Here is a 111836-nt window from a genome sequence, read left to right as displayed (position 1 = left end):
ACACAGACCTTGCAGGTAACCTGGGTACAGGTGATGTACTTGATGGTACCGACGGTTTTGTTGTAGACACTGTTGCACCAACGCTTGCGATTACAGCGGATGACCTTGCACTTGCAGCAGGTGAAACAGCGAACATCAGCTTCACGTTCAGTGAGGCGGTGACTGGTTTTGATGCAAATGACATCACTCTTATTGGCGGTACGTTGAGTGCATTGGTTACAACTGACAACATCACGTGGACAGCAGTGTTCACACCAGATGGTACAGGTACAGCACCAAGCATTAGTGTGGCTAATGGTACTTATACAGATATTGCTGGTAACTTGGGTACAGGCGATGTACTCGATGGTACAGACGGCTTTATCGTTGATATTATTGCGCCAGTAGTTGGCTTCACAAATGTAACTACTAATGATGATACGCCACCATTGACTGGTACGATTGATGATCCTACTGCGACTGTTGTAGTGACTGTTGATGGCTTGAACTATAATGCTACCAACAACGGTGACGGTACTTGGACGCTTGCGGACAATACACTTCCTTCATTAATCGATGGTCCACATACTGTAAGTGTAACTGCAACAGATCCTGCGGGTAATGTATCGATTCCTGCAACTGGTACGGTAACGATTAGTTCGTCTAGTATCATTGCCTTTGATAACACTGATACAGCAGTACTTGCACCTCAACCATTGCTTGTACAAGATGATGCAGCTCTAGGTAGCAAAACATACTTAGCTCTTGTGTCACTTGCTGGACTTGATTTGCAACTTGGTTCTGAAGCGATTGGCTTTACAGTTGGTGCAGGTGATGAAGGTAACGCAACCTTTACGTACAGTGCTTTAATTGGCGTAGATGCATTATCTGATTATTCTCTAGTCCTTCAGAAATTTGATACAACAACGGGGCAATGGACTTCTGTCTATGGTGGTGGCCAAGCAGACATTCTCGATCTTACTTTATTAGGTACAACTCCTAGTGTAGTGATTGATGGTTTAGAAGAAGGTCAATACCGTGCATTCATGACTTATAACGGTCTTCTAGGTATTGGTTTACTTGGTACCTTAACTGGCACAATAGATGTTTATGACACAACGCAAGTAGGTGGATACTACACTGAAGTTGCTGATGGTAACGTCATCACAGAAGTGAATGGTTCAGGTGAAGTAGACATCGTGACTCCAACAACAGTTGTGAGTGCAGTTAACGGTCAACCTGTTGTAGCAGATGGTACGATCATTAATGGTGCTTATGGTACCTTGGAGATAAATCTTGATGGTTCATACATTTATACTCCTACAGCAAGTGCAGCTGGTGTAGGTCAAACAGATGTGTTTGTCTATACATTAACCGATCCTGGAACTGGGGATACTGCTCAAGCAAATCTCAATATTCAATTGAGCTCTGTGAAAGCAGCAGACAACCTAGTAGTGGCTGAAATTAATCCAGAATCGTTGCTTGTTGCAGATGACGTAGCTCTTGGTAGTGCAAGTTACTTAGCAGCAGTTTCTCTCGCTGGTTTGAACTTACAATTATTAGGTGATGCAACCATTGCATTTAATGTGGATGCAGACCGAGAAGGTACAGCTACATTTACCTTCAGTGGACTACTCACTGCGAATGTATTAAGTGACTACTCACTAGTTGTTCAAAAATACGATGCAACTACTGGACAATGGGTATCTATTGGTGGAACTAACCCAGAAGCTTCGCTCATTGATCTATCTCTGATTGGTGGTGTAGCAACTGCTGTAGTAGATGGTTTGGAACCAGGTCAATACCGTGCATTTATCGGTTATGACGGGTTGTTAGGTGTAGGTCTAGGCGGAACATTAACTGGTACGATGGATGTCTATAATCCATACATCGTGGCTGGTTACTCTGTCGAGCCAATTTCTGGCAACGTTATTAAAGATGTTGGTATCAACGGTGCAGTTGATGCTGCAACCCATGACGCTATTATCTCAACAGTTAATGGAAATGCAGTAAGTGCAACTGGTACAACTACGATTGCAGGTACTTACGGTACCTTGGTAATTGATCAAAATGGTAACTACACTTACACACCAAATGCGAATGGACTAAATCTCGGACAAGTTGATGAGTTTACTTATACGTTACTCGATCCAGTTACGGGCAATAGTTCTCAAGCGACTCTATATGTTCACTTGGATAGTGATAGTGTGGATATGACTTGGAACCCTAATGATTCATCTCAACCTGCTGTTATCACAAGCCCAGTTCCTGTTGATGCAATGGATAACGTTGCTTCAGCAACGATTGACATGGTGTATCCAGTAACCACTGAGGTACTTGATAATGCGATCAGCTATAACTGGTTACTCGGTGTAGGTGGAATTGTTATCGGTTCTAAAGAAGGTACAGCGACATTTACAGTTGATCCAGGTAACCTCACTGATGCGATTATTGCAGTGAACTTCGGTTCGGTTGCTACGGTTGTCGATGGTTTACATGTGGTATTAACCCGAGTAAATCCAGACGGCTCTCGTACAGTAGTTGCTGATAGTTCTGATACTGGCGTGATTGATTTGTTAGGTATCTTTGGTTCTGAAGTTCAATTCAAGATTGATAACTTAAGTGCTGGTACTTATGAATTGTTCATGGAAAGTAACACTCTTCTAACAGCTCTAGGTAATGTTACTGCGGATATCACCCTAAATCATGGTGATATTACTCAGCCTCCTGTACTAGTTGTTGATCCTGTGATTGGTAATGTACTCGCTGATGATAACTCTGCTGTTTATGGTACAAACTATGTACCAGACTATATTACGACAACTTCAGTAGTAACTACGGTTACAGCGGAAAATGGTAATACAGAGGCTGTTGTAGTAGGTACTCCAACAACGATCATAGGTGCATATGGTAGTTTGATTATTAATTCAGACGGTACTTATAGCTACCAAGCAACTGCAAATATGGCGAATGTAGGTAAAGTTGATAGCTTCACTTACACAGTGACAGATCCTGTAACTGGTAGAACTGATACAGCGACATTACATGTTCAAGTTGGTTCACCAGATGTTGATGTAACTTGGAACACAGCAGATCCTTCGGCAGATGCTACACTTCCAACACCATCTGTAACAGCTGATACAGATGATGCAACAATCAGTATGACACCAGTTATTGATGCGGCAGTAGATGTATCGAGTGGCAACCTCCAGTTTACTCAAACTGGTACAGTTTTAGGAGTACCTATCTATAGTAATACAGGTACAGTCACTTCTAGCCAATTTACAGTCGCTAACGGTACTTCTGATGATGTTTCAATACAAATTAACTATACGGGGACATTGAGTTTATCCGCTGTAACTACAATTAGTTATGTAATTCAACAAAATGTTGGTGGTACATGGGTTAATACAGCGTATACGGGTTCTACAACACTACTTGCTTCAGCGGCGGGTGTGGGTATTCCAGCGATTAGTGCGGATATCCCTTATTTAACCGCTGGTACATATCAAGTCGTATTTAATATAAGTGCTCTAGTATCAGTTGGGCAGGTAACACTAGATACTGTTGTAACAACTCAGACTACACATCTGGATCAATACACACCAGATGGTCAAACAGACTGGATTACTGGAAACGTACTTACTAATGATGTCGTAGAAGGTACTCAGCTCTATGTAATGAACTCGACAACTGGCACTTATGAGCTAGCTGCAGGTCAAGGAGTCAATACAGGTGAAGGTACGTTGTATCTATACAATGATGGCTCGTACTATTACAAACCATTAGATACTGCTGCAAATGCGACAGTTGATGTGATTGATTACAAGTTAGTTTCAGTGATCGATGGTAGTGAATATACCTCTACATTGACGATTAACTTGAGCCAAGAGTTGAATAGTATTGTGATTAGTACTGCGGCAAATGATACATTTACGCTTGGGAATGGCTCGGATACCTTAATTTACAACGTATTAACTACTGCTACTAATGCAACAGGTGGTAATACAACAACTGGTAATGTAGATGTATGGACCGACTTCCATGTAGGTAATACGGCAACTGATACTCAAGCTGACAAGATTGATATTAGTAACTTATTACTTGGTAACCCAAACAGTTTAACTATTGGGCAATATGTATCGGTAAGCTACGATCCTGCGACTCAAAACGCTACGATTAGCGTTGATCGCGATGGTTTAGGCCTTACTTATTCAAATACTCAATTGTTGACGATTCATCTAGACGAATCTCGAACTTCATTGACCCTCAATGATCTTCTCAACAATGGTCAAATTATCTATTAATAGATAATTAACCAAATAAAAAAAGAGCCTTCGGGTTCTTTTTTTATGTCTAAACAATACGTTAACTTAGCTTTTTACATGTTCATGCTATGATGGATTGAAAACTTTATAGAACAACAAACAACAGATAGGAACTGATTTCGAGTGACAGCATTTTTAAACTTCCAAAGACAACTGAACCTTTGGTTAGAACATATCGCTCCCCATGTTTCAGATCTTCAAAAGAAGACGATTTTATTTATATCATTTGGGCCTAAAGACCAAAGATGTAATGTCTGGCATAGTGAAAAAACAAGCTTTTCACAAGCAAAAATACAATTATTAGCCTTCATTAATGACCAGTTTGCACATGAGTCACTTGTTGATTATATAAAAATTGATGTTGCATATAATTTAACGAAACAAGCTTGGAAAGTAGTAGAGCAGCAAGTCCATCATCAATTTCACAACAACCACTACCGTAAAGGTATTGGGTTTGATGAACACTGTTCAGTAGCTTTTCTTGAGCAAGAGATTTATGGAAAAGCAATTATTCGAGGCTTGAGCTATGACAAACCCAACTTTTTTGATGAAACAAATCTGAATTATGCAATTAAGCAAAAATATAACGCGACTAAACCACAGATTAAACTACAAGAACTACAAGACATTTGGACTTTTGATACCTATGCAGCATTTTATGAAAATGGGCAATTCATTAATTTAGCGAGCGGTTATGATGCGAATGGTATTAGGGCGATTTCGAGCAATAAGAAACAGCATTTTCAGTCGTTAATTGAAAAAAATTCGGCATTTTTGCATGATCAAATTCAAGAAAATGGCAAATTTATCTATGGCTATTTTTCTGCCTATGATCGAGATATTCGTAACTACAATACGGTACGCCACTGTACCTCGGTGTATGCGTTGCTGGAAACATTTGAAGTGCAGAGCAAGCCAGAATATTGGCCCAAGATACATGCTGCTATCCAATATGCACTGACCAACTTCTATAAAGAAAAAGACTCAGAAACTGCTTTTATGATTGATGGTAAAGAAGGGGAGTTTGAAATCAAATTAGGTGCCAATGCGGCTGCTATTTTAATGTTAACTAAATATCAAGAAATTACTCAAAAAATTAATTATCAAAAATATGCAAAGAAACTTGCAAATGGTATTTTAAAATTAATAGATTCAAATGGCTCAACAACTCACGTATTAAATTATCCAGATTATGATTTAAAAGAAAAATTCAGAATTATTTATTATGATGGTGAAGCTGCTTTAGCTTTATTAAGATTATATCAAATCAACCAAGATTCTAGATTATTAGAAACTGTTAAATTAATGTTTGAATGTTTTATTGAAAAGAGATATGAAAAATACCATGATCATTGGTTAAGTTACTGTACAAATGAACTCACTAAAATATGCCCCGAAGATAAATATTTTATTTTTGGTTTAAATAATTATTTAAAACATTTTATTTTTATTCGCAATCGAAAAACGACTTATGCGACTTTACTAGAAATGTTAATGGCTGCTTATAAAATGGTGAACCGTTTAAAAGAGCAGGGGCACACAGCACTTTTCGAGCAAGCTTATATGCCTGAGCTTCAAAAATTAATTGAGTTTAGAGCTGATTTTCAAACGACAGGCTTTTTTTATCCGGAAATGGCGATGTATATGGCTCGGCCAGATAAAATTTTACATGCGTTTTATATTCGTCATGATCGTTTTCGAGTACGGATTGATGACCAAGAGCATAACTTATCAGGTTATATCGCTTACGTAAAAGATTACAAAGGTGATGAGCCATGAAATATCAGCCTGTTGAAATCAAGTTATTAGCACATATCGATACGACAAGTTTCGATGAAGCTTTATGGCAATTCGAATTTGACGATGATATTTCAACACTACTGCTAATTGACTACGCATTAGAGCAATTTCAGCAAAAAAGTGTACAAGCTCAAGATGACTATGTTGTCCCTGAACATCTATCTGAGCAATTAGGTCAGCAAAATCTAGGCTTAAAACCCTCAGAAAGTTATACATTTACCGAGTTATTGCAGTTCTTAATTTTTACTCAAGCAGCAGATGTAAAAGATGCTTTAAGTAATATGCTCTGCGGTATAAATGAGCAAGTATCTTTAATTTTCTCTAAAAGAGCCGCTACCTATAACTTAACCCTAAAAAATGCAGGTACCCAAAATCAGTTAAAGAATTTGTTTTTATTGATCAGAAAAATTTATAGCTATCCCAATGATATAAAAGAACTATTCTTTATAAAAGAGCTGAATTTTCAAGGAAAGTCTTATCTCCCTCAGACACCATTAATGGGACGGAATGTAGTAGAGGTCTTATATCTTACAAACTCATTTAGAAAAATTTATCTGACGTTCTTTGAAGAAAACCAAACGATTGGTTTCTTTTCATTTTTAGATGATATTCATCGTGCTGAGCACTTGATTCCTTACTATCATTGTTTTCAAGCACAGAAGGTACAACCTAAAGTTTGCTCAGCCCCAAGTGGCATTATTAACATTCTAGGCGATACCTACTTTGGGGAAATCTACACTGAAAAGCGCAGGTCAAAGGGTCAAAAAGATGCTATACAACAATATGGATATGACTATTCTTTTAAAAAAATAAAAGCTTTTTTAGGTGATCATGACTTAAATATTGCTAACTTTGAAGCGGTGTTTTCTTTAGAAAACCAATCTCCTTTAGGTCATAAAAAGCCATTTATTCTTAAAGCTGATGCTGAACAAACATTAGCAGCATTCAAAAATATTCACGTTAATCATGTGGTGTTGGCAAATAACCATCTAAAAGACTATGGGGATCGTGGGCTGACCTATACATTACAACAGTTGAATCAGGCTAACATTTCTTATATCGGGGCAGGTGTAAACCAAAAAGATGCTCATAACTACTTTGAACTCTCTTTTGAAAATAAGCGTTATGCTATTTTTAACGGATACTGGCACAGAGATACTGCCTATCTCGATTATGATTTTTATGCTTTAGGTTATAAGAGTGGGGTTGCGTGTTTAAATGGTGTTTTGCTTGAACAAATAGGTCGCTATAGGCTGACTCATCCTGAACATAAAATTATTGTTATTTGCCATTGGGGTGTCGACTTTAAGCCAATTACAAAAGAACAGAGTAAGCTTGCTACCATTCTAACTCAAGCTGGCGCTGACTTGATCATTGGTCATGGTGCTCATACTATTCAACCTGTCCAGATCATTAACCAAAAGCCAGTCGTGTTTGGTATTGGCAATGCTGTGTTTAATAGCAATGGCGAATATGACAAACACAATGCCTTACCTTATGGTTGTATAGCAAGGTTAGATTTGTCAAAAGACTTACTTCGTCTTTATCCAATTTACACCAATAATTTGAAAACATTTTGGCAGCCATATCCAGTCAATGCTGAAGATTTCTTAAAAGCTAGTACTTACATGGCATCTTCACTGACCCCTGAAAATTACATCGCTACCCAAGATAACTTAGGGCCATATATTGAATTTAAATTTTAGGGATATTGTTTGTATGTCGATAAAATAGTTTGAAGTTGTACTGGCGTAAATCCTAAATTTCTTAAGCCACCACTGCCTAATTTACATTCGGCGCTTGCCATGATGTTTGTTGGAGTACGTTTTGTAGCTTTTGGTGCACAAACATGTTTTAGTCCAAACACATGTCCCATTTCATGTACGCTACCAGCCTGAATATTATAATTGAGGCGGTTCCAGTCTAATAAAATAAAGGGTTTGCCATTATTACGAAAAGCTCTACTTGTTACATCTTCAAATTTCCATTTCGTTGAGTAGGCATCATAAATAAAAACAATCACTTCTTTACTTGCAGTTCGTTTCGGAAAACACGTATTTACACTGGCAGGAATGGTTTCAATCGTAATTGGGGAGGGCTGATTAATCTGTTGTTTTAAATCACAATGTAATTTTGAAAACTCTTCATAAGGAATATAACGATGTAATTTAAATTTAAAAATTTTATTATTTTTATCATCTACATAGTATTTATTTAATATTTTAATTTCCTTACGCATCTGTTGATAATTATCAAACTTTGTAGCTTCTGGAGAGTTGGTTGTAAAAACAAAAGTGACTGGAATAATAGGACGGCCATCTGTAGAGACTTTAGGTGTTTCTCCTAAAGGAAGAGGAGGGCGTGTAGTACAAGAAACGCATAGTAAAGTGCCAGTAATCACCAGTAATGTTTTTTTCATGCAGATTTCCCTCAAGCCCACCTTGGATTGCATTTAGTTTTGTTCAAAAAATTTTTATATGATATGAATGATGTCAATTTTTATGGAGTCCATTTTGACAACTCAGTATGAACTACATCGGCAAATTTTAGAAGTCATTGCTTTGATTCCTTACGGAAAAGTTGCAACCTATGGACAAGTGGCTCGTATGGCAGGATTACCAAAACATGCAAGATTAGTCGGCTATGTTTTGAAACATCTTGAAGCTGATCATCAAGTTCCCTTGGTATCGTGTGATTAATTCTCAAGGCAAAATTAGCCTAAGTAAATTTAATGAAAAAGGTGAAAATATTCAGCAATTAAAATTGGAAGCTGAAGGTGTCTATTTGTTAAATGGTAAAGTTGACTTAAAGCAGTTTGCTTGGCAGCCTTAATATTTATGTTAGAGAGTAAATACACATGCAAAAGAATAATAAATGGTGTAGTGGAGCAGTATTACTTTTAAGTTTGATGGCACAGGTGAGTTATGCTGAAAAGGATATTTCAACTCAACCTTTTGCAAATATAAAGGCTTCTCAGCAAGACATAGATTTGATATGCAAGCAACTGAGACAGAAATGCAGTGGTGAAGCTATCCTGTGGAAGGGAAAAAATACGCAAGATTCGATTTATTACCTAATAGATGAAAGTCCACAAATTGTTCAGGTTAAGAAGCAAAATAATCAATATAAAGTAGTTGATCAATGGGACTTTAAAGATTATCAACATAATAATAAAGAGCCTCACACCGATGATTTGGCACCAGATGGATTACAAATCTTTCCAGCTTTATATCCATTAAATAAAAATGAGTTTGCAATCGCAGTAGTTAATAGATGGTTTACGGGTTACTCAGGAGGAGGGCGTTTTGAAGAAAATGCTGACTTCATTAAGCTCAAACCTCATGGGGAGTATCAAGTTGCACTAAAAGATATTGCTTTTTCTTCACGAGAAATGATTCGAGCATGTTTTTCAGAACAAGATTATAAAAAATCGCCCCATTGTCATGATGAGGCATGGATGATACTAAACATTCAATTTAAAGATGTGGGACAACCATATTATTTATGGCAATTAAATTATAAAAATTATTCTTGGGAAGCTTTCAAAAGTAAAAAAACAATAACGGTTGAGCAATCGCGTGAAGAGGTTATGCCTTTTAAGAAATAGAAGCCTATCTTGCTCACTTTAGCCAAACAGGCGTCTCACTTTAGCGAACAATTAACACAGGAATATGGCTTTCCCCTAAAACTTTTTGTGCAACACTTCCCAACACGAGTTTTCGGACTCCCGTGCGGCCATGAGAACCCATGACAATCAGATCTGTATTTAAGTCTTGAGCAGCTTGAATGATTTCCTCATGTACAACAAAGCCTTCCAACAGTTTGGTTTCAACAGTAATGCCTTCATTGGCAAATTCTTGTTTTGCTTTTTCTAAAATGTCGAGCAAATAAGTTCTTGTACGTTCAATCAACTCATTAGTTTGGCCAGTTTTTACGTAGACATCAGCAATAAATGGATCAAGTGCCATCACTTGTACAACTGTAATTTTGCTATTTAATGCTTTTCCCAGCTTAATGGCCTCTTTCATGGCAACCATAGAAGTTTCAGAACCGTCAATTGGTACCAAAATATGTTGATATAACATGAGTATTTTCCTTATTGTAATGATGCTTATTTATTAATACTTTATACCTATTTTTTGACGATTTAAATTCAAGCACGTAATCATTTGTGATTTTATAACGACAAATTTTGTAGATAAATTTTTATAAATTGCGCAAATTTTCTATATGTGTAGATAAAGCAGCAATATCGTCAGTTTGAAGATATTCACGTATTTTCAAAATTTGCTTCTCATCTAAATCATAAAGTTTTAAAGCAAGTAGTTTGTCGATTTGTTCTTGAGGAAAGCGATATTTAATAATTTTCGCAGGCACTCCACCTACAATTGCATAAGGAGGAACATCTTTAGTTACCACGGCTCCAGTGGCGACCACTGCACCTTCACCTAGTTTGATACCTTGCATAATCATGGCACGGCTACCAATCCAGCAGCCATCAGCAATAATAGTATCGCCAGCCGCCAAAAAACTACGAGTATCAAAAGGGAAAGTTGAAATCCAGTTAGGTCTATGAAGCTGATTACCACCCATCATGATTACACACTCAGCGCCAAAACAAACAAAATTGCCAATATAAAGTTGGTCAATCGGTTTTTCTGGGGTTGAAGCTTTGTCATGTAAATAACGTACTACACAACGTTCAAAGCCTTGATCCCAATAAGCTGAATAATAAGAATAATGACCGCTGATATGGATGTTCGGATTTTTAACAGTTTTGGAAATAAACTCAAATTCACACCAATGACGAACAGGGGAGCCAATTAACTTTTCAGCCATAAGGGAAATATAAAAAAGGGAATACACCATTATACCGAATTGCGATTCAAGCTGAACCAATAATCTCAGCTCAGCCAATGAATAGAATACTAAAGTACGTGCTAATTTGAATTAATTACTATGAGGAATACGTGCAATAACTTTAATTTCAAAATCAAAACCTGCTAACCAAGTTACCCCCACAGCGGTCCAATTAGGATAAGGCTTTTGTGTAAAGATTTGATTTTTAACTTTCATAATGCTTTCAAACTGCCGTTCTGGATCAGTATGAAAGGTGGTGACATCAATAATATCATCGAAAGTACAACCTGCTGCTTTCAGTGTATCTGCTAAGTTCTTAAAAGCTTGGATTACCTGTTTTTCAAAATCAGGTACAGGTGAGCCATCTTCAAGGCTACCAACCTGACCTGAAACAAAGAGTAAATCTTTCGATTGAATTGCGGCTGAATAACCATGTTGTTCATATAATGCATGGCGGTCTTTAGGAAATATTGCAGTTCTCATCAGGTTTGTTCTCCTTCAGTATTTAAATACCAATCAGTAAATGTCGCTCAGGTTTCACATACGCCTCGTATGTAAAATAATTGACATACGAGGCGTATGTCAATTAAAATTTTTTGTGATGATTAGCTGGTGAAATACATGTCTGTTCGTGAACAAAAGATGGCGGAAACCCGCAAGAAACTGATTGAAGTAGCACGTCGTGCATTTGCTGAATATGGCTATGCAGATACTTCAATGGATAAACTCACGGCAGAAGCAGGGTTGACCCGTGGGGCGCTATACCATCATTTTGGCGATAAGCGTGGTTTATTTGCTGCAGTGGTCGATCAAATTGATTCACAAATGGCAGAATATGCCCAGCAGCATCTAGAGCAGCCTGATGATCTTTGGGAAGGATTGCTACTTGAAGGGCAGGCCTATATTCAAAATGCTTTAAATCCTGAGTTTCAGCGTATTGTGTTACGTGACGGACCTGCCGTGCTAGGTGATCCAGCACATTGGCCAAGTCAAAACAGATGTCTGCAGTCTACCCGTGAGTGCGTTAAACAGCTATTAACAGCAAAACAAATTAAAACTGTAGATCCTGAAGCGGCAGCAGTGCTTTTAAATGGGGCTGCCATGAACGCTGCATTATGGGTGGCTTCTAGTGAATATCCTGAACAGGTACTTCCTGAAGCATTAAATGCTTTTAAAATCTTTGCATCAGGCTTTTTAAAATATGCATAGTGAATTTTTTTAATATTTGTCTGAAATATAAAAAACCCCTCAATTGAGGGGTTTTATAGTTTAAGTATATCTATTTATAAATTAAAGATATTCTACACTTACGATTTCATATTCCACTTCGCCTTGAGGAGTAACGATTTTTACTTCATCACCTTCACTCTTGCTCAAAAGGCCACGTGCGATTGGTGAGTTCACTGAGATTTTATTGATTTTAAAATCAGCTTCATCATCACCAACAATTTTATAAGTCTTACGTTCTTCAGTATCAAGGTTTTCAATCGTTACCGTAACACCGAATACAACACGACCGTTTTGTTCTAAGTCCTTAACATCGATGACTTGTGAAGCACCCAATTTTCCTTCGATATCTTGGATGCGTCCTTCACAGAAACCTTGCTGTTCACGAGCAGCATGGTATTCTGCATTTTCTTTTAAGTCCCCATGTTCACGTGCTTCAGCAATTGCTTGAGTAATACGTGGACGTTCAACAGATTTCAGATGTTGTAATTCTTTCTCTAAGGCGATTTTACCTTCAGGGGTCATTGGATAACGTTGCATTTCGGTCCCTCTTAAGTTAAGAAAACAAAGTAAAAAAAATAAAAAAATCCCGCCACCGATAAGGTGACGGGACTTATCGGTAAAAAAATTAACCTACAGTTAAATCTTGCAAGCGGTATACATCCATTGGCAATTTCACAGCAAAGGCTTGGCAAACAGCTTCTGCGCCATTGATGGTCGTTGTGTAATACACTTTGCCTTGTAGGGCAGCACGACGAATCATTGCAGAGTCATATTGAGCCTGTTTACCTTCAGTGGTATTGACAATAAGGTGTATTTCACCATTTTTCAAGCGGTCAACAATATGTGGACGACCTTCAGTAACTTTATTTACAGATTCGCATTCTAAACCTGCTTCTTTAAGCACTTGGTAAGTACCACCTGTTGCAACAAGCTTGAAGCCATATTCAACTAATTTCTTAGCGATATCAGCGATGTATTTCTTGTCAGATTCACGTACTGATAAGAAAGCATGTTTTACTTCGCCTTCAGTTGGTAAACCAGGTAAGCGTTCATTTGAGCCTAAAACAGCTTTATAGAATGCTTCACCAAATGTTTTACCTACGCCCATCACTTCACCTGTAGATTTCATCTCAGGTCCAAGCATAGGGTCTACGCCTTGGAATTTAGCGAATGGGAAAACGGCTTCCTTCACAGCAAAGTGAGTTGGAATGATTTCTTTAGTAAACCCTTGAGACTCAAGAGATTGCCCTGCCATACAACGCGCAGCAACTTTCGCTAAAGAATCACCAATACACTTCGATACGAATGGAACTGTACGTGAAGCACGTGGGTTAACTTCTAGAACGTAAATATCGTCACCTTTTACAGCGAACTGAACGTTCATCAAGCCAACAACGCCAAGTTCTTTTGCCATCGCAATCGTTTGACGACGCATTTCATCCTGAATTTCTTTAGATAAAGAATAAGGAGGAATCGAACATGCAGAGTCACCTGAGTGAATACCTGCTTGTTCAATATGCTGCATGATACCGCCGATCACAACGTCTTTACCGTCAGATACACAGTCAACATCAACTTCAGTTGCGTCATCTAGGAAACGGTCAAGAAGAACAGGGGCTTCATTAGATGCTTGAACTGCTTCACGAAGGTAACGTTTAAGTTCTTCTTCGTTATATACGATTTCCATTGCACGACCACCTAATACATAAGATGGGCGAACAACAAGCGGATAACCTACTTTTGCAGCTTCAGAGATACCTTCTTCAGCAGATTTTACAATGCTGTTGTTTGGTTGACGAAGCTGTAAACGTTGGATCATTTGTTGGAAACGTTCACGATCTTCAGCACGGTCAATCGCATCTGGTGATGTACCGATAATTGGAGTACCTGCTTCTTCTAAAGCACGTGCCAATTTAAGCGGAGTTTGACCGCCGTACTGTACGATTACGCCTTTAGGTTTCTCTGTACGTACGATTTCAAGTACATCTTCAAGTGTTACAGGTTCGAAGTATAGACGGTCAGATGTGTCATAGTCGGTAGAAACAGTTTCAGGGTTACAGTTCACCATGATTGTTTCGTAACCGTCTTCACGCATAGCTAATGCAGCGTGTACACAGCAGTAGTCAAATTCGATACCTTGACCAATACGGTTTGGACCACCACCAATGACCATGATCTTGTCACGGTTTGATGGATTTGCTTCACATTCTTCATCGTAAGTTGAATACATGTATGCAGTACCAGATTCAAACTCTGCTGCACATGTATCAACGCGTTTGTAAACTGGATAAACACCCAAGTTCCAACGTTGTTTACGGAATTGCTTTTGTGAAATGCCCATGAGGTGAGCAATACGAAGGTCAGATAAACCTTTACGCTTAAACGAACGGATGTTGTCAGCGTTTAAGTCACCAAAACCTAAAGTTTTCACTTGAGCTTCAGTTTTAATGATGTCTTGAATTTGGATAAGGAACCAGCGGTCAATCTTAGTCGCTTCAAAAACTTCATCTAAAGAGAAACCATGACGGAAAGCGTCCGCTACGTACCAGATACGCTCAGGACCCGGAACTTTAAGTTCTTTTAGAATAATTTCTTTTGCATTTGTTGCACCAGCTTCGATTTTTTCATCAAAACCGCTTACACCAACTTCAAGACCACGTAATGCTTTTTGTACAGATTCTTGGAAGTTACGGCCAATTGCCATCACTTCACCAACAGATTTCATCTGAGTGGTAAGAACTGGTTCAGCTTGTGGGAATTTCTCGAAGTTAAAACGAGGAATCTTCGTTACAACGTAGTCAATTGATGGTTCGAAGCTTGCAGGAGTTATGCCACCAGTGATGTCATTTTTCAATTCATCAAGGGTATAACCAACAGCAAGTTTTGCTGCGATTTTAGCAATCGGGAAACCTGTTGCTTTAGAAGCAAGCGCAGATGAACGAGATACACGTGGGTTCATCTCGATCACAACCATACGTCCGTCTTTCGGGTTAATACCGAACTGGACGTTAGAACCACCTGTTTCAACACCAATTTCACGAAGAACTGCAACTGAAGCATTACGCATCAATTGGTATTCTTTGTCAGTTAATGTTTGAGCTGGTGCTACAGTAATTGAGTCACCAGTGTGTACGCCCATTGGGTCGAAGTTTTCGATGGCACATACGATAATACAGTTGTCGTTTTTGTCACGAACAACTTCCATTTCGTATTCTTTCCAACCAATTAAAGATTCATCGATCAATAACTGGTGAGTAGGAGAGAGGTCAAAACCTCGTTCACAAATCTCAAGGAATTCTTCACGGTTATATGCAATACCGCCACCCGAACCACCCATTGTGAATGATGGACGGATAATTACTGGGAAACCAAAGCGTGACTGGATTTCTAAAGCTTCTTCCATTGTTTCAGCAATGGCAGCTTTTGGACATTCCAAGCCAATTTTACGCATAGCGATATCGAAGAGTTTACGATCTTCGGCTTTCTCAATTGCGTCTTTAGTTGCACCAATTAATTCAACATTATATTTCTCAAGAACGCCGTGCTCATCAAGTGCAAGAGCACAGTTCAACGCAGTTTGGCCACCCATAGTTGGCAATACTGCATCTGGGCGTTCTTTTTCAATAATCTGTGCAACTGTTTGCCAAGTAATTGGCTCAATATAAGTTGCATCAGCCATTGAAGGGTCTGTCATAATGGTTGCTGGGTTAGAGTTAACCAAAATAACACGGTAGCCTTCTTCACGAAGCGCTTTACACGCTTGAGCACCTGAGTAGTCAAACTCACATGCCTGACCAATCACAATCGGGCCAGCACCAATAATTAAGATGCTTTTAATATCCGTACGTTTAGGCATTATTCGCTCCTTAATTACTGTTTAGATGCTTCGATAAGTTCGATGAAATGATCGAACAATGGGGCACAATCATGTGGACCTGGGCTTGCTTCAGGGTGACCTTGGAAGCTGAAAGCTGGTTTGTCTGTACGGTGAATCCCTTGTAAGGTGCCATCGAACAATGATTTATGCGTTGCTTTTAAGTTAGCCGGTAAAGTTTCAGCATCTACAGCGAAACCATGGTTTTGTGAAGTAATCATCACTGTACCATCTTCAAGATTTTGTACAGGGTGGTTAGCACCGTGGTGACCATGATTCATTTTTACAGTTTTTGCACCAGAAGCGAGTGCCAAGATTTGGTGGCCTAAGCAAATACCAAATACAGGTAATGTTGTGGTTTCAACAATAGTTTTTACAGCTTCGATTGCATAATCACAAGCAGCTGGATCGCCAGGACCATTTGAAAGGAATACGCCATCCGGATTAAGTGCCAATACTTTTTCAGCCGGAGTTTCTGCGGGAACAACGGTTAATTTGCAACCGCGGTCTGCAAGCATACGCAAGATGTTGGTTTTGACACCGTAATCGTATGCAACTACATGATATTTTAATTCAGGTTGAGAGAAGCCTTGGCCTAGAGTCCATGAACCTTCAGACCATTCAAAACCAGTTGGATCGCAACATTCTTTTGCAAGGTCTAAACCGTTTAAGCCACCAAAAGCACGAGCTTTGGCTATAGCTTCTTCTTCAGTAATATTTTCGCCAGCAAGGATGCAACCATTTTGTGCACCTTTGTCACGCAAAATACGTGTTAATTTACGTGTATCAATATCCGCGATTGCAACAACATTGTGTTCTTGCAAATATTCACTCAATGACTGTTCAGCACGGAAGTTGCTGTGTAGTAGTGGAAGGTCACGAATAATTAAACCATTCGCCCATACTTTATGGATACGACCAGATTCAACGTCTTCCGCGTTGCAGCCAGTGTTTCCGATATGTGGGTAAGTTAATGTCACAATTTGTTGTGCATAACTTGGGTCAGTCAAAATTTCTTGATAGCCTGTCATGGCTGTGTTAAAAACGACTTCTCCAGTCGTACTTCCCGTTGCGCCGATTGACGTTCCTTTAAAGATCGTTCCATCTGCGAGGGCTAAAATGGCGGGGGTGCTCAAACCAAAGCTCCTGAATTTCGGCTGTAAAAAAGCGAGTAGACCCAAAAAAGATAGGCGATGTTGTGATAAAACATGCCCCTCCCTATCGGTCTGCTCGCTTGTAACTTAACAGCGCATTATACGCATGGAACCTTAAAAAGTCTATTTATTTTCTGCTAAAAAACATAATTCATTGCTTGATTTTTACAAAAAAATTATCCGCTCATCCGAATCAGTTACTTTTGATAAATTGTCTAACAATTTGCTGGCTGAATTTTTAGAACTGGATTTATTGTATTGCTAGTTAAAAAATAAACAATATGAGGAAATAGCATGAGTAATGATCAAGTTTCAAAAGATGTGAGCGAGAAAGCTCAAGCAGTTGTTGATTCAGTAAAAGCTGAGGTGAATGAAGTGAAAGAAACCGTAGCTGCTACTACAACTAAAGCGAAAAGAACAGTAACTGCTAAAACTGCGCAAGTAAAAGAAAGTGTTGCCGAGAAAACTGAGCAGATTAAAGAAGTTGCTACAGAAGCGAAAACTCAGGTGAAAGAAGCTATTACTGAAACTCAAGAGCAGGTCAAAGAAGTTTTAAGCGAAACTCAAGAAAAAATTGAAGCTGAAACTCATGAGTTAAATAAGAATATTCAAAATCAATTTGTTCAAATTAAACAAGATATTCTACAACGTCTTGATGTGATTAAAGCTCAGTTTAGCACCTCACAAGAAGGACTTGCTGAACTTAAAAATGCTTTGAAAGCAGAAATTAACGCACTTATCGAAGATTTGACTAAAGTCAGTAAAGAACTTAAAGGTGATATTAGCCAGATTTCTTTGAAGCACAAAGATTCTTTAAGTGAAAGTATTAAGCGTACTAAAAATAATGCAGTTGAAGCCTGGAATAAAGCACGAGATAACTAATGATCTTAGCTTTTAGCTAGCTATAAAAAAGCGAGAATTAATTTCTCGCTTTTTTACTTTTAAAACTGATGTAACCAGTCACGCTTATTATGGAAATCTGCACTTTTTCCACTATGCTGCATTGCATAGTACTGTATACCTTCTTTGGTTTTTAAAACTGCAGTTAAACCTAAATAAAGGTTTGCCCATTTCAAGCGATGCTGTTGCATAAATTGTCCCAAATCAAGACTAACATTTAAGCCATAATGAGTACGCTTGAGATGGTTCAGTTCGATATCGTAAGCAGCAAGGGGAGGCATACTTTCTGGATAGCGATATTCTTCAAACTGATAAGACTGCCATGCTTGAGAAGGGGAAAGGTTAATTTCCCGATAATAATCTTCATCATGCACGCCAACAAAAATTTCGAAACAAGTTTCTTCCCACAAAAAATCCTGACGAGGATGAGCCGTGACTTCTTGGGGCCAGACAATGAGTTGATTTGGATCACGAATCCAAAAACCGACATTTAAGGTGTGCGGTGCTTGCTGTTCAATTGCGCCAACAACAGAAACAGCATGAAAACGATCAAAAGCTGAAAGTTCGTAACTTGCCATAGTTTGTCAAATCAAATTAGTTTGCTAAATGAGCGTGGCGAACAAGATTAGACAAATGCTGGTTTTGCTTAGCTGCTTTTTTGTAAAGTAAAACAATTTTACCAATCTTTTGCACAGCTTCTGCGCCAGTCGCTTCTACAATTGCATCAATTACAGCAGTACGTGCTTCACGGTCTTCACCAGCAACTTTAACTTTGATAAGTTCGTGGTCGTTTAAAGCACGAAGAGTTTCTTCGATAACAGCATCTGTTAAGCCTTGTCCACCAATCATGACAACCGGATTAAGCACATGACCAATTTGACGTAAACGTTTACGTTCATGGATAGATAAAGCGGCCATTAAAAATACCTGATTTTAAAAACGACTTAGTATAGCAAAAAACTTAAATTCAGATGTACGAAAAACTGTATAAATAATCGATCAACATTATTGGAAAAAAACTGTAAAACTTGGTGAGATTACGCTACATCCGTACTGTAATGAGAGTAATTTTCACGTACAATGAACGATCAGAAGTTTTTTTGATATTTAGTGAGTTATGGCAACACGCATTACAAACCAGAAATTGTCGAAAAGTAGTCGTGCGTGGATGAGGGAACATCTAGACGATCCTTTTGTAAAAAAAGCACAAAAGGAAGGGTATCGTGCGCGAGCAGCATATAAACTTCTTGAAATCCAAGAAAAATATAAGTTGATCAAGCCAGGCATGACGGTAGTCGATTTGGGTGCAGCTCCTGGTAGCTGGTCTCAAATTGCTGGAAAACTTGTGGGTAGCAAAGGTTTAGTGATTGCTTCCGATATTTTGCCCATGGATGCTTTGCCTGATGTCACTTTCTTACAAGGCGACTTTAGAGAAGAAGCTGTATTTGAAAAATTGTTAAATATTTTAAATGGGCGACAAGTAGACATTGTAATTTCTGATATGGCCCCCAATACATCAGGTAATAGGGCTGTTGATCAACCTAGACAGATTTACTTATGTGAACTGGCTTTAGATTTTGCTCAAAAGGTTCTTGGTCCTAATGGACAGTTTGTGGTTAAAGTGTTCCAAGGCGCAGGATTCGATGAGTTTCGTAAACAAGTGGTTGATAGTTTTGATGTGTTAAAGACAGCAAAACCAGCAGCTTCTCGGGCGCGCTCTAAAGAAGTTTTTTTGGTTGGACAAGGGCGTAAGAAAGCATTGCAATAAAGTTTACTTGCCAAGCTCCTAAAAATTGTGCATTTTGTACTTTTAGGTTATCCGCAAGCAATACAGTTGCTGTTTTTATGACGATCAGCCAAGATTGGGCATGATCAAATTAGATCGATATGGGAATAAAGCTTTGAGCGATTACTTCAAGAATGCCGTATTGTGGCTAATAATACTTGGTGTTCTGATTTTAATTTTCAGTAATATCAGTGACCGCAATAAGCCTACTGCGATGAAATACTCAGATTTCGTTGCAGCGGTGAATGCTGGCCAAATTAAGCAAGTCACAATTGACGGTTTAAATATTAATGGTGAAAAAACTAACGGATCACAGTTTGAAACTGTTCGTCCGCAAGTTGAAGACACTGAGCTTATGCCGAGCTTAAATAAGCAAAATGTTGTTGTAGAGGGAACGGCTCCTCAACGTCAAGGCATTTTGATGCAACTTCTCATTGCTAGTTTCCCTGTACTGTTAATCATTCTGTTATTCATGTTCTTTATGCGTAACATGGGTGGTGGTGCAGGCGGAAAAAATGGACCGATGAGTTTTGGTAAGTCGAAAGCAAAAATGCTTTCTGAAGACCAAATCAAAGTTAATTTTTCTGACGTTGCCGGCTGTGATGAAGCAAAACAAGAAGTTGTTGAAATTGTAGATTTCTTAAAAGACCCTGCAAAATTCAAACGTTTGGGCGCTACCATTCCTCGTGGCGTACTTATGGTTGGTCCTCCGGGTACTGGTAAAACGTTATTAGCCAAAGCAATTGCTGGTGAAGCTAAAGTTCCTTTCTTCAGCATTTCAGGTTCTGACTTTGTCGAAATGTTCGTGGGTGTGGGTGCGTCCCGTGTCCGTGATATGTTCGAGCAAGCGAAGCGTCATGCGCCTTGTATTATCTTTATTGACGAGATTGATGCAGTAGGTCGTCACCGTGGTTCAGGTACAGGTGGTGGTCATGATGAACGTGAACAAACCTTGAACCAAATGCTTGTAGAAATGGATGGTTTTGAAGGTAACGAAGGTGTAATCGTAATTGCTGCGACTAACCGTGTTGATGTCTTGGATAAAGCATTATTACGTCCAGGTCGTTTTGACCGTCAAGTAATGGTAGGTTTGCCTGACATTCGTGGTCGTGAGCAGATTCTGAATGTACATTTGAAAAAATTACCTTCAGTTACGGGTGTGGATGTTAAAGTTCTATCTCGTGGTACTCCAGGTTTCTCTGGTGCACAGTTGGCAAACCTTGTTAACGAAGCTGCATTATTTGCTGCACGCCGTAATAAGAACACTGTTGACATGCATGACTTTGAAGATGCAAAAGACAAAATCTACATGGGACCAGAGCGTAAATCGATGGTTTTACGTGAAGAAGAACGTCGTGCAACTGCTTATCATGAAGCTGGTCATGCGATTGTTGCCGAGATTTTACCGGGTACAGATCCTGTTCATAAAGTAACGATTATGCCGCGTGGTTGGGCTTTAGGTGTAACTTGGCAGTTACCTGAACAAGACCAAATTAGCCACTATAAAGACAAGATGCTAAACGAAATTGCAATTTTGTTTGGTGGTCGTATTGCTGAAGAAGTATTTATCCAACAGCAATCTACTGGTGCTTCAAATGACTTTGAGCGAGCTACTAAAATGGCGCGTGCAATGGTTACGAAGTACGGTATGTCTGACAAAATGGGTGTAATGGTTTACGAAGATGAAAACCAAAATGGTTTCTTTGGTAATGTGGGAAGCCGTACGATTTCTGAAGCAACTCAACAGTTAGTTGATGAAGAAGTACGTCGTATTCTTGATGAGCAATATAAAGTTGCACGTAATATCTTAGAAGGTAATAAAGATATTGCACATGCGATGGTAAAAGCTTTGATGGAATGGGAAACTATTGATCGTGATCAAATCCGTGACATTATGGAAGGCCGTGAGCCACAACCGCCTAAAGTATATGTTGCTGAAAATCCAGTGGCTGCATTTGAACCACCAAAAGATGGTCCATCTACACCGCCACCATTACCAGCAATGAACTAATTAGTGAATTAAAAAAGCCACAGTCATGTGGCTTTTTTTATGGGCTTGAGTTTGTTAAAAGCTAAAAACAAATCAACACCATATATAGATGATAATTGCTAAAATACAGCCTGATTTTAAACTGGAGCTTTTTATGCAACTAATGCCTTTGCCTCAACAAATTTTACAGTGTGGACAGCTTCAGTTAGATCTATCACAGCCTCACGTTATGGGCATATTAAATGTCACACCAGATTCTTTTAGTGATGGTGGAAAACATAATCAAGTAGATCAAGCGATTGTTCATGCACTAGCCATGATAGAGCAAGGTGCCACCATTATTGATATTGGTGGGGAGTCTACCCGTCCAGGGGCATCTGAAGTGAGCATAGAAGAAGAAATACGAAGAGTTGTGCCCGTAGTTGAAGCTTTAGCTAAACATAATATTGTTCTATCAATTGATACAAGTCAGCCTGATGTTATTCGTGCAGCGAAAGAAGCTGGAGCACATATTTGGAATGATGTACGTGCGCTGACTCGTCCCAATGCTTTAAAAACGGCAGCAGATCTAGATATACCTGTAGTGATCATGCATATGCGTGGTGAGCCGACTACAATGAATCAGTTAGACCAATATACGGACGTAACCTTAGATGTTATAGCGGAGCTCCAGCAGCGCGTGAATGAGGCTTTAAATGCGGGCGTGAAAAAAAATAATATTATTATTGATCCTGGGTTTGGTTTTGCAAAAAATGCGCAGCAAAATTTAAGACTACTCAAAGAATTTTGGAAGCTTGGTGAAATGGGTTATCCGATTTTATCTGGCCTTTCTCGTAAACGTTTTATTGGTGAAGCATTAAAGGGTGCAACTGCAGATCAGCGTGCGGTAGGAAGCGTTACGGGGCATTTGCTTAGTATTCAGCAAGGAGCATCCATTGTTAGAGCGCATGATGTCAAAGCAATGACTGATGCAATTCTAGTTTGGAAGGCGATGATACAAGCCTAGTAAAGTAGGCTCTATAAAATCAGATAGTAACTCATTAATTTAATGAGCTAGATGATTGAGTCAGGGAAAAATATCGTTATTCTTTTGAAAATATGTTATAAGCGGCAAGTTTTTGCTGTTGTGTAAACTTTTGTATGTTCGAAGACTTACTTCTCCCGATGTTTGATGATGAATATTATCCAGATATTTTGGTCGCTGAACTCAAGCAGCTCATTGAACAATTTGCTAAAAAAGTTCAGAAGCCTGCCTTAGCTGAGCAGGATATCTATCGATATGCTCATCAGACTGTGATTGAAATTAATGAAATGAAACCTCAGTTCGAAGATCTAGATTCTTCGTTAGATGATAGTGCTGCTGACTATATTGCTGAAGCAATGATGATGGTAGCACAGGAAGCTGGATATTTAGATCTAGAAATGGAAGAGCTGGTGATGAATCGAGAGTGGTGATTACTCTCGATTTTCAATATCTTCAAATACATCTAACAAGTGGCAAGATGCCTTTAAATGTATTTCGTCTATTTCTTTAACTTTTAAAACTAAAACACCATTCTCTTGATAATCTGCGTCCGCTAACAAACTGACCCAATAAGTTTCTCGTTTTTGTTCCAGCGTTTTAAATTTATCTATTATCTGTTCGGGTGCTTTAACTAAATAATCATCTTTAGTAATAGAGCAACGTGAAAAATACCAATGGTTGTCTTTGAAAGAAAGGGTACCAGAGAAAAGATCTGTGGCGTAAACCTTTGTTATAAAAAGGGTAGTGTAAACGAGTAATAATATTCTTATCATAAAATTCATTTTGTTTAGGCATAAAAAAACCAGCATACGCTGGATTCTTTGTAGCACCAAATTCAATATTTGAAAATGGTGCCCGGGGCCGGACTCGAACCGGCACGCTTTGTGGGCGGGGGATTTTAAATCCCCTGTGTCTACCTATTTCACCACCCGGGCATGTGCGCAATAATAGAGGACAAGTGCGCGATTGGCAAGAGAAAATCAGAGAGTTTGCTTTATTTTCAATCAGTTCTTGTTGGTATTTATATAAATTAACCAATTTGTGTCATGATTTGTTCATTAAACTGAGATCAGTTGTTCATCTTATCTACCTAAATTTAAGACACTCATTGCTTAAAACTTAGGTAATTTTATGTCAGAAAAAATTTCACGCCGAGAATTAATTCAAAAAAGTCTGTTCGGTTTTGGGGCGCTATCTTTGCCTGTAGCTTTTACGGGGTGTAATGATGGTTCCGATGAGGAGGGTTCAGAAACACAAGCAGATTTTTTACATGGAGTTGCGAGCGGCGACCCATTGCAAGATAGAGTAATTTTATGGACACGATTAACACCATTAGTCCTTAATGCGCGTCTTAGAGTTACTTGGGAAATTGCTACCGATGATCAGTTTAAGCAGAATTTAAAGACTGGTACGGTTGAAACGACTAAGACTGACGATTTTACCGTGAAGGTGGATGCAACAGGTCTACAAGCGGGTACGACTTATTTTTATCGATTTCGATTTGGTAGCAAAGTCTCGCCAGTAGGGCAAACAAAAACATTACCTGTAACTACCAATAAGGTCAGCTTCGCAGTATGTTCTTGCTCTAACTATCCTGCGGGTTATTTTTACGTTTATCGTGAAATGGCAAAACAGAATGTGGATGTAGTCATTCATTTGGGCGATTATATTTATGAATATGGGGCTGATGGCTATGCGACAGAAGATGCCGCAAAGCTGGGCCGTACTTTACCGTCCGATAATAATAAAGAAATTATTAAATTAGATGATTATCGCAAACGTTATGCGCTCTATCGTCAGGATAAGGACTTGCAGGCGGTTCATCAGCGTCATCCTTTTATTGTAATTTGGGATGATCATGAGTTAGCGAATGATACTTGGCGCGAAGGTGCAGAGAATCATCAAAGTAATGAAGGTCCTTTCTTGGAGCGTAGATTAGCTGCTCTACAGGCTTATTTTGAATGGATGCCAATTCGCCCTGTTTCTAACACAGATCATCTAAATATTTATCGTCAGTTTGACTTTGGTTCGTTGGTTCAATTAACCATGTTAGATACACGTATTATTGCGCGAGATAAACAGCTCGAATATAAAGATTACATTACATCTTCAGGTTTAGATGCTCAAAAGTTTCAGGCTGATTTAACAGATCCAAAGCGTACTTTAATGGGGTATACGCAAAGGGATTGGCTGGTCGATAAATTAAAGCAATCTACAGCAACATGGAATGTGATTGGTCAGCAAGTCTTAATGAGTAAAATGTGGATTCCAGCTGAGTTATTGGCATCGCTGGGGCAAATTACTTCAGGCGGAACTTCACCTGATACTTTAGCTAAAATGACTGCTCAGATTACAGAGTTAGTCACATTAAAATTACGATTAGAGCAAGGTGATCCAACTTTAACCGTTCAAGAAAAAGCGCGAGTCACAACATTAGTTCCATATAACCTTGATGCTTGGGATGGTTATTATGCTGAGCGAGAGTTTGTGTATGATAAATTGGCAGAGTTTAATAAGAAAATTATTGTTTTGGCGGGGGATACTCATAATGCGTGGACATCTTACTTATATAGCCAAAAGGGAGAATATATCGGTGTTGAACTGGCGACAAGTTCGGTTTCTTCACCAGGTCTTGAAAAATATTTAAGTATTCCGCTAGCTCAGTTGCAGCAATTTGAATTTGCCTTTACGACGCTTATCGATGAATTGGCATATTGTAATTTAAATCAGCGGGGTTATTTGATGGTTACACTAGATGATAAGCAGGTGCTGTCGGATTGGATTTTTGTAGATTCAATTAAAAATGCAGAATATAAAGTAGATTCTAGTAGAAGCTATCAATTGGCGTTGGATGCGAATTTAACACCTGAAAAAGATAAGCAAAAAACTGCTTAAATATATGGGGCGAGAAAGGGATGCTAATAAGTATCCTTTTTTTAGACATAAAAAAACCAGCTTTCGCTGGATTCTTTATGACACCAATTTCTATACTAGAAAATGGTGCCCGGGGCCGGACTCGAACCGGCACGCTTTGTGGGCGGGGGATTTTAAATCCCCTGTGTCTACCTATTTCACCACCCGGGCTTTACCAAATTTGGAGGCGGAGGTCGGAATCGAACCGGCGTCCACGGAGTTGCAGTCCGCTGCATGACCACTCTGCCACCCCGCCTACATTTGGTGATGCACATATTAGCAACCTTTACAAAAAAAACAATACTGTTTTGAGATAAGATGAACATAAAAGCAACATCTAGAATAAATTTGTCCAAATAATCATGTATTATTGGCACATTAAATTCATGTCTACCTTGGAGATGTGCTGTGGCATTGGTTTTAGACGGTCGCGCATTAGCAAAGCAAATTGAAGAAAATTTGTCAGTACGTGTTGAAGCTTTAAAAGCTAAAACAGGTCGTACCCCAATTTTGGCGACTATTTTAGTTGGGGATGATGGTGCATCTGCAACTTATGTACGCATGAAAGGAAATGCTTGCCGTCGAGTAGGCATGGACTCTTTAAAAATTGAATTGCCACAAGAAACGACAACAGAACAATTATTAGCTGAAATTGAAAAACTTAATGCTAACCCAGATGTACACGGCATTCTTTTACAACATCCAGTTCCAGAGCAAATTGATGAGCGTGCATGTTTCGATGCAATCTCATTAGCTAAAGATGTTGATGGTGTAACTTGTCTTGGTTTTGGCCGTATGGCTATGGGTGAAGCTGCATATGGTTCAGCGACTCCTGCAGGCATCATGACCATTTTAAAAGAAAACAATATCGAAATTGCTGGTAAACATGCGGTTGTAGTCGGTCGTTCAGCAATTTTAGGTAAACCAATGGCAATGATGCTTTTGCAAGCGAATGCAACAGTAACGATTTGCCATTCACGCACACAAAACTTACCTGAGCTTGTGAAACAAGCCGATATTATTGTCGGTGCAGTTGGTAAAGCTGAACTTATCCAAAAAGATTGGATTAAACAAGGTGCAGTGGTTGTAGATGCTGGTTTCCATCCTCGTGATGGCGGTGGTGTAGGTGATATTCAACTACAAGGTATTGAAGAAATTGCTTCTGCTTACACACCAGTACCGGGTGGTGTTGGTCCAATGACTATTACAACTTTGATTCGTCAAACTGTAGAAGCTGCTGAAAAAGCTTTAGGTTAATTTAATTAACGCTAGGCTGTTATTTGATACGCGTAACCGTCATCCGCAATTGTTTGAGGCAGAAATACGTTAAAAATTTAATGTTTCTGCGATGCTTTCGATTCTAGAGAGTATCTGCCGAGTTTTGCGGATGACAATGGTTTTGCCTACTTTTCCCGAAAGAAAAGTAGGTCCAACCAAAGGTTATTCTAAAAATTCAAATCATAATGGAATGACTCTGTTATGCTTGTTATAAAAATGAATTAAAAGAAATCTGATGAGCTGCACTTTTCAACTGTCTAAAGCCCCTGAACATTTACTTCAAGCACTAAATGAAGTTATTCCTAATTGTGAGTTGATGGTACAACAATTACCAGAAACGCCTATTTCTTTATGGTTGATTCCACCAGTTTTTCCAACTGATCGCTTAGATGATGAAGTTATTCGCCGTATTTGGAATGACACGCCGTATTGGATTTTTTGTTGGGCATCTGGTTTAGCGATGGCACAGTGGTTACTTGCAGAGCCGCAACATGTTAAAGATAAAGTTGTTTTGGATTTTGGAGCTGGTTCAGGTGTTGTTGCAATCGCAGCTAAAATGGCTGGTGCTAAAAGAGTAATTTGTTGTGATATTGATCAAATTAGTCTTGCTGCCTGCCGTGAAAATGCTTTGTTGAATGATGTTGAGCTGGAATATCTGGACGATTTATATAAAGCTGAGCAAGTTGATGTTTTGCTAGCAGCTGATGTTTTATATGATCAATGTAACCGCTTTTTCTTAGATGAATTTTTAAAGTTTGCACCAGAAGTCTGGGTGGCTGATAGTCGTGTTAAAAACTTTAGTCATCCCAAATATCAAAAGATTGACGAAAGAAGTGCTTCTACATGGCCTGATCTGGATGAAGCTAAAGAGTTTAGAAATGTAAGTTTTTATAAGACGCTGTAAAAGAACAGCGTCTTTTTTTATTTTATGAACAAGTATAACGAACAACTTTTAGTGTGCTTGGACGTGCTTCAAGCGCTTGGCGAGTCGCATAGTCTTCACCATTATTTAAGCTAGGTGTATTTGATAAGCCAAAAGAAGCACGAGTTTCGCCGAGTTGAATTCCATAATGCTCATCTTTCGCTGGATTAGGAATTTCATTGATACTCAAAATTGATAATTTATAAACTTTCTGAGCACCTAGCACATTCTGACAAGCGCGTTGTAATTTACGTTCATCGAGTTGCTGGTTATTACGACCCGCTAAAGTGTAAGCTAAAGTCGCCGAAGTTTTTGTTTGGTTTTCAATCTGGTATCCAGTTGAACCATTATATTGTCGAGGGGGAGTCTGACAAGCAGTTAAAACAAACATACTACTTAATGCCAAGCATAAAATACTTCTATTCATCAGTATCGTCCTTATTTTCTTATAGCTAGTATCTCATAAAATACAAAGGTTGTTGGGGCTTAATCTCATGATTTGAGCTAACATCGGCGAACGATATTAGCCCTTATTAGTAAAGTATTAATGTTCTTTGATTTTTGAATGATGCTTGGTATCTTTCATAAAAATATAAATAATGAGAGAAATGAAGATCATAATACTTACATAAATAAAGTACCAAGATTCATGCCCAGCTTCTTTAAAACTTAAAGCAAAGAACTCTGCTGTTCCGCCAAATAATGTATTGGCAATCGCGTAAGGTAATGCAACACCTAAAGCGCGAATGTGTGCAGGGAAGAGCTCAGCTTTCACTACAGCATTAATTGAAGTATAACCAGTCACCATTACGAGACCCCCAAAACATAACCAGAAAGCTGTCCAGTAGTTATGTGTATTTGCGAGTGCATCAAATAAAACGTATGTGAATAAAACACCTGTTATTCCGAAGAAAATCATAAGGGGTTTTCGACCAATGCGATCCGATAAAGCACCCGCTACAGGCTGTAGACACATAAAAATAAATAGCGCTAAAGTTGTAATTTGAGTGGCTTCAGGTTTGGTGAATCCAGATGTGTTGACCAAATATTTTTGCAGATAAGTCGTGTAAGTATAAAAAGCTAAAGTCCCGCCAGCGGTTAAAAACAATACTGTGAACGCTTCTTTCGGATAATGTTTAAATAAAGCAAACATGCCTGATTTTGGCTGGTCTGTTTCTGCCTGAGCATTTTTAAAAGATTGAGTTTCTAATAGGCCACGTCGAATGCGGAAAACTACAATCGCGAGTAAAGCCCCGATAAAGAATGGGATACGCCATCCCCAATCATGTAGTTGTTCTTCGGTTAATACCATTTGTAATATTAATAGAACACATAGGGCTGTGAGCTGGCCAGCAATCAATGTTACATATTGGAAGCTAGAGAAAAAACCACGTCGATTTCTTTCAGCCATTTCACTTAAATAGGTAGCACTAGCACCATATTCACCGCCTACACTTAAGCCTTGAATTAAACGGGCGACAACTAAAAGAAGAGGGGCAAATACACCAATACTTTCATAACTTGGCGTCACGGCGATAAGAAGCGAACCTATACACATTAAAGTGACTGAAAGCGTAAGACCCGCCTTGCGTCCTTTACGGTCGGAATAGATTCCCATAATCCATGCACCGATCGGGCGCATTAAAAAGCCTACAGCAAAAATTGCGGCCGCTTGAAGGAGTTGAGCCGTCTGGCTACCTTTTGGGAAAAAAGCATGAGCAAAATAGAGCGTAAATGCGGCATATACATACCAGTCGTACCATTCGACAAGGTTACCGGCAGAACCGCCTAAAATTGATTTTAGACGAGTTTTTGTATCTAAATTAGAATGTGGAGTTGTTGCGGTAGAAGGTTGATCAACCATGAGTCGCTCCATGTTTCGCTTGGGTTGAATGCTAAAAAAGAGAAGATTTATTCCGTTTTTACATATTTTCTAGAGGAGTATTTCACTTTATTTTTTTATGTCTGTAAAACAATGTTTATTATTTAAGCAAAGGAATAAGTTGAATATTTATGTGATTTCAAATTAGCCGATCAGCTCACGTTTATAATATTGTTGGGATCTTTGGCATATTATTTTTTCCAAGTAGTAAAAATTGATAAAGAATGAGTAGAGTTTGGGCGAAGAAAACCTATACCCCTTAAAAATAATGATATATTCCAAAGAAAATTTTAAGTAAATATAGTTAGGCATGATGTCTTGGCATTGTGGACTAGATGTGTGTGAATAATGAAAGGGATATTCAGATGTCAAATTGCCCGAAAAAATATATTGTTGCTTTTGATCAGGGAACAACAAGCTCAAGAGCAATTGTTTTAGACCATGATGCTAATGTTGTCAGTATTGCTCAAAAAGAATTTACTCAGATTTATCCTCAGCCTGGCTGGGTCGAGCATGATCCTATGGAAATTTGGGCTACGCAAAGTGCTGTTTGGGTAGAAGCTTTAGCTCAAGCAGGCATTAAGAGTGAACAAGTTGCAGCAATTGGGATTACCAATCAGCGGGAAACCACAGTTGTTTGGGAAAAAAAAACGGGCAAGCCGATTTACAATGCGATTGTTTGGCAAAGTCGACAAACAACTGAGATATGCAATCAATTACACAAAGCAGGATGGCAAGAATACATAAGTAAAACAACGGGTTTAGTGATTGATCCGTATTTTTCGGCTACAAAAATTAAATGGATATTAGACCATGTTGAAGGAAGTCGTGAACGTGCTGAGCGAGGTGAATTATTGTTCGGTACGGTGGACACTTGGTTAATCTGGAAACTAACCAATGGCGCTGTTCATGTCACTGATTTTACCAATGCTTCAAGAACTATGCTTTTTGATATCGAAAAACTTGAATGGGATGAAAAACTTTTACAAGTTTTAGATATTCCTCGAGTAATGCTACCCGAAGTGCGTAGCTCATCTGAGGTTTATGGATATACACATACCATAAGTGGGCAAGAAGTTGGTATCCCCATTGCAGGAATCGCAGGTGATCAACAAGCCGCACTGTTTGGTCAAATGTGTGTTGAGTCTGGTCAGGCAAAAAATACCTACGGCACAGGCTGTTTTCTATTAATGAACACAGGTAAGAAGATTGTCCGGTCAGAACATGGATTACTAACTACTATTGCATGTGGTGCGAGTGGAGAGGTGAACTATGCCTTAGAGGGCGCCGTTTTTAATGGTGGTTCTTGCGTGCAGTGGTTACGCGATGAATTAAAAGTCATTAAGAATGCTAAAGACTCTGAGCTTTATGCAACACGTGTGAAAGACAGTAATGGTGTATATGTTGTACCTGCTTTTACAGGGTTAGGCGCACCATATTGGGACCCAACAGCGCGTGGAGCTATTTTTGGACTTACTCGTGGGGCTAGTATTGAACATATTATTCGTGCAACTTTAGAGTCTATTGCTTTTCAAACCCGAGATGTTTTAGATGCAATGCAGCAAGATGCAGAAGAAGAGCTCCGTACACTCCGTGTTGATGGGGGAGTAACGGAAAATAATTTCTTAATGCAATTTCAGGCTGATATTTTAGCGACACCAGTAGAACGTCCAATAATGAAAGAAACTACTGCTTTGGGTGCAGCTTTCCTTGCTGGGCTGGCGACGGGTTTCTGGCAAGATCTACATGAGTTAAGAAATAAATCTGCCATAGAAAAGGTATTTGAGCCAAAAATGTCTTCTGAGCAATCTGAGATGATGTATAAGGGTTGGCTCAAGGCAGTTAAACGTAGTCAAAGTTGGGCTGAGGATTAGTTCGTTCTTTAACTGGTTGGATTCACTAGTAGGGTAATCAATTAACGGTTAAACACTTAGTTATTTAAAATTGATTATTCTACTTTTTTGATTGTTGTTTCATCAATTTGATGTTTTAATTTTTATAAGATCAACAATAAAAAGAAAATGAGAAATGAAAATACAGCCTAATGATTATTCAAAAATATATGACATTGCCGTGATCGGTGGCGGTATTAATGGCGTCGGTATTGCTAATGATGCAGCAGGCCGTGGACTATCGGTATTTTTATGTGAAAAAGATGATTTAGCTAGTCACACTTCATCTGCTAGCAGCAAATTAATTCATGGTGGTCTGCGCTATTTAGAGCATAAAGAGTTTAGATTGGTTAGAGAAGCCTTAGCAGAGCGTGAAGTGTTGTTGGCTAAAGCTCCACATATTATTAAACCCATGCGCTTTATTATGCCTCATCGACCACATTTACGTCCTGCATGGTTAATTCGGGCGGGCTTGTTTTTTTATGATCATTTGGGAAAACGAGAAAAACTATTAGGATCAAATCTTATTTACTTCAAAGAAGATAGTCCTTTAAAACCAGCTATCACACGTGGCTTTGAATATTCTGACTGTACTGTAGATGATGCACGTCTTGTAGTGTTAAATGCATTACAGGCCAAAGAGAAAGGTGCCAAAGTCGTAACACGTACGCGTTGTATTAAGGCTTATAGGGAACAAGAGCTGTGGCATCTGGAGTTACAAAGCGGAGCAGAGTTTTATCAGGTACGTGCAAGAGCTTTGGTGAATGCAGCTGGTCCTTGGGTTGAAGAAATTATTAGTGAAAACCTAAATTTAGAATCGCCTTATCAAATCCGATTGATCCAAGGAAGTCATATTGTTGTGCCAAAACTATACGATTGTCATAAAGCCTTCATTATGCAAAACGAAGATCGACGTATCGTGTTTGCAATTCCGTATTTAGAAAAATATACACTGATTGGTACGACCGATCAGGAATATACAGGTGATCCACAAAAGGTAGAGATCACAGAGGTAGAAATTGATTACCTCTTAACAGTGACCAATTCACATTTTAAAAAGCAGTTAACTCGAGCTGATATTGTAAGCCAGTACTCGGGTGTACGTGCTTTATGTGATGATGAATCTGATAATCCTTCAGCGATTACACGTGACTATACCTTGGCATTACAGGCTGAACATAAAAAAGCACCTTTGTTATCTATATTTGGCGGCAAGATCACGACTTATCGGAAACTGGCAGAGGCTGCTTTAGAAGATCTATCCCCGTTTTTTAGTAATATGGCAGAGGAGTGGACTGCAGATGAGCCATTACCTGGCGCTGAAAACTGGACAACACTAGATGATTTAACGCGTCAGATTTATTCACGTGTAAGTGGAGTGTCTGAATCACTTGCTAACCGTTGGGCGCATGCATACGGCACAAGAGTCTGGAATATGCTCCAAGAGAGAAATGCAATAGAGCAATTAGGCCAGAATTTTGGACATGATTTATTTGAATGCGAAGTCAAATACTTATGTGAATATGAATGGGCAACTACTGCTGAGGATATATTGTGGCGTAGAACAAAACTAGGTCTGGCATTTGATGAAAAACAAATAAAAGTATTAGAAGTTTATTTATCTGAGCGTCGACAAAAAGATGATGCCGCATAATAAAAAAAGGTCGCATATAGCGACCTTTTTTATATATAGCAATTAGAAGCCAGTTTTTACAGCTTCAAGTAAAGCTGCTTGACGTTCTTTTAATGCTTTCGGTAAGCGATCACCGAGTTTATTAAATAAATCAGTGTGGCTTTCAATTTCAGTAATCCACTGATCTTTATCTTGAGCTGTGATTAGGTCAAATTCTTCTTTAGAGAATTCAGTACCTTCCCAGTTCAAGTCGTCATAAGTTGGAACAAGGCCAATTGGTGTTTCAACAGCGTTTGCACGACCTTCACAACGATCAATGATCCACTCAAGAACACGCATGTTTTGACCGAAACCAGGCCATACGAAGTTGCCTTCAGCATCACGACGGAACCAGTTTACATTGAAGATTTTTGGTAATTTATTACCAGCTGCTTCAGCTTTTGTGCTTACTTGTTGACCAAGGCTTAACCAGTGATCAAAGTAGTCAGCCATGTTATAGCCAGCAAATGGAAGCATCGCGAATGGGTCACGACGAACGATACCTTGTTGACCAACAGCAGCAGCAGTAGTTTCAGAACCCATAGTTGCCGCTTTATATACACCGTCAACCCAGTCGAAAGCTTCAGAAACTAAAGGAACTGTATCTGCACGGCGACCGCCAAAGATAAATGCAGAAATTGGAACACCTGCTGGATTTTCCCAGTCAGCATCGATAGAAGGGCATTGACCAGCTGCAACAGTGAAGCGAGCATTTGGATGGGCTGCTTTTTCACCATTTACGTGAGGTTGACCTTTCCAGTTAGTTAAGTTTGTTGGAACTTCTTTAGAAAGACCTTCCCACCATACTTGACCGTCTTCAGTTACTGCTACGTTTGTATAGATAACATCTTTATGAAGAGTTGCCATACAGTTCGGGTTAGTCTTGGTGTTTGTACCAGGAGCTACACCGAAGAAACCAGCTTCAGGGTTAATCGCATATAAACGACCATCTTCACCTGGTTTGATCCAAGCAATATCGTCACCTACAGTTTCGATTTTCCAACCTTCATAACCTGCTGGTGGAATTAACATTGCAAAGTTTGTTTTACCACATGCAGACGGGAATGCTGCAGCGATGTAGTGTTTTTCACCTTGAGGGTTAGTTACACCAAGAATAAGCATGTGTTCAGCTAACCAACCTTGTTCGCGTCCCATGACAGAAGCGATACGAAGAGCTAAACATTTTTTGCCAAGTAATGCGTTACCGCCGTAACCAGAACCGAAAGACCAGATTTCACGAGTTTCTGGGTAATGAACGATATATTTTTCAGGGTTACATGGCCAAGCAACGTCTTTTTGGCCTTCAGCAAGTGGAGCACCTACTGTATGTACACAAGGAACAAACTCGCCGTCTGTACCTAATACGTCATAAACTGCTTTACCCATACGTGCCATTTTACGCATGCTAACAGCAACGTAAGGAGAGTCAGTTAACTCAATGCCGATATGAGCAATATGGCTACCTAAAGGACCCATTGAGAAAGGAACAACGTACATGGTACGGCCTTCCATTGAGCCTTCAAATAAACCATTTAATTTTTCACGCATAACAGCTGGGTTTTCCCAGTTGTTTGTCGCACCAGCATCTTCTTTATTTTGAGAGCAGATGTAAGTACGGTCTTCAACACGTGCAACGTCAGATGGGTCAGAATTTGCAAGATAAGAACCAGGATGTTTTTCTTGGTTTAATTTCTGCATGGTGCCGTTAGCGATCATCAAGTCGATTAGACGTTGATACTCTTCTTCGCTTCCGTCACACCATTCGATTTTTGCTGGTTTGGTTAAGTTTGCAATTTCTTCAACCCATGCGATAAGCTTAGGATGACGAACGAATTCTGGTGCGTTCACTGTGGTCATGGTGAGGCCTATTCAAAATATGTACAACGTACAAGTCATTCATTGAGAGGTACAATGAAAGATCAAATAAAAAAGTGGCTGTATTAAAGCACAAAATCATAAAAAAAATAAGACTAAAGACTAAGAAATAGATATTTTACTTTTTTATATTTTTCTCATTTAAATCATTAACTTGTAGTTTTTTACAATATCTTATTCTCAATATTTTTATGTTGTATGTGTGTTATTTATATTATTTATTTCCTTAAAAATCAATATCTTGATTCTTATTTTTTTCTTGAGAATTATTATTGATTAAACAAATGATCTTCATTCAAAATTTACATAAAGAGACTTTTATTAGGCGTTTTTATATACAATATTCAGGACGAATCCCCTAAGATAATAAAAATGCGGACTTTAAAACCTCTCTCTATCATTTATAACCAAAAGTCGGGTTTTCATGCATCAAAACATGAAGATATGTATGAACAGTTAATGACTGTGTTCACCGAATTTGGTTTTGAAATACAAGTTTTTGAATTAGCGGAAGATGTTTCTTTTGATGATTTGATGAGTCAAGTGATACATCGGCATAGTCAAAATGCAAATTTAGGTGTTGTTGTTGCAGCGGGTGGGGATGGAACGTTAAATGCGGTAGCATCAAAACTTAGACATACTCATATTCCAATGGGAATATTACCTTTGGGAACTTTTAATTATGTCGCTAAAGTTTTAGATATTCCTTTGGATTTGTTAGAAGCTGCTGAAGTCATCGCTACAGGTACACCACGCTCTGTACATATTGCGACAATTAATGACCATGTTTATTTAAATAATGCAAGTTTAGGACTTTATCCATTATTTATAAAAAAACGTGAGCTTTATAATAAATACTTAGGACGTTTACCTTTGCATGCCTATACCTCAGCTCTGGATGTTTTATTAAGAGAAAATAAATCCATGAAACTTTCCGTCACAGTTGATGGCAAGAAATATCCATTCAAAACACCTCTAATTTTCTTTGGTAATAATCAGTTGCAGTTATGTGATATGAAATTAAGAATTGCCGAATGTGCAGCACAAGGTCGAGTCGCTGGAGTGGTCATTACGAAAAGTGATAGGCTTAGTTTATTAAACATGTTGTGGCAGTGGATTCAAGGCAAAGTAGAAGAGACACAAGATGTTTATAGTTTTTGTGCAGATCATGTGGTGGTAGATTGTGCAAAAAGATCAAAACTTACAGTAGCTTTAGATGGTGAAATATTAGAGATGAAAGCACCTTTAAATTTCTCTGTAGAAAAGAATGCTTTAAATATTATGGTGCCAAATGTTGTTACACCTGTCTGATCTGCATTTTGGAACAGAAGTTGAAGCATGTTTAGATGCAATCCGACTTTTTTGCACTCAACATAAACCTGAAGTTATTGTGGTGAGTGGTGATATTACTCAACGTGCCAGATATCAACAGTTTTATAAATGCCGTCAGTTTTTAGATAGCCTTAATATTCCTTATATTGTTGTGCCTGGTAATCACGATATTCCGTTGTACCATGTCTGGAACCGTTTTTTTTCACCATTTACTCGCTACCAATATTTTTTTGGCCAGCTTGAACCAACTTTAGAAACTGAACATTTTTATATTGTTGGGGTGAATAGTATTCGCCGTCGTTATCATACTCGTGGACATATTTCGATTGAGCAAATTCAAACTACATATGAGCGATTACAGCAAGGGCCACCGAATAAAATCAAATTAGTTGTTTTCCATCAACCTTTTTATACTCCACCTGATGATGAGCATGGTATTAAAGATTGTCCCGTATTAGGAAAAATAGCACTCGAAAAATGGAGTACAACAGGACTATTTGGAATGTTACATGGGCATTTACATAAAACTGCCGTATATGATTTAACGCAAATTTATCAGTTAAAAATAGATCATCCTATTTATGATATTCATGCAGGAACAGCAACTTCTAGCCGTTTACATTATCATGTTCCAAATAGTTTTAATGTCATTTCAAATGAAGGAAAAATTAATCATTATTGGTTTAATTACGATTTAAAGATTTTTCAATTAATTTAATTTATAAAAATTCTATAAGACATTTAACTTAAGAGTAGATTGATAAAATTTTATCCATTACAATGCCTAAGCTTTAAATTCTATATATGGGGAATAGGAAAACATTCTAAATGTTTTATCATTTTAAAAATAATATTAATGGGTACATAAAAAATTTTTAACTATATAAAAAGCCGCGATTTAAAGTAGCTACAATAAGGGTTTAGTGTTTTATGATAGTTAATAATATTTAATTAAAATGAGTATCTATTTATCTTAATATTTTAGAATAACTTAATAATATTTAAAATTTCATGGTGGAAAAATGGTACAAGTATCATTAATGGCAAATAATGCTTCAAAAAATAATACAGTTGATATTAATGTAGGCCAGACAAAAAATATTGTAGTAAATCCTAAAGAAGTCGCAAAAATCGATATAAATCCAGAAAAAATTTCTTCAATAACAAGAGAAGGAAACAGTGCAATTGTTCATCTAAAAGATGGAACTGAAATTGTTTTAGAAAACTATTTTATTAGTGAAAACCCGCAAATTCTTTTAAATGAAGGGCAGAGTTATTGGGCTGCTAATCTGGGAGAAGATGCTAGCGGACAGACCACTGTTAATTATTTAGAATTAAAAGATACGCCAAAGCTTATTGATAGTCCATCTTCTGTACCCCTCTGGTCGTGGGTAGTCAGCGCTTTAGCAGGAGCAGGAACAATTGCTTTATTGTCTCGGAACGATTCTAAAGATACGACGCCTCCTGAGCCAGGTACTTTGAATCTCAAAAATCTTTTGGATTCAGGGGCTTCTACAATCGACCAGATCACTCAAGATAAAAACTTCACTTTAAAGATTGAGGGACAGGAAAGTGGCAGCCGAGTAACATATTTGGTCTCTACCGATGAAGGAAAAACTTGGCAAGAGACAACGGTCGCTCAAAAAGATTTAACCGATGGTGTTTATCTCTACAAAGCTGTAGTAACGGACCGAGCGGAAAATACATCGGAAACTGCTATACAAAAAGTCGTTGTAGATACTACCGCACCACAAGTAGGTGAACTGACTTTATCTGATTTAAGTGATACAGGTGTTTCGGCAACTGATCAAATTACACAAGATAAAACTTTTAATTTAAAGATTAGTGGACAAGAAGTGAATAGCCAAATCACTTACTGGATATCGAAAGATGAAGGAAAGACATGGCAGGAAACGACAGTAAATCAAAAAGATTTGGCTAATGGTGTTTACCAATATAAAGCTATAATTACAGACGTTGCAGGCAATACATCAGAAACCGCTATACAAAAAGTCGTTGTAGATACTACCGCACCACAAGCAGGTGAACTGATTTTATCCGATTTGACTGATACAGGTGTTTCAGCAACCGATCAAATTACGCAAGATAAAGCTTTTGATTTAAAGATTAGCGGACAAGAAGTAAATAGCCAAATTACTTACTGGATATCGAAAGATGATGGAAAGAGTTGGCAGGAAACAACAATAGCTCAAAAAGATTTGGTCGATGGTGTTTATCAATATAAAGCTGTAGTAACCGACGTTGCAGGCAATACATCAGAAACCGCTATACAAAAAGTTGTTGTCGATACAACAGCACCACAAGCAGGTGAGCTAACTTTATCTGATTTAAGTGATACAGGTGTTTCGGCAACTGATCAAATTACACAAGATAAAACTTTTGATTTAAAGATTAGTGGACAAGAAGTCAATAGCCAAATCACTTACTGGATATCAAAAGATGAAGGAAAGACATGGCAGGAAACGACAGTAAATCAAAAAGATTTGGCTGATGGTGTTTACCAATATAAAGCTATAGTTACAGATATTGCAGGTAATACATCAGAAACCGCTATACAAAAAGTCGTTGTAGATACTACCGCACCACAAGCAGGTGAGCTAACTTTATCTGATTTGAGTGATACAGGTGTTTCAGCAACCGATCAAATTACGCAAGATAATAATTTTACTTTGAAGCTAGCTCAACCGATTGTAATTGGAGAACAAGCTGCTTTATTAGATCACTATGAAGTCTCTACCGATGAAGGAAAAACTTGGCAGGAGACAACAGCTGATCAAAAAAATTTAGCTGATGGAAGTTACCTCTATAAAGCTATAGTGACAGATCTTGCAGGCAACACATCAGAAACTGGTGTGGAAAAATTAATTATAGATAATTCTTTAAATATTGAATCAACTACAGTAACTGTAAAGCCGATTACTGAAGACAATACAATAAGCCTAGTTGAAAAAGATCAAGTTATTTCTATAAGACTGGAAGTAGATAATCTACCAACAGATTTAAATAGCTCACTGACATCAGTAAATACGACTTTAAACGATGTTGTTTATAACTTTCATTTTGATGAAGTTACCCAAGAGTGGGTTACTGAAATTCCAGCAGAGTTTTTGTGGTCAGAAGAATCGCAAACCAATATATCAATTGATATTAGTCTTACTGATCAAGCTGGCAATACAGCCATTATTAAACAGACCCAAAATTATAATGTAGATCATACTCCGAATTCGCCAACTCTAGATTCACTAACTTTCAATAATATAGATGGAGCTATCATTTCAGGTAGTGCATATAAAGGAAGTAAAGTTGATATATATAATAAAAATGGTGACTGGCTTGCAACTACAATAGCTAATGAGGAGGGTAAATTTACTTTACAAGACCTTTCTATTAGTACTAATCAAGAAATTTATGCGGTCGCTACTTATAATGGATACAGCAGTGAAAATTCGTCAATTAGCCTAGTTACTGAAGTTCCTGCTATTAGTATTACAAGAATTAGTCCAGAAGGTGTGATCACTGGTTATGCGACCGAAGGCAGTCATTTTATTGTAAAAGATCAGAATGGAAATATTCTACAAGAGTTTAACTCCATTGCATTTGAGAGTTCAGGTATTACGCCTTTTAGTGTAATGGCATTAGGTGAGGTCAGACCATTTACTTTGACCCTCAACCAACCTTTAGAAGAAGGTACTCAAATTATTATCTCTACAGATAAAGATAATATTTCAGGCCATCCACAATATATTACCGCAGACTATACTCCAGCAGTATTTTTAGAAACTCCACAATTTGATATTAGTGGTGAAACTTTATCAGTACATGTTAATGAGCCGAACAGCTTTATTCGTGCATTTTCTGGAGAGGGCAATTTAATTGCTACAGGTTTTACCGATGAACAAGGCTTTGCAAGTTTACAGGTATTCCAATTTTTAAAAGAAGGTGAGTCGGTTACCGTACAAGTAGTAGATAAAAATCAAAATACGAGTGAAGCCCTAATCGAAGTTCCAAACTTTGCTTATATTCCATATGTTGAACGTATTACACAAGAAGGCTTAATTTCTGGGTTTGCTGAAGATAATAGTACAGTAATCGTGCGTGATGCTGACGGTAATCAATTAGGAAAGGTTACATTAGGTGATGACAATAGTTGGAATGAATTTAGTCATTTTAGCTTGAGTGTAAACCGACCTTTAATTGATGGAGAGCAAATTTCCGTTCAAATTATTGATAATAAAGAGTTGATGAGTCCTGAGCAGAATATCATTGTAGATCTGACTCCTCCACCTGTTCCAACAGATTTAAATTTCAATGATGCTGGTGATTTAGTTTATGGCCATGCAGAACCTTTCTCTGAAATTTTAGTTAAAGATGGGCAAGGAAACATTCTTAATAAATGGTTCTGGAATAACTGGACTGATGAGAATGGAAGTTTTTCGATAGAACTAGGTATGTTTTTAACTAATGCTGAGGCGGTTTATGTCACGGCTACCGATGTGAATGGAAATGTAAGTTTAGCAGCGCAGATACAGGCGCCTAATTATGCTTTTGCCCCCCATGTAGATAGCTTTACTTCGGACGGAGTGATAAGTGGACAAGCTGAAAATAATAGTACTCTTATTGTTAAAGATGCCAAAGGTGAAGTCGTAGCTGAAATTAAAGTCGGTGAAGATAACGGTTGGAATGGACCAAGTTATTTTAAACTCCAGCTTGACCGCCCTCTTGTTGATGGTGAGCAGTTGTTCTTATCAATTAAGGATGCTCGTGGGCAAGTAAGCACCGATACTGTAATTACCGCTGATACGGTTGCTCCTACACCAGCCAGCAATTTAGTTTTCTCAGAAGATGGTTCATATCTTACAGGCGTAGCAGAACTGAATACTACGATTCAGGTTTTTGATCATAATGGTCAGCTCGTGAATATATGGGATAACACCATAAACTCGGATGGTACATTTACTATTTTCTTAGGTAGCAATAATTTACATGGAGAGGCATTCACGGTCACAGTTAAAGACCAAGCTGGAAATGTGAGTGAAGCTGTTTCAATAAATGCTCCACTTGATGATATTGCACCGGATCCAATTAAAAATATTTTACTTGATGCAAACGGTCAAAACTTTACAGCACAAGCAGAAGCAAATAGTCAGATTGAAGTTTTTGATTCATTAGGTAATCAGACGGGTTGGGGCTCTACAGATAGTGCTGGTAATGTCTCAGGCTTTTTCAATCAAATCTATTTACATGGTGAAGAGCTTACTTTTGTTGTCATAGATCGAGTTGGTAATCGCAGTGTCGAATTTAAGCAAAATGCTTTAATTGACACCATTGCACCAAATCCGATTGCAAATATCATCTTCAACGAAGATGGCCAAAGCTTTACAGCTCAGGCAGAAGCTGGAAGCTCTATTGAAATATTAGATCAGGCTGGAAATAAGATTACTACTAGTTATACCGATAGCTTAGGTAATGTATTTGGTTATTTCCCGCAAGTTTACTTACATGGTGAGGAACTTACTTTTGTTGTAGTTGACCGAGCGGGTAACCGTAGTGCAGAGGTCAAGCAGAGTGCTTTAACTGATGATATCGCACCAAATCCGATTGAAAATATTGTATTAGATATCAATGGACAGAGCTTTACAGCTCAGGCTGAAGCAAATAGTCAGATTGAAATTAAAAATACCAATGGTGACATTATTGGTTATGGATCAGCAGATAGCACAGGCAATATTTCTGGTTACTTGTATCAGGTCTATTTACATGGCGAAGAGCTTACTTTTGTTGTCGTTGACCGAGCGGGTAACCGTAGTACAGAAGTTAAGCAGAATGCTTTGATTGATGAGATTGCACCAAATCCGATTGAAAATATTGTACTCGACTCAAATGGTCAAAACTTTACGGCGCAAGCAGAAGCAAATACTCAAGTTGAAGTTAGAAATGCTGCAGGTGAGGTCATCGGTTCAGGTTATGTAGATGGTGCTGGTAATGTGTCAGGTTATTTATATCAAGTCTATTTACATGGAGAAGAACTCACTTTTGTTGTCGTTGACCGAGCGGGTAACCGTAGTGTAGAGATCAAGCAAAATGCTTTAACTGATGATATTGCACCAAATCCAATTGAAAATATTTTACTTGATGCGAACGGACAGAACTTTACAGCTCAGGCAGAAGCAAACACTCAAATTGAAGTCAAAAATGCTGCTAGTGAAGTCATAGGATCTGGTTCAACCGATAGCATGGGTAATGCTTCTGGTTACTTCTATCAGGTCTATTTACATGGAGAAGAACTCACTTTTGTTGTAATTGACAAAGCGGGGAACCGCAGTACAGACGTGAAGCAGAATGCCTTGATTGATGACATTGCTCCGAATGTGATTGAAAACATTATCTTTAATGAAAATGGTCAAAACTTTACAGCGCAAGCAGAAGCAAATAGCAAAGTTGAAGTTAAAAATGCTGTGGGTGAGCTTGTAGGTACTGGTTATGTAGATAGTGCTGGTAATGTCTCGGGTTACTTGAATCAAGTTTATTTAAAAGGTGAGGAACTCACTTTTGTTGTAATTGATCAAGCCGGTAATCGTAGCGTCGAAGTAAAACAAACAGCCTTTCTTGATAATACGGCACCAGAAAATGCGACTAATTTAGTATTTAGTGAAGATGGTTCATATCTAACTGGTATGGCAGAACCCAATGCTACGATTCAAATATTTGATCAGAATGGTCAATTGGTAAATCAGTGGAATAATAATGTTAATTGGGATGGAACATTTAACATCTCTTTATACAGTAACTACTTGCATGGCGAAGAGTTTAAGATAGTTGTAGTAGATCGGGCTGGTAATATGAGTGGTGGGGTTACTGTAAAAGCACCGCTTGATGATATTGCTCCCGCGGCTGCAAGTAATCTTACATTCAATGAAGATGGTTCGTCCCTTTCTGGTGTGGCTGAGCCAAATACCTTCATCCAGATATTTGATCAAAATGGTCAGCAGATGAATACGTGGGATTATAGTGTAAACGCTGATGGTACATTCACTATTTCTTTCGGTACTTACAATTTACATGGTGAAGAGTTCACAGTCACTGTTAAAGACCGAGCTGGAAATGTGAGTGAAGCTGTTTCAGTTAAGGCTCCATTTGATGATATTGCGCCAAATCCGATTAAAAATATTGTACTTGATACGAACGGTCAAAACTTTACAGCACAAGCGGAAGCAAATAGTCGGATAGAAATCACAAATGCTGCTGGTGAATCTATAGGATATGGTTATGCAGATAGCACTGGTAATGTGACAGGTTACTTCTATCAAGTGTATTTACAAGGAGAAGAATTAACGTTCGTTGTTATAGACCGAGTAGGTAACCGCAGTGTCGAACTTAAGTTAAATGCTTTGGTGGATACCATTACGCCAGATCCGATTGAAAACATCATCTTTGACGAAAATGGGCAAAATTTTACAGCACAAGCAGAAGCCAATAGTTTTATTGGTGTCAAAAATGCTGCGGGTGAGTTTGTCGGTTATGGTTATGCCGATAGCACTGGTAATGTGACAGGCTATTTCAATCAGGTTTATTTAAAAGGTGAGGAACTCACTTTTATCGTTATAGATAAAGCAGGTAATCAAAGTATTGAATTTAAGCAAAATGCTTTGATTGATGATATTGCACCAAATCCGATTGAAAACATTGTCTTAAATGAAAATGGTCAAAACTTCACAGCGCAAGCGGAAGCAGATAGTCGAATCGAAGTTAAAAATGCTGTTGGTGAGGTGGTAGGATCTGGTTCAACCGATAACATGGGTAATGTTTCTGGTTACTTCTATCAAGTGTATTTACATGGAGAGGAGCTTACTTTTGTTGTAGTTGATCGAGCTGGTAACCGCAGTACAGAGGTCAAACAGAATGCCTTAATTGATGATATCTCGCCAAATCCGATTGAAAATATTGTGCTCGACTCAAACGGTCAAAACTTTACTGCGCAAGCAGAAGTAAATACTCGGATTGAAGTCAAAAATGCTACGGGTGAGGTTGTAGGCTATGGTTATGTAGATAGTACTGGTAACGTGTCAGGTTATTTTAATCAAGTCTATTTACATGGAGAAGAGCTTATATTTGTTGTAATTGATCAAGCAAGTAACCGAAGTATTGAGGTTAAACATAATGCTTTAATTGATGATGTTGCACCATCAGCTGCTTCAAATATTACATTAACCTCTGACGGATTGCTTTTTGGTGAGGCTGAGCCAAATGCAACGATTGAAATTATTGATCAATATGGTGCAGTTATCACAACAACTGATGTTGGATATGGTGGGGTCTTTAATCAATGGATCAATTTGAGTCAATACCAGACACAAAATTTAAGTATCGTTGTCAAAGATAAAGCTGGTAACCGCAGTGAAGTTGTTCATGAAATAGTACCTTTATTTACCAACTCACCAATTGCTGCAACAGAGCTAAAATTGGATGTAAATGGCCATATTCTTACCGGTAAAGCTGCAGCAGGAATGACGATTGTTGTCACATCTACTGATGGTCAGATCATTAATGGAGAATGGAGCAGTATAGTTAATGAAAATGGTAGTTTTGCTATTAAGTTAAATAGCTATTATCTACATGGACAGACGTTACTAATTCGAGTTTATGACCAGAATACATATCAATACAGCCCAATCACTGAACTTATTGCGCCATTAGACAATATTGCTCCAGTGATTAATGAGGTAGCGATTAGTAACGACGGTCATGAGATAACTGGACATGCTGATTCAAAAGTAATTATTAAAGTAATAGATGCGGATGGAGATTTACGAGCAGAATTTCAAATGGAGGAAGCTGGATATTTCAATGTTGGTATGTATCCACCTGTATTACGTGGAGAGCAATTATTTATCACGGCAACGGATTTAGCTAAAAATATAAGTACGCCATTTAATTTTACTTTTACTGCAGATACTAATGCACCACCATCAGCAGATCATGTTGTTTTATCTGAAAATGGTTTCTTTATTGAGGGAACTGCTACACCAAATAGTGAGATGCATATTTTTGATGTGTATAGTAATTATATTGGCGGTGGTTCTGTAGATGAAACTGGATATTTTAATATCCAGTTATACTCACCTCAGGTGAATGGACAAACTTTACGTGTTGTTGTGGAACATAATGGGTATCAAAGCGCTTACACCGAAATTAAGGCACCCATAGACATCGTTGCGCCAAATGCAGCAACACAACTTGTATTGGAAGAAGGAAATATACTTTCTGGGGAGGCTGAAGCATATTCAACTGTTAATATTTTCGATGCTAATAATAATTTAGTTGGTCAGACTACTGTGGGAAGTAGTGGTACTTTCTGGGTGCAATTATGGTCACAATATTGGCATGGTGAAACATTGACAGTAAAAGTAGTTGATGCCAATCAAAATATAAGTGTGGGCTCAACGATTGTTGCTACGAATGATACAACAGTACCGAATGTAGCCACACAACTTGCCATAAATGGATTGGGAGAGCTCACGGGACATGCAGAAAGTAGAGCTATCCTTGAAGTTATATATCATTTTGCTGATCAAGAATCTTCTGTAACTTCTGTAATAAGTACGACGGTTATGGTTGATGGAACTTTCTCTGTTTATATGTATGAGAATGCAACATCATTTGATCTTACTGTTATTGATCGTGCTGGAAATCGTAGTGAAACTATCAATAAAGCAATTAGTGATTTAACTACAATCACTGTTGATCAGTTTAAAGGTGATTCTGCTGATAATACTTATATAGTTGATCATATAATTGATTTTATTCAAGAATATATTGTTGAGCCGTATGCAATATATAAAGACGTCTGGATTGATAATAGTTATACCCATGCAGAATGGGTCACTGAAGGTCATTACGAACAGATATGGTTTGTTGATGGTTATTATGATTCCCAATTGGTCACAAGTGGTTATTCAACTGTACAAAATGTTTATCAAAATCAGAATGGTATAACTTATATTGATAATGGCATGGCAGATAGCGATTATAGTCGATATGAACAACAATATTATGATTTTGCGAATGGACAATGGCAAGAAGGTTATGAATTGACCTATATACGTTCAGAAGAAGGCTGGGTTGATACTAGTCATTATGAAGACGTTTATGTTGATACAAGTCATTATGAAGATGTTTGGGTAGATACTAGCCACTATCAAGATGTTTTCGTAGAAAGCGGTTATTGGGAGAACCAACTTGTTGAATCAGGCTATCGAGATGTTGATTTTGGTGGACACGATAAAATAATTAGCTCTGTGAGTTATAGTCTGGTTGGATATTCTGATTGGTCGACAGGTCTAGAAAGTGGTCGTTATGTTGAAGACTTGGAGTTGGTTGGTTCTGCTCATCTAAATGCAACAGGCAATGCTTTAGATAATCTTTTAACAGGTAACTCTGGTAATAACGTTTTGAATGGGCGTGAAGGTAACGATACCTATATGACTAATGAAGGTACTGATTCCATACTGTTCCAATTGCTAAATAGCCAAGATGCGACTGGTGGGAATGGACATGATACGGTGTTAGATTTTACTTTAGGTGATGTAAGAACTGATACTCAAGCAGACAAAATCGATTTAAGTGAACTATTAATTGACTATTCTAAAGACGTGAGCACATTAGCGAAATTTATTACTGTAGAGCAAGATGCTGGAAACACGACTATTAGTCTTGACCGAGATGGTGAAGGTACAATGTTTAGTAGTGTTTCATTGATAACTTTAAATCAGGTAAATACAACATTAGATGAATTGTTAAATAACCAGCAACTCTTTGTTTAACATTAATATTTATCTTTATAAAAGAGGCTATGAAAATAGCCTCTTTTATTTTGTGCTTTAAATTTAATAAAAACTCTTCACAACTTGTTAAAAAATGACCAAAAAAGATAAGTTTTTTTTCATTTTCCCCTTGAAGCCTTTTTTTTCATCCCCACAAAAGTGACATCTAAATATTTTGTTATTGCTCTGGATTAAAGCAATAACGATTAATCAAAAAGACTTAGTCTGATGGAGTTAATTATGAGCAACATTCGTCCATTACATGATCGCGTTGTAATTCGTCGCGTAGAAGAAGAAACCAAAACTGCTGGTGGTATTTTGCTTCCAGGTTCTGCTGCTGAAAAACCATCTCAAGGTGAAGTAATTGCAGTAGGTAATGGTCAAATCACTGAGAATGGCGTACGTGCTTTGGATGTTAAAGTTGGTGACAAAGTATTGTTTGGTACTTATGCAGGTACAACAGTGAAAGTAAGTGGTGAAGAACTCTTAATCATGAAAGAGTCAGACATTTTAGCTGTGTTGGAAGGCTAATCAATCCATAACTCAATTCATTATCAGATTCAGTATTTAAAAAGATTCGGAGTTTAATATGTCAGCTAAAGATGTAAAATTTGGTGATTCAGCTCGCTCAAAAATGATTGCAGGCGTAAACGTACTTGCAGATGCGGTTAAAGTGACTTTAGGCCCTAAAGGTCGTAACGTAGTTATTGACCGTTCTTTCGGTGCTCCGCACATCACTAAAGACGGCGTAACTGTTGCTAAAGAAATTTCATTAAAAGACAAGTTTGAAAACATGGGTGCTCAACTTGTTCGTGAAGTTTCTAGCAAAACTAACGACATCGCTGGTGACGGTACGACAACTGCAACTGTACTTGCTCAAGCAATTTTAAATGAAGGGATCAAATCTGTAACTGCAGGTATGAACCCAATGGATTTAAAACGTGGTATTGATATCGCAGTAAAAACTGTAGTTGAAAATATCCGTTCAAATGCAAAACCTGCTGATGATTTTAAAGCGATTGAACAAGTTGGTTCTATCTCTGCTAACTCTGACACTACTGTTGGTAAACTTATCGCTCAAGCGATGGAAAAAGTAGGTAAAGAAGGGGTAATTACTGTAGAAGAAGGTTCTGGCTTCGAAGACGCTTTAGACGTTGTAGAAGGTATGCAGTTTGACCGCGGTTATATCTCTCCGTACTTCGCAAACAAGCAAGATACTTTAACTGCAGAACTTGAAAACCCATTCATCCTTCTTGTTGACAAGAAAATCAGCAACATCCGTGAATTGATTTCTGTTTTAGAAGCAGTTGCAAAAACTGGTAAACCACTTCTTATCATCGCTGAAGATGTTGAAGGTGAAGCGCTTGCTACACTTGTAGTAAACAACATGCGCGGTATTATCAAAGTATGTGCTGTTAAAGCTCCTGGTTTCGGTGACCGTCGTAAAGCAATGCTTCAAGATATCGCAATCTTGACTGGCGCAACTGTTATTTCTGAAGAAGTTGGTATGTCTTTAGAGCAAGCAACTCTTCAAGATTTAGGTACTGCGCACAAAATCACTGTTTCTAAAGAAAACACAGTTATCGTTGATGGTGCTGGTGATGCTGCTGGTATTGCTGAGCGTGTTCAACAAATCCGTGCTCAAATCGAAGAATCTACTTCAGAATATGACCGTGAAAAATTACAAGAACGCGTTGCTAAATTAGCAGGCGGTGTTGCTGTAATTAAAATCGGTGCAGCGACTGAAGTTGAAATGAAAGAGAAAAAAGACCGTGTAGACGACGCACTTCATGCAACTCGTGCAGCAGTTGAAGAAGGTGTTGTTGCTGGTGGTGGTGTTGCTCTAGTACGTGCGGTTAATGCATTAGATGGCTTAAAAGGCGCTAATGAAGATCAAACAGCAGGTATCAACATTTTACGCCGTGCGATCGAAGCTCCACTTCGTCAAATCGTTGCAAACGCTGGTGATGAGCCATCTGTAGTGATCAATGCAGTTAAAGGTGGTGAAGGTAATTTTGGTTACAACGCTGCAACTGGTGAATATGGCGATATGTTAGAAATGGGTATTCTTGACCCAGCTAAAGTAACTCGTTCTGCTCTTGAGCATGCAGCTTCTGTTGCTGGCTTAATGTTAACTACAGAATGTATGATTACTGACATTCCTGAAGATAAACCAGCTGTTCCAGATATGGGCGGTATGGGTGGTATGGGCGGCATGATGTAAACCGCTCAATTTTAAGTTAAGTGGTTGTAATATAGTGTTTAATTATTAATTTAAAGGATATTTACTCACAGTATTACTCACATTTAATTTAGCCATAAAGAAAAAGGTCGCTCATTGCGACCTTTTTCTTTAACTGATTTCATGCTCTCAGTTCCTGAATTTCATTTTCATCTGAACCTTGTCGAATGCAGCTAAGAACATAACTATTTAACCAAAAGTTTTTACGACCATCTTTAGTTGGGGGCTTAATTCTTCCGTCCTTAATTCGTTCGTAGATCTCTCTTTCTGTAAGGTTCATGCGAAGGGCAAACTCAGCAGTTGAAACCCTGCGTTCTGTATTGGTTAAATCAATTGCAACTCCCATTTACTTCTTTGCCTCCATACTTTGTGATTTAGGATTTGCCCACCAAAGAATAGGGCCATCTTCTGAATCAAACACTGCAATTAAAAAGAGTCCTTGTTGAGGTGGTTCGGGATTCCAGTTGGGCCAAACTACTGCATCTTCTGGAATATTCGGAATATCGTCGTAATCTAATAACTGAGTTTCAATTGAAACTCTAAGATTCACCTGAAGTTGTGCCCACTGTTCTCTTGTATAGGCTTCTGCTCCTTCTTCAATGGTGTCAAACAATTCAATATCTGGATGAAACCAATTGAAAAGGTTTTCAGGTGGTTCTATTGGCTGGATCTGATATTTAAAACCCGTCTCACTAGATCCATAAAATAGTTTCGCCTCATCAAAGTTTCTAGTAATCAAAGGGGCAGATCCTTTCTTGTAGCAATTCACAATTTCATCAAATTTAAAAACACGTTCAGCTGTCTTTAAATCAAAGCATTGATACATTGCTTGGCTAAACCAGCTTTCTACATAAAATAGTTTTTTAATATGATCCTTACGGGTGCCGTGCCATTTCTGGACTTTGATCACATCATCGAAAATTTCTAAGAAAAAGTTATTGCCTTCTTTTTCATGCATCTTTCTATAACGTTCAACAGCTCGCTCTGCTATCTCTTTTGAGGCTGCTGGGGTTTGTCTAAAAGGGCTGTAACCTTCAGGTCGCATTGCAACAGCCCACAATGTTGATTTACTCATTGTTGTGCTCCAAACAGTAGGTGACAGCTTGTTCTAAGGTTTCAAATTCTTTTTCAACATCATTGTCGAGAAACGCCGTCCACTCTTCATTGCCGAAACATTTAGAGATAAGAACCTTTCCTATCCAAACGTCATCACCATCAAATTCCACACCACCTTCAGCTTTAATCATTCACGCCACCATCTCTGCATATTCTTCTTTAGTCCACTCAACAAACTCTTTATAAAGCTGCTGAGCGGGTTTATTTAAACGGTTGTTGTAGTCTATTGTTATGCGGCGCCAAGCTACTGGTACGGCATAATGTTTCGTTAAAAGCATTGCTTGGTTTAACCCTTGCCGGACTATTACAAAGCCCAGCAAGTGCAAGTAGTTCGTAAAACCAAGTAAGTGCTTGTTATTCACTTTCTTGAACTGATCTTTCATCTTAGAAACCGTCTCCTAATAAATAATCAGGGTCAGATTCTTGAGGTGCTGTAGATATAGGATTCTCTAATTCAGAGCGGCGTTTTCTCACATACCCCATTAACTTCGGTTGAATCTGTGGATCTCGTGCAGCCACATCAATTTCCAAAGCATCTAAAGTTGTAAGGTCCGGTGCAGTTTGGATCTGAACCATTAGAGAAGGCGGTTCACTCTCTACAGGCTTTTCATCTGCAAGCTCAGTCAAACGCTTGTGAGTAGCTTTTAGCAAAGGATCCATTTGTTTATCAGACCAAGTGCGGGTGTATCGATAAACAGCGTTTACTTCTGCTGGTGTTTTTGACTCTTTTACACGCTGTAGAAGCGTCTCAAGTGTCTTTTTATATTCCGTATCTTCGGTTTCTTCTTTAACAACAGGTTCAGTTATTGGTGTTTTTTCTGAATTATTTGTTGTTGATGTTTTCACATTTGAAGATTCAACTACACTTTCGGTAATTGCTTCATCTTCATCAGTTGGCTTATTCAGAAGTTTCAGCATATCTTCATCAAACTCACCACCACTGACTTTGATAATCGCGCAGCAATGAGCAAATGCATTATCAAAACTTGAGTGAACTTGACCATGCTGGAGCATGCGCAATTGTCCTTTAGAACCATTCCACTTAAACTGCTGCACACCTAATTCAACAGTTGGGCTTGGATAAGAGCAAGTAGAACCTTTTTCTGGCGCTTCTTTTAATGGCTCTGGCACTTCAAACTCACCAATAAAAATAGTTCTTGGCTTAATTTGAAATTCAAATTTATCAAATACATCAAAACCAAAATCATAAGGGTTAAAAAGTTCCCAGCCATTACGCTCTGTATTATTTACTAAGAGTAATTCACCATTGGCCCAAGCAAGTTTTGCTTCGATTTTATTAAGTATTTTCATGCTGTCATCCCCGTTTTAGCCAATGTTTCAATGTCTTGTTTAACTGCCATTAGTTTTGCTGCTTCAATTTGTGTCAGAGCATCAATGCCAAAATGTTCACATACTGTTTTTACATCGAGGCCGCGTTCAGCAATAAAGGTTTGAAGCTCATCGCGTTGTTCTGCTGAAATCTCAACAAAGTTATTTGCCGCCTGTGTCTGGTTTTGGCTCAATTGATTTTCATGCTCACGAGCAGTTTGTTCATTTTTGCGAATGATGTTTAAGAGCTGATTTTTTGTTTCTTCAAACTTTTGTTGTTGAAGATCCATCAAGCTATTTAACTTGCGCTTTAAGCAGTAATTCTCTATGTTGATCCCAGCGCGCTGCATAAGATCTTCAATTTCTAAAAATTGATTACCGTCAATAGTTGCATCGGCAGATCCAGAAAGAAGCCACTCGCGTAGACAAACGCCAGTACCTTCATTAATCATCATCGGTTCAGTGAAAATATGAGTTCGGTCTTTAGTGGCATTTGCAAAATGATCAGCATTTAAGTCAAGCACCGTAGTGAACTCATATTCGATACCATCGCGTTGTTCAGACTTCATCCCAACCTTTTCAACCTTCTTTTTGCCGTTAGTTTCGGTTTGGATCGTATCCATCTTGCTGCGTAGAGTTACGATGATGTGAATACTTGAATGAAGAATCGCATCAATAAATTTGCGATGACGTGGGGTGACTTCGCTCCAAGCGGCCCAGCTATTACCTTTAAATTTTCCTTTGGTTAGGGTGTCTACAATTTCCAAACACCCACCAGTACCAGACCACTCATGAGTAATACTGTCCAAAATTAAAATATCAAAACCAGCTTGCTCAGCTGCTTTGATTGCAGCTGTAAATTTTTCTGGTGTATAAGGCGGTGTTAGGTTTGCAGCGTAGAAGTCATAACGATCTGCATAAAGCGATGCGCTACTGTCTTCTGTATCAACAACGGCAATTCGACCACCAATTCCAGCAGCAAGTTTTAGAGCACTTTCTGTTTTCCCTGAGCCAGTAGGACCGGATAACGCAAGTCTTAATTTAGCTTGCTTGCGTTCAGCTTTTTGGAAAAATACATTCATTTTTATTATCCTTATCTAGAGCCAGTGAAGCCGCGCGAACGCTTATAGTTTTTACGGTCAGGTGAAGGGATGTGTGAGCCGCCTAGATCTTTAGCTAGTTGCTTAGATCGCTGAAATCGGATTTCTTGGGTGAGTACTTCCCAAACGTTCGGATATTCCTTTTGGAACTTTGCTACATCTAAAGGCGTCTTTGCTCCTTTAATGATTTTGTAGAGCACAGTGCCATTAGCGTTTGACACAAATACTTGCCAACCAATGCGAACAGAGTAAATGCCTGTGTTGTCACGACCTAAATAGGACTTATAACCGTCAGGATGCTTTTTGAAGTTAGTCATGATTAAGCCTCCTTACATTCACATGTGCCAACAAAGGCATAGGTAAGTGGACTAGGTGCATTAGATGGTGAAACATCCTTAATATTTAAAGGAATAATTTCTTTTCGATATTTAACTAAAACAACATCACCTTCTCGGCATTCAACAACCCCTTCTCTTGAAGAGAAACGAGCAGACTTAGACGTTTGGGATACTTTGCAAAATGAAACTTCATCACCTGCTTTGATTTCTGAACGATCAACAGGAATCATCTTCTTGCAAGTAGGGCAGTTATAATTTTTCATTAGGCTGCCTCCAACCATTTATTACGGTCGATGTAGCCAACCAATAAAATATTTATATTTTTATGGTCATCGTGATTGGTGAAGTCATTCCAAGGCTTGCCTCGTAGATCCGTTACTGACTCTATAGCCAAGTTAGTAATTTCAGCTGCTGTAAAGTCAGATCCGGCTACACCGTAGCTATCAGGAACGCCTTCATAATCAAAAGTGACATTTAACTTAAAGCCGTCAATGCGTATTACGCCTTCGCCTGAATGTTCACCAGTTTTTTTAGCAGCTAAAAGTTCATATTCAGAAGCAACTACTTGTTTGCTTTCATAAGAATAATTAGAAGGAACGCTAGAATTAGCGCTTTTATATTCACAAGATCCAAGGGCTACAAGAACAGCAATTGCTGTAACGCCTGTTACCTTATGCTTGTGTGGAATTACTTTTGCATTCATAATGATCTCGCAGTTTGCAAAGCACATCAGATTTAGCGGTCGGTGTGCTTTTTTGTTGTCTACGAGATAAATATAGTTTTATCTATTATTGGTGTCAATAGGTATAACTATAAAATGATAGGTGTAAATTTCCAAATTGATAGGTAAATCTATAAATAAAAAGCCCACCATATAGGTGGGCAAATGTATAAAAATGTTTCTATAGGTGAATTTATTAACCAGCTCGCCAAAATTGACGGCCCATTACCTTAAAGTTTTTACCATTTTCTTCGGTTACTTTTCTGTCTCTAAACTTTTCGTTAAGGCTATGAAGGATAAGAGACCCATCAGCTTCTTTAAATATTTGCTTCAACATTCCTTCACCCGCGAAGTAAACAGCATATATTTCACCATCAATAACTTCTGTTTGAGAAATATCAATACCGACCAGATCTCCATCTTTGATGTAATCCATCATGCTATCGCCTTTAGCTTTGATGATTCGCATGCAATCTTCAGTGACACGTTTTTCTTTAAAAAATGAAGGTGGGAAAGGGATTGCTCCATTGATTGCATCAAAATGAAATTCAATAGATTCACCTGGTCCACATGAAAAATTAGCTTCCACTACGTCTATCCAAATGTAATTGTCTCTTCCTTTGTGAGCCACTGTAGGTTTTACAAAATCATCTTCAGAAAAACCATCTTCAGTTTTTCCAGTTGTTAGCCAATACGCATCTACACCTAAGTAGTTTGCAATCAGTGGAAGGAAAGCAGACTTCAAGCTCTTACCGCTTTCTAAGGCTTGATATGTGGGTTGTTTAATACCAACTGCTTCAGCTACTTCATACTGACTTTTACCAGCTTTAGTACGAGCTTCTTTGAGTCGAGTTGCCAAATCAGACATAACAAAAACCTTAATTTGTTTGGAATTGAATTTTATAGGCTCAACTATAAAACTTCAAAAAGGTATACCTATTGACATGTGATAGTTATAACTATAAATTAGCTATCAATATAGGAGCCTGATAGTTATGAAAAGCAAACTTATCGCACTCTACGAAAAACTTGTTGACCACTTGGGCGGGCAAACAAAAACAGCTTTAGTTCTTCTAGTCTCTCAGCCATCTGTAAATGCATGGGTAAAAGGTAAAAACCTAATGTCCCCAATCGTAGCTAAGCGTGCAGAACGGGTAACGAATGGAATTTTTAAAGCCGCAGAACTTTGTCCCTCTCTTAAAGAGTTCGATGAGTAACCTGTGAACTAATTCTCACTATTCGACATCTGTGCGTATACGTGAAATTTAAATAAGGATTCACATATGAGTGAAATTAATTTGAGCCAAGAGGCTAAAACAGCAATTTATAAGATGATTCATCAATCTCAGGGAATCACTCCTCAATCGATTGCGAATGTATTAGGAGACTCGTACAAGAGCGTTCTTAATTATGCAAATCCAAATATGGAAACTCACTATCCAAGTATAAAAAAGCTTGAAGCGATGATTCAGTTTACCCGTAACCCTGCATTAGTTAAGGCGTGGGCGCACATGCTTGGATTTGTATTAGTTCCAGCAAATCAAGCCGATGAAAAAGCACATGAAGTAAGCATTGTTGAAACGTTGCTGCATATAAACATAAACAATGGCCAAGCTAATCAGCAGGTCCATAAGGTTTTAGAGGATGGGGTAGTAACACCAGCGGAATTAGCAGATACCGAAGAAATCTTAGAAGAAATGGAAAACCATATTCGTCAACTTCGTGAAGCACTGAAATCAGAAGCCGCAACTTATATTTCAAAGGTAAAGAAAGAAAAAGCCTGATCTGGTCCATCAGGCTAGTCAATTCAATTACTTGCTAGAGGAATCGAATATGCAAACTAATCTATCAAATCAACAGCAAATAATCCAGAGCTGGTTTGAACCGGCTCTCCACACACTTAAAGCATTAATCAAAAAGTGTGAAGAGAACCTAGAGCGCATCAAAGCTGATACTAAAAATGCAGCTGTAAAGCGAGATGACTTTAAAGAAACTTTAGTCCGTCAACATCGTATTACGTACAACCATGCTGAGGAAATTATCAAAAGCCTTGGTCGTGCTGGGCGTATTCGCTACTTAGGTAGTACTTACATTCAGATAAAAGAAGGCGGTGAAGCATGAATACATTTGTTGATGCTGCTCGTTCTTTTAGAACTCAATTCGACTTAAATTTTTCTGAAAAAATCATCGTAGATTTCTTTGCAGGCGGTGGTGGTGCAAGCACTGGTTTAGAGATGGGGTTAAACAGGCCTGTTTATGTTGCTGTAAACCATAATCCAAAAGCAATTTCTATGCATGAGGCTAATCATCCCCATGCAAAGCATTATGTTCAAGATGTATTTGCAGTAGATCCGATTGATATTTGTGATGATCATCAAGTCGGTTGGTTTCATGCAAGCCCAGACTGCACACATCATTCGCAAGCTGCTGGCGGACAACCACGTAAAAAAGAAATACGTGACCTTTCTTGGGTAGTTCTTAAGTTTGCAGGCAAAGTTAAACCTGATGTGATTAGCTTAGAAAATGTTAAGCAGATCTTAGGATGGGGACCTTTAATTGCAAAACGAGATAAAGCAACAGGTAGAGTGATTACGCTCGATAAAATTGAAGTTAATGGCAAAAAGGTAAATCGAATTGCTGAACCAGGTGAACAAGTTCCTCGGCACAATCAATTCTTAGTACCGAACCCAAAAAAGAAAGGGAGAACTTGGAAACACTTTGTCCGTAGTCTTGAACAACTTGGTTATGAAGTTGAGTGGCAAAAAAATATTATTGCTGCTGACTTCGGAGCGCCAACAAAACGTGAGCGGTTATTTCTCGTTGCTCGCTGTGATGGGCAACCAATAGTATGGCCAGAAAAATACTTCTCAAAAAAACCTAAGGGCAATTTAAAAAAATGGCGCCCTACAGCTGAATGTGTTGATTTTTCAGATTTAGGAAATTCAATTTTTAATAGGCCGCAAGGTCCTCTAGCTGATGCAACTCTAAAACGCATAGCTAAGGGTATTCAAAAATATGTTATTGAAACTAAAGAGCCATTTTTTGTTAATTCTGCCACACCTTTTATTGGCCGTGATTTCCGCACAAGTTTTGGTCATGACATACGTGAACCATTAGCAACAACTACAGCAGGTTATGGCGGACATAGTTCTTTAATAAGTCCAATCCTTGTTCCGTTTATTACAGAGTTTGCTAACGCATCTCAACAGCGAAATTGGTCAATTGATGAGCCTCTATCAACCATATGTGCACAAGTGAAAGGTGGGCATCATGGATTAGTTACTGCCAAGTTGAGCAAAGATAACTATAAGGGCGCTCTTCGTGTAGCTGCATTTTTAATTAACTACTACGGCAATGGAGACGCAAGGAGTATCACTGAGCCAATGGATACGATCACTACTAAAGATCGTTTAGCCCTAGTTACTGTTTGGATCAAAGGTGAACCTTGGGCAATTGTTGATATCTGTATACGCATGCTTAAACCACGTGAACTTTTTAGAGCGCAGGGGTTTCCAGATTCATACGTAATTGAATACGGGAGCGATGGAAAGCCTCTATCTAAAAAAGATCAAGTCTTTATGGTTGGTAACTCCGTTTCTCCATATCCAATGGCTGCTATCGCCAGAGCAAATAATCCATTTATTACGCAACAAATTAAGGGGGCCGCATGAATTATTACCAACACCATATTGGTGACTTTAACAATGCGACTCGCCACCTCAGTTTAATTGAGCGTGCGATTTACCGCGACTTATTAGACATGTATTACGACACGGAAAAGGCGATTGATGCATCAAGCATTGATCGTCTAGCACGTCGTTTGCAATGTACTACCGAAGAGCAAAAAGAAGCTCTCAAATATGTACTTGATGAGTTTTTCATTCTTGAAGAAGGTGTTTATCGCAATAATCGTTGTGAACGAGAAATTGCTGAATACCACGGGAAAAAGAAACAAGCGAGTGAGGCTGGTAAAGCGTCTGCTGCAAAACGTGCAGCGAAAAAGAAAGGTTTGTCCAACAGTGGTTCATCAAAAGATGATCAATCGTCTAACGAAAATTCAACGGTCGTTGAAAATCCGTTAAACGAAGAACAAACGGGCGTGCAACCAACCAATAACCATAAACCATTAACCATTAACCAAGAACCAATTATTGATAGTAGTGGTAATACGCGTGGAGAAAATTCGCAATTAACTCCAATTCAATTTGCTCAGTATCAGATCGATGACCACAAGCGTTACTCAATGCGTGAATTCATTTCTGAATACAGCGAGTTTCAATACGATTTCATTTCACTTGCTCAACAAAGATTTGTTTCGGTACCTGAAATCGACTTGAGAACTATGATTCAAAACTTCGGTGACTGGTACTTTGCAAACGAATCAAGTTCGTTGAATACACCAAGCATCTGGTTGGTTAAGTGGTTCTCTTGGGTTCAAAACAACGAGAAACAAGTGGCTGCTAACCGCAAGAAACAAGAGCAAATCAATTCAGCTGGTCAAAAACCACAAGAGTCGGGTTACTTCGCCAATCTTTTTGAGGAACAAAGCGAATCTCAAATTGTGGATGTAACCCCGGCAAAAAAGTTTCCAATGATTGAGGAGGTAGGTCATGCATGAGATTACCTTGAACGAAGTGCGTCAATTAATCGCATCTCTTCGCACTGTTTACGCTGCTCAGTTTAATAAACAATTTCCAACAAGTGGAGAGAATGCAATACCGCTGTCAGTAGTTGAACAGATCGCACTTAAAACATTTGTGGGCGTTCAACAAAATCAATTTAACAACGCTCTTGCTCGTTTATTAACAGCAGGTGGACGTTTTATGCCGTCATTTGCAGAGTTTCGCACCTGGTGTATCGGTGAAAGTTGGATGTCTCCAGAGGAAGCTTGGTCACGTGCATGTAAGTTTACGACTGACCGAACTGTAGTTATTACCCAAATTACAAAGTATGCATTAGACGAAGTGATGTATTTGATTGAAGCCGGCCAAATGCGAGCAGCTCAAGATAATTTCTTCGGAACCTACAACGTGATGGTGGCTAAAGCGCAGTTAAAGGGCCGTCAGCAAGAGTTTTACACACCGCCGTTACAACTAGAGCATAAAGAACCTGAACACACTCCAGTAAGCAATGACGAAGCGCAAAAGCATCTCAAATCTTTAATGGAGCGGTTAAAGATTAATGGCCGTAAACCAGCGCCAGTTCAAAAACTTAAAGCTAAGGAAAAAGAGCCAGAATTTAATCAAGAGCTAGGTCCAGATCCTTTTGATAATCCACACGAATATGCAGAGATGTGCCGCCGTGAAGGGATGCCAATTCCTCGAAATATTCAGCAGTTAATCGATGGGGTGAATGTATGAATAAATTCGAGATTTTAGCGTGGGGGTTACTCATTTCATTTTTTACAGCAGCAATTTGCGGTGCGGTGGTTTTGTGGTGGTTGGCGAGAAAAGAGGGGGAGGAAGTAAATAATGGGTAAAGTTTTAATTGGGGTTGATACAGGAGTACATACAGGCTTCGCTGTAGCCTTAGATCAAGGTAATGGTGGAGTGCTTCAAGATGTAAGCTCGCTCACTATTACCCAAGCTATGAGCAAAGTTTTAGAACTTGTAAGCGACCACGGTAAAGAAAATCTCATGTTGTTTATTGAAGATGCGCGTTTGCGTACTTGGTTTGGTAATGCCGATGCACGACAAGCCCGTAGTGGTGCAGGTGTGCGTGAGGGGATTGGATCGGTAAAACGTGATGCTCAGATTTGGGAAGATTGGTGTAAAGAGCAGGGACTGAAATATCAGATGATTCATCCAGCTGCAAACAAAACCAAAACTGATGCGAAATATTTTTTAAAACTAACAGGGTGGACGAAACGCACAAATGAGCATGCACGTGATGCGGCAATGCTTGTATTTGGGCGATTTGCAAAGTTTTGAATAGAGGGAAGTTAAAAGATGAATGCAAAAGTAAATAACAAAGTAATGGACTGGTCTAAACGCTCCGCTCATCAATGGCTAGAACAATATGGACTATGGGTGAGATCTACAAGTTTTAAAGTTTCTGCGAATCCTTTGGCTTCCCTAATTGACCAAAATGACACAACTAGAGTTCGTTCGAGTAAGGTATCTTTGCCTTGTAATATAGAAGATCATGAAGCGGTAGAAGTAAGTAAACTCTTAGCAAAAATGCATTCAGATAATAGAGAGTTTCTACAAGAAAGAGCTTGGTTTTTAATACTTTATTATGAAAACGATTGGTCGTATCTAACCATTGCTAATGTGCACAGATGTAGTAAAGCTAAAGTACGGGCTGAAATAGATAAAGGCTTAGCATATTTAGATGGAAAAATAGAGGTGTTGCAATCTTGACAGTGCAGCACACTTGGTTTAGATTTGTGATATGGTGTGACGAAGTTATAGGTGTTGCACCAAAATGTCTTTTTAGCCCATTTGATAGATGGGCTTTATTATTTTATGTGTTATTAATATAAAAATAGTTAATTCCATCAGAGATTAAAAAATGGGTACTTATAAAATCTTATATGCCTCCCAAAATTATGCTTTTTTTGCAGCGGCAGATTCTTCACATGAGTTTATAATTATTGAAGCATTAGGTTCCGATTTTGATATCAATCATATTGTTACTTACGACGGCATCACAGTTTTTAATAAAACATTGGGTGAAGAAACTTATGCAATTGTTCAAACAGAAACCAATGAAAAAGGGGCAATTGCTTTCTTGAGGTCAATAAAATGAAAATTGAATTATTTTTAGCGGATTATATCGAAGATCAATACCAGTTTGAAAAATTACCTTATCATGGCTCTATACCTAATGAGTTTCAATCAAATGGTTTTACCTATACTCCTAATGAAATCAGATACCATGACACAAGATTTTTTCTCTATTGCAATCATGAGTTAAATGATTATGAGCGAAAGAAATTAGATTCAGATTGGCGAACTTACTGCCCTGAATAAAATCAAATTGCCGAGTGTTTTACGGCGCAAATGGCCCCGCTAAATATCGATTATTGGCGGGGGTTTTTCTTTAATTAATTTGATGATTTAGTTCTCGATAGTAAATAATTTACTATTGAGAATCAAATACTTATACTTTACACTGGTTAAAATTTATGCTTTACTAATTGAGTAATTTATTGAGAGGTGAAGTATATGTTGTTTAATGGTTCAGAAGAGCTTGTTGTGATTTCCAATGATGGTACTCGAAGCGCTTTGAAGTCTTGTAGAATTGATAATGAAGAAACAATCTTCACAAGTGACTCTACAGATGGCATAAGAATTGGAGATCGATTAATCAAGACTCTACAAAATGGTTCAAATCGAGAATATTTGGTTAAATCTGTTAAGGATGGTGTAAATATGTTTGGACATAGAGAGATTAGAGTTCAGCAGATTTAAAACCTACAGTATTAATAACCCTACCTTATGGTAGGGTTTTTCTTTTTGGAGTAAGTATGACTGAATTTCAAAAAATCACGTATGAGATTAGACAGCTTCAAGTAGATCTAAATCATTTGGGAAGCTGTACAACGAAAGGATTAAGTACAGAACAGATCGCTCACCTAGATGAGCGATTTTTTTTGGCCATAGCAAAGCAAAACAAATTAATTGCACGGCTCAACAATAAGCCTGAGGGCTTCTTATAAGCAGCTATAGGTATGGATGATAAAGATTATTTTTGGCTTACAAGAAAAAAAGAACCTAAAACCAAACCCAAATCCAGACCACTTCCTAAAGCTACCCAAAAGTACTTAGAGGCAGAAGAAGAATTTACACAGGCCTTGGACGTTCTGGAAATTAAATACGAAAAGAAATTCCAATTTAAATCTACAAAGCATTGGCGTTTTGATTTTCATTTAATTGAACATCGAATTTTAGTGGAAATTGCTGGCGGCCCTTGGTCGGGTGGACGTAAGGGTAAGCTTAAAAACAAAGCTTGGAGTCTTGATCGTTACGATGTGGCTGAAGAGATGGGATACACAGTAGTACGCATAGAGACGGCTTCAAGATGCCGCATTGATGAATCTGGACCTTTGCAGCTACGGACTGAATACGCTAGTCAGTGGCTAAAAAATTTAAAGAGGCAAATATTTAATGGATCAGATCAGACCATTTCCTCCAACTGATTTTATTGACCAAGCAGATGAAGAGGAAGCAATTCGTATAATACCTGCGCCCGATTTACAAAACTGGGTAGTTGCTAATTTTCTAACGCTTGGTGGACCTCTACACAATCCAGATCACGACCATATCGCTGAAATGCTTCATGACAATGAAGGGTTCTTGGCTTTTGCTTGGGCTTCTACTGCTTACACACGAGCTAAACGCATGGTGTTAGGCCAATGCGAAAAAGTTATGTTTCAACAAGGCGGCTGGAAGAAAGCCCGACAAGAGCAGCAAATGCGTGATTGGTTCGGTTTCGTTCCAATTTACCTAATCACAATCGATGCAAGCTTTTGTGAAAAGGCAAACGATAGCGAGTTCTGTGCTTTGCTTGAACATGAGCTTTATCACATCGGTGTAGAACGAGACTCGGACGGTGAGATTATTTACAGTGATCATACTGGCTTACCAAAGCACTATTTAGCTGGTCACGATGTGGAAGAGTTTATTGGTGTTGTTAAGCGCTGGGGCGCAAATGAAAACGTTAAGCGCCTAATTGAAGTCGCTAAAACCCCGCCGTTTGTTTCTGATTTAGATATATCAAAATGCTGTGGAAACTGCGTTATCACATGATGAGCCTTAAGGCTCTTTTTTTTGGCTATTTAGGTTGACGTAGGTTGACAGGATTGAGGATATGGCGGCTCTAAAAAAAGAGGTAAAACTCTTTATAGTTCGCTCACTTGCCGTATTTAATACACCCACAGAAACTGCTGAGCTCGTCAACCAAGAATACGGGATAAAAGTTACTAAACAGCAGTGTGAGAAATACGACCCGACCAAACGGGCAGGCGAGAACCTGAGCGAAGAATTAAGAAAAGATTTTGAAAAGACTCGCGAAATGTTTTTGGGTAAGCCTGAGGCAATCCCTATTGCAAATTTAGCGGTGCGTATGCAGCGCTATGAAAACCAGTATCAAAAACATAGTAGAAACCGTGTTGCTGCTATGAATATTCTCAAACAGGCAGCTCAGGATATTGGCGGGCAATTCACTAATAAAACAGAGCTAACCGGCGCTGGTGGTGGGCCACTTCAAAGCGAGCATGTCACACAAGTTGTTGCAACGCCTGAACAGATACGGCAGGTGTTAGATGAACTCAAAGGTAAATACTAAGCTGCTTGAAATGCAGCTGGAGCGTGAACTCTGTGAGAAAGAACATTTATTCTTTACACGGCGTTTTTTCTTACCTCGCATGGGCTTTAAGTTTTCGGTCAATTGGCATCATGAATATATTGCCGACAAGATTGACGAGGTAATAGCTGGCAAGGTTAAAAACCTAGTTATTAACGTTCCACCCGGAAGTGGTAAAACTGAATTACTCACAAACCTTATTGCCCGTGGTATAGCGCGTAATGCACGTTCGCGCTTTCTGTATTTGTCTTTCTCGCAGTCACTTGTAGAGGATGTATCAGCAACAGCAAGGAATATTGTTAAGTCGGAAGACTTTCAGAATTTATGGCCTGTAAAGATCTCTACCAGTACGGATGCTAAGTCTAGTTGGAAAACCACAGTCGATGGATATGACGCAGGTCATGTTTATTCTGCTTCGATGGGTGGGCAGGTCACAGGTCGCCGTGCTGGTACATTAGCGGATGAAGGCTTTACCGGTGCAATTATTCTCGATGACCCATTAAAGCCTGAGGATGCATTTAGCCAGACAGCAAGACGTAAAGCTAACCGTAAGATATTAAACACGGTCAACTCGCGTAAAGCTAAATCTGACACGCCAATTATTCTGATCATGCAGCGTTTGCACGTTGAGGATCCGACCAACTTTGTGATGACTGGTAATGTACCTGGTGAATGGGAACAGATCAGTATTCCTGCGCTTATTGATGATGAGTACATTAGTAAGTTGCCTGAAAAAATACAAAACAAAATTCCACATGATGTTGAGCGTGATGCGAAAGGCCGTCAAAGCTATTGGCCATTAAAAGAATCATTGCAATCGCTATTGCAACTCGAACAAGGCGGACAGGATAAAGACGGCGCAACAGTTTCCCGTTATACGTTTGCAAGCCAATATCAGCAGGCTCCTAAAAAGCTGGGGGGTGATCTGGTTAAGGCTGAATGGTTCCCACGTTATCTAGACTTACCAGTTCTTAAGTGGCGGGCTGTATGGGCCGATACTGCTCAGAAGGTCAAAAAGCATAATGACTTCTCGGTGTTCTTATGTGCTGGTCTTGGCTATGACAATAACCTTTACATCATTGATGTGAAGCGTGGGAAATGGGAAGCACCTGAGCTTTTGAAGGAGGCTAAAGCCTTTATCAATAAGCATAAGGATAGCAACACCAAGATCGGCAAGCTTCGTTATATGGCCGTAGAAGATAAAGCAAGTGGTACTGGATTAATTCAATCTATTTCTAGGGAAACTACATTACCTATTAGGGCAATTCAGCGGGATGAAGACAAGTTGTCACGGACAATGGACGTCATTCTTTATGTTGAAGATCAGCGCGTTTGGTTACCTGCAAACGCACCATGGCTTTTGAACTACATTGAAGAAATTGAAGGGCTCACGGCCGATTGGACACATGACCATGACGACCAATGGGACCCAACCATTGATGCAATTAACGATTCATTAGCAAGCAAGCCAACTGTATTTGATTAGAGGAAATTATGGCTGAAGATAAAAAGTCCGATGCAATTGGCGATGCAGGGGCGTATACAAACTTTGTCTCAAATATTGGTACCGAACGTGACAAGGCATCACACGGTTCTTTCGTTAAGAAAGTTATTCCTGATGAGCAATTAGAAGCGGTTTATCAACACTGGTTAGCTAAGCGTATTGTCAACCGCCCAGCAAGTGACATGCTTCGAGCTGGTTGGTTCTATGAAGGGATTCAGGATAGCGATTTATTGAAGCTTAAAGAGGCGTGTAAGGCTTTTAACCTAGATGGGGTGCTCTTATCTAGTTTGGTCCTTTCTCGCTTATATGGTGTTTGCTATGTGCTTCTAGGGACTGTAGACGGCGGCAACCTAGATCAACCGTTTGATTTAAACAAGTTAGGCGTTGGTCGTTTAGAGTTTTTCACTGTGCTTAAGAAAAAGTACATTGAAGCTGATACCAGTAAATACTTATCGCCTAAGGAGGCAGGTGGACTTTTAAAGCAGCCTGAATTTTATAAGTTAAAGCTGGACGGGAAATCAACTCAAAGGATCCACCATACCCGCTTATATAAGTTTGGCCATGCCGATGTAGTTAATGAAGAGCCGGTAAGTGTTTTGCAGGAAGTTTATGAAGATCTGCTTGATCATGCCGCTGTTAAGAAAGCCTCAGCAAGTCTTGTGCATGAATCAAAAATTGACGTGATTAGAACACCCGGTCTCGTGGATAAGATTAAAGCTGACATGCAAGCAGTTGCTGAACGTTTTCTTAGTGTCGGATTGCTTAAAGGTTTAAATGGCATGATCGTGCTTGATGCAGAAGAGGAATATGACTCTAAGTCATATAGCTTTGGCGGTTTGCCAGATCTTATGCGTGAATTCTCTATCCAAGCTGCTGGTGCTGCCGATATGCCATATACGATTTTATTCGGGCAATCACCTGCAGGCATGAACGCAACTGGCGAGCATGACACACGTAACTATTATGACAGTATCGCAACTAAGCAAACATGGTCCTTAAAGCCATTCATGATGAAGCTTTTAAGGGTAATTGTTCAAACTACATTTGGACGTCAGATTCCAAGTTTAGATGTTGTGTTTAACCCGTTATGGCAATTAGACGCTAAGGTGCGTTCTGAGGTTGAGAAAGCTAACGCCGAACGGGATGCTAAATATTTAGAGATGGGCATCATTACAGAGCCACAAATAGCACGGCAGCTACTCATTGATGGTGTTTATTCAGTGATTGATGAAGAACATATCAAAGAGCTTGAAATAATGGTGAAGCGAAATGACGACGATAATTCAGATCCTGAAACCACACCTCCAGCAGGCGAAGAAACGTAAAAAAGGTCGTAAAGCTTCCAAGCCTAGAGCCGTGCACGTAAATCGCCGTGTTGAGCTTTATTACACACGGCAATTATTAGCTATTTCAAAGTACTGTCAGGAACAAACTAAGGATTTAGTTATTCCTACAGTTGGCCAGAATATCGGTGATGCATGGTTCTCGGACATGATGATGGCCTTTAGGGAAAAGCTCACAAAGTATGTTGTTGAGATTTCTCGACCTTTGGCCACGAAAGTTGTGACTGACACCCAAAAGGAAGTAGACAAGCAAATTGCAGAGCACACCAAAACAATTATTGGCGTGGATCTAACGCCGTTCTATAGAGCTGCTGATATTCAGGACGAGGTAGATCTAAACATCACGGCAAATGTCAGTTTGATTAAGTCTATTCCTCAGCAATACGCCGATAAGCTTGAAGTATTAATTACCAACGCTTTGCAGACTGGCCAAACAAATGAAGAGTTGGCCAAAGCTATTAAGCAACTAGGGTTATCTACTGATTATCGAGCACGTCTTATTGCTAGTGATCAGATGGGCAAGATTAACGGCCAAATTAACCAAGCTAGACAGCTTTCAATGGGTGTTGAGACATACACATGGCAAACGGCTAAAGATGAGCGTGTAAGGCCAGACCACCAACATAAGCAGGGCAAGACATTCAGATGGGATTCACCGCCAGATGGAGGACATCCCGGTCAGCCTATTCGGTGTCGTTGCACGGCATTACCTAACTATGAGGATATTTTGATTGAATAGAATCGATTATTTTCTGTATATCTTCTACTCTTCTGTCATATCCTTCGTTAGCACTATGAATTTTACCTTTAATGGGGATTAGATGTTCTAAATACATTTCTAAATCTTTATGACTAACTGAAGTATCTTTATTGGTTAGTTGTTCAATTAATCGATTTACCACATCTTTTGGACTTTTCAATTCATTCAAAGGATTTTTAATGTATTCAGCAAAGCTATATTCACTACCTGGCATTTTGTCATTAATTGTTAAATTAAATATATTTGCAAATTGAGTAAAAGTTTCTTCTAATTTTTTATGCTTATGCTCAATTGAATATATTAATTCTTTGCATTCATAAACAATTGTTAATACGGATAATTTTAAATTAAAAGCTGTTAATCTCAGATCTTCTGCTTGTTGATCATTAGCAATTTGTATTTGTTCTCTTGCATATTTTATTTGTTCTCTTGCATATGCGGCAGCTTTAATTGCCAACGCTATAGCAAAAATACCCAATAGGGTTTGCAATTGACCTGAATTACAGCCTATCCAGTCCCATAAATTAATAAGAGGATTCATCTATATAACCTATTTTATTTTCTACTTAGTTTAATTCTTACTCTTTTAAAGAACCACCTAAACAGGTGGTTTTTATTTCGATAAAATTTATGAAGCATATTTACCGCTTCATGGATGATGACTTTACTTTTAGGATATTTTGATTGATTAAATAATAGACTTTGTTAAATTAAAATATTATTTCTAAAAGGAATTGTAATGTATACCGTTGATCAGTTATGTCAAATTGCTTCTTATGGTGGAGGATTAGAATTAAATGCTAAATCTTATACCCATGACCAATTATCAACTATAGCGAGTTATGCCTCAAACAAAGGTGCTCGAATCACAATAGATCTTATAGATAGAAAGTTCACAAGTGATCAACTATGTACCATAGCTTCCTTTGGAAAAGGCTGTGTAAGCTTTAAAAATTTATAAACAAACTGTCAAAAAATAAAACCCACCTTATGGTGGGTTTTTTATTGAGCGCAATTTATGAAAAACATTTACCGCTTCAAAGTAGGTGATTTTGCTCCAAGTGAATCCACACGTTCATTTACCCGAGAAGGATATCTGAAATGTATCAATGTTCGCTTAGCTAAAGCACCTCAGGTACGCCAGTACTATGCGTATGAGTTCCCATCATTAGAAGGTTACTCACCTGATCAAATCATTAATGTCTATACGCCAGCGGATGAGCTTTTTAAGCCCGAGACAATAAAAAGTTTTAACGGTGTAGACGTCACTGACTATCACCCACCTAAGAATGAAATTAATGCATCTAACTGGAAGGATTATCACATTGGCTATTGTGAGAACGTCCGACAGGAAGGCGATTATTTGGTGGGTGATTTGCTCATTAAAGACAAGGTCAGCATTGATCTAATTCAAAGTAATGAACGATTAGAAATGTCTCTTGGCTATGGAGCTTTATTTGTAGTTGAACAAGGTACGGCACCAGATGGAACGCCTTACCAAGCCAAATTTATCAATTTTAATGGCGACCACATGGCGCTAGTTAAATATGGCCGTTGCGGTGGTGATTGCCGCATCGGTGACCAAAAGCAAACTCCACCTAAGGGGAATAAAACAATGGAAGTAAGTGTAAACGGTATTCGTTTTGATATTGGCGATAACAAGCCCTTGGCGGATGCATTAAAGCAGCAACAAGAGCAGTTGGAAAACTTGAAGGCTGCAAAACTTAAAGTTGGTGATAAGCAATTTTCTATCGGTGATGAACTAAACGCCGTTCAAGCGGTCGTAGATCAATTGCATACCGATAAAACCACGCTTGAGCAGAAAGTCGGTGATCTGGAAAAGAACCAGATGACGCCTGAAAAACTTGAACAAGCTGCTACCGAACGTGCTGCTGTGATTGCCGATGCTAAAGCATTGGTGCCAACAGTTAAAACCGAAGGCTGCACTTGTGAGCAAATCAAGCGCGATGTAATTGCGGCTAAAGCGGGTGATGCATTGGTAACCGCCTTATTAGGTAGCGTATCGGTAGGCGATGCTAAGCCGGACCAGATCGATACAACTTTCCGCGCTTTGTCTGCTGTAAAAGGTACACACCCATCTAATCCTGTAGGTGATGCACTTCACCAGCAACAGCAAATTAATGCTGGTGATGGTAAGCCTGCAGGTGGTGGGGAAGAAAAGACCTACAGCAAAGAAAACGCATACAAAACAATCTAAGGGGATGTAAATCATGGTTAAGCAATACGATGCCGCACCAGGTATGAAATTTCACCTCATTGGCCCAGAGGATATTTTATCCCTTCCTGTAGGTGGTGCCAGCTTGGTGAATGATGGTGATGTGGTTGTACGAAGTACTGACGGAAAAACAGTTTCAGCGGTAACTGGTGCAACTAATACCAAGTTTGGAATTATCGTACGTCACGGCGTAGGTAAATCAGGTAAAACGGCAGATGGGAAAGAAGCCTATAAGGCTACTGATGTAGCACCGGTTATGACGATCGGCTCGATTTATGTGAAGGTCACTGCACCAGTTACAGACATCAACGCAAAGGTTTATGTCAAAACAGCTAACGGGACCACAGCAGCGCCGTTAGGTTCTTTATCCCCAACAGCAACAGATGGTACAGAGTTGCCAAACGCATCTTGGGAAACAATTTCAAATGAACAGGGCTTAGCAGCTGTTCGATTACGTGGGGCATAATAATTATGAGTAAATTGGCAGCAATGAAGCTACGTTTAACACCAGTAGCTCAAATGGTTCAAGCAAATATTGGTGATGCATTTAACCTTGATGCTTTAGCCCAATTATTCGTTAAATTGGAAGAATTTAACGAAATGGATCCTCAGCTTCAGCAAGTGATGGATTACGCTAAATACATTCCTGTTAAACCTGTCAGTGCTGTATATGGTGGAGGAGAAATCCTAAGCCGTAAGAAGGGTGTGGGTTTGGGTAAAGATCATTCAGGAACTGGTAATGATATTCCTTTGGCCGAAGTTGAATATGATACTGTTCAATTGCCAGTGAAGGTCGGCACAATTGGTTATATGTATTCAGTGCTGGAGTTAGAAGCAGCTCAAAAATTAAATTTAGCACTTGAAGCAGATAAAGTAGAGGCAGCTCGTCTTGCTGCAGAAAAACACTTAAGCAACATTGCATGGTATGGCAATGCACTTACAGGGGTTAAGGGTTTCTTAAATCAGACTGGTGTAACAATTGTTACAGCCCAACATAACTGGGCTACTGCAACCATTGAAGAAGTTTTAAGTGACTTCAACGCAAGCTTGGCAGATGCTGAAAATCTTATCGATGGGGATGCATCTGTACAACCAGATACTTATTTAATGGCATCAAACCAGTACCTACACCTTTCTACCCGTGTAGTTGCTGATTCTGGCGGTAAGACATTCTTGAAATTCATTGAAGAAAATAACATCTTCGCATCACAAGGTAAGCCATTAACGATCCGTGGTTTAGGCCGTTCAAATGGTAAAGGTACGGCAGGGGCTGACCGTTCTATTATTTACCGCCGTGATCCGTCATGCATTCAAATGAAATGTAATGATGTGACTTTCTTAGCTGCTCAACCAGTTGGCGTAGATATTAAAGTGCCTGGTCACTACAAATATCAAGGCGTATGGTTGAAGCGTGTTGATTCTCTCCGTTACTTGGATCACGTGTAAGGATTAAAACAGTATGAAATATTCTTATATTTATAGCGGCTTACAGGCCGCTTTTGTTTTTTCTGGTATTGCTGTTTTGCCTACAGGCACACCAACTCTTGTGGATGAAGAAGCGCACAAGAAGCTCACTAAAAATAAGTTTGCTAAACATCTTATTGATATCGGTGAACTTGAAGTTCAGGAAATTGCGGATGATGAACCAAAAGCAGCAGGGAAAACTGGTGGTCGTGGTGGCAAAGGCGGCAAGCAAAACGATGCAGCAGGTGAGCAGCAAAAGCCAACTGATGAAGCTGCTTTGGCCACCGTGAAAGCTGAATTAGCAGCGCTTGAAGTAACGTTTAGTGATGATGAAACACTTGAGCAGCTACAAGCGAAGTTAGATCAGGCTAAGGAATAAGGTGGATATATGGACGTACAAACGTTTCGCCAGAAGTTCTCGACTGACTCGAGTTTAATGTCTTTGCAAGATGAGAGAATTCAGGATGCATTAGAAGAAGCAGATCTGGTTGTCTCTCAAATTGAGTTTGGGGCATTAAAGGAACGTGCTGTAGGTCTATATGCAGCACACATTCTTAAAGTAGGTACCGTAAGCGGCAATGGTGCTGCTTTTGGTACCGCATCGAGCATGACAATTGCGGGCCAAAGTGTGAGTTATTCACGATCATCGAAAGAAGCTTTCTATGATCTCAGCATGTATGGCCAGCGCTACCTTGCGTTAAAAAATTCCATTCCAATCGATGATGAAGGCACGAACCCTAACCGTTTAGGTGTTGGCGCTTTTGTTGTATAGGAGAATCCCATGCCTTTTAAATATCAGGCACCAGAAGGTTACAAGCCAACCAAAATCGTTATTGCTGGGCAAAACCTAGATATCAAAAACGGTGTTTTAGAATCTGAAGACGACATTATCCATATTTTAAAACCCTTGGGTTTTGAGCGTTATGTTGAATTGGTTGAACCAAAGAAATCTGCAGCATCTGCTAAAGAGTAATTAAGCTATGAGCGATTATCGTGTTGATACTCAGGTCAATTTTGATGAGATGAATAATCGCGTTAGGTTTGAAATAAGACGCACGATTAACGCTCTTACTTTGCGCTTACAGCGGATTGTTCAGGAAGACATGTTAAGTGGCCAACGACTTAAAGTTCAGTCAGGCCGCTTGCGTGGATCCGTTTCATCAAAGGTGGATGAGGATAAGGATTCCATAGAGGGAACCGTAGGCGCTGGTGGTGCTTTGGTCCCTTATGCACCTGCACATGAGTTTGGCCTAAATGGAGCTTTGGGTGTTAAAGCACACCTAAGGACAATTAAGCAGGCGTTTGGCCGGCCTATTTCGCCGGTTCAGGTCAATATTAAGGCCCATTCAAGGAATGTACGTATTAGGGAATTGCGGTTCATGCGTGATTCACTGGATATCGTGGCCAAGATTGTGCCGAAAAATATTGATGCAGCAATTGAGCGAGGTATAGCAGGTGGATAGCGAAGCAATCTATCAGGCGTTGTTTGAAAGGTTAAGTACAAGGGTAGAAGGATTGATTACGGTGAGTCGCCGTTTACGTCACTTTAGTAATGTATTGCCTCATGAACGACCTGCAATGTTTATTACACAAGGCAATCAGCAGGAAGTACCTGTACATGGTATGGATTCAAAAGTTGAACTTGCTGCTGAGGTCTATCTCTATATCCATGAGGCTGATAGAGCTAAACCTCCATCATCGCAGATGAATATATTCATCGATTGTGTACGAGAAGCTATTCAGCCAGATCATCCAGATTTTAATGAGTGTCAGACCTTAGGAGGTTTGGTTGAGCATTGCTGGATTGAAGGCACAATAGAAGTGTATGAAGCAGTAGAAAACATGCTGGATGATCAGGCGATTGCCATTATCCCTATTCGGATCCTTACAACCAATTAACAAAACATTCATTTTATGACCGCCTCGATGGCGGTTTTGTCATTTTAGAGAGGTCAAAATAAATGGCTCAGTATTTATTTGGTGCCGGCAAGATCTTTGCTACACCGATTCAAGATGTTTATGGGCAACCGATTAGTAATCCCACACCAGTTGAAGTAGGGGTGATGCAATCCGTTGGTGTAGATATTAGCTATGACTTAAAAGAGCTTTTTGGTCGTGGTCAATTCGCTGTAGATGCAGCACGCGGTAAAGGTACCATTAAATGTAAAGCTTCTTTCGGGCGTATTAACGGTACCTTGTTAAATTCCATCTTCTTCGGTGGAGTTGTTGCTGAAGGTGGAATTGAAACAGTTTCCCAAACCATTAATGGTGAAGTGATTCCGGCTGGTGGTACTGTTACACCGGTTGTTCCTAACAGCGGTACATATGTAAAGGATCTAGGCGTAACAGATGCTAAAGCAATCCCACTTAAACGTGTAGCGTCGGCGCCAGCAACCGGACAATACAGTGTAGATGCGGCAACCGGTGCTTATACATTTGCTGCTGCAGATGCAGGTAAAACGGTATTTATTAACTTCCGTTATTCAGCAATGGTGGCGGGTGCTAAGTCAATCACTGTCTCAAACCTAGATATGGGCTATACCCCAGAGTTTGCCGTTGACCTTCAACGTGACTACAAAGGTAAGTTCATGCACATGAATTTCTTCCGTTGTACCAGTAACAAACTTGGATTTAGTTCAAAACAGGACGATTACGATATTCCTGAGTTTGAATTCCAGCCCATGGCTGACGATCTTAACCGTGTTTTCAAAATCGACTTATCGGAGTAATACCAGATGCAATTTAAGCAAGTTGATAACCCGCGTGGTAATAGTAAAGAGATTGCTGGTCAGACTTGGATTTTTGCTCCGGCACCATTGGGTACGATTGAGCGTTTCCAAGAACAATTAAGCTCAAACAATGTTCCAGCATCTGTAATTGTGGACATGGCGCATGTTTGTTTAAAACGGAATTACCCGGATATTACCCGTGAATATGTTTCTGATGAGCTCTTAGATATGGGTAACATGGAAGAAGTTTTAGCCCTAGTAACTAAAACATCCGGCTTGGAATATACAGGTAAACCCACAGGTGAAAGCTCGGGGGAATAAACTGGGAGGAGCTCTACACGCATTTAGTGCTGACAATTGGCAAAGATTACGACTACGTACGTAATGAAATGGATTTACCCAGACTAAGAGCGCTAAGTGCGTATCAGCAAAGTAACCCTCCCGCACATATAGGAATACAACGTCTTTGTCGAATCTTGGAAGCTTTCGCAGGTATTGAAGAGACAGACCCAGCAATAACCGTTTCAGATGATGATGAAGACGATATGTTGCAATTTTTAGAAGGTTTCCCACAGGGTGGTTAAGGCTGCCCTATTTGCATTATGTGTAAGCGTTAGTTAAAGTTTGTTAATTAAAACTTTATAAGGATAAATCAATGGCTTTAACTAATTGTAAAGAGTGTGGGGCTCAGGTTAGTACACAAGCAAAAAACTGTCCAAGTTGTGGGGCTAAAGTAAAAAAACGCTCTATTTTAAAGTGGATATTTTTAGGTTTTGTTATTCTTTTTATTATTGGCATTATTGCTGGTGGAGGTGAGGGTACTTCTTCATCTAATAGCACTAGAGAATTGTCACCTAAAGAAGATGCTCTAAAAAACACTGTACTGGATTATGACTGGTCAAAAGGTGGGTTCGATAGTGTCATGCTTGTTGATTTTACAATCAAAAATAATAGTAAATATGACATTAAAGACATAACTGTAGAGTGTGAGCATTACTCAAATAGTAAGACAAAAATAGATAGCAATAGTCGTGTAATTTACGAAATTGTAAAAGCTGGACAAACAAAAAAAGTTAAAGAATTCAATATGGGATTCATTCACTCACAAGCCGCTTCTTCCAGCTGCGGTATAACGGACTTAGTTGTAATTCAATAAATAGTCATCAAATAAGACCCCGTTCACACGGGGTTTTTTATTTATTAAATTTACCTTGCATCGGCAAGGTTTTTTTATGCCTATGAGGTGTGTATGGCAAATAATAACCGTGTCGAGGTGCATGTTGGAGCAAAAACTTCCGAGTTAAAGGAAGGTATGCAAGATGCAGAAAAAATAGTTTCAGATTCCGCCAAGAAGATTGAAAGTACTGGGCACAACATCGATTTTAAGCTTGATCTTTCAAATCTACGGTCAGAGCTAAATGGCTTTGCCTCAAATCTTTCAGAAAAGTTCAAGACAGTAGGCAATGATATTAAGAGCTCGCTGACTAATGGGTTATCGTTAGTAAGAGGTGGCTTCTTTCTTGGTATTGGTCAAGAAATAGCAAGAAGTGCAGCTGAGGCAGTAGCAGCTATACCGGATCTTGTATCTTCGGTAGGTAAAGCTTCAAAAGAGTTAGAGATCCAAGCCAGATTAGCAAATGCCAATACCATAGAATTTCAAGAATGGGCATTTGCTGCCAAAAAGGTAAACGTGGAGCAGGATAAGCTATCGGACATCATGAAAGATGTTAACGATAAGTTTGGTGACTTCATGCAAACTGGCGGCGGTGAAATGGCTGATTTCTTTGAAAAGATCGCTCCAAAAGTTGGTGTAACTGCCCAACAATTTAAGGGCTTATCTGGTCCGCAAATCTTAGAAAAGTATTATCAGACTTTACAGAAGGCGAATGTTTCACAGGCTGAGATGACTTTCTATATGGAAGCCATCGCAAACGATGCAACACTATTAGCGCCATTACTTGATAATAACGGTCAGAAGTTAAAGGAATATGCAAAGCAAGCTCATGATTTAGGTGTAATCATGAGTGAAGATGCAATATCTGCAACCAAAGAGTTTAATACTGCTTTAGAAACAGTACAAACAACCTTACAAGGTGTACTTACACGAATTGCAGCTCAAGCAGCCCCAGCCCTTACAGAATTGGCAAATCAATTTCTTACCTTCGCTGTAGAATCTAAAGATGCCATCGATGATTCAATTAAGTCGATTATTGGCATCTTTGAAAGCCTCTATTCTATTTTAAGTGAGCAATTTACAACTATTGCAGCGATATGGAACGACTTAACAGGAAATATTGGTGATGATGCAAATACGCAGATAAGTTTTATGGATGCAATTTCTGTAGCTTTGCGTGCGTTAGGAGTAATCGTTACAGGCTTTCAGGTAGGTGTGCAATCTGCTTTTGCAATCATTCGCGCCGTTGTTGTTACGGTCTGCCAAGCATTAATCATTGCATTTAATGGCCTTATGGCTGGCTTTGATATGGTACGAAGTACTATTCAATATGGTCTGGATGTACTACAGGTTAAGTTTCAAACATTTGGTAGCGTTGTAAATAATATCCTCCATTTTAACTTCTCAGGCGCAAAAGCTGCATGGGAGGGTGGTTTATCTCAGCTTGGTAGTATTACTGATCGATACACTAATCAAATGAAGGGTCGCATGGCTGACCTGAAAAACTCTTGGAATGCGGGAGCCACTACAGCAGCCAATTCACTTGTCACAGCAGGAAAGCGAATTCTTGAGGTTACTACAGCGGGTAATCAGAAGATTACCAACTATGTGTTTAAGGATCCGACCAAACCAGTTGAACCGCCAAAACCACCAAAGCTTGGTTTAGGGACTGCACCACCTAATACAAAGTTAGGAATTGGTACTGGTGAAAAAGACGAGAAAGGCGGTTCTAAATCATCAGCTAAATCTAAGGCTGAGCAGGAAGCTAAAGAGCGTCAGCGCCAAGCTGAACAAGCAGCTAAAGCACTTGCCGATATTCGGTATAAATATGCATCCGAAGAAAAGAAAGTCGCTTTAGATCTGCAAAAGGCATTAGATGAGATTGAAAAATCCAAGATGACTGCAGATGAAAAAGCCGCTGCAAAAGTCAAAGCCGAAAAGGATGCTTCAGACAAGATCATTGCTATTCGTTTAAAAGAGTTTGAGGAATACAAAAAAGCTCGTGAAGAACAGATAGACAATTATCAACAGCAAGCACAGCGCCTTTATGAAATTGAATCGGCACGAATTCAAGCCGAGTTTGATGCCAAGAAAATTTCGAATGTACGAAAAGTCCAGTTGGAAAAACAACTAGAAGATCAGTTACGTGAAATTAAACGGCAAGGTCTTTTAGAGCGTTTGGCACTTGAGAATGAGCAAACCGGTATTACTGGCAAGCAAGGCAATCAAAACCAAATCACTAACAATATTTCTGATTTAGAGACAGATCAGAAAGTTGCTGACACTAAGTCTATGGGCTTAATCAGTGATGCGGAAATGAAGGACTTTGAGGCTAAGTTTGGTGGGTTTACATCTCGTCTTTCTAACCTTTGGGATCAGGGCATTCAGTCTCTTATGAATGGTACTCTGACTTGGAGTAATGCAACTAAAGCAGTTCTAGCTGACATGGGGCAATTTGCCTTGCAAACAGCTACTAAAGAGCTTCAAGGTTGGCTCAGAATCCAAGCAATTAAGTTAGCTAGAAAGCTTGGTTTCGTTGGTGCAGAAACGGCGGCCGAAGCTTCTGGCCAAGCTGCTCAAACAGGGGCAACTATTGCAGGTGAAGCAACACGTACCAGCGTAACGGCTGCAGGTGGTTTGGCCCGTTTAGGCTTAAAGGCTGCTGAAGCTATCAAAGGCATCATGATGTCTGCATGGGAGGCAATGGCGGGGGCTTTTAAAGCCATGGTTGCAATTCCGTATGTCGGTCCAATTCTCGCCGTTGGTGCTGGTGCAGCTGCATTTGGTTTAGTGGCAGGTCTTGCGGGCAAGATCAAATCTGCTCGAGGCGGTTACGACATTCCATCTGGTGTTAACCCAATTACACAGCTTCATGAAGATGAGATGGTTTTACCGTCTCAACATGCAAATACCATTCGTGAAATGGGTAACGCATTACGCAATGGGGCAAGTTTTGGAGCTGCTGCGGTTGCTGAAGGTGGGGGAGGTGGTACCACTGTTTTCAATATTAGTGCCATTGATGCCAAAGGAGTTAGAGACTTTATGAAGAAACATGGCCGTGATTTGGCTGGTGGACTTAAAGGCTATAACCGAAGTTTTGGGAAATAAGGAGACAACTTTGTCAGATATTTTATACCCCGAATTACCCGGTTTAGAGTGGGACTTGTCAAAGAGTCCCATTTTTAATACCAAAATTATGACATCCATAAATGGTCGAGAATTACGGGCAAGTTATCAGGCTGTACCCAAGTATGAAATTTCAATGTCCTATGCGTTCTTACGGGAAAACAAAGGAAGAAAAGAGTTTCAACAGTTAGAGGGTTTCTTTTTAGAGCGCCGTGGTGCTTTTGATTCGTTTCTTTTCAAAATGCCAGATGATTTTGAGTTTAACTGCACCTTTACAGGTGATGGTATAACGACATCTTTTCAGCTTTATAAAACCCTCTATACCAGTCAGATTCCATTAAATAATACTGAAGCCAAGATCATTGGAAATGTTGATCCGAACATGTGGAATAAGTTGGCCAGTAAAAATATGTGGAGCACAAACACTGAAAAACTTATGTGGAGTAAGGCAACAGCACAAATTACTCCAGATGGTAAGTATGAAGTTTCCGAACCGATTGAAGAAGGTATCGAAGTCACTGTTTCAGGAACATTCTATTATCGGTGCCGCTTTAAAGATGATGAGCAAGAGTTTGTCAATTTTATGGACAAGTTGTGGAAAGCCGGAAAGGTTGAATTGATTGGTTCACTAGGAAATAAGATATGAGACAAGCTTCCCCGAAACTTATTGCCTTATTAGATGCTAATCAATTCATAATGGCAGATCTATATACAATTACCACGATTCAGGGCATTGAGTATCGATTTACAAATTATGACTTTGATTTAACCGTGGGCGGTAAAGTATTTTCGTCACAAGGTCCAATTATAAGCCGTGAGGGTATTAGTCTTTCTTTGGGCATTGAAGTAGATAATTTATCTATCACGATTGGTACTAATGAGAGTACTAAATTTGGTGAAGTGCCAGTAACTCAGGCTTTTCATAATGGTGTTCTTGATGGTGCACGGTTTAAATTAGAACGTATTTTTATGGATGCTCAGACACCAACGGATACAAGTGCCGGCACATTGGTTTTATTTGAAGGTCGAATTGTAGAGCCAGAGTTTGACCGTTACGAAATTAAAGCCAGTGTGGTTTCGGATGTTGATGGATTAAAACTTCAGATGCCACGCAACCTTTATCAACCGGGTTGCTTAAACACCTTGTTTGATAGCGCTTGTGGTTTACGTAGTGCTGATTTTGCCGTCAATACCACTATTGCAGCAAATAGCACGCCTAACAGGATTCTTTGTGAGCTAAGCCAGCCACAAGGGTGGTTTACGCAAGGTGTTGTAGAGTTTTTAGAGGGGGTAAATATTGGAATTAAACGCACTGTACGCTTACATGAAACAGGTGCATTACTTCTAACTTTGCCGCTTTTAGAAATGCCAGCAATTGGTGAAGCAATTCGTGTCTATCCGGGATGTGATAAGCGTTTAGAAACTTGCTCCAATCGATTTAACAATCGTGCTCGGTTCCGTGGTTCACCATATGTTCCAGTTCCAGAAACTTCAGTTTAACTAAATTTAGAAAACCTCTATAACCCTGCTTTTTGCAGGGTTTTTCATTTGGGAAAAATGTATGACTGTTCCAGATAAAAACGCAATGATAGGGCCTAGTGTCACTGAGTCACAATTTAAAAAAGGTCTCGGAGATATTATTGATTATCTACATGAGATCGAAGCTCAAGGTACTGCAGTTGAGCAGATTAAAGAATCTGTAGCGAACGCTGTTACAAGTGCGCCGAATGAAGTTCAGCAGGTCGGATACTATACAGGAACTTCTAATACAACACTTATTAGTCAAGACGGCCCTAGTGCATACGCGATTCAAATGCCTAAAACTGGTTTTATTAAAAAAATCCGAACTCAGTTGGCGGGTGGATCCAGCCGAGTCCGTGTGCAACTTTATCGCCCTCTGGATAAAGGGGCGAAGTTAATTGAAACGCGTTATTACGATGTAGGTTATCCAGCAAGTGAAATAGATCTTTCAGATGAATCAATTCATGTAGAAAAAAATGATTTAGTTAGCCTTGCTTGGGTGAGTGGTATTTTTATTCGTGGAAAGACTGTAAGTTCGGGGGATCCGTTAGGAAATTTTATCGTTACCCAGACAATGACAGTTGGTCAACAAGTTACTATTTCAAGATCTAGAAATTCACTGGAGTTTCAAGTTGATTTATTGGTAGATAATCAACTTGTCACAACTCAAAATATTGACCCTTTAACCCGTTTAGCAGTTGGGTATGGAGTAACAGAGTCAATTGGTGAATTTAAGCAAGGTGCACTAAACACTCCTACAACATCAGGTAGTTTTAGTTTTGCCTATGGAAATGTTGATCCTTTGCCTAAGTTTGGAAAGCTTAAGCAGATTAAGTACACAACGCGAAGCATTAGTAGAAACGTTATGTTCCGCCTTTGCGTTCTAGTGCCAAATTTGGATGGTACATATAAGGTAGCTACTGTAAAACAAGTGGTTGCGCCGGCTGATTCATCAGGCGTTGTAACCGCAACTTCTGATCATTTTGGCGAAATTTTTGTACCTCAAAATGGTTATACGCTAATTGCTGGAACTGTAGAAATTGATGCACCATTAGCACAAGTAGGGATTGCTGGTGGCTTTTCTTATATCGCAGCTACAGATATTCAACTTAATTCAAATGTTCAGGTCAGCAAGAATACTAACAACCAACCAATTTCTGCAGAATTCACTTATGAAACATCTAGCCTAAATTTACAGGACAGAGTGTCTGCCTTAGAAAATAAAGGATTAACGGTTAGTCCTCCATTATTTTCTACTGTAATGGATTCTCAAAGTTTTAGTGGTACTAGCTTGCCTGCGGACTGGTCAGCAGAAGGGTGGACTGTTAATGAAGGACTCTTTACGCCTAATACAGGATCGTGGACTACCAAAGCACTTTCTACTGGTTCTTCTGCATTAGCTAAGCGCGAATATAGTGTCGATATTACAATCTTGGACGCTTCAACTATTACTGGTTTTTGTACCGATCAAATTGAGACAGAGGCGGGAGCTGGGGCAGTATTAATCGATTGTACTCAAAACAAGTTAATTCTTTATAAATACAATGGTAGCAGCGCTGGCACTTCTGTAGCTGAAGTTAGTATTGAGCCAATTGTTCTCAATTCAAAATACCAGCTAAGAATTGAAAAGAATGGATACTTTAATATTATATCGCTAATCAATAAAACGACTGGTGCTACCTTTAAGCTAGAGTATTCTGACACCACGACAGGTCGTTATGTACAAATGCATGGTAGAGCTGGCTTTTTGCACCTACAGGGCAGCGCTAAATTTAACAATTATCTATTTAAAGCTTTCTATCCTGTAGATCTGCATGTTTTGTTTATTGGCGATAGTAACAAGGAACGCGCCGCGAATGTCTTGCCGAACATGACGTGGGCATTTCAGCTGGTTGATATGCGACGAATGAATGGTGATGCTGCTATTGCTGCTCGGTCTGGTGACGAAACGCCTAATTTCCTTAAGCGTAAAGAATTTGACCTAATGCGATGGAAACCTAAATACGTTGTATGGGCATTGGGTACTAATGATACCGATATCAATGTTTGGCGTACAAATATGGCTCAAAACATTGCTGATACGTTAGCAATCGGCGCGATACCTATTCTTTGCACACAGGTACCACGTGGCTCTACTTCTAATTTACATTATCAAATGGATGAAGAAATCCGCAGCGGTGCTTTCGGAAACTACAAGTATATTGATTTAGCTAAAGCTGTTTCATTAAACAATGACGGCTTTACTTGGAATCCGGCATATAACAGTGGTGATAACTTACACGTAAACCCAGCAGGTCAATCTCGATGGGTGCAACAAGCCTTAATAGATGCGCCTGAACTCGTTCGCTAAGCTTGTTTTTTTGGAGAGTACTAGTGAGCACAGGACAAGAAGCTGTAAAAGAAGCGCTTACATGGCTTGGTACACCTTATCATCACCAAGGCCGAGTGAAGGGTGTCGGAGTTGATTGCGGAACTTTAATCTGTGAAGTCTATGAAAAAGTAGGACTCATGGACCATTTGGACCCGCGGCCATATCCACCTGACTGGCATATGCACCAGATGGGGCAACGTTATTTAGAACTCATCCTCGGTGTATGTGATCCAATTGAAGGACCTCCACAACCGGGTGATATTGTTTTATATCACTTCGGCAAGTGTATCAGTCATGGTGCGATTGTCATTGAATGGCCACAGGTGATTCATAGTTATATCCATCAGGGAGTCATTATCCAAGATGGAACAAAAGGAAGTTTAGCCCGGCGTATTGCCGGGGTTTTTCGTATGAAGAGGCTAAAAGAATGAGTGGTGTTTTTGGTAGTACAACAATTAGTACGTCAGATACACGTATTAATTCAATGCGTATCCAGCAATCGGCTTATGGGCTTTGTCAGCCTTTGGTTTACGGGAAAACTCGTGTTGCCGCTAATATGTTCTGGTACGGAGATTTTATTGCTACGCCACATACCACGGTTCAAAAATCTGGTGGTAAAGGAGGAGGTACTAAAACCAGTAATACGACTTTTAGTTATAGTGCTTCCCTCATGCTTGGGTTATGTGAGAACCAGATTAAAAAGATAGGGCTAATCTGGGTAGACAAAGAGCAGTATGTGCCAAAGCAGGAAGGATCTATTACTTTAGATCCAATCGATCAGTTAAAGTTTGAACTGTTTGATGGGAATAATAATCCGCCGTGGGGATGGCTAGTCTCAAAACATCCAGATCAAGCGATTAACTATCCTTATCTTGGGTATGTGGCCGCTGCCAATTACGAGATGGGTAATAGCGCCAGTCTTTCAAACCATAACTTTGAAGTGATCAGTACCATTACTTTGTCGGATACCATTGATGATGCTAATCCCGCTGATGTGATTGAAGACTTTATTACTCACCCACGGTATGGTGCTGCGCCTAATTTAAATATGGCGGATTTAGAAGAATTTCGGACCTATTGTCGTGCGGCCAATCTCTTAATTAGTCCAGCCTTTACTGAACAACGCCCAGCTTATGAAACAATTAATGAGATAGTCGAAGCAGTAAATTGTGCTGTGGTACCAAGTCCTGATGGTTTAAAGATCCGTTCATTTGGTGACTCTGCAATTACTGGAAATGGCGTGACATTTACTCCGGATCTCACACCGGTTTATCACTTAACTGATGATGACTTTATAGGTGATGAGGAGCCGGTGCGAGTTCGCCGTAGTCGCGATACTGATGCATATAATCATGTTCAGCTTGAGTATGTTAATCGATATAACCAGTACAACACCGAAACAACGGAAGCAAAAGATCAGGCAAATATTGAGATGTTTGGTTTACGAACTGAGGATCCAGTAGAAAACCATTTCTTTTGTGAGCCTAAAATTGCCCGTCATGCTGCTCAACTTCGATTACAGCGTTTATTGTATGTACGTAATGAGTACGAGTTTGATTTAGGTTGGAAGTACTGCCGTTTAGAGCCAATGGATATAGTCACGCTTACTGATACAGCTTTAGGCCTAGTTAAATTTCCTGTCCGGATTACACGAGTTGAAGAGGATGAGGAAGGGCGTTTGACTATTACGGCTGAAGAACTGGCCATAGGTTCAAGATCTGCTATTGAATATGACTTACAAGCATCAAATGGCTATCAAGGTGGTAATGAAGCACCAGGTAATATAAACGCTCCAGCTATATTTGAACCACCTTTAGAACTTACAGATGGTAAGAGTCAAGTTTGGGTGGCAGTTTCAGGTGGTGTTAATTGGGGCGGCTGTAACGTATGGGCAAGCCTTGATAATACGACTTATGAAATGATTGGCACCATTTATGGTTCTGCACGTTATGGCCAGCTTGTCACGGCGATTGATGCTGATGATACGGCATTGCAGGTAGAGCTAAATACAGCAAGTCAGATCTTCAGCGGAACATTAGAAGATGCTCAGGCAGATCAAACTCTCTGTAAAGTGGGCGATGAGTATTTTAATTATCAAATGGCCACATTAAATGGTTCAGGCTTATATACCTTAAGTGACGTTTTACGTGGACGTTTTGATGATGCACAAAGCCATAATGCCGGTGAGCAGTTTGTGCGATTAGATAAAGCAATTTTTGAATATAGCTTTAATGAAAATCTGATCGGCAAACAGATCTACTTAAAATTCACCAGCTTTAATGGTCTTGAGCGTAAAGAACAAACTTTAGACGAGGTCACGGCGTATAGCTATACGTTAAGCGGTGGAAGGCCAGCAGGCGTTAAAGGACTTTCACTGCAGTCTCCATTTGTTGGTACAACATTTAAAGTTCAGTGGCAGAGCGCAACTGGTGCAGATGGGTATCGTGTTCAAGTCTGGTCGAATGGGGTAATGATTCGTCAAGTTGATACAACGAATACGGATTATAGCTATTCAATAGAAGAGGCTAAACAGGATGGCTTAGGTCGTGCTTATACAATTCGTGTAGCTAGTAAAAATGGTGGGCAGATCAGCACCTTTGCTGAATTGAGTATTAGTAATCCGGTACCGCCGTTATTAACTAATATTTATACATCTGCTACATCTAACTCTATCACTGTAAGCTGGATTCCTAGCGAAGTTCCGGATCTGAAAGATTATGCAGTATGGCTAAGTACTACGCCTAATTTTGATCCAGTACAAACGCCGCCAACATGGAAGGGTACGGATGTAACGACTACGATCGGAGGATTGCAAGCGACAACACCATATTATATTCGTGTTGCTGCCCGTGATGTGTGGAAAGATACGGTGTGGAACTATTCAAACCAGATTACTCAAAGTACTTCTGAGGCATAAAAAAAGCACCCCTTTGGGGTGCTTTTTGTTAAATACATGCTTTTAGTCTTTCTTGAATATCAGTCTTTTGCTTGGTTAGATCAAATTCGGCATTATTTGTGAATGATGTCGTAACTTTTAGTGTATTGGCATCATAGATAAGATTAAGAATCTTTTTGCTATTTTCTTCTGAAAATACACTTAGATCATCCGCAACTTTAGCATAAAGGTTCAATTCATCTTTATCACTTGTGAACCTGAACTCTTTTTCTAATACAACAGGACTAGTTATTGTTGCTTTTGCTTCTCGTTTATTTAAGTCACAAGACAGAATAAGCGACATCCCAGACATATCAGGTTTCGGTACTAACCTGATGGATTGAATATCTTCATTTTTAGTTTGTGAAGCGCAGGCAGATAAAATTAATGCTAAAGCAAAACAGGAAAAGATTTTCAATTTCATAATCGTTTAAAGTAGTAAGTTTTGTTATATTTTAGTGCTAAAGGTGTAAATATCAACCGTTAATTATATTTTATTTAAGTCTTAATTATATAGCCTTGCGGCTAATAATCACAAGCTCTAACTTTTTAAAAGTTAGGGCTTTTTTTATAGTTTTTTATTTTGGAGAGACAAAATGTCTGAAACTCAGTCTGCATTCGGGGTTGGTGCAGCAACAATTACGCAGAAAGTAACAGCAACTACTGGGGTGGGGTCGTTTATCGGATTTATAGCCAAAATCGATGTTATGGCATGGGGTGGTTTGGTAATTGCTGCACTTGGTTTGGCTGTACAGCTTTATTTCGCTTGGGCGCGTAATCGCCGTGAGAAGGTTGAGCATAAGTTGCGCAAGGCAGAATACGAGCTACGTATTAAAAAGTTAAAAGGTGACTGTAATGTCAAACAAGACTAAATTATTCGTAATTGGTTCAACAATAACCGCCGCTTTGGGCGGTTTTTTTATTTATGGGCCTAGTGATCAGCAGGTACAAGCTACAGCTTTAAAAGAGGGGTATACGCCTAAGCCGATCATTCCCGTTAAAGGGGACCGGCCAACGATTGGGAATGGCACAACCTTTTACCCGGATGGCCGCGCCGTAAAAATGACGGATCCAGCAATCACACGTAAACAGGCTTTTGAGTATCTCAAATTCACGATGAATAAAGATGCAAAAGCATTTAATAAAACGTTGCTGAATATCCCTATCTCTCAAACTGAATACGACCTATACCTTGACTTCACCTATCAATATGGGATTGGTGCATGGTCTGGATCATCAATGCTGAAAAATCTAAAAGTTGGTAAATATAGAGCAGCTTGTGACTCATTGCTGAAATGGAAATATGTTGCAAAGAGAGATTGTTCAGTTCGCTCTAATGGCTGCTACGGAGTTTGGACTAGACAGCTTGAAAGACATGCTAAATGTATAGGAGCACAGTGATGTGGCTTATTATTGCTGCGAAATATTGGCGAGAAATCATTATTGGGTTTCTCGCTTTTTTATTGGCCATATCTTTGGCCGTACTCAATTACAAAGCTAGTCAGCTAAAAGAAGCTGAACAAAAGTGTCAGTCTCAGATCCAAGAGATTGAGCGCAAGAATTTAAAAGCACTTGCCGAAAAGCAAAATCAGTTCAATAAAGTGAGCGCAGACTATGAACAAGTCAAAGCAGAGCAAAACACCAAAGTCGAATATATTGAGCGTGAAGTGCAAAAGATCGTGGAGCGTCCTGTTTATAAGTCTAGCTGTATTGATGATGACGGGGTGTACCAAATCAACGATCTTATCAAAGCCGGTAATACCAGCTAATCTTATTCAACAATGCTCAAATCTAAATGAATTGGCTGGAACAACTGGCAAAGATTTAATGATCTGGTCAGTTGATACGGTTGCAAAATATAACGACTGCAAAGCAAGGCATGGCGCGCTTGTGAAGGCTCTTGAGTAAGAGCCTTTGCTTAGGACTGCAGTTGTGTAAAAGCCCTCTAAGGAGGGCTCAATTTTTATTGATTTTTCAAAATAGGTTGGAATTTAGAATATTATATTTTCTGAACGTGCACTAGAAATATATTCTAAATTAAAATCACCATGATTATATTGATTTAGCGTAACTCCATACTTTCTAGAAAGTGAAAACACGGAAAGTATAGAAGTAGCAATAGTTGCAAGCGGTATACCGTTTGATTTTAAATCTTGTATAAGGGCAGGGGTATTCATAGCAAGTGCTAGAATAGCATCACCAGTTAAGTCGATATTAACTTCAAAATCGCTTTTTTTTATAATTTTAAAACGCTCAAATACTGTTCTATCTAACTCCAAAATTGCATTTTCAAATCTTTTTAATTCAGTTTTTTGGATTACATCTAATTCTTCATGATTAAGTTTTTTTAATAGCCTATCCATAGTTAAGTGTAAACCTTCAAGTTCAGAAGCCCTTCTATTTTTAAACTCTAATAAATCGTCTAAAGAAAATTTCCCGTCAGACGACGGTATTGGCAAGGCATTAGTAATTCTAAGCCGTATAGTATCCTTTTTTGTAGAATGCTCTGGAAGATAAATAGGGTCACCAGACATATGGTGGATAATCCAATCAAAATCGTCATCTTTTAATTTTTTTTTAGCCACTTCACCAAATGTCCAGTGAATATGCCTAGCAGCGTCTACTTGTCCTATAGCTGGTAAACTTGGTCTTTCTAAGATACCCAATGACTCTAACTCATTCTCTAAAGGTAATTCCATATGAATTATTGAGCTTGTTGGAATAGCAATTTTATCCCAATACATTACATAATAAAAAATATCCTCAGGTATATATGTTCGCTCTAAAAACAGACTATTTCCATTAATAGCCATAATTCCACTAGGAGCCACAATGCCTCGATAAACTTTTTTTCTTTTAAATTGAATTATATTTGTCATTGAGATCAAGGTATTAGATATTTACAATGATTTTACTTTTTAAAGTTTAATAGTCAACAGTTCATCCCACCGAAATGGATTCCTACTCAATTTATCCCGCGACATTGACCAATTACGATTCGGTATAAAGCAGGGACCTACACCAACCTTTTTCTTTCCAAATTTGCTGTGAATACCATCTATAGCCTGCATTAAACATTCCTTTTTCTCTATTTGTTTAAAGTCAGTAAGCAAGTCATAAGTATGGCCAGACTTCGGCTCTAAACATGTCAATACTACGCCGCACTTCTTATATTTAATTCCTTCTTTGTAGATATCGTTTAACATCCTTGTCGCTGCTTTGACAAAATCTACTGCACAGTCAGTCGGTTCTGAAAAAGAGCCTGTAATAGATTTATTGTAAAAGGGCACATTTGGATCGAAAGGATTTGACTGTACAAAAGCAATCATGCATCCGCATAGTAGCCCTTCATCACGCAATCTTTTACATGCATCTTGAGCATACATAGAGATAGCTTCTTTAAGATCTGTCAATTCAGTTACGCGACCACCGAAAGACCGGCTTGCAACTATTTGCTTTTTAGATGGGGGAGTATGCTCGATCTCAATGCATGATATGCCTTGTAATTCGTAGATCGTGCGAGCCATAACAATAGAAAAGCGTTTTTGCATTTCACGTGGTTCAGCACAAGCTAGATCAAGCACTGTATTAATTCCCATGCTTTGCAACTTTTTTGCATGTTTACGGCCGACCCCCCAGACCTCACTCACATCTATTTGAGCAAAGTAGTATTCTTTGTTGCAAGGATCCATATTCACTAAATCACAAACGCTGTTAAAGCCGGGATTTTTCTTTGCAATATGATTTGCAATCTTTGCTTCTGTTTTACTTCTGCCGATTCCGACACAGACAGGTAAGCCTAACCACTTCCATATTTGTTGGCGCATTTGCTGGCCAACTTTTTCTAAATCAAAGTTCTTCTCATAAGCAGTGAAATCAACAAAGCATTCATCAATAGAATAAGGCTCAACCTCCTCATCTGTTACGTATGAAGCAAGGATCTTATGAAAGCGCCGTGACATTTCGGCATACATTACATAGTTGCTTGATAGCACTACTACGTTATGTTTTTGGACTATGTCTTTAATTTGGAATAACGGCACACCCATTTTTATATTTAGGGCTTTGGATTCGTTGCTGCGCGCCACGGCGCACCCGTCATTATTTGATAATACGATGACGGGTTTGTTATTTAAACTTGGGTCAAAGACTCTCTCACATGAAACGTACATGTTATTGACGTCAATTAAGAAAAAGACTTTGTTCTCATGTTTCATGAGTTTCTAATCATTTTAATGATGCAGGTGACAACGCCCCAGATAATTAATTCTTGGCCATCCATTAAATAAATATTTTTATAATCAGGATTTTCAGCTTTGAGCCATTGGCCTTTTTCATCAATCATTAGGCGCTTAACTGTAAAATCATTATCGATTAGTGCCACGACAATATCGCCGTGTTTTGCATCGAGACTGCGATCGACAATTAGTTCGTCATCTATATCTATGCCTGCATTGAGCATGGATAGCGAAGCAACTTTTACAATAAACGTTGCAGTTTCATTTTTTATTAAGTGCTCGTTCATATCGAGCGCTTTGTCTATATAGTCCTGTGCAGGAGAGGGGAAGCCAGCGGAAATTTTTTCAAGAGCGTAAGGGACAAGCAGGTGAGATGAAGGGATAACTTGCTTGATAGATAAGGCCTCACATAAAACTATACCTTGTGTGAGGTATGGTTTTATGTGGATGATGGATGGTGCAATTTCGCTCATAGAATATCCCTTGACTTGAATTTGTAACATATTCAAGATGATATGCTAGAGCACAGTTGAATTTCAAATTTAAAAAGTTGTGGATAAATAATGACTAGTCAGAACTTGTCGCTCATTATTGTGCATTTGGTCGGAAATTCTACAAATTAAATTACTTTGTAAGCTTGGAAAAATAGGGTGAAAAAAGTAATAAGAAAATTATAACAAAATGAGTGACTTCAAGAATTACTTGCAACTAAGTTGTTGATTCTAGACTTATCCACAAAGTTATCTATACGTATTTTTGATAGTTTTGCTATGGTATATACCGATATATCAAAAAGATAAAAAAATACTAAAAAGTCAAGATTGCTCAACTGGAAAAAATCCCATATCTTAACCACATAGAGGCACAATGCTTCTAGATTCCAAGCCATCAAACTCGATAATTTATTATTGATTAATTTTGGAAGGAATTGGGGCTACCCACAGTCGAATAGTTCTTGCCGGATCTCATCAACTGCGGGTAGTGAAACTTAGCTGCATTGCTTTACAACACAGTTCGCTGAAGTTCGTAACGCTGATAACGTTACTGACTTTAACGACGGAGAATGCGATATGAAATTTAACTCTAGTCTGCGACGCGCTGAAACGACGCTGACTGCGACGATAAACTTCGTTACGCAGTAACGTTATTAAAGCGCAAAACATGGCATAAGGCAATGCTGAATTATCGGAGCTTAAAGTGAATATTTTTATATTCTTTTGCTTGCGGGTACTTAGTATTTTTGCTGACTTACTCCAAGTAGCTGATTTCATTATTCGTTAATGATTCGCTGCTTATGATAGAAGTTTTAAAAGCCGCTGGTCTAGACTGGCGGTTTTTTATTGCGTTTCGGAAAATAATTTGACGTAAACTCTGCGACTGGTATCTCAAAGAAAAATTGATCAGCATCTTCTTTTTTACAGTTCAACCAATCTTCTCGATACTCTTCTGGAATGACGATAATCGATCTCTTTTCATCTTCTGGTTTATGGAACTGACTCATGAAAGGGTGATTATCTGCATTGATAGTCAACATTGACATAGATCTAACTTGTTGCCCATCAATCACAGTCGAATCATAAATAGCAGCTACTGTAAAAGGTAAGCCATCCTCTCGATAAATTCCCCATCTTTCCGCTTTACCATTCACATATCTCGGTTCATAGATCTTTTCTACAGGTATTAAAGCAAACTGGCTTTTAGCCCACGCATGTCGGAAGCTCGGCTTTTTATCTACCGTCTCAGTTCTAGCGTTATAGGTATACTTTGAGAATTTAAGGTCATGGTTCCATGGTGGAATCATGCCAAACTTAACTTGGCGCCATTCAATGTGGCCATCTTTAGAAAAAATAAGAGGGCAGTCGTAACCAGGATAAATATCGGTTTTATAGTCGAACGTAGGATCGAAGAGATCTAGTAGGTGTACCCGGTCTTTTGATATAGGTTCATAGTTTGCGCACATTATTATTCCCCATTTCTATCTTCTAGTAATTACTATGCAAGAGAAAATAATTAATATCTTTAGAATTTTTGTATGATATAAACATTTTGAAATTGTCATTTATGGGGTAAAAGCAATGGGTATAGCAGAAATAATTCAGATTGTTGATCACTACTTTAGACCTTTAATCATAGTTTTATCAACTGCAATCACAATTATTTTATCTTCGAAAAAAATAGGGAACTCTGTGGCTGCATATTATAGTAGTTCTTGGAATTCTTTATCTGCAGAGAGAATTGATGATATTGTATTAATAAACTATAAAGATAAACCTGTTCCTATTTTTGGTATATATGCTGTATTTGATAAACAATACATACTTGAGGTTGAAAAGTGTGATCCACCATTAATTATTGAACCTTATGGCTCAGTAAGTATAAAAACAAAACCACATAGTAAATTATATGTAAATGAGGATGAGTATGAACCTGACTATATGAAAGCTACATTATTGTTGGATTCAGTTGGAAAAATGATTAAATGCAAATCATATAAAAAGAATTTAATTGGAAGCCCAGATTTTAAACAAATAGGAAAGTTTACAAATAGCTTTAATGGGGTGGTACACGCTGGCAGACATCCTTATGTATTGTCATATATTACAAATGGTGAGCTAAAAACCACATTCATAAATAAATCAGGATTTTTAGAGCACGAGTGGAATTTTCCTTTTAATGGTATTAACTTGCAAGGGCAAGAGTTGAATGAAAGTCTTATAAATAATTTTTTAATTGAACAAGGGTATTCTGAAGTAATGACAAATTATTCTATTTCAAAACTTATAAATGGAAAATATATTCAAGTTTTAAGTAAGCCAGTATAATATAAATTTAAAGCTATTAATTTTCTCAGTTAATAGCTTTAAACTCTATATCATCCTTTTTAGCTTCTAATTATGCTCATAACTATATAATTATTTTGCAAACCCAACGACCATCCTATCTCTTTGTAAAATGGCTCACCATATTTTATTGTGTACTCAATATAAAAGTAGACCCAATCTTTCATTTGCTAATTCTCAATTATTTAGTAAGTGATTTTACATTTAAGGGCTTCTTAACTGGCCCAACTATCTACATGATCTGCCCACCATTGCATCATGTTTCTACGATCGTTTAGCCATTGGGCATGGTTATATGAAGCACGTGTTTTGTTATCTGATACGTGTGCAAGTTGTAACTCTACCCAATCTTGATTAAATCCATTTTCATTAGCAATGGTTGAGGCGGTAGCTCTTAAGCTATGCATAGTAAAATCAATATCCAGATTATCTAATGCTGTATTTAGAGTAGTTTTCCCTATCATCTCACCATCTTCACCCGGAAAGATATATCCACTATTTGGGTATAGCTCAAATTGTTCTTTTATTATTTCAATAAGCTGTTTTGATAAAGGAACAATATGCATCCTGTTCTTTTTCATATTACGTTTGCCAGCAAGAATTTCAGCTCGTGATACAGCCGGAATAGTCCACGTTTCATCCTCAAAATTAATAAACTCTTTTCTTCCACGTCTGATTTCAATTGATCTGAGCCAAGAATAAGTTGCCGCTTTAATAGCATTACTAGTGCTTTTTGAACCACCATATGCATTTAGCTTAGGGAATAATTCCTTTTTCTCAGTTTCGGTTAATGGCCTAGCATGCGTAACTTCTGGAAGCTTGATATATCCTCTTAAAGCATAAGTGGGATCAATAGAGATTCGTTTAGTAATAATGGCATAAGTCATAACCTCACCAATAATTTGCCTTACGAAAATTCCACGTGCTTCTCCAGTACCTTTACCTGACTTCCTGATTCTGGCCATAGTACTATCAAGCACATTTTTAATATCAATTGAATCAACTTCATGAATTGGCTTATTGCCGAGAATAGGGAAGATATCTTTTTTGTAATAACTTTTACGGCGTGTAAACCATTCTTCAGATTGCTGGCCTGTTTTCGTTTCGAGAAACTCAGCTGCAACTAAACTAAATGTACCAGTGTTTGCTTGAATGGCTTTTAATAATTCTTCTTGTTGGTAGCTTGAAGGATCTACGCCGTTGGCTAATTGTTTTCTAAATTCTAGAGTTTTTAAACGAGCTTCTGCTAAACTAACTTCTGGATATTGGCCGATTGTCAGCATGTTTGCTTTAGTTAGATAGCGATAACGAAAGCGCCAGAACTTTCCACCAGATGGGCGGACTTCTAGACATAAACCTGAATGATCAGCAACACGAAAGACTTTTTCAGTTGGTTTTAATCGTTTGATTTTTAGATCGTTTAACATGAAGTGTGAGTAACGCTATTTTTGAGAGATCTTACTCACAATCTTACTCACAAAATTCGGTAATGTCATGTAAGGCAAGTTCATACTAGTTCAGTATAAAAAATACTGAGTGACATTGGATCAAGTAGTTACTTCATAGTAGTTCATATAAGGTAATAATGATGTTAGGCATGATGTAATAACGCATCAACGCTTTAACCAAAAAAATCCCTGCTTATGCAGGGATTTTTTTATTTTTCACGTAATTTTAAGAAATAATTAAGTTCCATTATTTATATTAAAAACAGGAACAGCAGCTAGAAGTTCCTCTTTTGTTACAACCATGCTTATTTACTTGTAGGCATGGTTTTTTTTAACCTAATAAAATAATTAACCATGTAATAGCAATGATAGAGAGTGCAACAAATTGGGCAGCACTTCCCATATCTTTTGCATTTTTAGAAAGCTGATGTTTTTCAAGTGAGACTCGGTCAACCACAGCCTCAATAGCCGAGTTGAATAGCTCAACGATCATTGCAAAAAGACATACAATAATCAGTAACACATGCTCACTACGGCTCACATCAAGAAAAAAACTAACCGGAATCAAAATAATATTAATCAAAACAATTTGGCGAAAAGCTGCCTCATTTTTATAAGCTGCTTTAAATCCTGAAATAGAGTAGCCCGTTGCACTTAATATGCGCTTAAGACCGCTTTTACCCTTATAGGGAGAATAGCTATTCATATACTTATATTTCTGACACTTTTCATGCATTATATAATTTGGGTCTTAAAAAATTATTAAATCTTTTTTAAAGATTTCGACTTTATAACTCAATAGAGAAGAAAAGATGAAAAAATTATGTGTAGCGTTGGGCCTTGTAATTGGAAGCATCCATGCAAGTTATGCTGAACCAACAGCAACCCCGCAAGTACCAGGATATTATCACCATCAATTTGGAAACTACCGCGTAACTTCTTTGCTTGATGGTACGATTTATTTAAATCCTGATTTATTCAAAAACTTAAATCAGGCCCAGAAAACTAAAATCTTAACGAAATATGCTGCTGTTAATGAGAAAGGGATTCAAACCTCGGTAAATGCATTTTTAGTTGATGATGGAAAAAGCTTAACGCTTGTAGACAGTGGTGCAGCAAGTTGTTTTGGCCCGCAACTTGGCTCGATTGCAAAAAATATTGAATTGGCTGGTTATAAGCTTGCTGATGTAAAAACTGTTTTACTTACTCATCTACACCCAGACCATGTGTGCGGTATTGCTCAAAATGGAAAAGCTGTATTTCCAAATGCAACTGTATATGCACATGAGCGTGAAGCTGATTACTGGTTAAATCCAGCTTCTGAAAAAACAGTGCCAGCAGACAAAAAAGAAAATTATTTGGGTACTGTTAAAAACGTAAAAACTGCTCTTGCTCCATACCAAGCAAAAAAAGCATTCAAAACATTTAAAGACGGTGATGTCATTCAAGGTTTTGAGGTGATTGATACTCGTGGTCATACACCAGGTCATCATAGCTTCCGCTTAAAAAGTAATGATCAGCAAATCATTTTTGTTGGAGACATTGTCCACTCACATTCATTGCAATTTGATGCTCCAAAAACTGGGGTAGATTTTGATGTGAATTCTGAGCAGGCAATTAATACCCGTCTCAAAATGTTTGCTGAAATTTCAAATAAGCAACAATGGGTTGCAGCACCACATTTACCATTCCCGGGCATTGGCCATGTTTATAAAGTAAATGCTGAGCAATATCAGTGGATCCCACTTTATTTTGATAATGTTGTAGAGAAATAAAAAAAACAGGGCATTTATTGCCCTGTTTTTTTATTAAAAACTTTATTTATTTTGTGGCTTTTTCATAATTAATAACGGCTTCACGGCCAAGTGCTGGGTCATCTGTAAAGACTCCATCAACACCAGCTTTAAAATAGGCTTTAAACTCTTTTAAAGCACCAGACGGACAGCGCTCCGCTGGTTTATCTTGACTGCACTTTAAAGGAGTTGGTAAATAATTATTTTCTGGGCGGAAGGTATAAGGATGTACTTTCAAGCCAGCTGTATGTGCATCAGTAATAAACGAAGTCGTTTGAACTGAGCCACTGTCATTAAAGTTAAGAATATAGCCTTTGCTTGGCCCTACACCGTTTGCATATTTAGCCACGTCTTTTAAGCCTTGTGCTGTTGCTAAATCGGCATAAGTTTTAGTTTCGCCAGATTCAACGAAGTCGGCTGGTTGAGAGGTTTTAGCATCATATAATTGAATGATTTGTGCATGTTTAATCGTTTTATGAAGGTCGAGCTGATCTTTTAAATATTTTAGATTACTCACTTCAAAAGACTGTAAATAGACAGGTGCAATATCACGTGTATATTCGTATTTGGCTAAGGTTTTAAGAAGGGTATCTTCCATTGCCAGTTTCTGATTTTTAAAGTAAGTCGGATGTTTGGTTTCAATATATAAACCAATAATTTTTCCCGTTTTCTTATAATTTGCTTCAGCCAGTTCAATCACTTGCTCTAGAGTCGGGACAGGGTAGAGGTCATTATAGGCTGTGTTTGCTGGTCGGAACTCTGGAATACGTTCACGCGCTTTAAGCTGCTGTAATTCACTTAAAGTGAAGTCTTCTGTAAACCAGCCTGTTAAGTCTTTACCATCAATATTTTTTGTTGTTTTACGGTCTGCAAACTGAGTTAAAGTGCTTACATTGGTTGTTCCACCAATCTCATTTTCATGACGAGTAACCAATACGCCATCTTTTGTAGAGACTAGATCAGGTTCAATGAAGTCTGCGCCATCATCAATCGCTTTTTGATATGAAGCTAATGTGTGTTCAGGACGCAAAGCGCTCGCGCCGCGATGTCCTACCACTAAAATTTTAGGAAGTTGATATTCTGGTGTGGTTGGTGAGTTTTCAGTTTTATCGTCATCATTACAACCAACCAAGCTAATTAAACTTAAGCATAAAAGTGCTCTTTTAAACATAATTCTACTCATATTGTTTTAGTCGAAACGTATTTAGTCTGATGCTTGAACTTGACGTGATCATGAAGAATTCATGAATTTTCAGTGACACTTGTTAAAACCTTGTTTATGGGTTTGTAGGAAATACCAGTTCTTGCTTTGTTTTTGTTCTAATTGCATTTATTGTGTTAATTCTACTTGTCTTTTTTATATCGCTCGTTGATGATCAAGAGGGCAAATTTGGTATTGCCATCTGTTAATTGACGACCTAATTCTGAGCAGCCATGCTATCTAAATTTTTTATTCAGCGTCCCATTTTTGCCAGTGTACTCGCAATTATTGTTATGGCATTTGGTATTTTCTCGGTGCTGAATTTACCCGTAGAGCGCTATCCTGATATTGCCCCTCCTAAAATTACAGTATCGGCAAGTTATAGTGGTGCGGATGCACAAACGGTTGAGCAAAGTGTTACTCAGATTTTAGAACAACAAATACAAGGTATTGATAATTTACTTTATTTCAGCTCTACCAGTGATTCATCAGGACGTAGCCGAATTACTATTAGTTTTGATAATGGCACAAATCCAGATACAGCACAGGTCCAAGTACAAAATAGTATTAGTGGCGTCATAAGACGTTTACCTGATGAAGTACAACGCCAAGGGGTGACCGTGAGTAAGTCTCTCGGCGATACTTTTATGGTGGTAGGTTTATATGACTCTACAGGTAAATCGGGCAATATTGAGCTATCGGACTATTTAACTACGCATGTGGTAGATGACCTGAACCGTATTGAAGGGGTGGGTGAGTCTGATGTTTTCGGTTCGCAATATGCGATGCGAATCTGGCTAAATCCAGAGAAATTAAAACAATATAATTTAATGCCAAGTGATGTAGCGAATGCAATCACTGCTCAAAATACACAAGTTGCCGCAGGTGCAATCGGTGATTTACCAGTCATTGATGGACAATATTTAAATACGAAAGTCACCGCAGGGTCTCGACTAAAAACAGTCGAAGATTTTAAAAATATTGTAGTGAAAGCAAATCAAACAGCGAGCTATGTCTACTTAAAAGATATTGCTAGAGTCGAGTTGGGTGCAGAAAATTATCAGTCTTTTAACACTATTAATGGCTATCCGGCCGCTGGTTTAGGCATTTCACTATCTTCTGGTGCAAACGCGATTCAGACCTCTAAACTCATCCATCAAACTCTAGATCAGCTTACAACCAAGCTACCTGCTGGCTATAAAATTGTTTATCCACGAGATAATACGCCGTTTGTTCAAGAGTCTATTAAAGAAGTTGTAAAGACGCTTATTGAAGCCATTATTTTAGTTATTTTGGTGATGTTCCTGTTCTTGCAAAGCTGGCGCGCTACACTCATTCCGAGTATTACCGTTCCTGTTGTTATTTTAGGAACCTTTGCTGTTTTATATGTGCTCGGTTTTAGTATTAACACCTTAACGCTTTTTGCCTTGGTGCTCGCGATTGGTTTGCTAGTAGATGATGCGATTGTGGTGGTTGAGAATGTTGAACGGCTCATGCATGAACAGCATTTAACACCGAAAGAAGCAGCCATTGAGTCGATGGGAGAAATTAGTGGTGCCTTAGTCGGAATTACATTGGTTTTAACTGCTGTTTTTATTCCAATGTCGTTTTTAGGTGGTTCAATTGGCGTGATTTACCGTCAGTTTTCCATTACCTTAGTTGCGGCTATGGCATTATCACTCGTCGTGGCATTAGTCTTAACACCTGCGTTATGCGCTTTAATTTTAAAACCGAATCCAGAGCCTATGCGCTGGGCAGTTTGGTTTAATAAAAAAATTGATCAACTTAAAAATCAATATATCAAGATCGTTCAAACAAGCATCCGTTATAGTAAATCGGTTATCGTGATTTTTGTGGCTTTGATTGCTGTTTTTGCACTGTTCTATAGCGGTTTAAAAAGTGGATTTATTCCTAAAGAAGACCAAGGCATTTTAAGTGTTCAAATTAAGCTTGTTGATAGTGCCCCGATCTCACAAAGTCAAAAAATTGGAGAACAAGTCCGTCAATATTTCTTAACTCAAGAAGATAAGAATGTGGATTTGGTTTTGATTCGCTATGGCCGAAATTATTCTGGTACAGGGCAGAACTTGGCTCAGGGATTTATTGCCTTAAAACCTTGGGATGTGCGTACTGGAAAGGAAAATTCGGCTGACGCTATACAAAAGCGTGCGATGAAATATTTTAGTCAATTTAGTAATGCACAAATTAATGTAACATTACCTGCTTCAGTCAATGGTTTGGGCCAAACAGATGGTCTGGATTTATGGATTCAAGATTTAAATGGTCAAGGGCAAGATTTTCTAGATAACACCTTTCGCCAGTTGCAAACACAGAGCAAAAACTATTCAAGTTTTGAAAATTTTGATAAGCAATCTACTAATAGTAAAGCAAACCTCAATATCAAAATTGACCAGAAACAAGCATTAGCAAATGGATTAGAGCTTCCTGCGATTAACAACACTTTGTCGAGTGCGTGGGGTGGAACGTATGTGAATGACTTTATTGACCGTGGTCGTATCAAGCGCGTTATGATTCAAGGTGATGCCCAGTTCAGATCAAAACCAGAAGATTTATATAATTGGTCTGTACGTAATAACCAAAATGAAATGGTACCTTTTAGCTCATTTGCTAATTTCAGTTGGGGCGGCGCTCCTGAAATTGTAAAACGTTATATGGGTTATAGTGCCTTACAGCTTCAAGCCGATGTTGCAAGCGGCAGCAGTTCAGGTCAGGCAATGAAAGATGTTGAACAACTCGTAAATCAGCAAAAAGACGTTGGTTTGGCATGGACAGGTCTATCTTTTGAAGAACAGAAGTCGACAAATCAGGCCGTCTGGTTATATTTAATTTCGGCAGGCTTTATTTTCTTATGTTTAGCTGCTCTATATGAAAGCTTGAGTATTCCAGCCGCTGTGATGACCTCTATTCCGCTTGGTGTGGGAGGAAGTGTCATTTTCTCTTATATTTTCGGATTACCAAATGATGTGTATTTCCAGATTGCACTGTTAACCACAATTGGTCTGTCATGTAAAAACGCAATTTTAATTGTTGAGTTTGCAGCCTTGGCTCAAGAAAAGGGTAGGAATGCCATTCAGGCAGCTTTAGAAGGCGCAAGCTTACGTTTAAGACCGATTTTAATGACATCTTTGGCTTTTGGTGCAGGTGTGATTCCTCTTGTTTTTGCACAAGGCGCAGGGGCTGTAAGCCGTCAAGAAATCGGTATTAGTATTTTAGGTGGCGTAATGTTCGGTACAGTACTGGTTCTTTTCTTTATTCCAGTCATGTACGTGTTATTGCGTTCATTGTTTAGATCGAAAGCTGCTCGTTAAGTAAATAATTTAAAAAGAGGTATTAAATCAAGTATATTAAGATTAACTTCTCTTCATATATTTGATTTAGATGCCTCAAGAAAAAAAATTAACAGAGCAACAGGTCATTGTACTAGAACGAGATCTGGCCAAGTTCGCGACCATGATGGACAGCGCGGTTCGTATTCCTTTTACAAAGCAGGGCATTGGTGCCGATGCTGCACTGAGTACTATCCCGGTTGCAGGTGATGTTGCTGGTTTCGTATTGACCTGTTATGCCATCTATAAAGCTAAACAAATTGGTGTACCTCAACATAAGTTGACTCCAGTCATCAAACTCGCTGTTGTAGATGCTGTAGTCGGATTTGTTCCTGTGGCTGGGACTATTTTCGATATTTTTATACGACCGAGTCGAAAAGCATTAGATGTGGTTCATACGCATATACGCGAAGAATATAAGATCCAAAGTGATATTCATGTTGTTCATCCGTACTTACATGAAAAGCTCGAAAAGAAGCAGCAGAACTCAGCTTTCTGGCGTAATCCTGTGGTGAGTTGGTTATGGTTACATATACCCGATTTATTAGGCGCGTTTGTACTGCTTTTAATTGGCTTAGCTGTTTGGTGGGGCGCAAGTTACCTATGGGGTCTCTATCAAACTATGTAATAAAAAATAAAGCCTCCAGTTGGAGGCTTTATTTTTACATTAAACGTTTTATGGGCAATCTAATTGATGTAAAGCTGCCACACGTTGTTCAATTGTTGGGTGGGTTTGGAACAAAGCAGCTAAGCTGAAACCTTGTTCTTTACCTTCCGCAATTGCGAAAGCTTTCATTTCTTTTGGCATTTGATCTGGCATTTCAGTCTCAGCTTGTAGACGTAATAATGCAGAAATCATTGCTTGTTTACCTGCTAAACGTGCACCTGCTTCATCAGCACGGTATTCACGATAACGAGAGAACCACATCACAATGGCAGAAGCAAGAATACCAAAGACGATATCCAATACCATGGTAATAATGAAGTAACCCATACCCGGGGCTTCATCGTCTTGGCGACCAAAGACATTACGGTCGATAAAGTCACCAACTACACGAGCAAAGAACATAACAAAGGCGTTCACAACACCTTGGATGAGTGCTAGGGTAACCATGTCACCATTCGCAACGTGACCAATCTCGTGCGCAAGCACTGCACGTAGCTCATCTTTGTTCATACGTTCAAGTAGACCAGATGAAACGGCAACTAAGGCATCATTTTTGTTCCAGCCTGTTGCAAAGGCATTGGATTGATATGATGGAAAAATACCAACCTCTGGCATGTTGATACCAGCACGTTGAGAAAGTTCAGCGACTGTTTGCAATAACCAGCTTTCAGCTTGGTTACGAGGAGCATTCGGGTCGATCAGTTCTGTACCGGTCGTTTTCTTAGCCATCCATTTTGACATGAATAACGAGATTAAAGATCCCACCATACCAAACACAAAACAGATCACTAAAAGGTTGCCTAGATTCAAGCCACCCGCGCCATGGTAACTACCGACACCGAAGAGTGACAAAATAATGCCAGCTACAACCAGTACCGCGAGGTTGGTAAGCAAAAACAAACCAATCCGCATCATTGAGAAAATCCTCTTATAAATAAAATGTTATCTGATTTACAAATTCGAAATCATGAAGCTAATATGCGGGGCTTGGGGGAAAAATTCAAGAAAAAAATAAGGAATTGATACATTCTTTCATTTAGCAGAATGTGCCTAAATTTAAAGAATAATTGGCTAAGTTCGTCAAAATGGTAAAGATCAGGTAATAGATCATTACAATTTAAAACATCTCAACTTAGTTAAAATAGAACCGTGAGCCACCGTTCTTCTTCATTGTTTATTCAATTCGTATATGGGCAATTGCGGTAGCATTATTGGTGACATAAGTGCCTGTCGGTGCATCTGTATAACTACCGTCAGATAAGGTCACGATTTGACGAGAAGATGAATATTTAGGTGATTGAGTCGTAATTTGAGCTGTTGTGTTTTCTGCCAAATTAGAAGGATGTGAAACGGTTTGTACTGAACCATTCGTAAAAGATGAAAAACCTGAACCCGATGCATATAGGTTTTGGTATCGACTTGTTACACGGCGCACATAATCTTGTGTTTCACGGAAAGGGGGAATACCGCCATATTTGTCGACATTACCTTCACCAGCATTGTAAGCCGCAAGCGCCATTTGTGTGTTTCCATTAAAACGCTTGAGTAACCAGCTTAAATATTTAGCGCCTGCAAAAATATTTTGTTGCGGGTCATAGGCGTTAGAGACATTAAAACGACGGGCAGTCGCAGGCATGAGCTGCATTAACCCTTGAGCACCTACTGGCGAACGAGCTCTTACGTTAAATCCTGACTCGGTGTGCATAACGGCTTTAATTAGACCTTCTGAAACACCATGTTGTTGTGCAGCTTGTCTAATAATGTGGTCGAAAGCGTTCTTATTTTTATTGTAGCTTGGCAGAACAGAAGCTTCTGATGCTCCCCAGTTTGTATAACTATGAATATTACTATCAGGGTAATAGGTCACTTTTACTTTTTTAAGAGAGTGGTCATAGCTTTTTCGGTTGGTGAGCAATGTACTACCGTTTTTATCTTGGTAAATATACATTTGACCCGCTGAACTCGAAGTTATGCCGACCGTAAAAGTGGTCATCCCCAGCAAACAAGAAACAAGAAATTGAACCGAATTTTTCATTTTATGTTATTCACAATTTTTAGGTACTCAAAACTTGCAAAAGAGTTTATCAAAAAATATTACTTAAAGAAGATTTGTGTAATTTTTTTTATTTCGACTCTTTCAAAAAATCAAGCTGATTTGTTCGAATGCTCATCAAAAAAAATTAAAAAATTTTTTTAAAATGATTCTATTGACATGGTTAACTTGTTGATTATTAATAACAAAAAACATTGGTTAAAAAATGATCAATTTAAAGAAAACCCTTAACAGAAGGCCAAAACAGTTTGTCAAGTACGAAGAAATCCACAATTTTATCCACAGGTTTTGTGGAAAACTGTGGAAAAGTCCAAAAAGTAAGCATTTTGCACAAATTTTGAACGCTTCAGTCAAAATAGAGCATGTGTTTTGCATCATGCACGAGCAATGTGACGACTTCAAGAATTGAAACTATTCTTTTGATGCGATTCTCTTCTGAATCATATAAAATTGCGCGGTATTTTTATTTATGGGTATATCTCGTCTATGTACGCGCCAGTTGAGTCCAATCAGGGATTTAATTTTAAGCCTGAACTTCCAACAAGCTCGGCCTATTACCGTTTGCTCAAGAAGCTTCGCCGTCAAGTTGGGCATGCTATTCGTGACTTCAATATGATTGAAGATGGCGATAAGGTCATGGTGTGTGTGTCTGGTGGTAAAGACAGTTATACCTTGCTCGATATTTTGTTGCAGTTTAAGCGTATCGCACCGATTAATTTTGAGGTGGTTGCGGTTAACCTTGACCAAAAACAACCAGGCTTTCCTGAAGATGTTTTGCCTCGTTATATGGAAGAGAACAACATTCCATATTACATTTTAGAAAAAGACACCTATACCATTACTAAACGTTTAACACCTGAAGGTAAAACCTACTGTGCAGTGTGTTCACGTTTACGCCGTGGTTCTTTATATGGCTTTGCACAAGAGATTGGTGCGACTAAAGTTGCTTTAGGTCATCATCGTGATGACATCATTGCAACATTCTTCTTGAATTTGTTCCATGGCGGTAGCTTAAAGGCGATGCCTCCAAAGCTTTTATCGTCAGATAAAAAGAACATTTTGATTCGTCCTTTGGCATATGTTGAAGAAAAAGACATTATTAAATATGCCGAGATTCGTCAGTTCCCAATCATTCCATGTAACCTTTGTGGTTCACAGGAAAACCTACAACGTGCCATGCTTAATGAAATGCTACGTGAATGGGATAAACAATATCCGAAACGCTTACACAGCATTTTCGGGGCATTACAAAACGTATCTCCGTCTCAGTTAGCAGACCGCGAATTGTTTGATTTCGAGGCTCTAGATTCTCAGCGCGAGTTGGATATTAAAGATCCGGAAGAGCTTAAGAACCGTTTAGATGTCGTGAACTTAAGCTTCGCTGCTGAATAAACGCTAGCATCAAGAATGTTAAAGGCACTTTATAAACAAGTGCCTTTAATGTATCAAAATACTAAAAAATGAATGTTCCGTACAAAAAGTCATAGCCCAAAATTTAAATTACATGCTATAACAAGCCACAAGCAGAATTGCTTCACATGATGTTGTCTGGATAGACAACCAGAGAAATTGAACAAATAAATTTGAGGAAGAATCATGCCTGCATTTTTAACTGAAGATTGGTTTGCGACTGTCGAAAAATTAACTGCTGAAGCAGGTGATCTTAATTTGCCGCCCGCTCTTGCGAACTTGGCAATTAATTTAGTAGTGACAGATGCTTCTGGAAATACCGAATTAGCTTTAGATGGGGGTAAAATCCAAAAAGGTTTGTCTTCAAATGCCAAAACAACTTTAAATATGGATGCTGAGACTTTACGTAAAGTATTCTTAGAGTTTGATATGGCTGCTGCCATGCAGGCATTCATGACTGGTAAAATTAAAGTTCAAGGCGACATGTCTCAATTAATGGCTTTACAAACAGCTAAGCCAAGCCAAGAACAAAAAGATTTGTTTAAGAAAGTATTAGAGCATACTGCTTAAACTTAAAAGAATTCATATAAAAAGCTTACCCAAAGAGGTAAGCTTTTTATTTGTACAAACAATGAATTTATCAACTTTTAAAAATAAAAATTAGATATTGATTCGTGTTTGCGCCGTTTTGATATGTTCAAGATAAGCACGGATACGAGTGACATATTGAACTGCTTGCTTATATCGACCATTTCGCGTTTTATTGCTTTGCAAATAGTCATAGAGGTTGACCCATTTGTTCGGATCTTTCCCTTGAGATTGCAAGCGCTTCTGAATCTGACTTACCGCACCTGGTCCCATGTTATAGGCCACAAGCGCATACCAGTTCCGATCAGGGAACGGAATATTATCAAATTCGGTTAGCATCAGATCGTAATACTTCGCGCCGCCCTGAATACTCTGAGCAGGATCGCTACGATTGCTTACACCCATTGCTCGAGCAGTACTATTGGTTAACATCATTAAGCCACGCACACCTGTGGGAGAAACAGATTCTGGCTTTAAATATGATTCTTGATAACCAATTGCAGCAAGTAAATGCCAATCTAGATCATACTTCGCTGCGCTTTGCTTAAAGCTCGCTTTGTAAATCGGTAAACGTGTGCTTAAGTCACGTTGAATGGTTGACCATGCTTCTGGTTTCACCACATTGCGGTTATAAAAAGAGGCAAGTTGTTGGGTCACACCATTTTGCTTACTTTGGCATACAAAGCCGCTGGCGGTCTGTGTGAGTGGGTCATCAGCCTGTTTAAATACCCAACTTAACTCAGGATTTAAGCCATTTTTTTGCAAATTTGCTGTGTCACCACAAGTTGCAGAAAAAGACATTAAACCTTTGTTTTCGATTGTGCTTAAACCTGCTGTAGTCATCGCAAAGTTTGCTTTACCTTGCTGAACCCATCTAAGTGCAGTGGCATTGTCTGCCACGATTTTAAAGTCCAGCTTTACATTTAGGTTCTGCGCATAGTTACGTGCTAAATCATAACCAAAACCATGTAAAAACTGATCTTCTTTGAAAACGGTTGTCGGGTTTTCTACCGCAACAACAGTTAAAGTGTTTGTGTTAACTACAGTATTGTACTGTAGGGTTTTTCCTGCATTAAGACTATGAAATGGGAGAAGTATAGTACTGAGTGCAAGAGTTTTTAACGGGAGAGAAGAAAATAAAGAGTTAAGGCAAAGCCTCGACCCAGAACTTGAATTACTGTGCATGTTGTCTCCGCTACAGATAATTTATGCCCTAAAAGTCAGACAAAAAGCTGCCATAACTTCTAAAAGTTGATAAATTCAATAAGGGGTGGGCAGTCATGACGTCATTCAAAATGACATGAAATGAAAAAAACAAACTGTGTAGAAAATCTACATAGTTTTCGAGTGGGTTAAAAAATGCTCAACATTTAAACTGCGCGCATCATAATATTGAAAAAAAGTAATGTCAAATTTTGTACAATTAAAACTTCGATATATCATCATAAATACATGAATTTCTTAAGGAAGAAAATTTATACACTTCTGATGTGAGAAAATAGGGTATAAAATGCTACATTTTGTAGCCATCATGTTAGTACAACGTGAAATTTAATTTAGATATTAAGTAAATTGATATAAGTTAAATAATTGAAAAAATAAAATAATTTAGTTTTGTTCTAATAAATTTAATTTGTTTATAATTAAATTGAAGTTAAAAGATACTTGTTAAAAAAGTATCTTTTAACTAAGGTAATATTTTTATAAGTTATTTTTCATTAAATCTTCCATAACATTACACCGGTCTGATAACCAGCTCCTAAAGACCAAAAAACAATAATATCGCCTTTATTTATAAGTGATTTTTCTAAACGTTTTTTATAGGCAATAAAAAAACTACTTACTCCTGTATACCCATATTGATCTCCAATATATTCAATTTTTTCAGTAGGTATATTGATTTTATCCTGAAGAATGTCAATATTAGATTTTGTAAATTGAGATAATAAAAAACAAGATATGTCTTCAATTTTTAAATTATTTTTCTTTAATAACTTTTCTAACGCGTCCGCAGCAAATTCCACGCTTTCTAAACCAGTAAATGGTGCCCAATGAATTTTTTGTTCCTTACTATGATAATTCGTTAAACCATGAGGAGGAAAAACAATAGTTTTACAAAAACTACTATCTGTCTGATACATCCTGTCAATAATGCCTGAATCACCAGTATTTTTTTCAAGTATTATGGCTGCTGCTGCATCTCCTACAATTGTTGAAGGAATTGGTTGCTTTTCATCTCCGAGCATTGTTAGATGGTCAGATCCAATCACTAGTGCACGTTTGTAGCTCTCTTTAGACGCTAGTAAAACTGATGCCTGTTCAAGGGCAACAAACATTCCTAAACAATTAGCATTTATATCAAAGCATATACAGTCAGTTTTAATATTTAGTTCTGAATGAATAAGTAAAGCATTAGTTGGAGATAGATATTGTAATGTTGTAGAGGAAAAGATAATAATATCAATACTATCATGTGAAATATTATAATTTTTTAATAATTTTTTTGAAGCATGAATTGCCATTGTGAGAGCATTTTCTTCCTCATCAATAATTACATGCCTTTTATTTCTACCTACTTTTCCAAAAATTCTATTTAAACTGTCTTTATCTTCAAATTTATTTAAATAGTAATCATTATTTCTAATTGTTTCTGGATGATAGGTTGATATAGCAGAAATTTTTATACCTTTCATATTTAAATAATCTCTTTATTATAAAAATAAAATTTTGTTTGGTTTTTAATCTATTATCGATGGCATTTTATTTATTTTTTTAATTTTAATTTTAATTTTTTTTATTTTTATACATGAACTTATATAGATGTATATTAAAAATCAATGAGCTATATTGATTTTCAATGACAATATAATTCAATATTATATTTTACTTGATTATATTGTAATAAAAAATTAAATTATTAAATAGAAGGAATTATTGATAAGAGATGTTTGTTATATACCAAATCATTTTACCCTTAGGAGTTTGAACTTGTATTTCATCATCTATACTTTTACCTAAACAAGCTTTTGCCATAGGCGATTGCAAAGAAATATAGTCCTTACGACCGTAAATTTCTTCATCGCCGACTATGCGAAATTTAATAGCTTCGCCTTCGTCATTTTCTAACTCAACCCATGCTCCAAAGTATGCTTTTCCGTCTTGTTCAGGGCTATATTCAACTTTATGTGCGACTTCAAATAGTTTGGTTAGGTATCTAATTCTACGATCAATTTCACGTAGTTTTCTTTTGTTGTAGTGATAGTCTGCATTTTCTGAGCGATCACCAAGACTGGCTGCCCATGACACAATTTTAGTAATCTCTGGACGTTCTTTTCTTACAAGATCATTTAACTCATCTTGTAATCGTTGATAACCTTCAACCGTTAATAGTTTGCGATTCATCATATGGCCAAAACTTCTTTCATATAGATAGTTTCGTTAGAAACTACATCAGGAATTAAAACTTATCAGTAATTGCAAAGAGCAGAATACCCTGAGTAAAGCGTAAAACTTCTTATCTTTGTGACTATGTTATCAAAAATATAGACGAATATCATTTAGTTATGCCAAGAGTGATCTGCTGTCAAAGATAATTAAAATTCTCAAAAGAAAGTTTTGTTTAAGATGAAAAGAAGGAATAAGTAGATAAAAACTCAAAATCTGAAATATTTTGTTTTTATTTTGAGCGGTTGAATTAAAAAATTAAATAAAAGATTTGCCAACTTCAATTTTTATTTATATTATAGCGCTCGTTGGAAGCGTGGCAGAGCGGTTTAATGCACCGGTCTTGAAAACCGACGAGGGTGTGAGTCCTCCGTGAGTTCGAATCTCACCGCTTCCGCCAAAATTTTTTAAACGGAATCAAATGTATAATTTGGTTCCGTTTTTTTATTACAATTTTGGAAATCTTCTAAATTTTAGTAATCCTCTCTTATTCTCATCTGAATTAATTTACTTCGTATATCGTTTTATTAGCATCATGATACTATGATTATCTTGTAAAACTACACATTAGGATTTAATGCATTTGTTAAAAATGTAGTCACAGTTAAATTCGCTTATAAGAATTTTATTGATATGGATCTATTTGTTCAATTAATACATAACCTGTCAGGTGAGTACGATAATTTTAGAAGCTCGGTAGTACATTTAGGGTACTATCATGAAATACTAGTACAGGAGAGGACATCTAAAGTACATCTATTTCTAATTTATAAATTATGTACAAATTGAACATTTTTTGGTATTTTAAAATGAGAATCACATTGTTCAGGCATAGTGTGGTCTATATTGCATGTATTATGCACGGCTCAATGCGATTGCTATGAGCTTTTTTTTCGTCTGTAGTTTTGCATGGTAACTGGGTAAATTTATGAATATCTGGAACTTTATTAAAAGTTTTAATACAGTAAACACTTATTTAATTCTTTCTTTTTCTTTACTTTTTATAATAACTACTTATTTTTATTATATAAATCCAAGGTAAAGGTATTGGTGTTTTGCTCATCTCTAGAAAATTATAACTTTAGATAGTCATACTAATTTAATTATTAGATAGAATCCGCCCCCTAGATTTTGAAAGTATTTTCTAAGTCAAAGTCTAGAGGGGGAATTAAAAGAATTTATTAAAACTTGTCCTTGATTACTAAAATTTAAAAATAATAAATATTTAAAAATCAATAAAATATTGATTTTTAAAAGGATGGTCATAGTTTTATTTAATTTTAATGTGCATATTGCACATTTTGTGTCTTGATGATAATTTGATCACACTAATAGAAAAATTGTTGCTGCAGTTATAGCTGTTATACCTCTTGCAGTTAACTCAAGCACAAGAATATTTCCAACCAACATATGCAAAAAAGGAAATTAAAATGAATAAGATATATCGGTTAATCTGGAATGAGGTTTTGGGAATTTGGGTTACTGCATCTGAGCTATCTAAAGCCAAAGGGAAGCGTAGTTCAGGTAGCAATATTACAAATGTGGGTATTAGTCATACATCTAGCAAAGTTAAACATAATCAATTTATTGTTTTTTCTAGGAGTGCTCTCTTTTCTGGCGCTTTAATATCAACTGGTGCTTTTGCTGCAGGTAGTGCAGACATAGGAACACCAACAGTAACTGCGGCTATCGGACCGAGCAATAGCTGTGTGAGTCAAGCGGCAACCAATCTTACTAGTGCTGTTCCATGGACATGTCTTGGTCAGACTGCAACAGGCGGTTTTACCCTCATTAATGGTGTGCAGGCCAATGCGCAAAATGTTGCTCAGACAAATCTAGATGCAAGAGCTTCTGGGCAAGAAGCAATTGCAATTGGTTTTATTGATACAACCGCTTCGGGCACGAATAGTGTGGCAATTGGAGAAACTGCTAATGCGTTAGGTAAAAACTCAGTTGCTATTGGTAAAAATATAACGGCAGATAACTCTGATATAAATGAAGACCTATCTAATAATGTAGCGATTGGATCTAACAGTATAGCTAGTACAAAAGGTAGTCAATATACTATAGGTTCTGGAGGTGCCGTAGCTATTGGTTATGGTGAGGATGCTAATGGTGTCGGGGCTGTAGCGATAGGCTCATCTAATACAGCTGAGGGTGATGGTGCAGTTGCAGTAGGTCGGATAAATAATGCAATTGGAAGTGGCACTATTGCGCTAGGGGACAGTAGTTCTGCAAATGGAAATCGAGCAGTAGCATTAGGTTCAACTGCTGATGCTGTTGGTAATGCTGCGGTAGCTATTGGTGATGGTGTAAAAGCTCATGGATGGAGTGCGATTGGAATTGGACGTGTTGCAAATGCTGATGCAGATGCAGCGATTGCTCTGGGTGATTATGCTCAAGCATTAGCTTTTGGATCATTGGCTTTTGGACGTGAGTCTTATGTAGATACAAATTCTAATGAATCAATTGCTCAAGGTTTTGGAAGTTCAGTGATAACGGCACGAAATGCTGTAGCAATTGGAAATGATGCAACCGTAAATAATCGTAATAGTGGTATTGCTATTGGTGATAATGCACAAGTAATTGTGGGAAGTCACGTTAATGATGTGAATGGCCTACCTGGATCTATAGCAATAGGTCTAAATGCTCGTTCAGTAGGTGGTAGCGAAGTTATTATCGGATCTTATGCCGCTCAAAATGCACAACGCTATGATGATGGTGTTAAAAATACCTATGGTTCAGATAGTGTTATGTTAGGCAATCAAGCTGGGCGTAATTCTCAATATCTATATGCGACATTTATTGGTGATCAAGCAGGCCAAAATAGCATTGGTCAACATAATAGTTATGTAGGGCAAAATGCGGCACGATACCGAACTGGGAGCTATAATACGGCTCTAGGTAGTAATGCGTTAACAGGAATTAGTAATACTACAAACTCTACTGGTGAGTTTAATACTGCTATTGGTACGGCTTCAGGGGTCAACCTAGAGGGAAATGGCAATACATTAACAGGTATGTATACAGGTCAACGTATTATTGGAAATAATAATTCGGCATTCGGATATAATTCTGGTTCAAATATAAAAGGAAATGAGAATATTGCTATAGGGTACTTTTCTGGGGTTTCTTCTCAAGGCAATAACAATGTTCTTTTAGGCTCAAATTCTAATATAGGTGTAAATACTAATAATGTTGTAAGTATTGGAACGAATACTCGAGCTACTAAAGAGAATTCAATTGCTTTAGGTGCAAATGCAAATACTGTTAGTGATGCAACACAAGAGTCAGAGGTAAATTTAAATGGTTTGACCTATGGTAATTTTGCGGGACAAGTTACAAATACAGGGATGCAATTGTCAGTTGGTTCAGCGGGAGCAGAACGTCAAATTAAAAATGTAGGGTCTGGTGCTATTTCCGAGACTAGTACAGATGCTATCAATGGTAGTCAGTTATATGCAACGAATAATATATTAGGTAATGTTGCTAATAGTACAATAGATATTTTAGGGGGTGATGCTGTTTTAAATAGTAATGGCACACTTTCAATGAGTAACATTGGTGGTACTGGACAAAATACAATTGATTCAGCAATAGCAGCATCCAGAACCGAGGTTGCAGCGGGAACGAATGTTACCGATGTCGTTAAAACTACAGGCAGCAATGGACAGGATATTTATACGGTAAATGTCAAAGGTAGCACTGCGTCAGCAGGATCAAGTGCAGTTACGGTAACGGCAGGTACACCTGATGCCAACAATGTTACGGACTATGCAGTTGATTTGAGTCAAAGTACCAAAGACAGTCTGGTTAAGGCAGATACAGCCTTACAAAGTGTGGTGACGCAGATTGACGGAGTTGATGTTAAGACAGTCAATAAAGATGACAACAAGGTTAACTTTGTGACTGGAGACAATGTTGAGTTAACAGCGAATGCGGATGGCAGTATCACGG

The 111836-nt window shown here is 38.5% G+C and carries 103 protein-coding genes, 4 tRNA genes and 4 pseudogenes; 71 read left to right on the top strand and 40 right to left on the bottom strand.

Features of this window, described 5'->3' with window-relative positions:
• The 3 genes from J690_RS19380 to J690_RS19370 form a co-directional block, all read left to right on the top strand.
• On the top strand, positions 1-4286 hold a 4286-nt coding region (locus tag J690_RS19380; protein ID WP_050688064.1), incomplete at its 5' end, for a BapA/Bap/LapF family large adhesin.
• A 144-nt stretch (positions 4287-4430) separates the two neighbouring features.
• Complete coding sequence (locus J690_RS19375) at positions 4431-6086, top strand: glycoside hydrolase family protein (RefSeq protein ID WP_032037650.1); 1656 nt, start codon at positions 4431-4433, stop codon at positions 6084-6086.
• Positions 6083-7813 carry a CapA family protein gene (locus J690_RS19370; protein WP_032037647.1) on the top strand — a complete coding sequence of 577 codons (1731 nt, stop codon included), beginning with the start codon at positions 6083-6085 and terminating at the stop codon, positions 7811-7813. Before J690_RS19375 ends, J690_RS19370 begins: the two co-directional genes overlap by 4 nt.
• Here J690_RS19370 and J690_RS19365 read toward each other — a convergent pair.
• The gene (locus J690_RS19365; RefSeq protein ID WP_032037644.1) at positions 7810-8526 is read right to left on the bottom strand and encodes a zinc metalloprotease; all 717 of its coding nucleotides are present in this window, start codon (positions 8524-8526) and stop codon (positions 7810-7812) included. The genes J690_RS19370 and J690_RS19365 overlap by 4 nt on opposite strands.
• Before the next feature lie 82 nt (positions 8527-8608).
• On the opposite strand from J690_RS19365, the pseudogene J690_RS0104690 reads away from it, so the two are divergent.
• Positions 8609-8939 (top strand): annotated as a pseudogene (locus J690_RS0104690) (MGMT family protein).
• A 25-nt stretch (positions 8940-8964) separates the two neighbouring features.
• Positions 8965-9714: a hypothetical protein gene (locus tag J690_RS19360; protein ID WP_032037643.1), complete on the top strand. Its 750-nt coding sequence runs from the start codon at positions 8965-8967 to the stop codon at positions 9712-9714.
• A gap of 40 nt (positions 9715-9754) precedes the next feature.
• Here J690_RS19360 and J690_RS19355 read toward each other — a convergent pair whose 3' ends face one another.
• The 3 genes from J690_RS19355 to J690_RS19345 form a co-directional block, all read right to left on the bottom strand.
• Entirely contained in the window at positions 9755-10192 is a 438-nt protein-coding gene (locus tag J690_RS19355) for a universal stress protein (RefSeq protein ID WP_032037640.1), read from the bottom strand.
• A 121-nt stretch (positions 10193-10313) separates the two neighbouring features.
• Positions 10314-10946, bottom strand: coding sequence for a CatB-related O-acetyltransferase (locus tag J690_RS19350; RefSeq protein WP_032037637.1), 633 nt, complete (start codon positions 10944-10946; stop codon positions 10314-10316).
• A gap of 111 nt (positions 10947-11057) precedes the next feature.
• On the bottom strand, positions 11058-11450 hold the full coding sequence (locus tag J690_RS19345; RefSeq protein WP_081405246.1) for a RidA family protein: 393 nt from the start codon (positions 11448-11450) through the stop codon (positions 11058-11060).
• 138 nt (positions 11451-11588) lie between these two features.
• On the opposite strand from J690_RS19345, the pseudogene J690_RS19340 reads away from it, so the two are divergent.
• Positions 11589-12189, top strand: a pseudogene (locus tag J690_RS19340) (TetR/AcrR family transcriptional regulator).
• A gap of 68 nt (positions 12190-12257) precedes the next feature.
• Here the strand turns inward: J690_RS19340 and greA are convergent.
• The 3 genes from greA to carA form a co-directional block, all read right to left on the bottom strand.
• Complete coding sequence (gene greA / locus J690_RS19335) at positions 12258-12734, bottom strand: transcription elongation factor GreA (protein ID WP_002115570.1); 477 nt, start codon at positions 12732-12734, stop codon at positions 12258-12260.
• An 88-nt stretch (positions 12735-12822) separates the two neighbouring features.
• Complete coding sequence (gene carB / locus J690_RS19330; RefSeq protein ID WP_002115574.1) at positions 12823-16053, bottom strand: carbamoyl-phosphate synthase large subunit; 3231 nt, start codon at positions 16051-16053, stop codon at positions 12823-12825.
• A gap of 14 nt (positions 16054-16067) precedes the next feature.
• Positions 16068-17207, bottom strand: coding sequence for a glutamine-hydrolyzing carbamoyl-phosphate synthase small subunit (carA, locus tag J690_RS19325; RefSeq protein ID WP_005067597.1), 1140 nt, complete (start codon positions 17205-17207; stop codon positions 16068-16070).
• Positions 17208-17343: 136 nt separating this feature from the next.
• Between carA and J690_RS24050 the strand changes: the two are divergent.
• Positions 17344-17490: pseudogene (locus J690_RS24050) on the top strand (hypothetical protein); the annotation flags it as partial.
• Between the two features lie 29 nt (positions 17491-17519).
• Complete coding sequence (locus J690_RS19320; RefSeq protein ID WP_032037629.1) at positions 17520-18107, top strand: hypothetical protein; 588 nt, start codon at positions 17520-17522, stop codon at positions 18105-18107.
• A gap of 59 nt (positions 18108-18166) precedes the next feature.
• On the opposite strand, the gene J690_RS19315 is transcribed toward J690_RS19320, so the two are convergent.
• Positions 18167-18703, bottom strand: coding sequence for a DOMON-like domain-containing protein (locus J690_RS19315; protein WP_032037626.1), 537 nt, complete (start codon positions 18701-18703; stop codon positions 18167-18169).
• A 16-nt stretch (positions 18704-18719) separates the two neighbouring features.
• Positions 18720-19043, bottom strand: a complete 324-nt coding sequence (yhbY, locus tag J690_RS19310; protein WP_002115576.1) for a ribosome assembly RNA-binding protein YhbY — start codon at positions 19041-19043, stop codon at positions 18720-18722.
• A gap of 199 nt (positions 19044-19242) precedes the next feature.
• On the opposite strand from yhbY, the gene rlmE reads away from it, so the two are divergent.
• The 4 genes from rlmE (at position 19243) to J690_RS19290 (ending at position 23356) form a co-directional block, all read left to right on the top strand.
• Entirely contained in the window at positions 19243-19893 is a 651-nt protein-coding gene (gene rlmE, locus J690_RS19305; RefSeq protein ID WP_000235573.1) for a 23S rRNA (uridine(2552)-2'-O)-methyltransferase RlmE, read from the top strand.
• Between the two features lie 133 nt (positions 19894-20026).
• A complete protein-coding gene (ftsH, locus tag J690_RS19300; protein WP_005803954.1) occupies positions 20027-21922 on the top strand; it encodes an ATP-dependent zinc metalloprotease FtsH in 1896 nt (631 codons plus the stop codon).
• A 133-nt stretch (positions 21923-22055) separates the two neighbouring features.
• Positions 22056-22907, top strand: coding sequence for a dihydropteroate synthase (folP, locus tag J690_RS19295; protein WP_032037623.1), 852 nt, complete (start codon positions 22056-22058; stop codon positions 22905-22907).
• 134 nt (positions 22908-23041) lie between these two features.
• Complete coding sequence (locus J690_RS19290) at positions 23042-23356, top strand: DUF5713 family protein (protein ID WP_005067609.1); 315 nt, start codon at positions 23042-23044, stop codon at positions 23354-23356.
• On the opposite strand, the gene J690_RS24320 is transcribed toward J690_RS19290, so the two are convergent.
• Positions 23357-23734, bottom strand: coding sequence for a hypothetical protein (locus tag J690_RS24320; RefSeq protein ID WP_017385773.1), 378 nt, complete (start codon positions 23732-23734; stop codon positions 23357-23359).
• 40 nt (positions 23735-23774) lie between these two features.
• Positions 23775-23860: transfer RNA gene (locus tag J690_RS19285), tRNA-Leu, on the bottom strand.
• 196 nt (positions 23861-24056) lie between these two features.
• Between J690_RS19285 and J690_RS19280 the strand changes: the two genes are divergently transcribed.
• Positions 24057-25820, top strand: coding sequence for an alkaline phosphatase D family protein (locus J690_RS19280; RefSeq protein ID WP_032037620.1), 1764 nt, complete (start codon positions 24057-24059; stop codon positions 25818-25820).
• 103 nt (positions 25821-25923) lie between these two features.
• Here the strand turns inward: J690_RS19280 and J690_RS19275 are convergent.
• Positions 25924-26009, bottom strand: a tRNA-Leu gene (locus J690_RS19275).
• 11 nt (positions 26010-26020) lie between these two features.
• A tRNA-Cys gene (locus tag J690_RS19270) sits at positions 26021-26094 on the bottom strand.
• 152 nt (positions 26095-26246) lie between these two features.
• On the opposite strand from J690_RS19270, the gene folD reads away from it, so the two are divergent.
• Together folD and J690_RS19260 are read left to right on the top strand one after the other, a co-directional pair.
• Positions 26247-27095 (top strand): bifunctional methylenetetrahydrofolate dehydrogenase/methenyltetrahydrofolate cyclohydrolase FolD, encoded by an 849-nt coding sequence (gene folD, locus J690_RS19265; protein ID WP_002115552.1) that lies wholly within the window; start codon positions 26247-26249, stop codon positions 27093-27095.
• A gap of 256 nt (positions 27096-27351) precedes the next feature.
• Entirely contained in the window at positions 27352-28020 is a 669-nt protein-coding gene (locus tag J690_RS19260; RefSeq protein WP_032037617.1) for a class I SAM-dependent methyltransferase, read from the top strand.
• A 22-nt stretch (positions 28021-28042) separates the two neighbouring features.
• Here J690_RS19260 and J690_RS19255 read toward each other — a convergent pair whose 3' ends face one another.
• Entirely contained in the window at positions 28043-28465 is a 423-nt protein-coding gene (locus J690_RS19255; RefSeq protein WP_032037614.1) for a hypothetical protein, read from the bottom strand.
• A 117-nt stretch (positions 28466-28582) separates the two neighbouring features.
• The gene (locus tag J690_RS19250; RefSeq protein WP_005803945.1) at positions 28583-29914 is read right to left on the bottom strand and encodes an MFS transporter; all 1332 of its coding nucleotides are present in this window, start codon (positions 29912-29914) and stop codon (positions 28583-28585) included.
• A gap of 371 nt (positions 29915-30285) precedes the next feature.
• Between J690_RS19250 and glpK the strand changes: the two genes are divergently transcribed.
• Positions 30286-31794, top strand: coding sequence for a glycerol kinase GlpK (gene glpK, locus J690_RS19245; RefSeq protein WP_032037612.1), 1509 nt, complete (start codon positions 30286-30288; stop codon positions 31792-31794).
• A gap of 154 nt (positions 31795-31948) precedes the next feature.
• Entirely contained in the window at positions 31949-33466 is a 1518-nt protein-coding gene (gene glpD / locus J690_RS19240; RefSeq protein WP_032037609.1) for a glycerol-3-phosphate dehydrogenase, read from the top strand.
• Between the two features lie 42 nt (positions 33467-33508).
• Here glpD and J690_RS19235 read toward each other — a convergent pair whose 3' ends face one another.
• Positions 33509-35341, bottom strand: coding sequence for a phosphoenolpyruvate carboxykinase (GTP) (locus J690_RS19235; protein ID WP_005067621.1), 1833 nt, complete (start codon positions 35339-35341; stop codon positions 33509-33511).
• A gap of 390 nt (positions 35342-35731) precedes the next feature.
• On the opposite strand from J690_RS19235, the gene J690_RS19230 reads away from it, so the two are divergent.
• The 5 genes from J690_RS19230 to groL all read left to right on the top strand — a co-directional run bounded on the left by J690_RS19230 (position 35732) and on the right by groL (position 49756).
• On the top strand, positions 35732-36670 hold the full coding sequence (locus J690_RS19230; protein ID WP_032037606.1) for a diacylglycerol/lipid kinase family protein: 939 nt from the start codon (positions 35732-35734) through the stop codon (positions 36668-36670).
• Complete coding sequence (locus J690_RS19225; protein ID WP_032037603.1) at positions 36651-37409, top strand: metallophosphoesterase family protein; 759 nt, start codon at positions 36651-36653, stop codon at positions 37407-37409. The genes J690_RS19230 and J690_RS19225 overlap by 20 nt, the downstream gene beginning before the upstream one ends.
• Before the next feature lie 304 nt (positions 37410-37713).
• Positions 37714-47532: a biofilm-associated Ig-like repeat protein Blp1 gene (gene blp1 / locus J690_RS19220; protein ID WP_032037600.1), complete on the top strand. Its 9819-nt coding sequence runs from the start codon at positions 37714-37716 to the stop codon at positions 47530-47532.
• Positions 47533-47772: 240 nt separating this feature from the next.
• The gene (locus tag J690_RS19215; protein WP_002120604.1) at positions 47773-48063 is read left to right on the top strand and encodes a co-chaperone GroES; all 291 of its coding nucleotides are present in this window, start codon (positions 47773-47775) and stop codon (positions 48061-48063) included.
• 58 nt (positions 48064-48121) lie between these two features.
• Positions 48122-49756 carry a chaperonin GroEL gene (groL, locus tag J690_RS19210; RefSeq protein ID WP_002120607.1) on the top strand — a complete coding sequence of 545 codons (1635 nt, stop codon included), beginning with the start codon at positions 48122-48124 and terminating at the stop codon, positions 49754-49756.
• Between the two features lie 139 nt (positions 49757-49895).
• Here the strand turns inward: groL and J690_RS19205 are convergent, their stop codons facing one another.
• From J690_RS19205 to J690_RS19165, 10 genes are all read right to left on the bottom strand, one after another.
• Positions 49896-50120 (bottom strand): hypothetical protein, encoded by a 225-nt coding sequence (locus J690_RS19205; RefSeq protein ID WP_032037598.1) that lies wholly within the window; start codon positions 50118-50120, stop codon positions 49896-49898.
• On the bottom strand, positions 50121-50849 hold the full coding sequence (locus J690_RS19200) for a hypothetical protein (RefSeq protein WP_032037596.1): 729 nt from the start codon (positions 50847-50849) through the stop codon (positions 50121-50123).
• Positions 50842-51021 carry a hypothetical protein gene (locus tag J690_RS19195; protein WP_032037594.1) on the bottom strand — a complete coding sequence of 60 codons (180 nt, stop codon included), beginning with the start codon at positions 51019-51021 and terminating at the stop codon, positions 50842-50844. Before J690_RS19195 ends, J690_RS19200 begins: the two co-directional genes overlap by 8 nt.
• The gene (locus tag J690_RS0104680) at positions 51022-51273 is read right to left on the bottom strand and encodes a hypothetical protein (protein ID WP_032037592.1); all 252 of its coding nucleotides are present in this window, start codon (positions 51271-51273) and stop codon (positions 51022-51024) included. It abuts the gene before it with no gap.
• A gap of 1 nt (position 51274) precedes the next feature.
• On the bottom strand, positions 51275-52201 hold the full coding sequence (locus tag J690_RS19190) for a hypothetical protein (RefSeq protein WP_032037590.1): 927 nt from the start codon (positions 52199-52201) through the stop codon (positions 51275-51277).
• Positions 52198-53301, bottom strand: a complete 1104-nt coding sequence (locus J690_RS19185; RefSeq protein ID WP_032037588.1) for an ATP-binding protein — start codon at positions 53299-53301, stop codon at positions 52198-52200. The genes J690_RS19190 and J690_RS19185 overlap by 4 nt, the downstream gene beginning before the upstream one ends.
• An 11-nt stretch (positions 53302-53312) precedes the next feature.
• The gene (locus J690_RS19180) at positions 53313-53636 is read right to left on the bottom strand and encodes a hypothetical protein (protein WP_032037585.1); all 324 of its coding nucleotides are present in this window, start codon (positions 53634-53636) and stop codon (positions 53313-53315) included.
• A gap of 2 nt (positions 53637-53638) precedes the next feature.
• Complete coding sequence (locus J690_RS19175) at positions 53639-53920, bottom strand: hypothetical protein (RefSeq protein WP_032037582.1); 282 nt, start codon at positions 53918-53920, stop codon at positions 53639-53641.
• On the bottom strand, positions 53920-54360 hold the full coding sequence (locus J690_RS19170) for a hypothetical protein (RefSeq protein ID WP_032037579.1): 441 nt from the start codon (positions 54358-54360) through the stop codon (positions 53920-53922). The genes J690_RS19175 and J690_RS19170 overlap by 1 nt, the downstream gene beginning before the upstream one ends.
• A 214-nt stretch (positions 54361-54574) precedes the next feature.
• The gene (locus tag J690_RS19165) at positions 54575-55246 is read right to left on the bottom strand and encodes an XRE family transcriptional regulator (protein ID WP_032037576.1); all 672 of its coding nucleotides are present in this window, start codon (positions 55244-55246) and stop codon (positions 54575-54577) included.
• A 127-nt stretch (positions 55247-55373) separates the two neighbouring features.
• Between J690_RS19165 and J690_RS19160 the strand changes: the two genes are divergently transcribed.
• From J690_RS19160 to J690_RS19085, 19 genes are all read left to right on the top strand, one after another.
• The gene (locus J690_RS19160) at positions 55374-55595 is read left to right on the top strand and encodes a YdaS family helix-turn-helix protein (RefSeq protein WP_032037573.1); all 222 of its coding nucleotides are present in this window, start codon (positions 55374-55376) and stop codon (positions 55593-55595) included.
• Between the two features lie 66 nt (positions 55596-55661).
• Entirely contained in the window at positions 55662-56162 is a 501-nt protein-coding gene (locus J690_RS19155) for a phage regulatory CII family protein (protein ID WP_032037570.1), read from the top strand.
• 49 nt (positions 56163-56211) lie between these two features.
• On the top strand, positions 56212-56499 hold the full coding sequence (locus tag J690_RS19150; RefSeq protein ID WP_032037568.1) for a hypothetical protein: 288 nt from the start codon (positions 56212-56214) through the stop codon (positions 56497-56499).
• On the top strand, positions 56496-58049 hold the full coding sequence (locus J690_RS19145; RefSeq protein ID WP_032037566.1) for a DNA cytosine methyltransferase: 1554 nt from the start codon (positions 56496-56498) through the stop codon (positions 58047-58049). Before J690_RS19150 ends, J690_RS19145 begins: the two co-directional genes overlap by 4 nt.
• Positions 58046-58996: a YdaU family protein gene (locus J690_RS19140; RefSeq protein ID WP_032037564.1), complete on the top strand. Its 951-nt coding sequence runs from the start codon at positions 58046-58048 to the stop codon at positions 58994-58996. The genes J690_RS19145 and J690_RS19140 overlap by 4 nt, the downstream gene beginning before the upstream one ends.
• On the top strand, positions 58989-59738 hold the full coding sequence (locus J690_RS19135; RefSeq protein ID WP_032037561.1) for a hypothetical protein: 750 nt from the start codon (positions 58989-58991) through the stop codon (positions 59736-59738). Before J690_RS19140 ends, J690_RS19135 begins: the two co-directional genes overlap by 8 nt.
• Entirely contained in the window at positions 59735-59857 is a 123-nt protein-coding gene (locus J690_RS24315; RefSeq protein WP_032037559.1) for a putative phage replication protein, read from the top strand. The genes J690_RS19135 and J690_RS24315 overlap by 4 nt, the downstream gene beginning before the upstream one ends.
• Positions 59850-60308 carry a hypothetical protein gene (locus J690_RS19130; RefSeq protein WP_032037557.1) on the top strand — a complete coding sequence of 153 codons (459 nt, stop codon included), beginning with the start codon at positions 59850-59852 and terminating at the stop codon, positions 60306-60308. The genes J690_RS24315 and J690_RS19130 overlap by 8 nt, the downstream gene beginning before the upstream one ends.
• 18 nt (positions 60309-60326) lie before the next feature.
• Positions 60327-60740 (top strand): antiterminator Q family protein, encoded by a 414-nt coding sequence (locus J690_RS19125; protein ID WP_032037555.1) that lies wholly within the window; start codon positions 60327-60329, stop codon positions 60738-60740.
• A gap of 151 nt (positions 60741-60891) precedes the next feature.
• Positions 60892-61128 (top strand): hypothetical protein, encoded by a 237-nt coding sequence (locus J690_RS19120; RefSeq protein ID WP_032037552.1) that lies wholly within the window; start codon positions 60892-60894, stop codon positions 61126-61128.
• Positions 61125-61352 carry a hypothetical protein gene (locus J690_RS19115; protein ID WP_032037551.1) on the top strand — a complete coding sequence of 76 codons (228 nt, stop codon included), beginning with the start codon at positions 61125-61127 and terminating at the stop codon, positions 61350-61352. Before J690_RS19120 ends, J690_RS19115 begins: the two co-directional genes overlap by 4 nt.
• A 195-nt stretch (positions 61353-61547) precedes the next feature.
• Entirely contained in the window at positions 61548-61793 is a 246-nt protein-coding gene (locus J690_RS19110) for a hypothetical protein (protein ID WP_005068131.1), read from the top strand.
• A gap of 56 nt (positions 61794-61849) precedes the next feature.
• Positions 61850-62041, top strand: a complete 192-nt coding sequence (locus J690_RS0104675) for a hypothetical protein (protein WP_032037550.1) — start codon at positions 61850-61852, stop codon at positions 62039-62041.
• A 12-nt stretch (positions 62042-62053) separates the two neighbouring features.
• Positions 62054-62521: a hypothetical protein gene (locus tag J690_RS19105; RefSeq protein WP_032037548.1), complete on the top strand. Its 468-nt coding sequence runs from the start codon at positions 62054-62056 to the stop codon at positions 62519-62521.
• Positions 62490-63131, top strand: a complete 642-nt coding sequence (locus J690_RS19100; protein WP_032037547.1) for a putative metallopeptidase — start codon at positions 62490-62492, stop codon at positions 63129-63131. Before J690_RS19105 ends, J690_RS19100 begins: the two co-directional genes overlap by 32 nt.
• Positions 63132-63192: 61 nt before the next feature.
• On the top strand, positions 63193-63669 hold the full coding sequence (locus tag J690_RS19095; RefSeq protein ID WP_032037546.1) for a DUF2280 domain-containing protein: 477 nt from the start codon (positions 63193-63195) through the stop codon (positions 63667-63669).
• Positions 63647-65173, top strand: coding sequence for a phage terminase large subunit (gene terL / locus J690_RS0104670; protein WP_032037544.1), 1527 nt, complete (start codon positions 63647-63649; stop codon positions 65171-65173). The genes J690_RS19095 and terL overlap by 23 nt, the downstream gene beginning before the upstream one ends.
• 8 nt (positions 65174-65181) lie before the next feature.
• On the top strand, positions 65182-66516 hold the full coding sequence (locus J690_RS19090) for a DUF1073 domain-containing protein (RefSeq protein WP_032037542.1): 1335 nt from the start codon (positions 65182-65184) through the stop codon (positions 66514-66516).
• Positions 66461-67273, top strand: coding sequence for a phage head morphogenesis protein (locus tag J690_RS19085; RefSeq protein ID WP_032037541.1), 813 nt, complete (start codon positions 66461-66463; stop codon positions 67271-67273). The genes J690_RS19090 and J690_RS19085 overlap by 56 nt, the downstream gene beginning before the upstream one ends.
• On the opposite strand, the gene J690_RS19080 is transcribed toward J690_RS19085, so the two are convergent.
• The gene (locus tag J690_RS19080; protein ID WP_032037537.1) at positions 67245-67835 is read right to left on the bottom strand and encodes a hypothetical protein; all 591 of its coding nucleotides are present in this window, start codon (positions 67833-67835) and stop codon (positions 67245-67247) included. The genes J690_RS19085 and J690_RS19080 overlap by 29 nt on opposite strands.
• Positions 67836-68033: 198 nt before the next feature.
• Between J690_RS19080 and J690_RS0104665 the strand changes: the two genes are divergently transcribed.
• The 19 genes from J690_RS0104665 to J690_RS18990 all read left to right on the top strand — a co-directional run bounded on the left by J690_RS0104665 (position 68034) and on the right by J690_RS18990 (position 84832).
• A complete protein-coding gene (locus J690_RS0104665) occupies positions 68034-68255 on the top strand; it encodes a hypothetical protein (protein ID WP_032037535.1) in 222 nt (73 codons plus the stop codon).
• A gap of 57 nt (positions 68256-68312) precedes the next feature.
• A complete protein-coding gene (locus tag J690_RS19075) occupies positions 68313-69512 on the top strand; it encodes a DUF2213 domain-containing protein (protein ID WP_032037533.1) in 1200 nt (399 codons plus the stop codon).
• Positions 69513-69525: 13 nt separating this feature from the next.
• A complete protein-coding gene (locus J690_RS19070; protein ID WP_032037532.1) occupies positions 69526-69996 on the top strand; it encodes a structural cement protein Gp24 in 471 nt (156 codons plus the stop codon).
• Between the two features lie 5 nt (positions 69997-70001).
• Positions 70002-70976 (top strand): DUF2184 domain-containing protein, encoded by a 975-nt coding sequence (locus tag J690_RS19065; RefSeq protein ID WP_032037531.1) that lies wholly within the window; start codon positions 70002-70004, stop codon positions 70974-70976.
• A gap of 13 nt (positions 70977-70989) precedes the next feature.
• A complete protein-coding gene (locus J690_RS19060) occupies positions 70990-71373 on the top strand; it encodes a hypothetical protein (RefSeq protein WP_032037530.1) in 384 nt (127 codons plus the stop codon).
• A 9-nt stretch (positions 71374-71382) separates the two neighbouring features.
• Entirely contained in the window at positions 71383-71766 is a 384-nt protein-coding gene (locus J690_RS19055; protein WP_032037529.1) for a DUF4054 domain-containing protein, read from the top strand.
• 9 nt (positions 71767-71775) lie between these two features.
• Positions 71776-71967, top strand: coding sequence for a hypothetical protein (locus tag J690_RS19050; protein ID WP_032037528.1), 192 nt, complete (start codon positions 71776-71778; stop codon positions 71965-71967).
• 7 nt (positions 71968-71974) lie between these two features.
• Complete coding sequence (locus J690_RS19045) at positions 71975-72457, top strand: hypothetical protein (protein ID WP_032037527.1); 483 nt, start codon at positions 71975-71977, stop codon at positions 72455-72457.
• Positions 72450-72893 carry a hypothetical protein gene (locus J690_RS19040; RefSeq protein ID WP_032037526.1) on the top strand — a complete coding sequence of 148 codons (444 nt, stop codon included), beginning with the start codon at positions 72450-72452 and terminating at the stop codon, positions 72891-72893. The genes J690_RS19045 and J690_RS19040 overlap by 8 nt, the downstream gene beginning before the upstream one ends.
• A gap of 62 nt (positions 72894-72955) precedes the next feature.
• Complete coding sequence (locus J690_RS19035; protein WP_000090027.1) at positions 72956-73723, top strand: hypothetical protein; 768 nt, start codon at positions 72956-72958, stop codon at positions 73721-73723.
• Positions 73724-73729: 6 nt separating this feature from the next.
• On the top strand, positions 73730-74044 hold the full coding sequence (locus tag J690_RS19030; protein WP_032037524.1) for a hypothetical protein: 315 nt from the start codon (positions 73730-73732) through the stop codon (positions 74042-74044).
• Positions 74045-74079: 35 nt separating this feature from the next.
• Positions 74080-74307 carry a hypothetical protein gene (locus tag J690_RS19025; protein WP_032037522.1) on the top strand — a complete coding sequence of 76 codons (228 nt, stop codon included), beginning with the start codon at positions 74080-74082 and terminating at the stop codon, positions 74305-74307.
• A gap of 71 nt (positions 74308-74378) precedes the next feature.
• Positions 74379-74879 (top strand): zinc ribbon domain-containing protein, encoded by a 501-nt coding sequence (locus J690_RS19020; RefSeq protein ID WP_032037521.1) that lies wholly within the window; start codon positions 74379-74381, stop codon positions 74877-74879.
• Between the two features lie 93 nt (positions 74880-74972).
• Positions 74973-78005, top strand: coding sequence for a hypothetical protein (locus tag J690_RS19015; protein ID WP_032037520.1), 3033 nt, complete (start codon positions 74973-74975; stop codon positions 78003-78005).
• A 10-nt stretch (positions 78006-78015) separates the two neighbouring features.
• Positions 78016-78669: a DUF2460 domain-containing protein gene (locus J690_RS19010; RefSeq protein ID WP_032037518.1), complete on the top strand. Its 654-nt coding sequence runs from the start codon at positions 78016-78018 to the stop codon at positions 78667-78669.
• A complete protein-coding gene (locus J690_RS19005; protein ID WP_032037516.1) occupies positions 78666-79523 on the top strand; it encodes a DUF2163 domain-containing protein in 858 nt (285 codons plus the stop codon). Before J690_RS19010 ends, J690_RS19005 begins: the two co-directional genes overlap by 4 nt.
• Positions 79524-79584: 61 nt before the next feature.
• On the top strand, positions 79585-81894 hold the full coding sequence (locus J690_RS19000) for an SGNH/GDSL hydrolase family protein (RefSeq protein WP_032037515.1): 2310 nt from the start codon (positions 79585-79587) through the stop codon (positions 81892-81894).
• Positions 81895-81917: 23 nt separating this feature from the next.
• A complete protein-coding gene (locus J690_RS18995) occupies positions 81918-82346 on the top strand; it encodes a C40 family peptidase (RefSeq protein WP_032037513.1) in 429 nt (142 codons plus the stop codon).
• Positions 82343-84832, top strand: a complete 2490-nt coding sequence (locus J690_RS18990; protein ID WP_032037511.1) for a phage tail protein — start codon at positions 82343-82345, stop codon at positions 84830-84832. Before J690_RS18995 ends, J690_RS18990 begins: the two co-directional genes overlap by 4 nt.
• A gap of 28 nt (positions 84833-84860) precedes the next feature.
• Here the strand turns inward: J690_RS18990 and J690_RS18985 are convergent, their stop codons facing one another.
• Positions 84861-85274: a hypothetical protein gene (locus J690_RS18985; RefSeq protein WP_032037510.1), complete on the bottom strand. Its 414-nt coding sequence runs from the start codon at positions 85272-85274 to the stop codon at positions 84861-84863.
• Positions 85275-85446: 172 nt separating this feature from the next.
• On the opposite strand from J690_RS18985, the gene J690_RS18980 reads away from it, so the two are divergent.
• The 3 genes from J690_RS18980 to J690_RS18970 are packed head-to-tail and all read left to right on the top strand — an operon-like array spanning position 85447 to position 86619.
• Complete coding sequence (locus J690_RS18980) at positions 85447-85722, top strand: holin (RefSeq protein ID WP_032037508.1); 276 nt, start codon at positions 85447-85449, stop codon at positions 85720-85722.
• A complete protein-coding gene (locus J690_RS18975) occupies positions 85706-86251 on the top strand; it encodes a glycoside hydrolase family protein (protein ID WP_032037507.1) in 546 nt (181 codons plus the stop codon). The genes J690_RS18980 and J690_RS18975 overlap by 17 nt, the downstream gene beginning before the upstream one ends.
• Complete coding sequence (locus J690_RS18970; RefSeq protein ID WP_032037506.1) at positions 86251-86619, top strand: hypothetical protein; 369 nt, start codon at positions 86251-86253, stop codon at positions 86617-86619. The genes J690_RS18975 and J690_RS18970 overlap by 1 nt, the downstream gene beginning before the upstream one ends.
• Before the next feature lie 222 nt (positions 86620-86841).
• Here the strand turns inward: J690_RS18970 and J690_RS18965 are convergent, their stop codons facing one another.
• The 4 genes from J690_RS18965 to J690_RS18950 all read right to left on the bottom strand — a co-directional run bounded on the left by J690_RS18965 (position 86842) and on the right by J690_RS18950 (position 91048).
• Entirely contained in the window at positions 86842-87729 is an 888-nt protein-coding gene (locus tag J690_RS18965; protein ID WP_032037504.1) for a DUF6236 family protein, read from the bottom strand.
• Between the two features lie 39 nt (positions 87730-87768).
• Entirely contained in the window at positions 87769-89067 is a 1299-nt protein-coding gene (locus J690_RS18960; protein ID WP_032037503.1) for a Y-family DNA polymerase, read from the bottom strand.
• A complete protein-coding gene (locus J690_RS18955; RefSeq protein WP_032037501.1) occupies positions 89064-89561 on the bottom strand; it encodes a LexA family protein in 498 nt (165 codons plus the stop codon). The genes J690_RS18960 and J690_RS18955 overlap by 4 nt, the downstream gene beginning before the upstream one ends.
• Positions 89562-90409: 848 nt before the next feature.
• The gene (locus J690_RS18950; protein ID WP_032037499.1) at positions 90410-91048 is read right to left on the bottom strand and encodes an SOS response-associated peptidase; all 639 of its coding nucleotides are present in this window, start codon (positions 91046-91048) and stop codon (positions 90410-90412) included.
• Between the two features lie 115 nt (positions 91049-91163).
• Between J690_RS18950 and J690_RS18945 the strand changes: the two genes are divergently transcribed.
• Positions 91164-91910, top strand: a complete 747-nt coding sequence (locus J690_RS18945) for a hypothetical protein (protein WP_032037498.1) — start codon at positions 91164-91166, stop codon at positions 91908-91910.
• A 233-nt stretch (positions 91911-92143) separates the two neighbouring features.
• Here J690_RS18945 and J690_RS18940 read toward each other — a convergent pair whose 3' ends face one another.
• The gene (locus J690_RS18940; protein WP_032037497.1) at positions 92144-93355 is read right to left on the bottom strand and encodes a tyrosine-type recombinase/integrase; all 1212 of its coding nucleotides are present in this window, start codon (positions 93353-93355) and stop codon (positions 92144-92146) included.
• A gap of 352 nt (positions 93356-93707) precedes the next feature.
• Positions 93708-94082 carry a diacylglycerol kinase gene (locus tag J690_RS18935; RefSeq protein WP_032037495.1) on the bottom strand — a complete coding sequence of 125 codons (375 nt, stop codon included), beginning with the start codon at positions 94080-94082 and terminating at the stop codon, positions 93708-93710.
• 106 nt (positions 94083-94188) lie between these two features.
• Here J690_RS18935 and J690_RS18930 point away from each other — a divergent pair, with 106 nt between their 5' ends.
• A complete protein-coding gene (locus J690_RS18930) occupies positions 94189-95151 on the top strand; it encodes an MBL fold metallo-hydrolase (protein WP_032037494.1) in 963 nt (320 codons plus the stop codon).
• Between the two features lie 46 nt (positions 95152-95197).
• Here J690_RS18930 and J690_RS18925 read toward each other — a convergent pair whose 3' ends face one another.
• Entirely contained in the window at positions 95198-96340 is a 1143-nt protein-coding gene (locus J690_RS18925) for a glycerophosphodiester phosphodiesterase (RefSeq protein ID WP_032037492.1), read from the bottom strand.
• A 263-nt stretch (positions 96341-96603) separates the two neighbouring features.
• Here J690_RS18925 and J690_RS18920 point away from each other — a divergent pair, with 263 nt between their 5' ends.
• Positions 96604-99699, top strand: coding sequence for a multidrug efflux RND transporter permease subunit (locus J690_RS18920; RefSeq protein WP_032037490.1), 3096 nt, complete (start codon positions 96604-96606; stop codon positions 99697-99699).
• 70 nt (positions 99700-99769) lie between these two features.
• Positions 99770-100345 (top strand): DUF4112 domain-containing protein, encoded by a 576-nt coding sequence (locus J690_RS18915; protein WP_032037488.1) that lies wholly within the window; start codon positions 99770-99772, stop codon positions 100343-100345.
• Between the two features lie 48 nt (positions 100346-100393).
• Here the strand turns inward: J690_RS18915 and htpX are convergent, their stop codons facing one another.
• Both htpX and J690_RS18905 read right to left on the bottom strand, forming a co-directional pair.
• On the bottom strand, positions 100394-101299 hold the full coding sequence (gene htpX / locus J690_RS18910; protein WP_002118851.1) for a protease HtpX: 906 nt from the start codon (positions 101297-101299) through the stop codon (positions 100394-100396).
• 259 nt (positions 101300-101558) lie between these two features.
• Positions 101559-102350: pseudogene (locus tag J690_RS18905) on the bottom strand (lytic transglycosylase domain-containing protein); the annotation flags it as partial.
• A gap of 573 nt (positions 102351-102923) precedes the next feature.
• On the opposite strand from J690_RS18905, the gene ttcA reads away from it, so the two are divergent.
• Together ttcA and J690_RS18895 are read left to right on the top strand one after the other, a co-directional pair.
• Positions 102924-103829 carry a tRNA 2-thiocytidine(32) synthetase TtcA gene (ttcA, locus tag J690_RS18900; RefSeq protein ID WP_002118895.1) on the top strand — a complete coding sequence of 302 codons (906 nt, stop codon included), beginning with the start codon at positions 102924-102926 and terminating at the stop codon, positions 103827-103829.
• Between the two features lie 204 nt (positions 103830-104033).
• Positions 104034-104417: an SCP2 sterol-binding domain-containing protein gene (locus J690_RS18895; RefSeq protein WP_002118641.1), complete on the top strand. Its 384-nt coding sequence runs from the start codon at positions 104034-104036 to the stop codon at positions 104415-104417.
• A 90-nt stretch (positions 104418-104507) separates the two neighbouring features.
• Here the strand turns inward: J690_RS18895 and J690_RS18890 are convergent, their stop codons facing one another.
• The 3 genes from J690_RS18890 to greB all read right to left on the bottom strand — a co-directional run bounded on the left by J690_RS18890 (position 104508) and on the right by greB (position 107837).
• On the bottom strand, positions 104508-105620 hold the full coding sequence (locus tag J690_RS18890) for an MltF family protein (RefSeq protein WP_032037486.1): 1113 nt from the start codon (positions 105618-105620) through the stop codon (positions 104508-104510).
• 533 nt (positions 105621-106153) lie between these two features.
• Positions 106154-107128 carry a 3-oxoacyl-[acyl-carrier-protein] synthase III C-terminal domain-containing protein gene (locus J690_RS18885; protein ID WP_032037484.1) on the bottom strand — a complete coding sequence of 325 codons (975 nt, stop codon included), beginning with the start codon at positions 107126-107128 and terminating at the stop codon, positions 106154-106156.
• Positions 107129-107366: 238 nt separating this feature from the next.
• Positions 107367-107837 (bottom strand): transcription elongation factor GreB, encoded by a 471-nt coding sequence (gene greB / locus J690_RS18880; RefSeq protein WP_032037482.1) that lies wholly within the window; start codon positions 107835-107837, stop codon positions 107367-107369.
• A 352-nt stretch (positions 107838-108189) separates the two neighbouring features.
• Between greB and J690_RS18875 the strand changes: the two genes are divergently transcribed.
• Together J690_RS18875 and J690_RS18870 are read left to right on the top strand one after the other, a co-directional pair.
• Positions 108190-108279, top strand: a tRNA-Ser gene (locus J690_RS18875).
• A 1030-nt stretch (positions 108280-109309) separates the two neighbouring features.
• On the top strand, positions 109310-111836 hold a 2527-nt coding region (locus J690_RS18870), incomplete at its 3' end, for an ESPR-type extended signal peptide-containing protein (protein ID WP_265596857.1).

The organism is Acinetobacter sp. 742879, assembly GCF_000588535.1.
Classification (GTDB): domain Bacteria; phylum Pseudomonadota; class Gammaproteobacteria; order Pseudomonadales; family Moraxellaceae; genus Acinetobacter; species Acinetobacter pittii.
This window is presented reverse-complemented; position numbering and strand designations above follow the sequence as displayed.

Excerpts from the sequence above, each read along its gene's own strand:
- J690_RS0104665 (WP_032037535.1), top strand. The coding sequence starts at position 68,034 with ATGTATACCGTTGATCAGTTATGTCAAATTGCTTCTTATGGTGGAGGA.
- J690_RS19370 (WP_032037647.1), top strand. The coding sequence starts at position 6,083 with ATGAAATATCAGCCTGTTGAAATCAAGTTATTAGCACATATCGATACG.
- J690_RS18925 (WP_032037492.1), bottom strand. The coding sequence starts at position 96,340 with ATGTTTAAAAGAGCACTTTTATGCTTAAGTTTAATTAGCTTGGTTGGT.
- J690_RS19055 (WP_032037529.1), top strand. The coding sequence starts at position 71,383 with ATGGACGTACAAACGTTTCGCCAGAAGTTCTCGACTGACTCGAGTTTA.
- J690_RS19005 (WP_032037516.1), top strand. The coding sequence starts at position 78,666 with ATGAGACAAGCTTCCCCGAAACTTATTGCCTTATTAGATGCTAATCAA.
- J690_RS19130 (WP_032037557.1), top strand. The coding sequence starts at position 59,850 with ATGGGTAAAGTTTTAATTGGGGTTGATACAGGAGTACATACAGGCTTC.
- carB (WP_002115574.1), bottom strand. The coding sequence starts at position 16,053 with ATGCCTAAACGTACGGATATTAAAAGCATCTTAATTATTGGTGCTGGC.
- J690_RS19280 (WP_032037620.1), top strand. The coding sequence starts at position 24,057 with ATGTCAGAAAAAATTTCACGCCGAGAATTAATTCAAAAAAGTCTGTTC.
- J690_RS19205 (WP_032037598.1), bottom strand. The coding sequence starts at position 50,120 with ATGGGAGTTGCAATTGATTTAACCAATACAGAACGCAGGGTTTCAACT.
- J690_RS19230 (WP_032037606.1), top strand. The coding sequence starts at position 35,732 with ATGCGGACTTTAAAACCTCTCTCTATCATTTATAACCAAAAGTCGGGT.
- J690_RS19365 (WP_032037644.1), bottom strand. The coding sequence starts at position 8,526 with ATGAAAAAAACATTACTGGTGATTACTGGCACTTTACTATGCGTTTCT.
- J690_RS19165 (WP_032037576.1), bottom strand. The coding sequence starts at position 55,246 with ATGTCTGATTTGGCAACTCGACTCAAAGAAGCTCGTACTAAAGCTGGT.
- J690_RS18895 (WP_002118641.1), top strand. The coding sequence starts at position 104,034 with ATGCCTGCATTTTTAACTGAAGATTGGTTTGCGACTGTCGAAAAATTA.
- J690_RS19140 (WP_032037564.1), top strand. The coding sequence starts at position 58,046 with ATGAATTATTACCAACACCATATTGGTGACTTTAACAATGCGACTCGC.
- J690_RS24315 (WP_032037559.1), top strand. The coding sequence starts at position 59,735 with ATGAATAAATTCGAGATTTTAGCGTGGGGGTTACTCATTTCATTTTTT.
- J690_RS19250 (WP_005803945.1), bottom strand. The coding sequence starts at position 29,914 with ATGGAGCGACTCATGGTTGATCAACCTTCTACCGCAACAACTCCACAT.
- J690_RS19185 (WP_032037588.1), bottom strand. The coding sequence starts at position 53,301 with ATGAATGTATTTTTCCAAAAAGCTGAACGCAAGCAAGCTAAATTAAGA.
- rlmE (WP_000235573.1), top strand. The coding sequence starts at position 19,243 with ATGGCAACACGCATTACAAACCAGAAATTGTCGAAAAGTAGTCGTGCG.
- J690_RS18940 (WP_032037497.1), bottom strand. The coding sequence starts at position 93,355 with ATGTTAAACGATCTAAAAATCAAACGATTAAAACCAACTGAAAAAGTC.
- J690_RS19235 (WP_005067621.1), bottom strand. The coding sequence starts at position 35,341 with ATGACCACAGTGAACGCACCAGAATTCGTTCGTCATCCTAAGCTTATC.
- J690_RS19115 (WP_032037551.1), top strand. The coding sequence starts at position 61,125 with ATGAAAATTGAATTATTTTTAGCGGATTATATCGAAGATCAATACCAG.
- J690_RS19290 (WP_005067609.1), top strand. The coding sequence starts at position 23,042 with ATGTTCGAAGACTTACTTCTCCCGATGTTTGATGATGAATATTATCCA.
- htpX (WP_002118851.1), bottom strand. The coding sequence starts at position 101,299 with ATGATGCGGATTGGTTTGTTTTTGCTTACCAACCTCGCGGTACTGGTT.
- J690_RS18920 (WP_032037490.1), top strand. The coding sequence starts at position 96,604 with ATGCTATCTAAATTTTTTATTCAGCGTCCCATTTTTGCCAGTGTACTC.
- J690_RS18930 (WP_032037494.1), top strand. The coding sequence starts at position 94,189 with ATGAAAAAATTATGTGTAGCGTTGGGCCTTGTAATTGGAAGCATCCAT.
- J690_RS19110 (WP_005068131.1), top strand. The coding sequence starts at position 61,548 with ATGTTGTTTAATGGTTCAGAAGAGCTTGTTGTGATTTCCAATGATGGT.
- J690_RS19060 (WP_032037530.1), top strand. The coding sequence starts at position 70,990 with ATGAAATATTCTTATATTTATAGCGGCTTACAGGCCGCTTTTGTTTTT.
- J690_RS19105 (WP_032037548.1), top strand. The coding sequence starts at position 62,054 with ATGGATGATAAAGATTATTTTTGGCTTACAAGAAAAAAAGAACCTAAA.
- J690_RS19195 (WP_032037594.1), bottom strand. The coding sequence starts at position 51,021 with ATGATTAAAGCTGAAGGTGGTGTGGAATTTGATGGTGATGACGTTTGG.
- J690_RS18885 (WP_032037484.1), bottom strand. The coding sequence starts at position 107,128 with ATGAAAGGTATAAAAATTTCTGCTATATCAACCTATCATCCAGAAACA.
- J690_RS18980 (WP_032037508.1), top strand. The coding sequence starts at position 85,447 with ATGTCTGAAACTCAGTCTGCATTCGGGGTTGGTGCAGCAACAATTACG.
- J690_RS18960 (WP_032037503.1), bottom strand. The coding sequence starts at position 89,067 with ATGAAACATGAGAACAAAGTCTTTTTCTTAATTGACGTCAATAACATG.
- glpD (WP_032037609.1), top strand. The coding sequence starts at position 31,949 with ATGAAAATACAGCCTAATGATTATTCAAAAATATATGACATTGCCGTG.
- J690_RS18975 (WP_032037507.1), top strand. The coding sequence starts at position 85,706 with ATGTCAAACAAGACTAAATTATTCGTAATTGGTTCAACAATAACCGCC.
- J690_RS19075 (WP_032037533.1), top strand. The coding sequence starts at position 68,313 with ATGAAAAACATTTACCGCTTCAAAGTAGGTGATTTTGCTCCAAGTGAA.
- blp1 (WP_032037600.1), top strand. The coding sequence starts at position 37,714 with ATGGTACAAGTATCATTAATGGCAAATAATGCTTCAAAAAATAATACA.
- J690_RS0104675 (WP_032037550.1), top strand. The coding sequence starts at position 61,850 with ATGACTGAATTTCAAAAAATCACGTATGAGATTAGACAGCTTCAAGTA.
- J690_RS19315 (WP_032037626.1), bottom strand. The coding sequence starts at position 18,703 with ATGGCAAGTTACGAACTTTCAGCTTTTGATCGTTTTCATGCTGTTTCT.
- J690_RS19160 (WP_032037573.1), top strand. The coding sequence starts at position 55,374 with ATGAAAAGCAAACTTATCGCACTCTACGAAAAACTTGTTGACCACTTG.
- J690_RS18965 (WP_032037504.1), bottom strand. The coding sequence starts at position 87,729 with ATGACAAATATAATTCAATTTAAAAGAAAAAAAGTTTATCGAGGCATT.
- ttcA (WP_002118895.1), top strand. The coding sequence starts at position 102,924 with ATGTACGCGCCAGTTGAGTCCAATCAGGGATTTAATTTTAAGCCTGAA.
- J690_RS18990 (WP_032037511.1), top strand. The coding sequence starts at position 82,343 with ATGAGTGGTGTTTTTGGTAGTACAACAATTAGTACGTCAGATACACGT.
- greA (WP_002115570.1), bottom strand. The coding sequence starts at position 12,734 with ATGCAACGTTATCCAATGACCCCTGAAGGTAAAATCGCCTTAGAGAAA.
- J690_RS19095 (WP_032037546.1), top strand. The coding sequence starts at position 63,193 with ATGGCGGCTCTAAAAAAAGAGGTAAAACTCTTTATAGTTCGCTCACTT.
- J690_RS19360 (WP_032037643.1), top strand. The coding sequence starts at position 8,965 with ATGCAAAAGAATAATAAATGGTGTAGTGGAGCAGTATTACTTTTAAGT.
- J690_RS19355 (WP_032037640.1), bottom strand. The coding sequence starts at position 10,192 with ATGTTATATCAACATATTTTGGTACCAATTGACGGTTCTGAAACTTCT.
- J690_RS0104680 (WP_032037592.1), bottom strand. The coding sequence starts at position 51,273 with ATGAAAGATCAGTTCAAGAAAGTGAATAACAAGCACTTACTTGGTTTT.
- J690_RS19125 (WP_032037555.1), top strand. The coding sequence starts at position 60,327 with ATGAATGCAAAAGTAAATAACAAAGTAATGGACTGGTCTAAACGCTCC.
- J690_RS19255 (WP_032037614.1), bottom strand. The coding sequence starts at position 28,465 with ATGAATAGAAGTATTTTATGCTTGGCATTAAGTAGTATGTTTGTTTTA.
- J690_RS18890 (WP_032037486.1), bottom strand. The coding sequence starts at position 105,620 with ATGCACAGTAATTCAAGTTCTGGGTCGAGGCTTTGCCTTAACTCTTTA.
- J690_RS19180 (WP_032037585.1), bottom strand. The coding sequence starts at position 53,636 with ATGACTAACTTCAAAAAGCATCCTGACGGTTATAAGTCCTATTTAGGT.
- terL (WP_032037544.1), top strand. The coding sequence starts at position 63,647 with ATGAACTCAAAGGTAAATACTAAGCTGCTTGAAATGCAGCTGGAGCGT.
- J690_RS19190 (WP_032037590.1), bottom strand. The coding sequence starts at position 52,201 with ATGAAAATACTTAATAAAATCGAAGCAAAACTTGCTTGGGCCAATGGT.
- J690_RS19045 (WP_032037527.1), top strand. The coding sequence starts at position 71,975 with ATGAGCGATTATCGTGTTGATACTCAGGTCAATTTTGATGAGATGAAT.
- J690_RS19260 (WP_032037617.1), top strand. The coding sequence starts at position 27,352 with ATGAGCTGCACTTTTCAACTGTCTAAAGCCCCTGAACATTTACTTCAA.
- J690_RS19090 (WP_032037542.1), top strand. The coding sequence starts at position 65,182 with ATGGCTGAAGATAAAAAGTCCGATGCAATTGGCGATGCAGGGGCGTAT.
- J690_RS19050 (WP_032037528.1), top strand. The coding sequence starts at position 71,776 with ATGCCTTTTAAATATCAGGCACCAGAAGGTTACAAGCCAACCAAAATC.
- J690_RS18935 (WP_032037495.1), bottom strand. The coding sequence starts at position 94,082 with ATGAATAGCTATTCTCCCTATAAGGGTAAAAGCGGTCTTAAGCGCATA.
- J690_RS19080 (WP_032037537.1), bottom strand. The coding sequence starts at position 67,835 with ATGAATCCTCTTATTAATTTATGGGACTGGATAGGCTGTAATTCAGGT.
- folP (WP_032037623.1), top strand. The coding sequence starts at position 22,056 with ATGCAACTAATGCCTTTGCCTCAACAAATTTTACAGTGTGGACAGCTT.
- greB (WP_032037482.1), bottom strand. The coding sequence starts at position 107,837 with ATGAATCGCAAACTATTAACGGTTGAAGGTTATCAACGATTACAAGAT.
- J690_RS18950 (WP_032037499.1), bottom strand. The coding sequence starts at position 91,048 with ATGTGCGCAAACTATGAACCTATATCAAAAGACCGGGTACACCTACTA.
- J690_RS24320 (WP_017385773.1), bottom strand. The coding sequence starts at position 23,734 with ATGCTGGTTTTTTTATGCCTAAACAAAATGAATTTTATGATAAGAATA.
- J690_RS18970 (WP_032037506.1), top strand. The coding sequence starts at position 86,251 with ATGTGGCTTATTATTGCTGCGAAATATTGGCGAGAAATCATTATTGGG.
- J690_RS19145 (WP_032037566.1), top strand. The coding sequence starts at position 56,496 with ATGAATACATTTGTTGATGCTGCTCGTTCTTTTAGAACTCAATTCGAC.
- J690_RS19135 (WP_032037561.1), top strand. The coding sequence starts at position 58,989 with ATGCATGAGATTACCTTGAACGAAGTGCGTCAATTAATCGCATCTCTT.
- J690_RS19070 (WP_032037532.1), top strand. The coding sequence starts at position 69,526 with ATGGTTAAGCAATACGATGCCGCACCAGGTATGAAATTTCACCTCATT.
- J690_RS19015 (WP_032037520.1), top strand. The coding sequence starts at position 74,973 with ATGGCAAATAATAACCGTGTCGAGGTGCATGTTGGAGCAAAAACTTCC.
- J690_RS19065 (WP_032037531.1), top strand. The coding sequence starts at position 70,002 with ATGAGTAAATTGGCAGCAATGAAGCTACGTTTAACACCAGTAGCTCAA.
- J690_RS19320 (WP_032037629.1), top strand. The coding sequence starts at position 17,520 with ATGAGTAATGATCAAGTTTCAAAAGATGTGAGCGAGAAAGCTCAAGCA.
- J690_RS19170 (WP_032037579.1), bottom strand. The coding sequence starts at position 54,360 with ATGAATGCAAAAGTAATTCCACACAAGCATAAGGTAACAGGCGTTACA.
- J690_RS19035 (WP_000090027.1), top strand. The coding sequence starts at position 72,956 with ATGGCTCAGTATTTATTTGGTGCCGGCAAGATCTTTGCTACACCGATT.
- J690_RS19215 (WP_002120604.1), top strand. The coding sequence starts at position 47,773 with ATGAGCAACATTCGTCCATTACATGATCGCGTTGTAATTCGTCGCGTA.
- J690_RS18915 (WP_032037488.1), top strand. The coding sequence starts at position 99,770 with ATGCCTCAAGAAAAAAAATTAACAGAGCAACAGGTCATTGTACTAGAA.
- J690_RS18985 (WP_032037510.1), bottom strand. The coding sequence starts at position 85,274 with ATGAAATTGAAAATCTTTTCCTGTTTTGCTTTAGCATTAATTTTATCT.
- J690_RS18945 (WP_032037498.1), top strand. The coding sequence starts at position 91,164 with ATGGGTATAGCAGAAATAATTCAGATTGTTGATCACTACTTTAGACCT.
- J690_RS19200 (WP_032037596.1), bottom strand. The coding sequence starts at position 50,849 with ATGAGTAAATCAACATTGTGGGCTGTTGCAATGCGACCTGAAGGTTAC.
- yhbY (WP_002115576.1), bottom strand. The coding sequence starts at position 19,043 with ATGGCCGCTTTATCTATCCATGAACGTAAACGTTTACGTCAAATTGGT.
- J690_RS19085 (WP_032037541.1), top strand. The coding sequence starts at position 66,461 with ATGACGACGATAATTCAGATCCTGAAACCACACCTCCAGCAGGCGAAG.
- J690_RS19150 (WP_032037568.1), top strand. The coding sequence starts at position 56,212 with ATGCAAACTAATCTATCAAATCAACAGCAAATAATCCAGAGCTGGTTT.
- J690_RS18955 (WP_032037501.1), bottom strand. The coding sequence starts at position 89,561 with ATGAGCGAAATTGCACCATCCATCATCCACATAAAACCATACCTCACA.
- J690_RS19345 (WP_081405246.1), bottom strand. The coding sequence starts at position 11,450 with ATGAGAACTGCAATATTTCCTAAAGACCGCCATGCATTATATGAACAA.
- J690_RS19030 (WP_032037524.1), top strand. The coding sequence starts at position 73,730 with ATGCAATTTAAGCAAGTTGATAACCCGCGTGGTAATAGTAAAGAGATT.
- J690_RS19120 (WP_032037552.1), top strand. The coding sequence starts at position 60,892 with ATGGGTACTTATAAAATCTTATATGCCTCCCAAAATTATGCTTTTTTT.
- J690_RS19000 (WP_032037515.1), top strand. The coding sequence starts at position 79,585 with ATGACTGTTCCAGATAAAAACGCAATGATAGGGCCTAGTGTCACTGAG.
- J690_RS19100 (WP_032037547.1), top strand. The coding sequence starts at position 62,490 with ATGGATCAGATCAGACCATTTCCTCCAACTGATTTTATTGACCAAGCA.
- J690_RS19225 (WP_032037603.1), top strand. The coding sequence starts at position 36,651 with ATGTTGTTACACCTGTCTGATCTGCATTTTGGAACAGAAGTTGAAGCA.
- J690_RS19175 (WP_032037582.1), bottom strand. The coding sequence starts at position 53,920 with ATGAAAAATTATAACTGCCCTACTTGCAAGAAGATGATTCCTGTTGAT.
- groL (WP_002120607.1), top strand. The coding sequence starts at position 48,122 with ATGTCAGCTAAAGATGTAAAATTTGGTGATTCAGCTCGCTCAAAAATG.
- J690_RS19020 (WP_032037521.1), top strand. The coding sequence starts at position 74,379 with ATGGCTTTAACTAATTGTAAAGAGTGTGGGGCTCAGGTTAGTACACAA.
- J690_RS19350 (WP_032037637.1), bottom strand. The coding sequence starts at position 10,946 with ATGGCTGAAAAGTTAATTGGCTCCCCTGTTCGTCATTGGTGTGAATTT.
- J690_RS19155 (WP_032037570.1), top strand. The coding sequence starts at position 55,662 with ATGAGTGAAATTAATTTGAGCCAAGAGGCTAAAACAGCAATTTATAAG.
- glpK (WP_032037612.1), top strand. The coding sequence starts at position 30,286 with ATGTCAAATTGCCCGAAAAAATATATTGTTGCTTTTGATCAGGGAACA.